The sequence below is a fragment of the Pseudomonas sp. FW305-70 genome (assembly GCF_058783925.1).
In genome coordinates this window covers 1-112,252 of record NZ_JBYSYZ010000016.1, presented here as the reverse complement: position 1 = coordinate 112,252, position 112,252 = coordinate 1, and the positions used below count along the sequence as shown (strand labels likewise).

Here is a 112,252-nt window from a genome sequence, read left to right as displayed (position 1 = left end):
CGCCTGATGTAACACAAACCTGTGGGAGCGGGCTTGCTCGCGAAGACGGCGGCACATTCAACACTGATGTGACTGACGGACCGCTTTCGTCGGATCGCCGCCCGGAGCAAGCCCGCTCCCACAGGGATTGATTTTCAGCCTCACATAAAAAAGACAATCGGAGACACGCCATAATGGCTTTGGATTTATTCGTTGTACTCATCTACGCCGCCGCGATGCTGCTGCTCGGCTATTACGGCATGCGCAAGGCCAAGACCAACGAAGACTTTTTGGTCGCCGGTCGTAACCTCGGGCCAAGCCTGTACATGGGCACCATGGCTGCCACCGTTCTGGGCGGCGCGTCCACCGTGGGCACCGTGCGTCTGGGCTACGTGCATGGCATCTCCGGCTTCTGGCTGTGCGCCGCGCTGGGTTGCGGGATCGTGGCGCTGAACCTGTTCCTCGCCAAACCGCTGCTGAAACTGAAGATCTACACCGTTACCCAGGTGCTGGAAAAACGCTACAACCCGATGGCCCGCTCCGCGAGCGCGGTGATCATGCTGGCCTACGCGCTGATGATCGGCGTCACCTCGATCCTGGCGATCGGCACCGTTCTGCAAGTGTTGTTCGGCCTGCCGTTCTGGATCTCGGTATTGCTGGGCGGTGGCGTCGTGGTGATCTACTCGGCCATCGGCGGCATGTGGTCCCTGACCCTGACCGATATCGTCCAGTTCGTGATCAAGACCGTGGGCCTGATGTTCATCCTGCTGCCAATCTGCATGTACCGCGTCGGCGGCTGGGATGAGTTGGTAACGAAACTGCCGGCGGCGAGCTTCAGCTTCACCACCATCGGCTGGGACACCATCATCACCTACTTCATGATCTACTTCTTCGGCATCCTGATCGGTCAGGACATCTGGCAACGGGTGTTCACCGTCAAGACCGCCAAAGTGGCTCAGGTTGCCGGTACCGCTGCCGGTATCTACTGCATCCTCTACGGTCTGGCCTGCGCCCTGATCGGCATGGCTGCACACGTACTGATCCCGGATCTGGACAACGTCAACAACGCCTTCGCCGCCATCGTCAAACTGTCCCTGCCGGACGGCATCCGTGGCCTGGTGATCGCTGCCGCACTGGCCGCCATGATGTCCACCGCCAGCGCCGGCCTGCTGGCCGCTGCCACCACCCTGACCGAAGACCTGCTGCCGAAACTGCGTGGCGGCAAACAGTCGAGCCTGGGCCTCAACCGCCTGGTCACCATGCTGACCGGTATCGTGGTGCTGGGTATCGCCCTGGTGGTGAACGACGTGATCAGCGCCCTGACCCTGGCCTACAACCTGTTGGTAGGCGGCATGCTGATCCCGCTGATGGGCGCGATCTTCTGGAAACGCGCCACCACCGCCGGCGCCATCGCCAGCATGGGCATGGGCTTCGCCACCGCGCTGCTGTTCATGTTCAAGGACGGTCTGGATGCCAACACCCCGATCTACTACAGCCTCGGTGTAGGCCTGGTGAGCTTCGTGGTGGTGAGCTTGATGTCCCGCCGCACGGCAGCAGTGGCAAGCGCCGCCTAAGCTGAACATAACGACTTGATGCTTTCTTCGACGAGTGTGGCGTCGGTTGCCACACTCGTTTTTTTTCGTCTGAAGGAAAGTGCTTATGAAGATCGTCAGCCGCGATCAGTGGTTCGAAGTCAAACATCTCAGCGACGGCATCCGCTTGATTCACGAGCCGTACATCCGGCCTTTCTACCGCTGCAACCTCTGGCACATCCAGGGCCGTGACAGGGACCTGCTGCTGGACAGCGGCTCGGGCCTGGTCAGCCTGCGCGAGCAACTGCCGTGGATCACCGAGCGGCCGCTGGTGGCCGTGGCCAGCCACTGCCATTTCGATCACATCGCCGGTCATCACGAATTCGCCGAGCGCCTGGTGCATCCGGCCGAGGCGGACATCCTGGCCGCGCCGGATGGCGACAACGACTTGAGCAAAGCCTTTGTCGGCGACGACATGTTCGAGGCGCACCCCGATTGCCCGCTGTGCTACGCCGAATACCGGGTCAAGGCCGCGCCGGCCACGGGTTTTGTCGAAGATGGAGATGTGCTGGACCTGGGCAACCGCGTGTTGCAGGTCGTGCACACGCCGGGACACTCGCCGGGTGGCATCTGCCTGTACGAAGCCGCCACCGAGACCTTGTTCAGCGGCGACATCATCTACGACGGGCCGTTGATCGAAGACGCCTACCATTCCAACCTCGAGGACTACGCACGCAGCCTGCAACGCCTGCATGCGCTGCCGATCCGCACGGTGCATGGCGGGCATTTCGGCAGTTTTTCCGGAGAGCATTTGCGCGGCATGATTGACGAATGGCAACGCTCCCACGGCTAAAGCCTGCTGTACTCAACGGCAGGGAATGCACCGGCAGGGAGAACTGCACCCACTTCCTCGAAGAACGATCATGAAAGAAGCCGCCCTTCGTGCTGTCGTACATCGCTACATCAGCCGCCTGCTGGAAGGCCGGGATGACTTCGACGACAACGCCAGCCTGGCGCAGTTGGGATTGGACAAAAAAGATATCGAAGAGCTGATCTTCCATCTGGAAGATGAACTGGGTGTGACGGCGTTTACCGTGGAAGAAGACCGGATGCTCAAGACCGCCAGGACGGTGAATGATTTGAGCCGATTCTTGCTGGAGATTGGGCGGCATTGAGGCTGATCGTCAACGACCTGAATCGTGGCGAGGGAGCTTGCTCCCGTCCGACTGCGCAGCAGTCGCAAAACCTGCAATCCAATGACCTGCTAAAACTCAGTGACTATTTGGGGCTGCTTCGCAGCCAAGCGGGAGCAAGCTCCCTCGCCACAGCAAGCCCCCTTGCCACAGAAAGCCCTTCATCAGTCAGGTAGCATCAGCCATTACCGGCGTCGCTGCTGGCGCCGACGCTGCTCGTCGTCAGTACGAACAGGCACGGGTTGCAGAGGCGGTTCGATCAAGCCGAGCGCCACGCCCAGGTCATGCAGCCAGTTTTGGATTTTCTCTTTCATGGTGCCCCCTTCAGGGTAGTGCCGAGCGGCCAAAATTCTGTAGCCCCTTCGCACTGATAATAGTCCGAAGTCCTACGCAATGCTCGTGCAAAGTCGCAATGATCTGTTACTGAATCCATCACAATCAGCCGGCGTTCAGGCAATTTCACGCGCCTGCACCGGTGCCTGCGGAAAAACCGCCTGTTGCTGCTCGATCCAGGCATTCAGGTTGGCCCCGACCATGCCCTTGCGCCACATCAGCCAGGTGGTCGCGCTGGCAAACGGCTCGGCCAACGGGTGCACGGCCACACTCTCGCGGCCCGGCAGGCTGGCGAGCATCGACTCCGACATCAGCGCCACACCGGAACCGGCAATCACACACGCAAGCATTCCCGGATAGGACTCGATCTCCATCGCCCGGCCCATCGCCGCATGGTCATGGGCGAACCAGGCCTCCAGGCGCATGCGATAGGAGCAGCCCTGACGAAAAGTGAACACCGCGCGACCTTCCACATCCAGCGCGCTGCGCACGGGCGGATGATCGGCCTCGCTGATCAGCACCAGACGCTCGTCGCACAAGGGCACACCGTCGAGCCCGGCCAGCTCCATAGGGCCATCCACCAGCGCCGCATCGAGTCGACCGGTGAGCAGACCTTCGAGCAATTCACCGCTGGGGCCGGATTGCACTTGCAGGTTCACCGCCGGATACAGGCGGTGATAGCGCGCCAACAGCCCCGGAAGGTGAATAGCCGCCGTGCTGTACATGGTGCCGAGCACGAAGTCGCCCGCCGGTTGCCCGCCCTGCACGGCCGCGCTGGCTTCGTCGCGCAAGGCAAACAACCTGGCGGTGTAGTCCAGCAGGACTTTTCCCGCAGGCGACAGCTGCAAACGCTGACGCTCGCGCAGGAACAGTTCTACACCCAGTTGCTCTTCCAGCTGTTTGAGCCGGGTCGACAGGTTCGACGGCACTCGATGCAGCCGTTCGGCGGCCCGGGTGATGGACCCTTCCTCCGCTACCGCCTGGAAGATGCGTAATTGGCTGAACTCCACGATATTCTCCAAAAAAGAACAAGTTACTCACTATTATTCATTTTTAAAGAAAGTCAATCAGCCCTAGCCTGACGGTCATCGATCCTCTGAACGGTATCCAGACCATGTCTCCCCTGATTCGATTATCCGCCAGTTTCGTTGCCCTGATGATGGCCATGGGCATCGGCCGTTTTGCCCTGACGCCGCAATTGCCACACCTGCTCAGCGAAGGTCAGATCGACCTGACCGCCGCCGGGCTGATTGCCGCCGCCAACTACCTCGGTTATTTCATCGGCGCGGTGGACGCCATGTTTTCCCGGCGTCCCGCGCAAGTGCGCCGGCGCTTGCTGGGCGGGTTGTGGCTCTGCGTGTTGCTGACCCTGGCGTCGTTCTGGGCCAACGGGTTCTGGTCGCACCTGCTGCTGCGCTTCGGCACCGGTGTGGCCAGCGCCTGGGTGTTGGTGATGATCACCGCGCTGAGCCAGCCGCTCGCGGCAGCGGCCGGTCGTCCCCGGCTCGGCGCTCTGGTCTTCGCCGGACCGGGCCTGGGGATTTTTCTCACAGGTTTGTTGGCCCTGGGCTCAAATCTGCTGGGCCAGACATCCGCCACCTTGTGGCTGGTGTACGCCGCTGCAGGGCTGGCGATGCTGCTGGGGATTCTGCCGTTCCTGCCGCAAGCGAGCGCAACCGCGACCGCTGCACCCGGCGCCAGCGCATCGGGTACTCAAGGCATCGCTCGCCTGGGCTTGATCTACGGCTTGTACGGGTTGGGCTACATCATCCCGGCGACCTTCCTGTCGCAAATGGCCAATGCGCAATTCCATGGCCAATGGCAGGCCGACCTGTTCTGGCCGTGCTTCGGTCTTGCCGCGGCTTCGGGTGTGGTGCTGGTGAGTCTGCGTCGCCAAAAAGCGGGCGCAACGCGGCACTGGTTGATGGCAACACTATGGCTGCAAGCCGCAGGTGTGTTCGCCTGCCTGCTGGCCAACGGTCCGGGGCTGGCATTGGGTGTGATCCTGTGTGGCACGCCGTTCCTGGCCTGCATGCAACTGGTGATCCAGCGTTCCCGGGAACTGGCCCCCCATGCCACCCAACGCAATGCCGGCCTGCTGACGGCCTGCTTTGCCGTGGGCCAGCTTAGCGGGCCATTGCTGGCGGCGCTCAGCAGTCATTTCAGTGGCGGCTTGCAGCCGGCACTGGTGGTCGCCGGCTGCGGCTTGCTGATCGCCGGCGGTCTGTTGCTCGCGCCGGTCAGTGCTGCCCCAGAGCTTTGCGCAAACGACGGCGCAGCCACTGCTCAGCGCTGACAAAGGTGATGCCCGCCAACACCAGCACTGCGCCAAGCACGAAGTTCAGGCTCAGTTCCTCCCCCAGCAGCACGACACCAAAGGTGACGCCGAACAACGGTGTCATGAACGAAAACACCGCGAGGTTCGCCGCCAGGTAACGGCGCAACAACCAGAACCACACCAGGTAACTGAAGAACGACACGACCACGCCCTGAAACAGCACACTGGTGACCGCCACGGTGGTCAGGCTGACATGGGTGATCTGGCCACTGAGCAGAGCGATCAACAGCAAACCGAAAAAACCGACAATCAACTGATAGAACAGCGTCAGGGTCACCGGCGCTTCCGACAGGCGCGAGGCGCGCACCACCACCGTGGTCGCGCCCCAGGCGGCCCCCGCCAGTACCCCCAGGGCATCGCCCATCAACATGCGGTAATCAAGGTTGTCCCAGGACACCCCGCCGGCAAACGCGATGGCAATCCCGATAAAGGCCAGGACGATCCCCAGCCATTGCAGGGGTCGCAAACGCTCACTGGGCAATAACCAGTGCACACCCAACGCCGTGAAGATCGGCGCGGTGTAGAGGAACACCGACATGTGCGCCGCCGTGGTCAGTTGCAGACCTTCGGAAATGAAGAAGAACTCCAGGCCGAACAAGGCTCCGGCCAGCAGACCGCCGCGCCAGGTCGTATTCACCTGGTTCCAGCCGCCCTTCCAGCAGATCAGCAGCCCGACCAGCAACGCCGACATGCCGGAACGTCCGGCCGCCTGCATCACCGGCGCGATATCGGCCGCCGCCCACTTGATCATCACCTGCTGAACGCCCCAGACCAGGCACAATCCGACCATCACTTGCAGGGCAAACCCGTCGGTACTGCGCCGGGTAACGCTCACCGGAACACCTCGAAGACACAATCCATGGCAAAGACTCGGCAGTAAAAGCAAACCCCGGCTGTCGATTATCAACCAGAAGGCCGGAAAATAACCCTGTAGGAGCTGCCAAAGGCTGCGATCCTGATTTCAAGGATCAAAAGATCGCAGCCTTCGGCAGCTCCTACAGGGGCAGAGTGGGATCAGCTAAGTTCGATACGATCGGCATGAATGACAATCTGGCCATTCTTGTACAACGCGCCAATGGCCTTCTTGAAGTTGCCCTTGCTGACACCGAACAGACTGCTGATCAACGCCGGATCGCTCTTGTCGCTCACGGCCAGGGTGCCGTTGTTTTCACGCAACTTGGCGAGGATCTTCGAGTTCAGACTAGTGGCCGCTTCTTGGCCGACCGGCTGCAGGCTCAGGCTGATCTTGCCATCGGCGCGAACTTCCTTGATGAAACCCTTTTCTTCTTTACCGGCGCGCATGAACTTGAAGATTTCGTTCTTGTGGATCAGGCCCCAATGCTTGTTGTTGATGATGGCCTTGAAGCCCATGTCCGTGGCTTCGGCCACCAGCAAGTCCACTTCCTGGCCAGCCGTGTAGTTGGCCGGGGTCTTGTCCAGATAGCGGTCCAGGCGCGCGGTCGCGGTAATGCGGCGGGTGTGCTTGTCGAGGTAGACGTGTACCACCACATACTCGCCCGCCGTCATCTGACGCTTCTCTTCGGAGAACGGCAGCAACAGGTCCTTGGGCAAGCCCCAGTCCAGGAATACGCCGATGCTGTTGACTTCAACAACTTTCAAACTGGCGAATTCACCCACTTGAACTTTCGGCTTTTCAGTAGTGGCGATGAGTTTGTCATCGCTGTCCAGATATATAAAAACGTTGAGCCAGTCTTCATCTTCGCTAGGAATATCTTTTGGAATATAACGATTTGGCAGAAGGATTTCGCCATCCGCGCCACCGTCCAGATATAAACCGAAGTTAGTGTGTTTAACCACTTGCAAACTGTTGTAACGCCCGACTAAAGCCATGTCCAATACCCTCATTGCGTGGGCGGCATTCTACCCGGTTTTAAGCGCCGCGTTCGGCCCCCGGCCCGGTGGTGCGAGAAAATCCTCTGAAGGCCTTGATTTTCATGGGCTTTCATCGCATGCCTGGCCGCTCGTCAGACCGATCCGGGCATTCAGGCCATGCCCAGACAAGCGTGGCGCAGTATTTTTCAAGGCATGTTCTTAATTAAAACAGCGGCTTAGACGTATATTTCGAATATTGTCCGAGTACTGATTACCCCGACCTCACGAGTATTGCGAGGGGATATTTGCCAAGCAATTATCAGGTAATTCCTGTACGATGCCTGGCCAAGTTAATTTTCTACAGGTTAATGGCCGCCATGCGCGTAAAAGCATCCACCAGCAAAGCAAAGCCAGCTCCAGCCGTTGAAACCAGCGAGTCGATCAACAGCCAGATCGCAGCGTTCCTCAAGTCCGGCGGTGAAATCCAGCAAATTGCCAAAGGCGTCAGCGGCCAGACGTTCGGCCCGTCCAAGCAGATCACCCTGGGCAAAAAGTAAACCCCTCGCGTCACCTGGTCCCAAAGCGCTTTGAGCCTCGAAGCGCTTGGACTGGAACCCTCTTCACTCCCTCCGGCACCCCCATCAAATCCATGGAAATCGACGAACGGCCTTCGCTGCCGATCATTCGCCGGTATCCTTGCACGCGTCTGGATCAAGCGTTTCAGCGGGCTCGCCAGCCTGCACTCGCTGCTCATGGAGTGACGCATGTTCAAACCTTTCTGTTTATCGGCATTGCTCGGCGGTCTGTTGGTTTGCTCCGCAGCACACGCACAAATCTTTCAGCGTGAACTGGGTGCCTTCGACCTCAAGCTCGGCACCACCCCCACCCGCAGCATGGCCCAAGGTCTGGTCAAACCCTCGGCCGTCGGTTCGTTCCACGCAGGCCTGGACCTGAGCCACGACAGCGGTTTCTACGTGGGCCAATGGTCACCCAGCATGGGCATCAGCCCGGGGAAAGACCTCGAGATCGACTCCTACGCGGGCTTTAAACAACCCTTCGACCAAACCCTCGGCTACGAAGTGGGCCTGATCCGCTACAGCTACCCCGAAGTCACCACCCCTGACAGCCAGGAACTGTTCGGCGGCCTGACCTTGCTCGGCAGCCGTTTCGGTATAGCCTTCAGCAATGACCCGGACAAACAGAACAACACGCTGTTCGCTGACTTGAGCGGCAATCAACCGTTCGGTGTCGGTATCAGCCTGAAATACACCACCCACCAATTCAATACGCCAGTGGCGGTGGATGGCGGGTATGTAGGCAGTTTTACCGATTGGTCGCTGAAATTGTCCCGCCCGTTCATGGGCATCGACCTCGACCTGATCTACAGTGACTCCAGCCTGAGCGGCAGCGGTTGCTCGGCCTATGCCGGGCACAACAGCCGATGCGACGGGCTGGTGACGCTCAAGGCCGAACACGCGTTCTATTGATCGGCTGAACTGCCGGCCCTCTCCTGGGTTCACAAGAGAATCAGACCCCGAAGACTGGCTTTCGCAAGGATTCGCCCATGCCCCGCTGGTTCATACATATCGCCGTTGTGTTGACCGTTGCCCTCGCCCTCGGCGCCTGCAGCCGCGTGGGCCTGGCCTACCGCAATCTCGATGTGATCATCCCGTGGACGCTCAGCGACTACCTGGACATGAACGGCGAGCAGAAAAGCTGGCTGGACGAACGCTTGAAGGAACACCTGAGCTGGCACTGCACCACCCAACTGCCCGGCTATCTCGACTGGCTGGACCGCCTGCAAACCATGATCGCGACCAACCAGGTCACCGATGCCGCCTTGCAGGCCCGCGCCCACGAAGCCGAACAGGCGATCGCCGAGACCGCGCGGGAAATCACCCCGTCGGCCATCGAGTTGCTGCAAGGGCTGGATGACAAGCAAGTCGCCGAAATGAACGATGCCTTCGCCAAGGACCGGCGCAAACGCCAGGAGGAATACCTCAAGCCCACCCTCGACCAGCAGATCAAGGAGCGCAGCGCGCGCATGGAGAAGCGCCTGAACGACTGGCTCGGCCCACTGAACAACACCCAGCAACAGCGGGTCACCACATGGTCCAGGGCCTTGGGTGATCAGAATACGCAGTGGCTGGCCAATCGTGTCCATTGGCAGAAACAGTTCAGCGCGGCCGTTGCGCAACGCCAGAGTCCACAATTCCCACAACGAATCGAGACACTTCTGATCAATCGCGAGAGTTTGTGGACACCCGCCTATCGTAAGGCCTTTGCCAACACCGAGGCCCAGGCACGTTCGCTGTTCGTGGATCTCATGGCTGCAAGCACACCGAGCCAGCGTGAACGATTACTGAAGAAAATCGAGGGTGTAAGAAAGGACTTCAGTGACCTGAAGTGCCTGAAAGCGGCGAAACAAGGCTAAGCCCAGCGTAGATACTATGTGGGAGCGGGCTTGCTCGCGAAGACGTCGGCACATCCAACATGGATGTGACTGACAGACCGCTTTCGCGAGCAAGTCGAATCGTCGCACCGCCGCTCCCACAAAGGCACAACCGCATCTCAGGCAATCTGCGCCTTCGACGCCACCTCATCAAACGTCATCTCATCCAGCGCATCCTCCTGTTCATCGAGCACCTGCCGCGGGTGATCATTACCGGGAATACTGCTGTCGAGCAGGCTCAACAAACGCGATCCCCGCGCCGTCAAAATGTAATTGGCACCCGTACCCCCTTCGTCTTCCGGTCGCGGCGCGATATAGCCACGCATCAGCAGCAGCTTTTCGTACTCGCCAGCCACCGTTTTCAAGTGATCAAGATTTTCTATCGACTCGCCTTCCGCGGCCTTCTGCGCCGCATGCTGTTCGGCGTAAGGCCGCGGCGTGAAGTTGTGGCCTGCGCTGTTTTGCGCTTCATGCAGCAAGCGCTCGATCAAGTCCCAGTTGTAAGTCGTCATCCTGATTCAACCTCCGGTGTCCGTTCAATGGATGCCCGTGCAATTGAACGGGCCTTACAGGTTGTGACCGGTGCACCCAGCTGCCGTTCAGACGGCCTTTCGCTGATGACCGACCGGCGGCATGTCGAATTCCACCCAAGCCAAACGACTAGTCTGTGTAGGTCACCTCCCAGCCCCACGCAGGAGAAAACAACATGAACATCCAGAATCACCCCGTCGTGTCGCGGGAAGAATGGCTCGCCGCCCGCAAACAACACCTGATCCACGAGAAAGCCTTCACCAGGGAACGGGACAAACTCAGCGCCGAACGCCGCGCCCTGCCCTGGGTGAAAATCGACAAGGACTACCATTTCCAGGGGCCCAATGGCGAACTGAAACTGGCGGACCTGTTCGGCGGCCGCAGTCAGCTGGTCATCTACCACTTCATGTTCGCCGAGGGCTGGGACGAGGGCTGCCCCGGTTGCTCGTACCTCAGCGATCACATCGACGGCGCCAACCAGCACCTGGCCCACCACGACATTGCAGTGGTGGCGGTTTCCCACGCACCCTTCGCCGAATTCCAGGCCTTCAAGCGGCGCATGGGCTGGAGGTTCGACTGGGTGTCGTCGGCAGGATGCGACTTCAACTACGACTTTGGCGTCTGTGCCCGGGCCGAAGAGGTCGCCGCAGGAAAGGCTACGTACAACTACGAAAAAACCGACGGCGCCGAGGAAGAACTCCCTGGTCTCAGCGTGTTTTATCGCAATGAAGCCGGCGAAATCTTCCACACCTACTCCACCTATGCCCGTGGCCTGGACATGCTGGTTGGCGCCTACAACTACCTCGACCTGACGCCCAAGGGTCGCAACGAGGAGGAAATCATGGAGTGGGTGCGCCACCATGACAAATATGAGGAACAGGCGAAGTCGAGTTGCTGCCATGGTAGTTAGCCCCCCGGACACCGAGGTGCGGCCTTCGCGGGCAAGCCCGCTCCCACAGTTTTCCGTGTTGCTCACAAAACCTGTGGGAGCGGGCTTGCCCGCGAAGGGGCCCTGACAACCCACGAAAATTTCACAGACTGAACTTTCCCCAAGGGCCAGCGCTCAACCGGATAACCCGCCTTGACCGGAACTGAGGCCCGCCCCCATGAAACCACTGCTGAAGAAGCTCACTCTCGCCGCTGCCCTCGCTTGTGCCCTGCCCGCCTGGGCCTGTACTCCCGAGGAGGCCACCGCCAAACGCGAACAACTGGCCCGGGAAGTGGCCAAGCTCACCGAGCAGAACCCGACCAAGGCCAAAGAGATCAATGACGAGTTGCAAAAAATGGATCTGGGCACTGCCTCGAAAGACTTGCCGGACAAGTGCCAGTTGATCGACCAGCGCTTGAAGGAGCTGGGCGCTGCCGAGAAGAAAACCGAAGGCTGATAGACGCCAGGAATAAAAAAACCCGGACACTGTCCGGGTTTTTCCTGGGTCGCGTACAGCGACTTACTCAGCCGCTGGCGCTTCCGGCTTGCGGCGCTTGAGCGGCGCCATGCCGTCCTTGCTGACCAGGGAGTCGCTCTTTGGTCGGTTGGCGCTCTTGCGCTTGGTCGGGGTCTTGGCGGCAGTTTTCTTCTTGTCACCCTTGGCGTCGGTCTTTTTCTTCTTCACGCCGACAGCCTTGCCCGAGGCCTTGACCTTCTTCGGTCCGCCGTAGGTGCCTTTGACTTCCTTGATGGTGCGGCGCTCGAAGCTCTGCTTGAGGTAGCGCTCGATGCTCGACATCAGGTTCCAGTCGCCGTGGCAGATCAGCGAGATGGCCAGGCCATCGTTACCGGCACGGCCGGTACGACCGATACGGTGCACGTACTCGTCGCCACTGCGCGGCATGTCGAAGTTGATCACCAGGTCCAGGCCGTCAACGTCCAGACCGCGAGCGGCGACGTCGGTGGCCACGAGGATTTTCACGCCGCCCTGCTTCAGGCGGTCGATCGCCAGTTTGCGATCCTTCTGGTCTTTCTCGCCGTGCAGCACGAACGCTTTGTATTCCTGCGCCACCAGGCGGCCGTAGATACGGTCGGCCATGGCCCGGGTGTTGGTGAAGACGATGGCCTTCTGGTACGTCTCGTTGGCCAGCAGCCAGTTGACGATCTGTTCTTTGTGCTGGTTGTGGTCAGCGGTAATGATCTGCTGGCGAGTGGTGTCGTTCAGCTGGCTGACCGCGTTGAGCTGCAGGTGCTCCGGGTTGTTCAGGACCTTGGCGATCATCTCGCGCAGGCCCGAGCCACCGGTGGTGGCGGAGAACAGCATGGTCTGCTGACGGTTGGTACATTCGTCCACCAGACGCTGCACGTCTTCGGCAAAGCCCATGTCGAGCATGCGGTCGGCTTCGTCGAGCACCAGTACTTCGACTTCCTTGAGGTCGAGGTTGCCGGCGTTCAGTTGCTCGATCATCCGGCCCGGCGTACCGATCAGGATGTCCGGCACCTTGCGCAGCATCGCGGCCTGGACCTTGAAGTCTTCGCCGCCGGTGATCAGGCCGGACTTGATGAAGGTGAACTGCGAGAAGCGTTCAACTTCCTTCAGCGTCTGCTGGGCCAGTTCGCGGGTCGGCAGCAGGATCAGGGTCTTGATGCTGACGCGGATTTTCGCCGGGCCGATCAGACGGTTGAGGATGGGCAAAACGAATGCGGCGGTTTTGCCGCTACCGGTTTGCGCCGTCACCCGCAGGTCACGCCCTTGGAGCGCCAGCGGAATGGCCGCGGCTTGCACAGGCGTTGGCTCGACAAATTTCAGCTCGGCCACGGCTTTGAGCAGGCGTTCGTGCAGGGCGAATTGGGAAAACACGGGTGCTACCTCGAAGAAATGCAAAAAAACAGCTGCATAGGGTAACGGTTTCGAGCGCTCAGGCCGAGTTTCTTTGTGCAAATGGCGGTAAACAGTTGGTTTTTTGTTGCCTTGTTTTTCCCAAAACGCAATACAAAGCGTCTTAAATGCTCTAATCGCCTCTCGCGCCCTACAGAAGAATCGTTTTGACCATGGATATCAAACAGCTCTGGATCAACGTCCTGGACCTTTGGGGTGCCCTCGACCAGCACCCGCTCTTACATTCCAGCCTGGCGCTGCTGCTGTTGCTGGCCATTGCGCTGTTCCTCGGACGGGTGGCGCGCTACCTCATACTGCACGCGGCAAAAATGCTCAGCCGCCAGCCGGCGCTGCATTGGGTCAATGATTTTCTACAGAACAAGGTGTTTCATCGCCTGGCCCAGATCACGCCTTCGCTGGTCATCCAGTTCGGCCTCAATCTGGTGCCGGACCTGAGCAAGACCAGTCTGAATTTCCTCGGAAACGTCGCCCTGTCCTTCACCTTCCTGTTTCTGCTGCTGGCGGTCAGCGCCCTGCTCAATGCCCTGCTGGACATCTACGCCCGCACCGAACACGCCCGCACCCGCTCGATCAAGGGCTATGTGCAACTGGCGAAAATGGTGCTGTACGTGTTTGGCGCGATCATCATCGTCGCGACCTTGATCGACCGCTCGCCGCTGTTGCTGCTTTCGGGCCTGGGTGCCATGTCGGCGGTGATTCTGTTGGTCTACAAGGACACGCTGCTGTCGTTCGTCGCCAGCGTGCAATTGACCAGCAACGACATGCTGCGGGTCGGCGACTGGATCGAAATGCCCCAGGTGGGCGCCGACGGCGATGTGGTGGACATCACCTTGCACACGGTCAAGGTGCAGAACTTCGACAAGACCATCGTCTCGATTCCGACCTGGCGCCTGATGTCCGAGTCGTTCAAGAACTGGCGCGGCATGCAGGCTTCCGGTGGCCGCCGGATCAAGCGCAGCCTGTTCATCGACGCCAGCGGCGTGCGCTTCCTGCGCGACGACGAGGAACAGAAGCTGTCCCAGGTGCACTTGCTCACCGACTACATGACCCGCAAACAGGCGGAACTCAAGGCCTGGAACGAGGCCCAGGGCAACGTCGCGGCCATGTCGGCCAACCGTCGGCGGATGACCAACATCGGCACTTTGCGCGCCTATGCGCTGGCCTACCTGAAGAGTCATCCGGGGATCCAGCCGAACATGACCTGCATGGTCCGCCAGATGCAGACCACAGCCCAGGGCATTCCACTGGAAATCTACTGCTTTACCCGCACCACGGCGTGGGCCGACTACGAGCGGATCCAGGGGGATATTTTCGACTACCTGCTGGCGGTGCTGCCGGAGTTCGGGTTGAACCTGTATCAGCAGCCGAGCGGAACGGATCTACGTGCGGGGCTGCTGCCGGCGATGTTGGGCGCGAGCCACATTCCCGAGCCTGAAAAACACGTCATGTAACACCGCAAATCTTCATCGGCGCTGCCGCAGCGCTGCGATTTTCTGATTTCAGGATCAAAAAATCGCAGCCTGCGATAGCCCCTACGCAGGTTGTGCGCCCTTAATGATGCCCAACCGACTGATCCACACCGCCAGCAAAATCACCGAACCGCCGAGCAACAATCGCCCCAGTTCCTCATGCTGGTTCCAGATCAGCAGATTGATCAGCAACCCCACAGGCACATGCAGGTTGTTCATCACCGCCAGGGTCCCGCCATTGACCATGCACGCCCCCTTGTTCCACCAATACAAACCCAGCGCAGTCGAGACCAGACCGAGGAACAGCAACACGCCCCATTGCAAAGGCGCTTCGGGCAGGAAGTCCTGTTTGCCAAACAGCAGGAACGCTGGCAACGCCACCGCCAGTGCGCCAAGGTAGAAGTAGCCAAAGCGTCGGTAATGCGGCAGATCGCTCGGGTGGCGGGCAACCAGGTGTTTGTACAGCACCTGCCCGGCGGCATAGGTGAAGTTGGCCAGTTGCAGCAGCAGGAAACCCATGAAGAAGTCCGGGTTGATCCGGTCAAAGCGAATCACCGCCGCCCCCGCCACCGCCACCAGTGCCGCGACCAGGGCCCAGGAATTGAAGCGACGATTCAGAGCATCTTCGATCAGGGTCACGTGCAGCGGCGTGAGGATGGTGAACAGCAGCACTTCCGGCACCGTCAGTACGCGAAAGCTCAGGTACAGGCAGACGTAGGTCACCCCGAACTGCAAGGCGCCGATCAGCAGCATGCCGCGCATGAACGCCGGCTCCACCGAGCGCCAGCGGGTCAGCGGGATGAACACCAGCCCTGCCAGGAGCACACGCACCAGCACCGCAAAGTAACTGTCGACATGACCGGCCAGGTATTCGCCGATCAAACTGAAGGAAAACGCCTGGATCAGCGTGACAAAAAGTAGATAGCCCATGCTCGCCTCGTTTCGAATGGCGGCGACGATAGCGGGTTTTGCTACTGATCGCGAACGCTAAACCAACACAAAAACTGTGGGAGCGGGCTTGCTCGCGAAGAGGGAGTGTCAGTCGACATAAATGTGGGATGACACACCGCTTTCGCGAGCAAGCCGGCTCCCACTAGGGGTGTGTGTCCGCTCAAAAAATCCCGGGCAAAAAAAAAGCCCGATCTCGCTAAAGCGTTCAATCGGGCCAGAGCACTCAGGAGCAACAAGTGCGAAGGGAGGTTCGATGCGCGTACAGGCTTGAAGGGGTGCGCCAGGTCACTAGACCATCCAGCGATTATCTGGCGATTAATGGTTCAGGCCACTTGCGCAAGCCTGGCGTTCGCCTGGTTCAGGCCCTTCTCCTGGAAGTCACCGCCCAGGTTCATGCCTTCGGCGTGGATGAACGTCACGTCGTGGATGCCGATGAAGCCCATGACCTGACGCAGGTACGGTTCCTGGTGATCGGCGGTGCTGCCGGCATAGATGCCACCACGAGCCGTCAACACATAGGCGCGCTTGCCGCTGAGCAGGCCCTGGGGACCGGTTTCGGTGTACTTGAAGGTCACGCCGGCACGCAGCACGTGGTCAAGCCAGGCTTTCAGCGTGCTGGGGATCGCAAAGTTGTACATGGGCGCGGCCATGACCAGTACATCGGCGGCGAGCAATTCGTCGGTCAGCTGGTTGGAGCGTTCCAGGGACGCCTGCTCGATGTCGCTGCGCTGCTCGGCGGGTTTCATCCAGCCACCCAGCAGGTTGATATCCAGATGCGGCACCGGATTGACGGCCAGGTCCCGGACAGTGATCTGGTCATTCGGGTGAGCGGCTTTCCACTGACTGATGAACGTTTGGGTCAGTTGACGGGAAACCGAGTCTTGCTGACGGGCACTGCTTTCGATGATCAGAACGCGGGACATGGGATGTAGCCTCCATCTGAGAATGCTGTAGGTCGATGGAGTGAAGGTTAAACAGAGTCATATCGATGAAAAAGCGCAAATAACTGCTATAACCCATCAATAAATTCGTTTATAAGCTCAACATACCCTGTGGGAGCGGGCTTGCTCGCGAATAGGCCGTGTCAGTCGACATCAACGTTGAATGACACACCGCTTTCGCGAGCAAGCCCGCTCCCACAGGAGATTGCTGTCATTTCGGGGTGCAGCTCAGCTCGATGCGCAGCTTGATGATGTTGCGGCTGAATTTGGCGGTGGCATTTTTGTGTTTGCCGGCCGGTACGTCGATCTTGCGGGTACGCGGTGCTTCCGGGCCATTGATGAAGACGGCCTTGCAGCTTGCATCGACGTCGCCGTAGTTGGCCACCTGGATGGAGCCGATGTCGTTATCCGTGTCGTAGGTCTGGTAATCGATCTTCATGCCGTTGAGGTCTTTCTTCACATCGATCGGGTAAGCCATCGCCGTCAGCGGCAGCAGCGCCAGCAGCACACAACAGATTTTTTTCATTCAGCAGCCTCCAGTAAGGGCTGCCAGCTTAGGACAAGAGGAGCTCAACATGAAAGCGCCCCGCGTGACCCTTGATCAATGGCGAACGCTGCAAGCCGTGGTCGATCACGGTGGTTTCGCCCAGGCCGCCGAGGCGCTGCATCGCTCGCAATCATCGGTCAGCTACACCGTGGCACGCATGCAGGATCAGCTCGGCGTGCCACTACTGCGCATCGACGGACGCAAAGCCGTGCTGACCGAAGCCGGCGGCGTGCTGTTGCGCCGTTCCCGGCAACTGGTGAAACAGGCCAGCCAACTCGAAGACCTGGCCCATCACATGGAACAGGGCTGGGAAGCCGAAGTGCGCCTGGTGGTCGATGCCGCTTACCCAAGCGCCCGCCTCGTCCGCGCCTTGACCGCGTTCATGCCGCAAAGCCGTGGCTGCCGGGTGCGCCTGCGTGAGGAAGTGCTGTCGGGCGTGGAGGAAGTCCTGCTCGAAGGCGTGGCCGACCTGGCCATCACGGGCTTCAGTATTCCCGGTTACCTGGGCGCGGAATTGAGCGACGTCGAGTTCGTTGCGGTCGCCCACCCCGAGCACCCCCTGCACCGCCTCAACCGCGAACTGAGCTTCCAGGACCTGGAAAGCCAGATGCAAGTGGTGATCCGCGACTCGGGCCGTCAGCAACCAAGGGACGTCGGCTGGCTCGGGGCCGAGCAACGCTGGACCGTCGGCAGCCTGGCCACCGCCGCGACCTTCGTCGGCAGCGGCCTGGGTTTTGCCTGGTTGCCCCGGCACATGATCGAACGGGAACTCAAGGAAGGTACGCTCAAGCTGCTACCGTTGGATCAGGGCGGCAGCCGCAACCCGAGTTTTTACCTGTATTCGAACAAGGACAAACCACTGGGACCTGCCACGCAGATTCTCATCGAACTGCTGCGCACCTTCGACACCGCACCACTGGACGCCCCGTTCGCCGCCCCCGAACAAGCCTGACACGGAGTGTATGCATGGCCTATTTCGAACACGAAGGTTGCAACCTGCACTATGAGGAGTATGGCCACGGCACGCCGCTGCTGCTGGTCCACGGCCTCGGTTCCAGCACCCTGGACTGGGAAAAGCAGATCCCGGCACTGGCCACCCGCTACCGGGTGATCGTCCCGGATATACGCGGTCACGGCCGTTCGGACAAACCCCGGGAGCGCTACAGCATTGCCGGTTTCAGCGCCGACCTGATCGCACTGATCGAGCACCTCAATCTCGGCCCGACACACTACGTCGGCTTGTCCATGGGCGGCATGATCGGCTTCCAGCTGGGTGTGGACCAGCCGAAACTGCTGAAAAGCCTGTGCATCGTCAACAGTGCGCCTGAGGTCAAATTGCGCAGCCGCGACGATTACTGGCAGTGGTTCAAGCGCTGGAGCCTGATGCACGCACTCAGCCTGCGCACCATCGGCAAGGCATTGGGCAGCAAGTTGTTCCCAAAGCCCGAACAGGCCGACTTGCGACAAAAAATGGCCGAGCGCTGGGCAAAAAACGACAAACATGCTTATCTCGCCAGCTTCAATGCCATTGTTGGCTGGGGGGTCCAGGAACGACTTTCCAAGGTCACCTGTCCAACCCTGATCGTCAGTGCCGACCGTGACTACACACCGGTGGCGCTGAAGGAAAACTACGTAAAACTGCTGCCCGATGCGCGGCTGGTGGTGATCGCCGATTCACGCCACGCCACGCCGCTGGACCAGCCGGAACACTTCAACCAAACGCTGCTGGATTTTCTGACTGCAGTCGACACTACCACTCAGGATCACTGACCCATGCTGAAAAAAATCGCCCTCGCCGCTGGCACCGTCCTGTTTGCCGCCAACCTGATGGCCGCAACGCCCGCCAAGGCGCCGCACGTTTTGCTGGAAACCACCAACGGCCAGATCGAAATCGAACTGGACCCGGTCAAGGCGCCGATCAGTACCAAGAACTTCCTTGAGTACGTCGACAGCGGCTTTTACAACAACACGATTTTCCACCGCGTGATTCCCGGCTTCATGGTTCAGGGCGGCGGGTTCACTCAACAGATGCAGCAAAAAGAAACCAAGGCGCCGATCAAGAACGAACACAACAACGGTTTGGTCAACGTTCGCGGCACCTTGTCCATGGCCCGCACTTCCGTGCCTGATTCGGCCACCAGCCAGTTCTTCATCAACGTCAAGGACAACGACTTCCTTGACCAGGGTGACGGCTACGCCGTGTTCGGCAAAGTGGTCAAAGGCATGGACGTGGTCGACATCATCGTCAATTCGCCAACCACCGTTCGTAGCGGCATGAAGGACGTGCCGGCCGACCCGGTGTTCATCAAGTCGGCCAAGCGCATCGACTGAGACTAAGCTGGACAAGGATGTCCGAGCCGTTGCCGGTGTTTGCCGGCAACGCTCAAACCGTTAAAAGGAGAGCCCGCTCGCGGGCGAACGACCCATGCTTTATCGCCGTTTTGAAAAACTGATCGATGTTTTCCGTGAAGCACCGACGGCGTCCCCGCCGGATCGTGTATTCCCTTTTTATACCTACTACCTCAAGCAGGTCTGGCCGAGCTTCGCCGCCCTGTTGATCGTCGGCCTGATTGGTGCATTGATCGAGGTGGCGCTGTTCAGCTACCTGAGTCGCATCATCGACCTGGCTCAAGGCACGCCGAACGCCAATCTGTTTCGCGAGCACGCCCTCGAACTGACCTGGATGGTGGTGGTGGCGCTGGTGTTGCGCCCCATATTCGTGGGCCTGCATGACCTGTTGGTGCACCAGACCCTGAGCCCCAGCATGACCAGCATGATCCGCTGGCAGAACCACAGTTATGTGCTCAAGCAGAGCCTGAATTTCTTCCAGAACGACTTCGCCGGGCGCATCGCCCAGCGCATCATGCAAACCGGCAACTCACTGCGCGATTCCGCCGTGCAAGCGGTGGATGCGTTGTGGCATGTGCTGATCTACGCCATCAGTTCGCTGGTGCTGTTCGCCGAAGCCGACTGGCGCCTGATGATCCCGCTGCTGACGTGGATCTTCGCCTTCATCGGCGCTCTCTGGTACTTCGTGCCACGGGTCAAGGATCGCTCGGTGGTGGCGTCCGATGCGCGCTCCAAACTCATGGGGCGCATTGTCGACGGCTACACCAACATCACCACCCTGAAGCTGTTCGCCCACACCCACTTCGAGCAGCAATACGCCCGCGAAGCGATCAAGGAACAGACCGAAAAAGCCCAACTGGCCGGCCGCGTGGTCACCAGCATGGACGTGGTCATCACCAGCATGAACGGCTTGCTGATCGTCTGCACCACCGGCCTGGCCCTGTGGCTGTGGACGCAGTCGCTGATCAGCGTCGGGGCCATCGCCCTGGCCACCGGCCTGGTGATCCGCATCGTCAACATGTCCGGCTGGATCATGTGGGTGGTGACCGGCATCTTCGAAAACATCGGCATGGTGCAGGATGGCCTGCAGACCATTTCGCAACCGGTCAGCGTCACTGACCGCGACCAGGCCAAACCCCTGGCAGTGGCCCGTGGCGAAGTGCGTTTCGAGCAGGTGGACTTCCACTACGGCAAGCAGAGCGGGATCATCGGCGGCCTCAACCTGACCATCAAGGCTGGCGAGAAAATCGGCCTGATCGGCCCGTCCGGCGCGGGCAAATCGACCTTGGTTAACCTGCTGCTGCGCCTGTACGACGTCGAAGGCGGACGCATCCTGATCGACGGCCAGAACATCGCCGACGTCAGCCAGGAAAGCCTGCGCGAACGCATCGGCATGATCACCCAGGACACCTCGCTGCTGCACCGCTCGATCCGTGACAACCTGCTGTACGGTAAACCCGACGCCACCGACGCCCAACTCTGGGAAGCGGTGCACAAGGCCCGGGCTGACGGTTTCATTCCTTCACTGTCGGACGCCGAAGGTCGCACCGGTTTCGATGCCCATGTCGGTGAGCGCGGGGTGAAACTTTCCGGCGGCCAGCGTCAGCGCATCGCCATTGCCCGTGTGCTGCTCAAGGACGCGCCGATCCTGATCATGGACGAGGCCACCTCGGCGCTGGATTCGGAAGTCGAATCGGCGATCCAGGAAAGTCTCGAAACCCTGATGCAGGGCAAGACCGTGATCGCCATCGCTCACCGGCTCTCGACCATCGCCCGGATGGACCGGCTGGTGGTGCTGGAAAACGGCAAGATCGCCGAAACCGGAACCCACGCCGAGTTGCTCGCCCATGGCGGCTTGTATGCGCGGCTGTGGCAACACCAGACGGGTGGGTTTGTCGGGATCGATTGATCCCTGGGATGGCCACATAACCTGTAGGAGCGAGCTTGCTCGCGATGGATGAAGGGACGCCGCGCGGTGTCAGGTTTTCAGCGTTATCGTTGACGACCATCGCGAGCAAGCTCGCTCCTACAGGGATTGGCACGACCGATAGCCTCCAAAAAAAACCGCCAGCCCCCCTCAAACACGGGGCCTGGCGGTTTTTTATGCCTGCTGGAATTCTGAAAAAACCGTGCTGTACTCACTGCAACGTTCTGGAGGTGGTTCTGCAGTCCATCGGCTGGAGGCTCAAGGCAGCATAATCTCGAAAGGGCACTCTCTTATGTCTCTGTTAAAACGTTCGGCGACTGAGTTGGTAGGTACGTTCTGGCTGGTATTGGGTGGTTGCGGCAGTGCGGTGTTGGCAGCGGCTTTTCCAGAGGTGGGGATCGGCTTGCTCGGGGTGTCCTTCGCGTTTGGCCTGACCGTGCTGACAATGGCCTTCGCCATCGGTCATATTTCCGGCTGTCATCTCAATCCTGCGGTATCCCTCGGCCTGGTGGTGGGTGGGCGGTTTCCGGCCAGGGAATTGCCGGCCTACATCATTGCCCAGGTCATTGGCGGCGTGATTGCAGCCGCCCTGCTGTACTTCATTGCCAGCGGCAAACCCGGTTTCGAACTGGCAGGAGGCCTGGCGTCCAACGGCTACGGCGAACACTCGCCTGGCGGCTATTCAATGGCGGCAGGGTTTGTCTGTGAACTGGTGATGACCGCAATGTTCATCCTGATCATCCTCGGCGCCACCGATAAACGTGCACCGGCAGGACTGGCGCCGATTGCCATCGGCCTGGGGCTGACGCTGATCCACCTGATCTCGATCCCGGTCACCAACACCTCGGTCAACCCGGCGCGCAGCACCGGCCCGGCGCTGATCGTCGGCGGCTGGGCGATTCAACAACTGTGGATGTTCTGGGTCGCCCCCCTGCTCGGCGCAGCGGTCGGCGGCGTGCTGTATCGCTGGCTGGGCAAGGAAGACAACTGACGCGTCTGCGGTGAAGATCAGCCTTGTCGATAAGGCAAGGCTGACTTCGCATCTTCTGCATAAGCCAGCACCCCCAGCCGCTCCTGCTCCAGAAAGTCTTTCACCGCCGCCTTCAACCCCGGATGCCGCAGGTAGTGCCAGGAATGGGTGATGACGGGCTCGAATCCACGAATCAGTTTGTGCTCGCCTTGCGCACCGGCATCGAAACGCTGGAAACCGTTGGCGATGGCGTAGTCCATCCCCTGGTAGAAACAGGTCTCGAAATGCAGCCGATCGAACTCCGCCAGGCATCCCCAGTAACGGCCATAAAAGCTGTCGCCCCCCACCAGACTGAATGCCATCGCCACTGGTCGTGAACCCTGCCTGGCCAGCACCACGCGAATCGACTCCGGCATGCGTTCGGCCAACAGGCTGAAAAACTCCCGCGTCAGATACGGCCTTTGCCGGCGCACCGCGTAGGTATTGGCGTAGCAGGCATAGACGAAATCCCATTGCGCCTGACTCAGCTCCCGCCCCTCCAGCCATTCGAACTCGAAGCCCTGCCCGGCCACCTGTTCGCGCTCCTTGCGCATCTGTTTGCGCTTGCGCGAACTGAGCACGTCGAGGAAGTCCTGGAAATCCCGGTAACCGCGATTCTGCCAGTGATACTGACAGCCAACGCGCTGCAGCCAGCCGGGCTGTTCGCCCAATGCCGCATCGGTGAATGGATCGGTGAAATTGATGTGGGCGCTGGAAAGCCCTTCGAGTTCAAGATAGCCCGGCAGGCTTTTCAACAGTTCGAAACCGTCTTCGACCGTGGCCGCCAACAGCCGCGGCCCGGCGACAGGACTGAATGGCACCGCGCTCAACAGCTTGGGGTAGTAATCGATGCCGGCGCGTTCGCAGGCATCGGCCCAGGCGTGATCGAACACGTACTCGCCGTAGGAATGCCACTTGCGATAACCGGGCAGCGCGGCGATCAGGCGATCACCTTCAACGTGCAGCAGATGCTCGGGCTGCCAGCCGGAATGGGGGCCGACACTGCCGCTGTCTTCCAGTGCACTCAAAAAAGCGTGACGCAGAAAAGGCTGGCTCTCCGGCACCATGGCATCCCAGGTCTGCGGGGCGATTTCTGACAGTTTTTGCAGGCGTTGCAACGGCATCACCATCCTCACTCTTCATGGCGTGAAAGCCCCGCGAGTATCGCCTATCGCTCCACATTGCACACGGGCAAAGCGACGACAGTGCTCTAACTCAACCGTTCACGGCAGCTTTGTATCGTCATGGACATGACATCACATTGCCACTGCTCTGTAATAAACCATCGCGATACTGGCGCCTGTTTTTAGAGCGCCGGGTTATACCCGGCCACAGTTTTCCGCCCCTTACGGTCGGTTGTGCCCCGGATGGCTCTGTCATCCCCTCTCATCTTCGGAGATTGATATGCGTCTTGCTTCCACAAAAACTGCGGCGGCCTTGTGCGGTGGCCTGTTGCTGGCCATGAGTGTTCCGGCCAGTGCCGCAGTCGACGCCAAACTGCTCGACATGCTCAAGGCTAACGGCTCGATCACCAACGCGCAGTACAGCGAACTGCAAGCCGAGCTGGCCAGGGATCAGAAAGAACAGCAGATTGCCCGTCAGGCTCAGCAAGAGACCAACGAGCAAATCGCGGCCACCGCGAAGAAAACCGACACACTGAGTGCTTTCGACCAGAAGCTTGCATGGGCGGCAAAGACCCAGTTCAAGGGCGACGTGCGCTTTCGTCAGGAAAACGTCCACAACGATGGCGTGCCAAACAACAAGGACCAGGATCGTCAGCGCATTCGTGCCCGCCTGGGTGCCTACAGCGAAATCAACCCGCAGGTCGACACCGGCATCCGTATCGCCACCGGCAGCAACGACGACGCACGCTCGACCAACCAGGACCTGAACAACTACTTCGACAAGAAGCAGATCTGGCTGGACCAGGGTTACATCGACTACCACCCGGACGCGATCAAGAACCTGCACCTGGTTGGCGGCAAGATGCCGCAACAATGGGTGAGCATGGGCGACATCATCTGGGATAGCGACATCAACCCGGAAGGTCTGGCCGTCACCTACAAGTACCCGTTGAGCGGCAGCACCGAGCTGTTCGGTAGCGCCGGTCACTACACCCTCAAGGACAACGTCGATGGCGAAGGCGTGCAATTCAAGCACGACCTGCGTCTGTACGCCGGCCAGTTGGGTGCGCGCTTCGCCATCACCGACAGCATGAAAATGACCTTGGGCGGCAGTCTCTATGCCTACGACAACGATGACAGCAGCGCCTGCCCGACCTCGGGTACCGTTACTACGCCATGCGCACTGGCCGTCAACGGCAACAGCCCGGGCGAACAGTTCAAACTGTACGAAGGCTTTGGTCAGCTGGACTTCAGCAACCTGCCGGTACCGCTGTCGATCTACGGTCAGTACGTCAACAACACCGATGCCAGCAACGACCAGGACACTGGCTGGCTGGCCGGTGTGAAGTCCAAGCTTTACGGCTTCAACGTGGACTACAACTACCGCGACGTACAGCGTAACGCTGTGGTGGGTGCCTTCACCGACTCCGACTTCGCCAACGGCTTCACCGGTTCGCGCGGCAGCAAGCTGAAAGTGAGCTACGACCTGGACAAGAACTTTGCCCTGGGCGCGACCTACTACATGGCGACCTCGGACCAGACCAACGCCAACATCAACAAGAAGGATTCGGACATCAACACCCTGCAACTGGATGCCGAAGCCAAGTTCTGATTCAACCCGCCACACGACTCGGGCAAGGAAGCCCGGGCCCCTTTTACAGCCTGGCGTTGATGTATCGGTCCCCATCATCCTCCGATGCATCAACGCGAGACTGTTTTCATATCCCAGACTGCACCCATTCAATTGTGGCGAGCGAGCTTGCTCGCGCTGGACTGCGAAGCGGTCCCGAACTCAGCCACCGCGATTCACCAGACATACCGCATCAACCGATCTTGCGACTACTGCGTAGTCGAACGGGAGCAAGCTCCCTCACCACAAAAGCCCACGCAAAAAAAGATCGCAGAATCAGCGCTTGCGCAGCAACACGCTACCAATCGAGTAACCGGCGCCGAACGAGCTGAGCACGGCCAGCGAACCGGCGGCCAGATCGTCCTGGTTCTTGTGGAACGAAATCACGGAACCGGCGGAACTGGTGTTGGCGTAGGTGTCGAGAATCACCGGGGCTTCCTGTTCGGTCGCATCGCGGCCCAGCAGTTTCTTGACGATCAGGTGGTTCATGCTGAGGTTGGCCTGGTGCAGCCAGAAGCGCTTCACATCGCTGATGTTGAGCTGGTTCTCTTGCAGATGCTCAGCGATCAGCTCGGCCACCATCGGGCAGACTTCCTTGAACACCTTGCGGCCTTCCTGCACGAACAGTTTGTCCTTGGCGCCGATGCCCTCTTCCGCAGCGCGGTTGAGGAAGCCGAAGTTGTTCCGGATGTTGTTGGAGAACTTGGTCAGCAGCTTGGTGCTGACGATGTCGAACTGATACTTGGACGTCGCCAGGTCGGCACGCTCGATGATCACCGCAGTGGCGGCATCGCCGAAGATGAAGTGGCTGTCGCGGTCACGGAAGTTCAGGTGGCCGGTGCAGACTTCCGGGTTGACCATCAGGACCGCGCGGGCCTGGCCCAGTTGCACGCTGTTGGCGGCAGTCTGGATACCGAAAGTCGCCGAGGAGCACGCCACGTTCATGTCGAAACCGAAACCCTGGATGCCCAGCGCTTCCTGGACTTCGATGGCAATGGCCGGGTAGGCACGTTGCAGGTTGGAGCAGGCGACGATCACGCCGTCGATGTCCGCTGCGGTCTTGCCGGCACGCTGCAGGGCTTGTTCGGCCGCGCCAATGGCCATCTGGCACAGCACCGACCACTCGTCGTTGGAACGCTCCGGCAGGCGCGGGGCCATGCGCTGCGGGTCGAGAATGCCGTCCTTGTCCATGACAAAGCGGCTTTTGATGCCGGAGGCTTTTTCGATGAATGCGGCACTGGACTCGGTCAATGCCTGCACTTCACCGCGTGCGATGGCGTCGGCGTTGTCGGCGTTGAATTGCGCGACGTAAGTATTGAAAGACTGGACCAGCTCTTCATTGGAAATGCTGTTGGCCGGGGTGTACAGGCCGGTGCCACTGATGACGACGTTATGCATGGTCGTGTCTCTAATCTGTTCAGGCAGAAAGCATTGGTACCGTCGTACCAACACGCAAAGGGTCTATTCCCGTCCGGGGACGCAAACCTGGCATCGCTTTATTCCGTGACGCCACCTGGCCGAAGGCTCCAGGTCGCGAAACCGGCGTTTATGGTCGCGAAGTTTGCCATAAACCTTGGGTTTTGGCGCCTTTTTGCTGGATGAACCCTTTGCTACAGGCACCACAGCAACCTGTGGGAGCGGGCTTGCCCGCGAATGCGATGGGTCAGTCAACGCTGATGTTGAAACTGACGGCCCCTTCGCGGGCAAGCCCGCTCCCACAGGGTATTGCAGTGGTATCAGGTCTAGGGTTCGACCTGGCTCCACTGCTTGCTCAGGCGCTTGTCGGAGATCGGCACCTTGGTTCCCAACTGTTGCGCAAACAGCGAAACCCGGTATTCCTCCAGCCACCAGCGATACAACTCCAGCTGCGGATCGCGCTTGCCTTCCTGGGCATGTTTGCTGGCGCGAGTCTGGTATTGCGTCCACAGGCCGCTCAATTCGCCGCTCCAGACCCGGTCGCGCTGCACCTGGGCAGCGATTTTTTCGAAGCGTTGCTCAATGGCCTTGAGGTAACGCGGCAACTCCTTGAGCCACTGCATCGGTGTTTCCCGGACAAACCCCGGATAGACCAGGTGGCTGAGCTGCTGCTTGATGTCGTTCAGGGCCACGGCCTGTGCCAGGTCGATCTTGCCCTTGAAGCGTTTTTGCAGGCCATGCCAGAGCTTGAGGATTTCCAGGGTCAGCTTCGCCACGCGCTCGGCGTGCTCGGTCCAGGCACCACGCTTGCGTTCGGCCAGCGACGCCAATCCGGCGCCATCGCGTGGCAGCGGGTCTTCACCTTCGAGAATGCAGCTGTCGAGGCTGGCCAGCAAAATGTCTTCCACCAGCGCATCGACACGCCCCATGTCGCGGTACAGCAGGCCCAGCTCGGTCAGGCCCGGCAACTTGCCACGCAGGAACTTTGCCGACTCGGCCAGTTGCTGCATCAGCAGGCGTTGCAGGGCACGGCGATGCTGGAACTCGGCTTCGGCCGGCGTCGAGAAGCGCCCTTCCTTGACCGTGCCCGCCTCTTCCACCAGCGCCGGATAGACCGTCATCGACAGTCCGGCAATCTTTTGCTGGGTTTTCTCGGCCACGGCGGCGAAGACTTTCGGCTCCACCGGCTGCTGGCTCTTAGCGGTTTGCGGCACCGCCAATGCGGCCTGGCTGGCCTCGGCGAAACGCGCCGTCAACTCGGCCAGATCACGCCCTTCACCGAGGAACTTGCCCTGGCCGTCGACGATTTCCAGGTTCATCCGCAGATGGCTTTCGACCTGCTGCGCCGCCTCGGCCCAGGCTTCATCGCTGACCCGCGCTCCGGTCATGCGCAGCAACTCGCGCCCCAGGGCCTGGGGCAGCGAGCCCTCGGCAAAGGTCATGCGCTGCAGGGCGGCCTTGACGAAGTCCGGCACCGGCACGAAGTTTTTTCGCAGGGTCTTGGGCAGGTTGCGCACCAGGGCAATGCACTTGGCTTCGATGACACCCGGCACCAGCCATTCCAGGCGCTCCGGCGGCAGCATCGGCAACAGCGGTGCCGGCACGCGCAGGGTCACGCCGTCCCGTGGATGGTTCGGTTCGAAGTGGTAGCTGAGGGCCAACTCCAGATCGCCGATGTGCAGCGTATCCGGGTAATGCTGTGCGGTGACCTCGCTGGCTTCACGGGCCAGCACGTCTTCTTCGCGCATGATCAACAGCTGCGGATCTTTCTGGCTGTTGATCCGGTACCAGCTGTCGAAGGTCGCGGTCTGGTGAATCTCCGCCGGCAGGCGCGCGTCGTAGAAGGCGTACAGGGTTTCTTCATCAGCCAGGATGTCACGACGGCGGGCCTTGGCCTCCAGTTCGTCGAGTTGTTCCAGCAACTGCTTGTTGGCGGTCAAACACTTGGCTTTGGACTGGATCTCGCCGCGCACCAGCGCTTCGCGGATAAACAATTCGCGCGAAACCACCGGGTCCACCGGACCGTAATGCACCGGCCGCCGGCCGACCACGATCAACCCGAACAGGGTGATCTGCTCGAACGCAACCACCTGGCCGCGCTTCTTCTCCCAATGGGGTTCGAAGTGGTTTTTCTTGATCAGGTGCCCGGCGAGCGGTTCGATCCAGTCGGCGTCGATCTTCGCCACCATGCGCGCGTAGAGCTTGGTGGTTTCCACCAGTTCGGCGGTCATCAGCCACTGCGGACGCTTCTTGCCGATGCCCGACGACGGATGAATCCAGAACCGCCGCTGACGCGCGCCGAGGTAATCGCCCTCTTCGGTTTTCTGGCCGATCTGGCTGAGCAACCCCACCAGCACCGCTTTGTGCAGTTTCGGGTAATCCGCCGGCTCTTTATTGAGGCTCAGCTGCATGTCGCGGCAGATCAGGCTCAATTGGCGATGGGAGTCGCGCCATTCGCGCAGGCGCAGGTAATTCAGGAAATTCTTGCGGCACCAGTTGCGCAGCGGGTTGGCGGTCAGCGCCTGGCGTTGCTCTTCGAATCCGCGCCACAGGTTGACGAGCCCTGCGAAGTCCGAGTCGGCGTCTTTCCACTGGGCGTGGGCCTGATCCGCCGCTTGCTGACGCTCCGGCGGCCGTTCGCGCGGGTCCTGGATCGACATGGCGCTGGCGACGATCAGCACTTCCTGCAAGCTGCCGAGCTTCGCCGCTTCCAGCAACATGCGCCCCATGCGCGGGTCCACCGGCAGTCGTGCCAATTGGCGACCGAGCGGGGTCAACTGGCTGTTGCGATCCACCGCCGAGAGTTCCTGCAGCAGGTTGTAACCGTCGCTGATGGCCTTGCCATCCGGCGGCTCGATGAACGGGAACGCGCTGACCTCGCCAAGGCGCAGGTGCAACATCTGCAAAATGACCGCTGCGAGGTTGGTCCGCAGGATTTCCGGATCGGTAAATTCCGGGCGACCGAGGAAATCCTCTTCGCTGTACAGGCGCACGCAGATGCCCGGCTCGACCCGTCCGCACCGGCCCTTGCGCTGGTTGGCGCTGGCCTGGGAAACGGCTTCGATCGGCAGGCGCTGGACCTTGGCCCGGTAGCTGTAGCGACTGATGCGCGCGGTGCCGCTGTCGATCACGTAGCGGATGCCCGGCACGGTCAGCGAGGTTTCCGCGACGTTGGTCGCCAGCACCACGCGTCGCCCCGGGTGCGACTGGAAAATCCGCTGCTGCTCGGCCGGCGACAGGCGCGCGTACAACGGCAGGATTTCGGTGTGCTTGAGCTGGGCCTTGCGCAGCATGTCGGCGGCGTCGCGAATCTCGCGTTCACCGGGCAGGAACACCAGCACGTCACCGGGACTGCGGCGTTCACTGCGCTCATAAGCGGCGATTTCATCGAGGGTGGCGAGGATCGCCTGATCCACCGTCAGGTCGTCCTCGACGCGGTTACCCTCTTCGTCCTGCTCCAGGGTCAGCGGGCGATACCAGGTGTCCACCGGGAAGGTACGGCCGGACACCTCGACAATCGGCGCGTCGTCGAAATGCTTGGAGAAACGCTCCAGGTCGATGGTCGCCGAGGTGATGATGACCTTCAGGTCCGGGCGGCGCGGCAGCAGGGTTTTCAGGTAACCGAGCAGGAAGTCGATGTTGAGGCTGCGTTCGTGGGCTTCGTCGACGATGATCGTGTCGTAGCGTTCCAGATAGCGGTCGTTCTGGGTTTCCGCCAGCAGGATGCCGTCGGTCATCAGTTTGATCAGGGTATTGGAATCGCTCTGGTCCTCGAAGCGCACCTGATAGCCGACCAGCGCACCCAGCGGCGTGCCCAGCTCTTCGGCAACCCGGCTGGCCACGCTGCGCGCGGCGATCCGCCGTGGCTGGGTGTGACCGATCAAGCCATGCTGGCCACGACCGATCTCCAGGCAGATCTTCGGTAACTGGGTGGTTTTACCCGAGCCGGTCTCGCCCGCGATGATCAGCACCTGATGTTTTTCCAGGGCCTTCTTGATTTCGTCGCGCTTGGCGGCAATCGGCAAACTGTCGTCGTAACGAATCACCGGCAGGCTGGCGCGGCGCGCCAGCACCTGGTCACAGGACGCCTGCATGCGCGTGACCCACTGGCCCAGCTTGGCCTCGTCGGGTTTCTTGCGCAGCTCAAGCAACTGCCGCCGCAGCCGGTGGCGGTCGGCGAGCATGGCGTGATCAAGGTTTTTCAGCAGTTTGTCGATGGAGGGCGATTCGTCGGTCATAGAAGCAGCAGCAAGCTGTAAGCCAAAAGCTGCAAGAGTAACAGAGAAGCAGCTGCAAGCTTAAAGCCTCAAGCTATAAGTTGGATGCGGCTTCTCACTTGCAGCTTAAAGCTTGCAGCTTATTGCTGCTTCCTCCGATACGGAAACACATCAATCACCTTCCCCGCCCGAATCGCCTCCTGCAGGCTCTTCCAGTAATCGGCGTTGTACAACTCGCCATGCAACTGATCGAACAACTTGCGCTGCCCCGAGTCGGCAAACAGGAACGGCGGAAACTCTTCCGGGAACACATCCAGCGGCCCGATCGAGTACCAGGGTTCGGACGCCATCTCGTCTTCCGGCGTGCGCGGTTGTGGAATGTGGCGGAAGTTGGCCTCGGTGAGAAAGCAGATTTCGTCGTAGTCGTAGAACACCACCCGGCCGTGACGGGTGACGCCAAAGTTCTTCAACAGCATGTCACCGGGAAAGATGTTGGCCGCCGCCAGTTGCTTGATCGCCAGGCCGTAGTCTTCCAGGGCTTCGCGCACCTGCGCCTCATTGGCGTTTTCCAGATACAGGTTCAGCGGGGTCATGCGCCGTTCGGTCCAGCAGTGACGGATCAGCACCGTGTCGCCTTCGACCGACACCGTGGACGGCGCGACGTCCAGCAATTCCTCCAGGCACGCCGGGTCGAACTTGCTCAGCGGGAAACGGAAGTCGGCGAACTCCTGGGTATCGGCCATGCGCCCGACCCGGTCGACGCTCTTCACCAGGCGGTACTTTTCGATCACCGTGGCGCGGTCGACGTTTTTCGATGGCGAGAAACGGTCCTTGATGATTTTGAACACGGTGTTGAAACCCGGCAGGGTGAACACGCTCATGACCATGCCGCGCACGCCGGGGGCCATGATGAACTGGTCGTCGGTGTTAGCCAGGTGATTGATCAGCGCCCGGTAGAACTCCGACTTGCCGTGCTTGTAGAAGCCGATCGAGGTGTACAGCTCGGCGATGTGCTTGCCCGGCAGGATGCGCCGCAGGAAGCCGATGAACTCCGCCGGCACCGGCACATCCACCATGAAATACGAGCGGGTGAAGGAGAAAATGATCGAGACGTCCGCTTCGTCGGTGATCAGCGCATCGATCTGGATGCCGCGACCTTCCAGGTGCAGCAAGGGAATTGCCAGCGGCCATTGCTCGTCGGCGGTGTAGATGCGCCCCACCAGGTACGCACCTTTATTGCGGTACAGCACCGAGGAAAACAGCTCGACGCTCAGCTCCGGGTCCTTGCACACCCAGTCCGGCAGGTTCTCGCGCAATTGCGCTTCGAGGCGTTTCAGGTCACCGGACAGGTCGGCGTAATCCTCGCTGAAGCGGTAGTCGGCGAAGATGCTGGCAAGCATCGCCGACAGTTGGCCTTGCGGCTTGTAGGTGCGGGTTTGCGCGGCCCGGGCACGGCGCAGGCTCGGCCGGGTGGTGTGGATGAACATGCAGCCGTCGCTGATCAGGTCATGGCTGAACAGCCCGCAGAAGATCGAGTTGTACCAGGTCTCGGACAATTCATCGTCGAAGCGCAGGTCGATCAGGCTGATGTAGGCACTTTTCACCAGTGGCCAGCAACTGACGTCCAGAGTTTCGGCGTCAAACGCGGTGCGCAGTCGCTCCACCGTTTCACTGACTTTATCTTCGTACAGATTGATCCGCGCCGCCGACGCCGATTGCGTCTCCTGCCACCGGGCCTGTTCGAAGCGAGCTCGGGCACCGTCGGTGATCTGCCGGAAATGCTCGCGGTAATCGTCAAAGCCATCGAGGATCAAGCGGGCGATGTCGGCGGCTGGCCATTGCTGCGGCATGGTGAGACCTCTGCGGGAATTCGGGAGGCTTGAGCTTAGCCAGTGAAGCGGGTGCAGGAGAAGCGTAATTTTCCAGGCGCCGCGTCATCGACACCCTGAAGAGTTCAATGCCCGGTTTTCGGTTGCCATCGATCACGCACTCAGCAACACTTTCGCCCCTTCATCATGGAAGGAACGCGCTGTGAACCCCGTCGATATTTTCCGTTTACTGTCCCTGGCGGCCATTTGGGGTGCGAGTTTTCTGTTCATGCGCATCATCGCCCCGGTGATCGGCTCCCTGCCCACCGCGTTTTTCCGCGTATCGATTGCCGCCGTCGGGTTGCTGGTGATTCTTGGCCTGATGCGCATCAGCTGGGATTTCAAGGGCAAACTCAAGACCGTGATGCTGCTCGGGGTGATCAATTCCGGCATCCCGGCGACCCTGTACTCCGTTGCCGCGCAGGTGCTGCCTGCCGGTTACTCGTCGATTTTCAATGCCACGACCCCCTTGATGGGCGTGCTGATCGGCGGCCTGTTTTTCCATGAAAGGCTCACTGGCGCCAAGCTCGGCGGCGTGTTCCTGGGGTTGTTCGGCGTGGGCGTGCTGACCCGTGCCGGTCCGGTGGCGTTCGACATGTCACTGCTGATGGGGGCCGTCGCCTGCCTGCTCGCCACCACGTGCTACGGATTTGCCGGATTCCTGGCCCGCCGCTGGCTCGATCAGGCCGGCGGTCTCGATAGTCGTTTGTCGGCACTGGGCAGCATGCTTGGCGCGACCTTGTTCCTGTTGCCGCTGTTCGGCTACAGCGTGATCAGCCAGCCACCGGCGAGCTGGGGCGGCTGGAGCGTGTGGCTGTCGTTGCTGGGATTGGGGCTGGGCTGCACGGCGTTTGCCTACATTATTTACTTCCGGCTGCTGAGCTCGATCGGTCCGGTGAAATCGATGACCACGACCTTCCTGATCCCGCTGTTTGGCGTGTTGTGGGGAGCGCTGTTTCTCGATGAACCGCTGTCGATGGCGCATATCTATGGCGGGGTGTTGATTGCGTTGGCGTTGTGGCTGGTGTTGAAACCGGCTGCGGTGAAGCCGGGTTTGGTGGCTGAACGGTAGAATTGTTGCGTCGCGGATGACGCTTTCGCGGGCAAGCCCGCTCCCACAGGGTTCGATGTCGCGTACAAATTTTGTGTACGACATCAAATACTGTGGGAGCGGGCTTGCCCGCGAAGGCGTCCGCTCAGGCACTACAAGGATGAATCACTGACCTCCCCATCCACCAACCGCCGAATCCCCAGCGGATTGCCGTTCTGCAACGCCTCGGGCAGCAGCGCGTCCGGATAATTCTGGAAGCACACCGGCCGCAGGAGGCGATCGATCGCCAGGGTGCCGACCGAAGTGCCCCGCGAGTCGGATGTCGCCGGATACGGCCCGCCATGCACCATGGACTCGCAGACTTCGACCCCGGTCGGATAGCCGTTGAGCAGGATCCGCCCGACCTTTTCTTGCAACAGTTCTGCCAGCCAGCGGTACTCCAGCAGTTCGTCGGCCTCGCCACACCCGGCGTCATCGCATTCAATCGTCGGCGATGCAGGCGTTCATGCATTCGGTACGGGCCGAGCATGCGCTGAGCAAATGACAGGCAAAAGATCGCAGCCTGCGACAGCTCCTACAGGTACGGCTGCGATCTTTTGATTGTCTTGCCCGGCCTACGCTGTTTTACGGAACACAAACACCAGCCCGACGATGATCAACAGCATGCCGAACAGGCTCAACAGCGCCAGGCGGTTGCCGAAGACCAGATAGTCCATCACCGCCGTCACCGCCGGCACCAGGTAAAACAGACTGGTGACGTTCACCAGATTGCCCCGGGCGATCAAGCGGTACAGCAACAGCGTCGCCAGCACCGACACCACCAGCCCCATCCATAGCACCGGCAGGATGAAACCGCTGCTGTGTTCGAAGTGAAACGGCTGGAAAGGTACGAAAATCCCGCACAACAACAGCCCGGCGAGGTACTGCACCGGCAGCGTGCCGAGGGGATTTTCAGTGATGCGTTTCTGCATGATCGAACCGAACGTCATGCTCGCCAGCGCCAGCAGACCGAAAAGCATTCCGGCCAGCGACATCCCGGCCAGGCCGATGCCCTGATAGACCACCATGATCAAACCAGTCAGACCCAGGACCAGACCGAACATCCGGCTCCAGGAACGCTGACGCTCCATCAGCACCACCGTGAGAATCGGCTGCACGCCCATGATGGTCGCCATCACCCCGGGGGTGACTTTCAGGTCCAGGGCCAGCAGATAGAAAATCTGATAGGCCCCCAACAACACCACGCCGGTGGCCATCGCGTACAGCATCGGCTTGCCGCCCTTGGGCAACTTCAGCTTGAACAACGGCACCAGCAACACCAGCCCGCATAGCGCGATGACGAAACGAAACATCAGGAAGGCGAAGGGTGACGCGTGGGCCAGCCCCCATTTGGAGAAGATCGCCCCGCTGCTCCACAGCAGCACGAACAGGCTCGTGGACGCCGCCGCGAGCGCGGATTTTTTCGAAAGGACAAACATGAATACCACCTGTAGTCAGGCAACAAGCCAACTCAGCAAAAGCTGAAATCCAGTAGTTTTTTCAGGCGGGCGCGGGAACAGCAGAAGACAGCTGATCAGCCCGAAATGCCAACGCCTGGCGGTGATACGACTGCGCACACCGGCGTGCTACTGACAGGTGGGGGGTAATGACTGATCTGCCCGGGCTGCAGATTCCCGCACGGCACGACGCCAGCGTTGACCGCTGAATCGACTACCGCGTTGAGGAGGAATGCAGGCATTGGGCTGATCTTTGCTCGAGGGATAAAAAGCGAGTCCGAAACTCACCGTGCGCCGACTATAACCAGCGTTCGACATGGATTGCAACGAGTTGGTCAAAAGGCCGTATCCGGCTTCAACCAAACAACCAATACCCCAACAACGTCAACACCACCGCCGCCAGCACCGGGCGCAGTACACGGTAGGCCTTGGGATTGCGCCGCTTCCATTGCTTGACCACACCACTGAATCTATCGCTGGAGCTCTTGCTCCACTCGTAGGCCTTGTTGATCCCGCCCACACGCTCGTCATCCAGGTTCTGAGGGGCGGTGGCGCGACCCAGCCAGGCGCTGATACAGCGGTTGATGCCGGTCATGAAGCGATTGCTCAACGGACGTTCGATATCGCAGAACAGGATGACCCGGGTCTTTGGCGTTTCATTCTTGACCCAGTGCACGTAGGTCTCGTCGAACATCACGTCTTGACCATCGCGCCAGGCGTAAACCTGACCGTCGACAAAGATGCGGCAATCATCGCAATTGGGGGTGGACAGCCCCAGGTGATAACGCAGGGAGCCGCCAAACGGATCGCGATGCGGGTTGAGGTGGCTGCCGCCCGGCAGCAGCGCAAACATAGCGCCCTTGACGTTGGGAATGCTGCTGACCAATGCCACGGTTCTCGGGCACAAGACTTCGGCAGAAGGCAGCGGTTTGTCATACCACTTGAGATAGAAACGCTTCCAGCCCTTCTTGAAGAACGAGCCAAAACCGGCGTCGTTATTCTTTGCCGCCGCACGAATATAGCCCTCGTCGAACAAGTGCATCGCTTCGTCGCGAATCACCTCCCAGTTGTCCTTGAGCACATCCAGTTCGGGAAACTTGCTGCGATCCAGATACGGTTTGGAAGGCACACCGGAAAACAGGTACATCAATGCGTTATAGGGTGCGAACAGTGCCGAATGGTTAACGAACTGGCGCAAAACCGGGAGACGTGCCTTGCCGCGTAAGTGCACATAGAGGGTGCTGCCGAGAAACAGCAGCAACAACGAGGCTTTCGCGGCAAACGAAAAGGTCATCAACAACTCCTTTGAAGATAAGCGACTTTGCACCACGCCCATTGCCCGGCGTGGTTTGCGGCATGATAAACACTGCCGAACCGGTGAAAAACCTGCACTTTTCAACATTCAATGTTAACGAATGTGCAACAAAGCATTTCTTAACATGTGGCACCTGAACGGCGGCTGATGCGAATCCATCATCAACCACCGCCAGCGACGATCCGCCAAAGTTCAGCGCTTACTGCTGGTTCTCCTGTTCGGTAAACAGATCACTGAACAACATGCTCGACAGATAACGTTCACCGGAATCCGGCAGGATCACGACGATGGTCTTGCCCTGCATTTCCGGGGTCTCCGCCAATCTTACGGCCACTGCCATGGCAGCGCCGCAGGAGATCCCGCACAAGATTCCTTCTTCCTGCATCAAGCGCAAGGCCATGGCCTTGGACTCTTCGTCACTGACCAGTTCTACCCGGTCGACGATCGACAAATCGAGGTTCTTCGGCACAAATCCGGCACCAATGCCCTGGATCTTGTGCGGGCTCGGCTTGATTTCTTCACCGGCCAGGGCCTGGGTAATCACCGGCGACACCGCCGGCTCCACCGCCACCGAGAGAATCGGTTTGCCCTGGGTATTCTTGATATACCGTGAAACCCCGGTGATGGTTCCACCGGTTCCGACGCCTGCCACCAGCACGTCGACGGCGCCGTCGGTATCGTTCCAGATTTCCGGGCCGGTGGTTTTTTCGTGGATGGCCGGGTTGGCCGGGTTGTCGAATTGCGCCGGCATGAAGAAGTTCGACGGGTCGCTGGCAACAATTTCACCGGCTTTTTCGATAGCGCCCTTCATGCCTTTGGCCGGTTCGGTCAACACCAGCTCGGCACCCAGTGCCTTGAGTACCTTGCGACGTTCGATGCTCATGGACGCCGGCATGGTCAGCATCAGTTTGTAGCCACGGGCGGCGGCCACGAACGCCAGGCCGATACCGGTATTGCCGGAGGTGGGTTCGACGATGGTCATGCCCGGTTTGAGTTTGCCAGTGCTCTCGGCATCCCAGATCATGTTTGCGCCGATCCGGCACTTGACCGAGTAACCGGGGTTGCGCCCTTCGATCTTGGCCAGAATGGTCACACCACGCGGCGCAATGCGATTGATCTGCACCAGCGGCGTGTTGCCAATGGAGTGGGCGTTGTCAGCGAAAATGCGGCTCATGGCTGGGTCCTTAACGACAGCATTGAAATAGGGCATCAAGGTAAGCCCACTTGCCCGCAGGCGTCCAGTCGGGTCGAACGTCCGCCTGTCAGTGCAGTCAATGGCTTTAGATCGCCAGAGATTTGCCGCCATGAAACGTCGATACAGCTGGCCCCTGTGGACCCTCATCGGCCTCGTTGTACTGCTGATAACGTTGCACATCGCCTTGCCCTATCTGGTGCGCGATTACCTTAATGAGAGGCTGGCGGACATGGGCGACTACCGGGGCCAGATCACCGACGTGGACCTGGCCTTGTGGCGCGGCGCCTACAAGATCAACGGACTGAAAATCGTCAAGGTCGATGGCAAGGTTCCGGTGCCTTTCGTCAATGCGCCATTGATCGACCTCTCGGTGAGTTGGCACTCCCTGTGGCACGACCACGCGGTGGTGGCCGAAGTGCAGTTCATCACGCCCGAGGTCAACTTCGTCGACGGCGCCAACAAGCGAAATTCCCAGACCGGCCAGGGCACCGACTGGCGTGCCCAATTAGGCAAGCTGCTGCCCATTACCCTGAACGAAGTGCGGATCAACGACGGCAAGATCAGTTTTCGCAACTTCAACTCCAAACCACCGGTGAACATGAACGCCACAAAGGTGGATGCCCGTATTTTCAACCTGACCAACGTGGTCGACACCAAAGGCAAACGCGACGCACGCTTTGAAGGCAAAGCCTTGCTGCTGGGGCACGCACCACTGGAAACCTCGGCCACTTTCGATCCGTTGAGCGACTTCGAAGACTTCGAGTTTCGCTTGCGCACCACGGATATCGAACTCAAGCGCCTGAACGACTTCGCCGCGGCCTACGGCAAGTTCGACTTCAATGCCGGCCATGGCGACGTGGTGATCGAAGCCCAGGCCAACAAGGGCCGACTGACCGGCTATATCAAGCCGCTGATGCGCGATGTTGACGTGTTCAACTGGCAGCAGGATGTGGAAAACAAGGACAAAGGGCTGTTCCGTTCGATATGGGAAGCCCTCGTCGGTGGAACCGAGACTGTCCTGAAAAACCAGGGCAAAAACCAGTTTGCGACAAAGGTCGAACTCAGCGGCAACGTTCACCAGAAGGATGTCAGCGCGTTCCAGGCTTTTTTGCAGATTTTACGCAATGGTTTCATCCAGGCGTTCAATGCGCGGTATGAACGGCCCAAGCCGGATGCAGGCTAGGTCACTAAGTGACGCCCCATTCAGAGACTGAATAAGCCGTCTGCGTTCACAGTCGACCGGGCAGCGCGTTATAGTCGGCGCTGACCCTTTTTATTGCGCCCCCCGCCCTGCCTCGTTCAGGTCGGCGTTACCGTTCGAGGATTAGCAGATGAAGTTCGAAGGCACCCAGGCCTACGTCGCCACCGATGACCTGAAGCTGGCGGTCAACGCCGCCATCACCCTGGAGCGGCCATTGCTGGTCAAGGGCGAACCGGGCACCGGCAAGACCATGCTCGCCGAGCAACTGGCCGAATCCTTTGGCGCCAAGCTGATCACCTGGCACATCAAATCCACCACCAAGGCTCACCAGGGCCTCTATGAGTACGACGCGGTCAGCCGCCTGCGCGATTCGCAGCTTGGTACGGAAAAGGTCCACGACGTTCGCAACTACCTGAAAAAGGGCAAGCTCTGGGAAGCCTTCGAATCCGAAGAACGGGTCATCCTGTTGATCGACGAAATCGACAAGGCCGACATCGAATTCCCCAACGACCTGCTGCAAGAACTCGACAAGATGGAGTTCTACGTTTACGAGATCGACGAGACCATCAAGGCGAAAAAGCGCCCGATCATCATCATTACCTCAAACAACGAGAAAGAGCTGCCGGACGCGTTCCTGCGCCGCTGCTTCTTCCACTACATCGCCTTCCCGGATCGCGTGACGATGCAGCGGATCGTCGACGTGCACTACCCGGACATCAAGAAAGACCTGGTCAGCGAAGCGCTGGACGTGTTCTTCGACGTGCGCAAGGTGCCGGGTCTGAAGAAAAAGCCTTCGACCTCCGAACTGGTGGACTGGCTCAAGCTGCTGATGGCCGACAACATCGGCGAAGCGGTGCTGCGCGAACGCGATCCGACCAAGGCCATCCCGCCACTGGCCGGCGCCCTGGTGAAGAACGAACAGGACGTGCAATTGCTTGAGCGTCTGGCGTTCATGAGCCGTCGCGGCACCCGCTAAGAGGCTGATGCCATGCTGCTCAACCTGTTCAATGAAATGCGCGCAGCCAAGGTGCCGGTCTCGGTACGCGAGCTGCTGGACCTGATCAACGCGCTGAAACAGCGCGTGACCTTCGCCGACATGGACGAGTTCTATTACCTGTCCCGAGCGATCCTGGTGAAGGACGAAAAGCATTTCGACAAGTTCGACCGGGCGTTCGGTGCCTACTTCAATGGCCTGGAAAAGCTCGACGGCCATCTTCAGGCACTGATCCCCGAAGACTGGCTGCGCAAGGAATTCGAACGCTCGCTGACCGACGAAGAACGGGCGGCGATCCAGTCCCTCGGCGGCCTGGACAAGCTGATCGAAGAGTTCAAGAAACGCCTCGAGGAACAGAAGGAACGTCACGCCGGCGGTAATAAATGGATCGGTACCGGCGGCACCAGCCCGTTCGGTTCCGGCGGTTTCAACCCGGAAGGCATCCGGGTCGGCGATGCCGGCAAGCGCCAGGGCAAGGCCGCCAAGGTCTGGGACCAGCGCGAATACAAGAACCTCGACGATTCGGTGGAACTGGGCACGCGCAACATCAAGGTCGCCCTGCGCCGCCTGCGCAAGTTCGCCCGCCAGGGCGCGGCGGAAGAGCTGGACATCGATGGCACCATCGACCACACCGCCAAGGATGCCGGCCTGCTGAACATCCAGATGCGGCCGGAGCGGCGCAACACCGTCAAGCTGTTGCTGCTGTTCGACATCGGCGGCTCGATGGACGCCCATGTGAAGATTTGCGAGGAATTGTTCTCGGCCTGCAAGACCGAGTTCAAGCACCTGGAGTACTTCTACTTCCACAACTTCATTTATGAATCGGTGTGGAAGAACAACATGCGCCGCACCTCCGAGCGCACCTCGACCATGGACCTGCTGCACAAGTACGGCGCCGACTACAAAGTGATCTTCATCGGCGACGCCGCCATGGCGCCCTATGAAATCACCCAGGCGGGCGGCAGTGTCGAGCACTGGAACGAAGAAGCCGGTTACGTGTGGATGCAGCGGTTCAAGGAAAAGTACAAGAAGCTCATCTGGATCAACCCGTATCCGAAGGACACCTGGGGCTATACCTCGTCGACCAATATTGTGCGGGACTTGATCGATGACCAGATGTATCCGTTGACCTTGCGGGGGTTGGAGGAAGGGATGCGGTTTCTTTCCAAGTAGAAATCCGTCGCCTGTGAAGGCCTCTTCGCGAGCAGGCCCGCTCCCACATTGGTTTTGTGCACGACACAGGTCAAATGTGGGAGCGGGCTTGCTCGCGAAGCTTTTAGCGGTGTGTGAAGCGCTGCAAATACCCGACATGCTCACGATGAGCGACATCCTGCACCACCGGCTTCAACCGCACCTGCGCCCCCGGCAGGCACTGCGCCAGCCGCGCCAGCGCCAATGGCGTCAACGCCCCCAGACGCGGATATCCACCAATGGTTTGCCGATCATTGAGCAACACAATCGGTTGCCCGTCGGGCGGCACCTGCACGGCACCCAACGGAATGCCCTCGGAAATCATCGGTTTGCCCTGGTACTGCAACGCCGTACCGAGCAGGCGAATACCCATTCGGTCGGCACGGCTGTCGAGGTGCCATAGGCTGTTGAACGCGTCGAACAGGCTCTGCCCGCTGAACTCGCCGATCTGTGCACCGAGGACCAGGTCCAACGGCGCATCAAGGTTCAGGTCCGGTCGTTGGTCTGCGGTCAATTCGCGCAGCAACATCACCGGGTTGCCCGAATAGCTCAAGCTCGCCCCTTTACCCAGCGCACGGCCCATGCCGTCCAGCCCGCCGAGTTCCTCCCGGACCACCGTCGCGCTACTGCCCAGCACTTTCGGCGCATCAAACCCACCCGGCGCCGCCAGATAAGCCCGGGCTCCGAGCAACGGCTGAGTGAATTGCAAACGCTGGCCTTTGTGCAGCCTGAAACTGCGCCACGGGGTCAAAGCCTCGCCGCCCACCCGTGCGCCAAGATCCGCCCCGGCCAAGGCCAGCACGCAGTCTTCTTCAGCCACCACGGTGAACCCGCCGAGGGTGATTTCGATCACCGGTGCATCCAGTGCGTTGCCCAATAGCCAGTTGGCCCAGGACATCGAACACCAATCGGCCGCTCCGCCCTGGGTCACGCCCAGATGCCGCACGCCGAATCGCCCGGCATCCTGCAACAGGCACAGCGGCGTACTCGCTTCAATCATCAGACGGCTCATGCGTGGGCCTCCAGAGGCGTATCGTCCCCCCCAAGGTTAATGAACTCGGCATGGTCGACCGCTTCGAACCGTACGGTGTCACCGGGTTGCATCAGGCTGTAGCCGTCACGGTTACGGTCGAACAATCTGGCCGGCGTGCGGCCGATCAGGTTCCAGCCGCCCGGCGACACCACCGGGTAAGCCGCCGTTTGCCGCTCGGCGATGCCGACACTGCCGGCCGCGACTTTCTTGCGTGGCGTGTTCAGACGCGGCGCAGCGAGCGCTTCTTCCACCAGCCCCATGAAGGCGAAGCCCGGTGCAAAACCCAAGGCGAACACCTGGTATTCACGCTCACTGTGGCGGCGGATCACCTCCTCCACCGCCAACCCGCTGCGCTGCGACAACAGCGTCAATTCCGGTCCGACGCTCAAGTCGTACCACACCGGCAACACATGACAGGTACCGCGAGTACGCGCATTGGGCGACAGATCGATCAGTGCCTGGGCAATCAGTTCCCGTGCCTGGCTCGGGCTCAATGCCGTCAGGTCGTAATGCACCATCAATGTGGTGTAGGACGGCACCAGATCGATCAGGTGCCCGGCAAATGCCATGCGCAGACTTTCACTGGCCGCGAGCATCCACGGCATGTTGCTTTCGGCAATTTCATCGAACAGGCGCACCATCAGGCAATCCAGCGCCACCACTTCCACCCGCAGCTTCATGACGCACTCTGCCGGTTCAAGGCTTCGCGGATGCGTTGCACGGCAGCGACCGAACTGGCGTTGTCGCCGTGCACGCAGAGGGTGTTGGCCTGCAAATGCAGGGCGCTGCCGTCACTGGCGGTGAGCTGATCGCCACGGGCAATGGTCAGCGCCTGCTCGATGATTGTTTCCGGGTCGTGATGCACCGCGCCCGGCAGTTGTCGCGAGACCAGCCTGCCGGCGCTGTCGTAAGCGCGATCGGCGAAGGCCTCGAACCACAGTGTCACGCCGTATTCATCGCCCAGTTGTTGGGCAGCGCTGTTGTCGCGGGTCGCCATCAGCATCAATGGCAGCGTGCGGTCGTAGGACGCCACCGCTTGCAAAACGGCGCGCAGCTGCGCCGGGTTGGCCATCATGTCGTTGTACATCGCGCCATGGGGTTTGACGTAACTGACCCGGCCGCCCTGGGCCCGGCAGATGCCGTCGAGGGCGCCGATCTGGTAATGCAGGATGTCTTGCAGCTCCTGGGTGGCATAGGCCATGGAGCGGCGGCCGAAGCCCACCAGGTCCTGATAGGCCGGATGCGCGCCGATTTGCACACCGTGGCTGAGGGCCAGGCTGACAGTCTTGCGCATGATGCTCGGGTCGCCGGCGTGAAAACCGCAGGCGACGTTGGCGCAATCGATGAAGGGCATGATTTCGGCGTCCAGACCCATGGTCCAGCTGCCGAAACTCTCGCCGATGTCGCAGTTCAATAGCAGGCGGCTCACACTGAACACTCCTGTAGGCTTTATTCTTTTCAGCTGCGGGACCTATCTATAAGACAGTCCCGCAGATTATCAGTTACTGGGCGTCGAGTTGCTTGCCACGGGTTTCCGGCAGGCTCAGGGCCGCGAGGATCACCACACCGTAGGAAACCGCCGCGAAGGCACCGATGCCCACGCTCAGTGGTACGGTCTGGCTGAGCAGGCCGATCAGCAGCGGGAACAACGCCGCCAGCGCGCGGCCGATGTTGTAGCAAAAACCCTGGCCCGAACCGCGAATGCGCGTGGGGAACAACTCGGTCAGGAATGCGCCCATGCCACTGAAAATCCCCGAGGCGAAAAAGCCCAGCGGAAAGCCCAGCCACAGCATCACGCCGTTGCTGACCGGCATTTGCGTGTACAGCAGGACAATGGTGAACGAGCCGACGGCGAACAGGATGAAGTTCTTCTTGCGGCCGAGGATGTCGGTCAAATAGGCGCTGATGACATAACCCACGTAGGAACCGACGATCACCATCGCCAGATAACCGCTGGTATTGAGTACGCTCAAACCGCGTTCGTTTTTCAGGAACGTCGGTAGCCAGGACGTGATCGCGTAGTAGCCACCCAATGCGCCGGTGGTCAGCAACGAAGCGCGAATCGTGGTGAACAGCATGCCGGGGGCGAAGATCTCGTAGAACTTCGACGGATTGGTCGGCGCCTCCTTGGCTTTGGCTTGACGATAGATTTCCGGATCCTTGACCAGACGGCGGACAAAAATCACAAAAATCGCCGGCACGATGCCAAGGATGAACAGCGCGCGCCAGGCGTCTTCCGGTGGCAATACCGAGAACAGCAGCGCATACAGGATCGCCGTCAGCCCCCAACCCAGCGCCCAGCCGGACTGCACCATACCCACAGCCTTGCCGCGGTCCTTGGCGCGAATCACTTCGCCGATCAGCACGGCGCCGGCCGTCCACTCGCCGCCGAAACCGAAGCCCATCAGGGTCCGTGCAATCAGCAGTTGTTCGTAGTTCTGGGCAAAGCCGCAGAGGAAGGTGAAGAAGGCAAACCACAACACGGTCAGTTGCAGGGTGCGCACACGGCCGATGCGGTCGGAGAGTATCCCTGCGACCCAGCCACCGATGGCCGAAGCGATCAGGGTGCTGGTGTGAATCAGCCCGGCCTGGCCGGTGGTGATGCCCCACATGGCAATCAGGGTCGGCACCACGAAGCTGAGCATCTGGGTGTCCATGCCGTCCAGGCCATAGCCGATCTTGCAGCTCCAGAAGGTGCGGCGTTCCTGCTGATTGATGTTGCGATACCAGTCGAAAGGTCCCGGGCGAGCCGTGGCTTTCGCAATGACGGGGGTGTCGGGCGCACTCATGGCAAATCTCCGCGCTGATTTTATTGGTATTGTTCTGAGCCCCGACGACGCCTATCGTGGGAACCGGATGCGCCGATTTTTGGACGCGCGCCCCTGCTGCGTCCAACTAATAAAAACCCGCCTTAGACATAAGAAATCTTTATCCCATGAACCTGAAGTTTCTCGAGACCTTTGTCTGGGTCGCCCGACTCAAGAGTTTCCGCCTGACCGCCGACAAGCTCTTCACCACCCAGGCCTCGATTTCCAGCCGGATTGCCGTGCTTGAAGGCGAGCTCGGGGTGAAGCTGTTTCTGCGTGATTCGCGCGGCGTGAGCCTGACGCCCGAAGGCCTCAAAGTGCTCGATTACGCCGAGCAGATGCTGGACACCATGCAGGCACTCAAGCAGTCGATCGAGACCCGTTCGAGCAAAGCCGGACGGGTGCGCATCGGCGTGATGGACACGGTGATCCATACCTGGCTCAGCCCGTTGGTGGCGCAGATGACCGATCACTACCCGCTGGTGGAAATCGAGCTGGTGGCCGATACCTCGCTCAACCTCTGCGATCAGCTGCAAAAAGGCTTTCTCGATGTGATCCTGCAAACCGACCTGCTGCGTCAGGAAAGCGTGCGCAGCCTGGAACTGGCCAGCCACCCCATGGGCTGGATCGTCGCCAGCAATTCCATTTACAACCGCGAGTACTCGGGCATCGCTGACCTGGCGGGCGAGCGGATCATCACCTATTCGAAAAATTCCCATCCGCACCAGGAAGTACTGGCCCTGATGCAGGCCAATGGCGTGATGGCGCCACGACTGAACTGCGTGAACTCGGTGTCGGCGATTACCCGGCTGCTGCGCGACGGATTTGGCATTGGCGCGTTGCCGCCGGTGCTGGTGGCCGAGGAACTGGCGCGCGGCGAATTGACCCTGCTGGACATCGATCAGCGACCACCCGACTTGCAGGTGGTGGTGTCGTGGCGAGTAGGTGTGGAGTGGGTCGAGGAGATTGTGGCGTTGTGTCAGCAGGTGCTGGAGGGATATGCGCGGAAGGTGGGCGAGCATTACATGGTCTTGAGCAAACCCCTGGCCAGGCTCTGAAAAGGAGCTTCCCACATCACAAGAAGCAATTACTATCATTTGCATTAATATTTTGAAAATGTATTCTCTGCGCGCATTCAGCTAAACCACTGTCCAGAAGGAATCGGACTTGATGCGCGCTTTCACGCAAAGACAGCAGCAACGGCTCTCACACTGGAGGGAAACCCTCGGCAATCCGGCCTTCCAGTCCCGCCGCATCACCCCCGACCATTTGAGCACTGCCCTGGTGCCCGCCGCGCAGCGCTGCCTCCACCCCCTGATCCTGCTTACACCTTGCGCCTCATCGAGGGCGTTGCCTGGCTCTGCATCCTGACGCTGGCGGCCACGGCGCTGGCTAACGAATGACTGGGTTTCTCGTCAGCCGGTATCTCTGGGGCATCTGGCAAGGCGCCCTGCTCCCCGTCGCCTACGCCCTGGCCACCATCGGGACCCGCCGGGTGCGCTCCTATACCGCCACATCCAGCAGCGAAATCTTGCCTGGCCACACTTATCACGACTAAAAAAGACCACCTCATGACCCGAACCAAACTTTCCTTGCTGATTCCGCTGCTTGGCTCCGTCAGCGCCCAGACCTGGGCCGAGGACACCGAACAGCAACCCGGCACGTTGGCCATGCAAGCCACCGTCGTTTCCGCGACGCGTAGCGAAGCGACCATTGCCTCGATCCCAGGCTCGGTCCAGGTGATCGACGAACAGCAGATCCGCCAACAGAGTGGCGCCGGGCGTCGGGTCTCCGACATTCTGGGGCAACTGGTTCCCGGCCTGGCGCCGTCCAGCGGCGGGATGAGCAACTTCGGCCAGACCCTGCGCGGGCGCAACATGCTGGTGTTGATCGACGGCGTATCGCAGAACGCCACGCGCGACAACTTCCGCCAACTCAACAGCATTGCGCCGGCCAGCATCGAACGCATTGAGGTGGTGTCCGGCGCCAGCAGCATTTATGGCGCCGGTGCTTCGGGCGGCATCATCAACATCATCACCAAGCGCAACCAGGGTCAGGACCTTGCCTACAGCAGCAAACTGGGCCTGACCACCGGCAACAACCTCAACAGCAAGGGTTTCGCCTACGAGGCCTTTCAGAGTGCGACCGGGCGCAAGGATGCTCTGGACTGGTACCTGTCCGCCGACCTGACCCAGCGCAACGACCAGTACGACGGCAACGGCAATCGCATCCCTCAGGACACCTCCCAGGGCAGCAACATGGACACCGACACCTATGACCTGCAAGGTCGTTTCGGTTACGAACTGGATGCCGATAAAAAACTCAGCCTGTCGCTGCAGGACTACAAGGACCAGCAGGACACCGGCTACACAAAAGACCCGAAAAACCTGCAAGAGGCCGTGGCGGTCAAAGGGCTGAAACTCGACGACCAGCCCTACACCCATAATCAGGCGGCCAATCTCAACTTCACCGACAACGACTTCTACGGCCAGGGCCTGCAACTGGAAAGCTACTGGCGTCGGGCCGACGCGCTGTTCTTCCCGGACCTGTCGCGGGGCAAGGCCGGGATCGCCGACAACAACAGCGTGCAGGATGTGTACGGCCTTCGTGCGGCCATCGACACGCCGTTGCCGGCCATCGGCAGCGCCACGGGCAACCTGGTCTGGGGCGCCGACTATGATCACGAACGCTCCCGTCAACGCGGTGACCAATACACCCTCAAAGGGCTGAACTACACCAAGACCGGCACCACTTACGAGATGGGCCCGGATATCGAAACCACTACCAAGGCGCTGTTCGGGCAGATGTCATGGGACATCGGTGACTGGACCTTGCGTGGCGGTGTGCGCCGCGAATGGATCGAAAGCGAGGTCTCCGACAGCATCGCCTACGGTCAGATCGTCCAGACCGGCGTACGCGCCATCCTGCCCGGTGACACCCTCAAATACGACGCCACGCTCTATAACCTGGGCGCGGTCTATCACCTGAGTGAACATCAGGACGTCTTCGCCAATTACAGCCAGGGGTTTTCACTGCCGGACATCCAGCGCTTCTTGCGTGACGTGAGCAGCACCTTCGACATCCAGAGCCTCAACGCCCAGGCCATCAAGGTCGACAGCTACGAGCTGGGCTGGCGCGGTGACTGGGACCAGTGGCAGGCCGACGTGACCGTCTATGAAAACACCTCGGACGTGACCCAGTTCTACGATGCCAATAGCCGTGTATTACGTCTGATCAACCAGAAGGAGCGGGTTCGCGGCATCGAAAACAGCCTGACCTACCGCGCGACCGATCACTGGTCGGTGGGTGGCACCTATGCCTGGGCCAAAGGCGAGACCCAACAGAACGGGAAATGGATCGATCTGCCGGCGACACGCATTTCACCGGCCAAGACCACGCTGTTCGTCGGCTACACCGAAGACGACTACAACTTGCGCCTGCAAGGCATGCACCTGTCCAGCTACGACGCTGCCGCCAAGGACAACAACGGACGCGACATCGAAGGCTATACGCTGGTGGACCTGCTCGGCTCCGTGTACCTGCCGGTCGGTCGCCTGGAAGGCGGGGTGTACAACCTGACCGACCGCACGTACGTCAACCTGTTCGCCCAGGCCAATGCCAGAGCGCCGTACCCCAACGCCGAAGGCCGCACCCTGAGCATGACCTATTCGATTGATTGGTAACCAAGCAGGGAGCCGGCTTGCCGGCTCCCTGACGTTCGACGGTGTTACAACCCGCGCAGATCCCGCTCTTCAATCGGCCGGCTCTGGCGCAGACGCTTGCCGCCCAGCACCACCCAGTCGATCAGCCGGAACAGGCACTCGATCCCGAACGACAGCAGCAAGGCACCACTCATGCCCCAGATCATCGCTTCGGGCGTCAACAGAATCTGGTAGCTGTAGCCGTTCCAGGTTTCCTTGCGAATGTCCGGATCGGCGGCCAGCACCACTTGCAGGAAGCGGATGTACCACGGGCCCTGCATCGCCTGGAATTGCTTGTCCAGAGCCACCTGACGGGTCAGCAGGTTGCTCAGGCTGTCGGCGTCGCTGCGAAAGATCGGGTCCTCGCTGGCGCGGTAATGCGCGACCAGCGCCTGCATGTCACCCTTGAAGAACTGATTGGCGGTGTTCTGGAAGCCGCTCAACCCGGCTTGCGCCTCGATCAGATGGGCTTCGACCCGCTTGGCGTAATCGTTGATGAACCCCGGCACCTGGACACCGATCAGCAGGCCCGCCGCAAACAACACCAGCCGTAGATAACTGAGCAACATGCAAGGAGTCCTTATTCGGTCGTGCCCTGGCTGACGCATTCGCCGCGTCGCCACAGGCTCCATTGACCCGGTTCGTAACGGGTCCAGGTTTCGTTTTCGGTCAAAGGTTCGGTGGCGATGACAGTGACCACATCGTCAGGGGTGGTTTCGGCCTGAAAGTCGACGATCACGTCGACATCTTTCAGGCGCGCCGGGCCAAAGGGGGCGCGACGGGTGATCTGCGCCAGCTTGGTCGAGCAATAGCAGAACAGCCAGTCGCCATCGCTGAGCAGGCAGTTGAACACGCCTTTGCTGCGGTACTCGGCGCAAGCGGCGACCAGGTCCGGCAGCAACGCTTCGACCTCGACCGGTTCGGGGAACGCCGCACGCACACGGTTGAGCAAATCGCAGAACGCCGCTTCGCTGTCGGTATCGCCCACGGGGCGGTAGAAACTGGCCGTTGGCTGAAAATCCGCCAACTGGCCGTTATGGGCGAAACACCAGTTGCGCCCCCACAGCTCGCGGACAAACGGATGGGTGTTGGACAGGCAGACCTTGCCGACGTTGGCCTGGCGGATGTGCCCGATCACCACTTCGCTCTTGATCGGATAGCGCTGCACCAGGTTGGCGACTTCCGACTCGCAACTGGCCGCCGGGTCCTGGAACAGCCGCAGCCCACGGCCTTCATAGAAGGCAATGCCCCAGCCATCGCGATGCGGGCCGGTGCGGCCGCCGCGCTGCATCAGCCCGGTAAAGCTGAACACGATATCGGTCGGGACATTGGCGCTCATGCCCAATAACTCACACATGTTCGGACTCTCGATCAATCGCAGGGGCAAGGTTACAGACGGGGTTCGACTCGCATCCGCTGAGGATTGCTCGGCACGGGCGGACGACCGTAACGATCATCGCCGGCACCGCCAAACGGTTGATCATCCTCAGGCTCTTCGGCGCGGACGGCAGCTTTGGTGGCAGCCTCACGCTCCTTGCGGGCGTTGGCGGCGCGTTCGATGGGGAAACGGATCGCCACCAGCACCAGATAGAGGCCGAATGCGATCATGCCGTACATGAACAGATCGGAAATGGCCCGCCAGGCGTTGTTGCCGACCTTGAACAGCAGGTCGAGCGCGGTAATGGCGACGGCCGGTGCGACTTTGTCCTTCACCGGGTCGATGATGGTCGGGCTGAACAGCAGCACGACCATCGCCAGCCGCAGTGGCTCACGCAGCCAACGCCACATCCAGCGGGTCAAGCGCATCCACACCAACAGGCAGCCCAAAGCGGCGAAGGCGTAGAGGCCCCAAGCGATCAGATAGTCGTTCTCGGTCATGGTGTCCATGGCAAGGCAGGCAAAGAGGCGCTTATGATAACGGCTTTTCGCCCGTCAGGCTGCATCAATGCCTGACAGTTGAGTGCAGCCCATGTGGGAGCGGGCTTGCTCGCGAAGGCGGCTTATCATTCAACAATGATATTGACTGACCCAACGCCTTCGCGAGCAAGCCCGCTCCCACAGGTTGCCAAGCCCCTATTTCGTACACTGTTCGAGAACCCTTCATGCCCCTACCCGCCAACATTCACGACGCTCCGATTGCCCACAAGGCTGATGGCTCCGATCCGTATGCCTGGCTGCAAGAGCGCGACACCGATGCAGTGCTCGATTATCTGACAGCCGAAAACAGCTATCAGGAGGCGCAAACCGCCGACCAGGCCGGGCTGCGCGAGACCCTGTTCGAGGAGATCAAGGGGCGGATTCTCGAGACCGACCTGTCCCTGCCCTCGCCCTGGGGACCGTATCTGTACTACACCCGCACCACCGCAGGCGATGAGTATGCCCGGCACTACCGCTGCCCCCGTCCGGCCGATGACAGCCTGACCCTCGACGAAAGCCGCGAACAACTGCTGCTGGACCCCAACGAACTGGCCAACGGCGGCTTCTTTTCCCTGGGTGCGTTCAGCATCAGCCCGGACCATCAGCGCCTGGCCTACAGCATCGACTCCAGTGGCGACGAGATTTACACGCTGTTCGTGAAGGAATTGTCCGACGGCCGCGTCAGCGAGCTGGAATTCCAGGATTGTGACGGCAGCATGACCTGGGCCAACGACAGCCTGACGCTGTTCTTTGGCGAGCTGGACGACACCCATCGCCCACACAAGCTGTATCGCTATCGACTGGACGGGACGGCGGCCGAAGAAGTGTTCCATGAGCCGGACGGTCGCTTCTTCATGCATTGCTACCGTTCAAGCTCCGAGCAGCAACTGCTGCTGTCCGTGGGCAGCAAGACCACCAGCGAAGTCTGGGTGCTCGATGCCTCCCGGCCCCAGCAGGCGTTTACCTGCATGGCGCCACGGGTCGAGGATCATGAGTACGACGTCGATCACGGCGCACTCGACGGGCAATGGACCTGGTTCATCCGCACCAACCGCGACGGCATCAATTTCGCCTTGTACACGACCGCCGATACCGGCGCCGTGCCCACCGAAGCCGACTGGAAGAACCTGATCCCCCATAGCGACACGGTGATGATCGACGGCATCAGCCTGAACACCGGGGCCATGACCCTCAGCCTGCGGCTTGGCGGTCTGCCGGTCATTGAAGTACACCCACAAGGCCTGGCGCCTTATCGCGTGCAGCTGCCGGATGCGGCCTACAGCCTGCACGTGCAAAACAGCCTGGAGTTCGAAAGCCAGCGGATTCGCCTGCGCTACGAAGCGTTGAACCGTCCGGCGCAAATCCGCCAGCTTGAGCTGGCGACCGGCGAACAGAAAGTGCTCAAGCAAACCCCGGTGCTCGGTCCGTTCGATCCTGACGCCTACATCAGCCAGCGCCTGTGGGCCACTGCGCCGGACGGCACGCAAGTGCCCATCAGCCTGGTGATCAAACGGACAGACCTCGGCAAACCGGTGCCGCTGTACCTCTACGGTTATGGCGCCTACGGCGAAAGCCTCGACCCATGGTTTTCCCATGCGCGCCTGAGCCTGCTGGATCGCGGCATGGCGTTTGCCATTGCCCACGTGCGTGGCGGCGGCGAACTGGGGGAAGCCTGGTATCGCGCCGGCAAGCAGGAGCACAAGCACAACACTTTCAGCGACTTTATCGCCTGCGCCGAACACCTGATCGCCCAAGGCTTCACCACTGCACCGCAGTTGGCAATCAGCGGCGGCAGCGCCGGCGGCTTGCTGATCGGCGCGGTGCTCAATCAACGGCCGCAGCTGTTTGGCGCCGCCATCGCTGAAGTGCCGTTCGTCGACGTCCTCAACACCATGCTCGACCCCGATCTGCCATTGACCGTGACGGAATACGACGAATGGGGCAACCCTGAAGAACCGGACGTTTATGATCGGATCAAGGCCTACGCCCCTTACGAAAACGTCACCGCACAAGCTTATCCGGCGACCCTGGTGATCGCCGGTTACAACGACAGCCGCGTGCAGTACTGGGAAGCGGCCAAGTGGGTGGCGAAACTGCGCGCGACCAAGACCGACAGCAATCCGCTACTGCTCAAGACCGAACTGGGTGCAGGGCATGGCGGGATGAGCGGTCGATATCAGGGATTGCGTGACGTAGCTCTCGAATATGCATTTTTATTCAAGGTGTTGGGTATAGCCTGAGGAACCTGAGCCGATGAACCGGTCTTAATTGCGGACACTGGTAGCCGATACAACACCTGTGGGAGCGGGCTTGCTCGCGAAGGCGGTGTGTCAGTCAACCTCTCTGCTGAATGTTGCGCCCCCTTCGCGAGCAAGCCCGCTCCCACAGGGGATTTGCGGTGAATTCAAATTCGAGTCAGCAACACTCACAACAAAGACCGTGACGACATGTCTGAATCAACCTTTCTGAACAACGAAATTCGCGACTGGCTGATGGATTGCGGCCTGTTCAATCAACTGTTGCCGGCGGACTTCGTCGCGGCCTCGGGCTACTTCAGTATCAGCACCATTGCCCAGGGCGAGGAGATCTTCCAGGAGGGCGATGCTGGCAGTTTCATGTGCATCATCCATACCGGTCAGGTGGCCGTGCAGAAAACCACCGCTGACGGACAACGAGTCACCATCGCCACGTTGCGCAGCGGCCGCTCGTTCGGGGAAATGGCCGTGCTCGACGGCGAACGGCGCTCGGCCAGTTGTGTGGCCGCCAGCAACTGCCAGTTGCTCAACCTGGGCAAGGACTCGCTGGAAAAGATGCTCAACGATGCACCGAAAATCGCCGCCAAGATCATCCGCGCCCTCGCCGTTTCCCTGTCCAAACGCCTGCGCATGGCCGACGGTCAATTGCTGTCGCAGCAGGTCTAGCCACCCGGTGATTTGACTTTCGGCGGGTTCGGTTCGATTCCCGGCACGGGCTGGTCCTTGGTTGGCGGGCTGGGCATTTCAATCGGCACCAACGGCGGCCCGCTACTGCCGGGGCCGACTTTCGGCAAGGGCGCCGGGCTGATTTGCGGATAAGGCGTGGGTGTGGCGGTGCCGGGCGAACCGGGTATCGGCGCGGGGCTGACGGGAATAGGTTGCAACTGTTGGGCCTGCGCTGCAGTTATCGAGAGCGCGGCCAGGGCAATGACCGTTAGAATGGTGCGCTTCATCAATGGCTCCGTTGGCCTTGTCGTCATGAACAGGCTACTCCCAACTGCGTCTGTTTGCCCTCTCGAGTTCTGCCAATTTTCTTCAAGTGAGCCCCATGAAACGTTTCGTACTGCTGGACACCACCCCCATTCCTGAAAACGGCGGTGCCCTGTGCCTGTTCGAATATGGCGAGGATTTCGTCATCAAGATCCAGGGTGGCGACGGCGGACAATTGATGAACACGCGCATGCACGGCTCCGAAGATGCCCTGGCCGAGATCCCCTGCCGCAAAGTCGCTGGCCGACCGAATTCACGGGTGCTGATCGGCGGCCTGGGCATGGGATTCACCCTTGCCTCGGCGCTCAAGCACCTGGGCAAGACCGCCGAAGTGGTGGTCGCCGAACTGGTCCCCGGTGTGGTTGAGTGGAACCGCGGGCCGCTGGGCGAGAAGGCCGGCAACCCGCTGCTCGACCCGCGCACGGTGATTCGCATGGAAGACGTGGCCAAGGTCCTGCAAGCCGAACCCCAGGGCTTCGATGCCATCATGCTCGATGTCGACAACGGCCCCGAAGGCCTGACCCAGAAGGCCAACAGCTGGCTGTACTCCGCCGCCGGCCTGAACGCCTGCGCCAGGGCCATGCGCCCCAAAGGCGTGCTGGCGGTCTGGTCAGCCAGCGCCGATCGGCAATTTTCCGACAAACTGAAGAAAGCCGGTTTCAAGGCCGAGGAAGTGCAGGTCTTCGCCCACGGCAACAAGGGCACCCGCCACACCATCTGGATTGCCGAGAAGCTCAAGGGCTAGGCTAAACTTCACCCTATAACCGTCATCAGTCTTTCTACAAAGGTGAACCCATGAGTTCGTCCACCCCGACCAACACCTCCAAGCTGGATCGCATCCTCGCCGACAACCAGCGCGACAAGGAAATGGGCTACCGCGACAAGGCCCTGAAGATGTACCCGCACGTCTGTGGCCGCTGCGCCCGTGAGTTCTCTGGCAAGCGCCTGAGCGAACTGACCGTGCACCACCGCGACCACAACCACGACAACAACCCGCAGGACGGCTCGAACTGGGAGCTGTTGTGCCTGTACTGCCACGATAACGAACACTCGCGCTATACCGACCAGCAGTATTTCGGCGAAGGCTCGCTGAGCACGCCGAAAATCGCCAAGGCTACGCACAACCCGTTTGCGGCGTTGGCGGGTCTCATGAAAAAAGAAGACTGAAGTACTTCGGTAGCTGAACCGGCCCCTTCGCGAGCAAGCCCGCTCCCACATTGGTTTTGTGTACGACGCAGATCAAATGTGGGAGCGGGCTTGCTCGCGAAGGCGGCCTCAGCTACACCGCCAATCTCCGAACTGACCACTGCCGCCCAATCCCCGTATAATCGCGCTTTTTTCCCGAAAGGCACCCCGCTCGTGGCAGACAAACGGTACAGCTGCATTGGTTTGTATAACCCCAAGTCACCGGAGAACGTCGGTTCGGTGATGCGCGCCGCTGGCTGTTATGGCGTGGCGTCGGTGTTCTACACCGGCAAGCGCTATGAGCGCGCCGCCGACTTCGTCACCGATACCAAGCGCGTGCACTACGACATCCCGCTGATCGGCATCGATGACCTGAAGAAAATCCTGCCGCTCAATTGTGTACCCGTCGCCGTGGAACTGGTTGAGGGTGCCCGCCCTCTGCCGGAATACACCCACCCGGATCGCGCGCTCTACATCTTCGGCCCGGAAGACGGCTCGCTGGATAAGGAGATTCGCGACTGGTGCGAAGACGTGGTCTACATTCCGACCACCGGTTGCATGAACCTGGCCGCCACGGTCAACGTCGTGCTCTATGACCGCATGTCCAAGGGGCTCAATACCCGCTCCGGACCAAAATTCCGCTGATTCGCCGCACATTCGATTGAACGAGCTGCCCGCCACGGTGGTCAGCTTGACTAACGATCACTGAAGCCTGGAGACAGACCATGAGCGAACTCAAACGCGTCGAGCGTATCGAATCCACCCCCTTCCAGAGCCCTTCCGAACAGAACGTGCAGGGCTGGGAACGCATCGGCTCCCTGGCCGGCGGCGTGGTGATGGTGGGCAAGGGCCTGCGTCGTGGCGGGATCTTCGGCCTGATCCAGGTGGCCATCGGCGGCGTAGCCCTGGCGCGCGGCATTACCGGCCACAGTTCGGCGAAAAGCCTGCTGGAGAAAAGCCGTCAGGACATGAACAACGTGCGGGCGAAAATCCAGCGCGCCGGTGAGGAACTGAGCCAGTTGAAGGCCAATGCCGAGGCGGCGACCAAAACTGCAACCGTGACAGGTAATGATTCCTTGAAGTCGCCGAAAGCCGGGGTTTGATCCGGATCGTTCGGTGAGGCTGATAGACCTGTCGCGAGCAGGCTCGCTCCCACAGGGTTTTGCGTCAGGGTTCGAGGCCGATGGGGAAAAACTCTCCACCACTCCACACGCCTAACCAACGCTGGCCGTCGATCTCTCGGCTCACCGCCAGCTCTACCAGTTGATAGAACACATTGCGATGGATCAAGGCTTCAAGATTGCTGCGCACGTGTACGTAAGGGGCTGGCTCCTGCGTGTCGGGATCGATCACTACGCGCAACGGATGCCCGGCACCGGCCTCGGTGGTTTCATCGACGTTGGTGGTAAAGCGCAGCACCTGCGCCTCGCCCTCGCCTTCCACGTCCACCGCAATCGCCACGAACGGCGCATCGTCGACTTTGATGCCGACTTTTTCCACCGGGGTAATCAGAAAATAATCATCGCCGTCACGGCGAATGATGGTGGAGAACAGCTTGACCATCGGCTTGCGCCCGATCGGCGTGCCCAAGTAATACCAGGTGCCGTCCCGGGCGATGCGCATATCGATGTCGCCGCAGAAATCGGGATTCCACAGGTGCACCGGCGGCAAGCCTTTGGTCTTGGGGATTTGCCCCAGCAAATCGTTGGCTTTTTGCGGGCCACTCATGGCGTTCTCCTTGAAGTTACTGGTCGCTGAGCCCCAGCAGGCCGCGCGCATATTGCTCCAGCGGCGGGCCCATCAGGTCTTCGGGTTTTTTATCGTGGAACGTCAGTAAACCACCACGACTCTTGATGGTCGCAGTATCAATCAAATACTGGGTGCTGGTCTCGATCAACATGATCTGAATCATACCGCTGTCGATCCCGAGGCGATCCAGGGCTTCCTGATCCAGCCATTCGTCCGAGTTGCCGATACGGTCGTCCGACTTGGCAAATCGGGTGTAGAGCAGATAGTGCGCACCGGCGGCACGGGCTTCGCCCATGGCCTGGTCGAGGCCTTCCGGCGTGCGGGCACGGCGTACCATCGGGAAGTATTCGACGAAGCCATCGAACGCGACTTCGGCAATCACATTGGGCCGTGGATAAACGGCGCTGCCCGGCGGCATGAAAGCGCCCTGGGCAATGTAGACGAACGAATCCGGTTGAATGCGCAGGTTGTTTACGCGACGGCTGTCACTGTGATCGAGCAACCCCGCATCGCTCATATGGTAACGAGTCCCTTCGGCCATATCGCTGACGTTCATGCAGCCACCAAGTGCCAAAACGGCCAGCAGCAAAACCAGGCTACGCATCCTATCCTCCAGAGGCCGGTGTCGGAAAACCGGCGAATGGCCGTAGGATGCAGCTTTTGCGCCAGCTCAAGTTGATCGTTGCCTGATCAAACGCAATCGCGGGCAAGCCACGCTCCCACAGGATTTATGCACAACCTTGTGGGAGCGTGGCTTGCCCGCGATGAGGCCCGATCAGCCGCCGATGATCTTCATGACGGTCGCGCCGCCGGAGAACGCCACTTCCTGCTTGTCCCCCAAGGCTTTCACCAGGAGTCTCTGCAAGGCCGGCAGCGCCTGGTGACGCGGTTTGTCCAGCAGGTCGCCGATGTAATGGCGATTGCTCGACGACAGGCAGCCGTGCAGCCACCCGGTGGAAGACAAGCGCAGTCGCGAGCAGGTCCGGCAGAACGGCACACTTTCGTTGGCGATCACGCCGAAGTAACCCTGGCCGGGAATTTCATAACGAACCGCCGTTGCATCGACCGGGGCATCGGCCTGCAGATATTCATAGCGCTCGCCGATCAGGCTCAGCAATTGCTGGAGGCTGACGAACTGCTGCAAAAACGCATTGGAGTCGTTGGCCAGGTGGCCCATGCGCATCAGCTCGATGAAGCGCAGTTCATAACCGCGCTCCAGGCAGTAGTCGAGCAGCGGCATCACTTGATCAAGGTTCTGCCCGCGCAGCGGCACCATGTTGACCTTGATCTTCATGCCGGCCGCACTGGCCTCGCTCATGCCGTTTAGCACGGTGGCCAGGTCGCCACCCCGGGCAATGCCGCGGAACGCACTGGCGTCGAGCGTGTCGAGGGAAACGTTGAGGCGCCGAATGCCGGCGCCCACCAGCAGCGGCAGTTTCTTCGCCAGCAGCTGGCCATTGGTGGTCAGGCTGATGTCTTCCAGGCCCATCTGCCCGACCGCCGTCATGAAGGCTTCGAGTTTCGGACTGACCAGCGGCTCGCCACCGGTAATACGCAGACGCTCGATCCCTGCCGCTTCAATCAGATAAGCCACGCCGCGTGCCATCGCTTCGGCCGACAATTCATCCTGCGCAGCCACCAGCCGCTTGCCGTTGGGCACGCAGTAGGTACAGGCGTAATTGCAGGCAGAGGTCAGACTGATTCGCAAGTTGCGAAAACGCCTGCCTTGACGGTCAACGATCATGGTCACTCCGGCGGAAGAATATCGGGCCACTAAAACTTGACTCAGAAATCAAGTTTTAGCAAGTCCTCTACCTGAGTATATTCCTGCGGTACTGCGCCAAGTAGCGAAATCATGGCGCAATAAGGCAACTGAATGGCTCAGCTACCGGAAGTGTCGGTATCGCGCTTGCGTTTGTTGCCCATGCGCACGCCGATGTCCATCAGGAACTGGAAGAAACCTTCCTGATCTTCCAGCACATTGCTCCAGAACGGCGAGTGATACAGCGCGACGGCACCGTGCACCAGCGCCCAGGACGCGCAGTAGTGGAAGTAAGGTGGCACGTCTTCCAGCTTGCCTTCGCTGATCCGGCCCTTGATCAGCAGGGTCAGGCGTTCGAAGTTCGAGGCACGGATCTTGTGCAGCTCCTCGATCATCTCCGGCACCTGGTTGCCCTTGACCACTTTCTCTTCGAGGCGGTCGAACAGGCGATAGCGTTGTGGATCGCGCATGCGGAATTCGAAGTAGGCCCGGGACAGGGCTTCCTTGTCCTTGTCGACATCGGCCGAATGCAGCAGTGCATTCAAATCGCGCTCGTAGTCGAGCATCAGGCGCAGATAGATTTCCGCCTTGGATTTGAAATGCTTGTAGATCGTGCCTTTGCCGATACCGACGGCATCAGCAATCATCTCGACGGTGACACTGTCTTCACCTTGTTCGAGGAACAGCTTTAGCGCGGTATCGAGAATTTCCTGCTCGCGGCGACGAAACTCACGGACCTTACGAGGTTCTTTATGCATAAGAAAAGGTCTGTCGGGGTCAAAATTCGAAGCCGCGTATTATGCCTAACTTACGCAAAAATGCACGGATCATCCGACCATATCTGCGCTTTCCGGTCATTCCGCGCACGATTGCCGGTTGATGAGAACTCTTCCGAAGCGCACGTATTCCAAATTTGTTTAAAAACCCTGACCAGCAAACTGGACTAGGCGCAATCCTGATCAATACTTGAACTGTCGGCGGGGCATCTCCCCCAAGTGTCACGCCGATATTGGTACCAACGGACCGCGTGCCATTGTTTTACTCCTAATGGTCTTAACCCGGATTCACCCCCCAGAACCCGGGTTTTTTTTGCCTGCGATTTAACCTTTTACGTGTGCCAGCGGGAACAGCCGCTTGAAATTGGCCGTGGTCTGCTCGGCAAACCGCTCGTAGGGTTCACCGCGCAACATTGCCAGAAATTCCGCTACTTCACGCACGTACTGCGGCAGGTTTGGCTTGCCGCGATGGGGAATCGGCGCCAGGTAGGGCGAATCGGTCTCCACCAGCAAGCGGTCGGCCGGCACTTTGCTGGCCACATCGCGCAACGCATCGGCATTGCGAAAAGTGACAATCCCGGACAAGGAAATGTAATAGCCCATGTCCAGCGCAGCCTTCGCCATGTCCCAGTCTTCGGTAAAGCAGTGCAATACGCCCGCCTGGGGCAATGCCGCTTCGCGCAGCAAGTCCAGGGTATCGGTGCGGGCCCCGCGGGTGTGGATGATCACCGGTTTGCCGGTCTGCTGCGCCGCTTGCAGGTGCAGGCGAAAGGATTCCTGCTGCAACTGCGCCGCTTCCGGCTCGTAGTGGTAATCGAGGCCGGTTTCGCCGATGGCGACCACACGCGGGTGATTGAGCTCCTGCAACAGCCAGTCCAGCGCCGGCGCGGCACCGGGCTGTACATCCAGAGGGTGCACGCCCACCGAGCAGTCGACGTCGTCATAACGCTCGGCCAGGGCTTTGACGTCGGCCGCGTTGTCCGCGCTGACACCGATACACAGAAAGTGCCCTACCCCGCGCTGCCGGGCAGCATCCAGGGCAGCATCCAGGGAGCCGTCGTGGGCGGCCAGGTCGAGGCGATCGAGGTGACAATGGGAATCTACGAGCATAAAGGGCTGCAACTTACATCGAATGGGTGGGACGGTCCGGGGTACTGATACTCGGATACTGATACTCAGAGTCTAGGCGCAGGCAGTCATCTTTGGGCAGGCAACGACGCCCATTGCACCAGCAAGGCCTCCAGCAGCAAGGCCGGATTGAGGTTGGCCTTGCTCAAGACTTTCTGTCGCTGGGCGAGGATCCAGTCCTGGATATCGAGGACTTTGCCCTGGGCGCTTTTCTGCGCCAGGTATTGCACGACCTTGCGCATGTCGGTCAGGCCGAGGCCGGCTTCGTCCTGGGTCAACTGATAGCGCAGGATCAGGCTCGACCAGTCGCAGAACCAATCGAACAGGCGCAACATCGGAATGTTTTTCCATTCTTCGGCCAGTTGCGTCGGTGACTGCTGTTGCTTGAGGAGTTTCTTCACCCCTTCCACGACTTGCATGCGCTGCTCACGCACGCCCTGGGCCTGGAGATTGACCGCCGCCAGTGGCGAACCGGCGGCCAGCGTCAGCAACTCGACGCGCTCCTCTTCGGAACATTCCGGCAATGCCTGGGCCAGCCACTTCAAGCTCATGGCCTCGCCCGGCAGCGGACAGGCCTGCTGCACACAGCGACTCTTGATGGTGGGCAGCAAGCGGCTCGGCTGATGGCTCACCAGCAATAAAACCGTATCGCCGGACGGTTCTTCAAGGCTCTTGAGCAAGGCGTTGGCGGCGTTGATGTTCATCGACTCGACCGGCTCGATCAACACCACTTTGCGTCCACCCAACTGCGCGGTCTGCACCACGAAACCGACCAGATCGCGAACCTGATCGACCTTGATCGCCTTGTCGGCTTCTTCCGGTTCAAGGATGTAATTATCCGGGTGGCTGCCAGCCTTGAGCAGCAGACAGGACTTGCATTCGCCGCAGGCCTCCAGCGCCGTCGGGCGCTGACACAGCAAGCTGGCCATCAGGCGCTCGGCCAGTGCCCGCTTGCCGATCCCGGCCGGGCCATGCAGCAGGTAGGCGTGCGCGTGCTGCGCGCGCCCCGCCAGGTGCTGCCAGAGGTTTTCCTGCCACGGATAGGCCTCAGCCACGGCTCAACTCCAGCAGGCGCGGCACCAAGGCATCCAGCGATTGCTGAACCTGTGCCAAGGGTTGGGCCGCATCGACCAGCACATAACGCGCCGGATCCGCCTTGGCCCGCTTGAGGAACGCATGGCGTACGGCATCGAAAAAGGTCCGGCCTTCGAGTTCGAAGCGATCCAGGCGGCCGCGTGCGCTGGCGCGGGCCAGACCCACCTCGACAGGCAGATCGAAAATCAGTGTCAGGTCCGGGCGCAGATCGCCTTGAACGAAGGTTTCCAGAGCCGCGATGCGCTCAAGCGACAAGCCACGGCCGCCGCCCTGGTAGGCGTAAGTCGAATCGGTAAAACGATCACACAGGACCACGGCACCGCGGGCCAGCGCCGGGCGAATCACTTCTGCCAGGTGCTGGGCACGCGCCGCGAACACCAACAGCAACTCGGTATCCGGGTTCATGACTTCGTCGACGGGAGCCAACAACACCTCACGGATACGCTCGGCCAACGACGTGCCCCCCGGCTCGCGGGTCAGCACCACCTCGATGCCGGCGGCGCGCAAGCGCTCGGCCAGGTATTCTCGATTGGTGCTCTTGCCGGCGCCTTCCGGGCCTTCCAGAGTAATAAACAAGCCAGTCACAGGCAGTCCTTAGTCAGAGTCATTGCGGGCTTTTCGGTGCGTTGGCATCGGGTTCCGGTGCTTCAGGAGCTGGCGCAGGATCTTGCGCCGGCACTGGCGGCAGCGCCTCGAGAGCCGTGTTCGGTGAAGCGGCCGGGATCGGTGCCTGCTCCTGCGAAGCCTTGGCCTCCTGCGTACCGTTTTGCTCAGTCTGGATCGGCGCTGTCTCTGGCGTGGCAGTGGGCGCCGGGCTGGAGCGGTAATCGGCGCGACGCTTGAGCTGGAACTCCTTCACGGCATTGTTGTGGGCATCCAGGTCGTCGGAGAACACGTGAGTGCCATCACCACGCGCCACGAAGTAGAGGCTGTTGCCCTCCACCGGATTGAGCGCCGCATGGATGGCTTCGCGACCGACCATGGAAATCGGCGTCGGCGGCAAGCCCGCATTCATGTAGGTGTTATAGGGCGTCGACTCCTTGAGGTGAGCCCGGGTCAGCTTACCGCTGTAGCGGTCGCCGAGACCATAGATCACCGTCGGGTCGGTCTGCAGCAGCATGCCCATCGCCATGCGTCGCACAAACACGCCGGCAATCTGCCCACGCTCCTGCGGCACGCCGGTTTCCTTTTCCACCAACGAAGCCATGATCAGCGCCTGGTAGGGTTCGGTGTACGGCACATCGGAAGAGCGCTGCTGCCATTCCTTGGCGAGCACTTCGTCGAGGCGGTCGTAGGCGGTTTTCAGCAGTTCGATATCGGACATGCCGCGCACGTAACGATAGGTGTCAGGGAAGAAACGCCCTTCCGGAAAAATCCCGGTGTGGCCCAGCTTGTCCATGACCTGGCTATCGCTCAAACCGTCGAGGCTATGATCAAGCTTCTCTTCCTTGGCCAGCGCTGCGCGAACCTGGCGGAAATTCCAGCCTTCGACCAGAGTCAGGCTGTACTGAACCATTTCCCCGCGCTTCCACAGGTCGATCAGGCCTTCGACGGTCATGCCCGGCTGCATGCGATACTCACCGCTGTGCAGGGGTTGTTTGCCGAGATTGAAGCGCCAATACACGCGCAGCCAGAAGGCGTCCTTGATGACACCATTGGCTTCGAGTCGGTAGAAGGTGCGGGTCGGCGTGGTGCCCTTGGGCACATCCAGCAATTGTTCCTGGGCAATGTTCAGCGGCTGTACCAGCGCCGAATGAATTTTCCAGGCTGAAGCACCCATCAGCAGCCCTGCCAGAACCACTCCGGTTTCCAGCAGCAGCAAGAGTTTACGTCTCACGTATCAAGCATCCAGTAGCACACGGGCAATGGTTTGGAGTTTACGGGTGAGCGGCCCAACCGGCCAGTGAAGAGCAGCATAGGCACGTACCGGCCAGATACCATACACGCTGTTGCAGACAAAGACTTCGTCAGCCCATTGCAGCTGTTCGAGGGGGATATCGGTGATTTGCGTGGGAATTCCCAGCGACCCGGCCTGAAACAATAGTTCGGCACGCATCACGCCGGCCACGCCGCAGCGCTTGAGGTCAGCCGTGATGAGCACACCGTCACGCACCAGGAACAAATTGCTGAACACGCCTTCGATCACGCGCCCGGCCTGATCGAGCATCAAGCCTTCGGCATGCTCGGTGTCCTGCCATTCGGCACGGGCGAGGACTTGTTCAAGTCGATTCAGGTGCTTGAGGCCGGCCAGTAATGGCTGCCTGGACAATCGGGTGGCGCAAGGAAACAGTCGAACACCCTGCTCGCCATGCGCGGCAGCATAAGCCGCAGGTGGATTGCCTTGCAGAATGCGTCGAGCCTGGGCCGAAGGATCGGGCGCGTAACCGCGCAGACCGTCGCCGCGGGTGAGAATGAGCTTGAGCACCCCGCCACCCAGTAGCGCTGCGTAGGCCAGCAGTTCGCTGCGGATCAATTCCTGATCGGCAGCAAGCGCCAGACGCGAGCAGCCATCCGCCAGACGCGACAGATGCCGCTCCAGCAACACCGGCTTCCCGTTGCGCACAGCGATGGTCTCGAACAGACCATCGCCATAAGCCAGGCCGCGATCCTTCAGCGACAAAGCGTCAGCCGGCTGACCGTCGACCCAGCAGTCCATCAGCCTGCGAACCGGCGGAACACCAGCGAGCCGTTGGTGCCGCCAAAACCGAAGGAGTTGGACACGACCACATCGATATCCATGTTGCGCGCGGTGTGCGGCACGAAATCGAGGTCGCAGCCTTCGTCCGGCTCATCAAGGTTGATGGTCGGCGGCGCTACCTGGCTGTTGATGGCCAGCACGCTGAAGATCGCCTCGACCGCGCCCGCCGCACCCAGCAGGTGGCCGGTCATGGATTTGGTCGAACTGACGGCCAGCTTGTAGGCATGCTCGCCGAACACCGACTTGATCGCATTGACTTCAGCAAGATCGCCTGCGGGAGTCGACGTGCCGTGGGCGTTGATGTACTGCACTTGATCGCCATTGATCTTCGCATCGCGCAGCGCATTGGTGATGCAGCGGGCAGCACCCGCGCCATCGGCAGGTGGCGAAGTCATATGGTAGGCATCGCCGCTGGTGCCGAAGCCAATGAGTTCGGCGTAGATGGTCGCACCACGGGCCTTGGCATGTTCCAGCTCTTCCAGAACCAGCGCACCGGCACCATTGGACAGCACGAAGCCGTCGCGGCCCTTGTCCCATGGACGGCTGGCGCGGGTCGGCTCGTCATTGCGGGTCGACAGCGCGCGCGAGGCACCGAAGCCACCCATGCCCAGACCGCAGGCCGCCATCTCGGCGCCGCCGGCAATCATCACGTCGGCTTCGTCGTACATGATGTTGCGGGCTGCCATGCCAATGCAGTGGGTACCGGTGGTACAGGCCGTGGCGATGGCGTAGTTAGGCCCCTGTGCCCCCAGATGGATGGACAGGAAACCGGAAATCATATTGATGATCGAGCCTGGCACGAAAAACGGGGAAATCCGTCGTGGGCCGGTCTCGTGCAGCGTGCGGGCGGTTTCTTCGATATTGGTCAGACCGCCAATACCCGAGCCCATGGCCACGCCGATGCGTTCGCGGTTGGCGTCGGTGACTTCCAGACCGGCGTTGCGCACCGCCTGAAAACCTGCGGCCAGACCGTATTGAATGAACAGGTCGAGCTTGCGGGCTTCCTTGACCGACAGGTATTCCTCGACATTGAAGTCCTTTACCGAGCCGCCAAAACGGGTGGAATAGGCAGAAAGGTCGGCGTGTTCGATCAGACCAATGCCACTGCGGCCAGCCAGAATGCCCTGCCAGCTGCTCGGCACATCCGTGCCCAGTGGCGACAACATACCCATACCGGTGACTACGACGCGTCTACGCGACACAGCACTCTCCTTTTTTTCAAATGACGACTTTGCATCAGGCCTAAAGAAAAAACCGCACGCCATGATGGCAGTGCGGTTTTTCCATGACAGCGAGCAACGATTACAAACTATTACGCCTGGTGGCTGGTAACGTAGTCGATTGCAGCTTGTACAGTAGTGATCTTCTCGGCTTCTTCGTCAGGGATTTCGGTCTCGAATTCCTCTTCCAGAGCCATCACCAGCTCAACGGTGTCAAGGGAGTCGGCACCCAGGTCTTCAACGAAGGAAGCAGTGTTGACCACTTCTTCTTCTTTAACGCCCAGTTGCTCAGCAACGATTTTCTTGACGCGCTCTTCGATGGTGCTCATACCTTGTTTTCACTCCTAATGGACAAATTCAGGCAGCTGGCCAGTGGGTAAGTGTATAGAAAGGCTTTTCAGCTTTTCAACTGAAAGCTTCACTCCTCGAACCCGGTGACCCTCTGCCTATAAATAGATTGCAGCTTTATAACGGATTTTAGACAGCTCGTATGACATTTTTTTGAAGCAATCCGTCACATTTGAATTACATGTACATCCCGCCGTTCACCGGGATTGTAGCTCCGGTAACGTAAGCCGCACCGTCCGACGCAAGAAAAGCGACCACGGACGCGATCTCTTGAGCCTGCCCCAGACGACCCAGCGGAATCTGCGTCTGCAAGGCTTCACGCTGCGCCTCGGGCAGTTCACGGGTCATATCGGTATCGATGAACCCTGGGGCCACCGAGTTTACCGTAATCGCACGCGAACCGACTTCACGCGCCAATGCACGACTGAAACCTTCCAGACCGGCCTTGGCGGCAGCGTAGTTTACTTGGCCTGCGTTGCCCATGGCACCCACAACCGAACCAATACTGATAATTCGGCCCCAACGGGCTTTGGTCATGCCACGCAAAACGCCCTTGGACAGGCGGAACAGACTGTTCAGATTGGTATCGACAACGTCGTGCCACTCGTCGTCTTTCATGCGCATCATCAGATTATCGCGGGTGATACCGGCATTGTTGACCAGGATCGCCGGCGCACCGAACTGCTCCTGGATGCTCGCCAGGACCGCCGCCACGGACTCGTCACTGGTGACATTGAGTTCCAGGCCGGTGCCCTGAATACCGTTTTCCTTCAGGGTCGCGGCAATACGCTCGGCACCCGACGCGGAAGTCGCGGTACCGACAACGATGGCGCCCTGACGACCCAGTTCCAGGGCGATAGCCTGGCCGATGCCACGGCTTGCACCGGTGACCAGTGCAACTTTACCTTGCAGACTCATGCAAGCTTCTCCTGATTCAGGCCAACGCTGCACGGGCGGCAGCGAAGGCATCTGGGGTATTGAGGTTGGATGTCGATACGCCTTCGGCGCAACGCTTGTTCAGACCGGCCAGCACTTTACCCGGGCCGCACTCGACCAGATTGGTCGCGCCCCTGGCAGCCAGCGCCTGTACGGATTCGACCCAGCGTACGGGCTTGTACAGCTGTTCGAGCAGATCACGCTTGAGGGTTTCCAGATCGGCCGGCACTTCGGCGCTGACGTTCTGGACCACAGGAATCTGTGGCGCCTGCCAATTGATCGCGGCGATCGATTCGGCGAAACGCTCAGCAGCCGGACGCATCAGCTCGCAGTGGGACGGCACGCTGACCGGCAGTGGCATGGCGCGCTTGGCACCACGCGCCTTGCAGCCTTCGATGGCGCGTTCAACCGCAGCCTTGGCACCGGCGATGACCACCTGGCCCGGCGAGTTGAAATTCACCGCGCTGACCACTTCGCCTTGCGCCGCTTCGGCACAGGCTGCCAGTACGTCGGCATCGTCCAGCCCCAGGATGGCAGCCATGCCGCCCTGCCCGGCCGGAACGGCTTCCTGCATCAGTTGGCCACGACGCTCGACGAGTTTCACCGCGTCGCCCAGGCTCAGGCTGCCCGCTGCCACCAGCGCGCTGTATTCACCCAGGCTGTGCCCGGCGACGTAGGCCGGACGCGCACCACCTTCGGCCAACCACAGACGCCACAGGGCGATCGAGGCGGTCAGAATGGCCGGTTGGGTTTTATCGGTTTGATTGAGTTGCTCTTCCGGCCCTTGCTGGGTCAGTGCCCACAGGTCGTAACCCAGTGCATCGGAAGCTTCTTTGAATGTTTCAAGGACAACCGGATGTTGTGCGCCCAACTCGGCCAGCATGCCGAGGGACTGCGAACCCTGTCCCGGGAAGACGAATGCGAGGGAAGCAGACATGTAACAAGCCCCTAATGATCTTGTCGTCGGAGAAATGGCGCCCCGCTTTGGGGACGCAAGAAACTGACAGTTGGATGGCCCATCGAACCAAGCGGTCACATTTAAGCATTGTCCGACGAAAACGCCTAAAGCAACAAATCCTCCAGACGACCGTGCAGGCGCTCGGGAAGGTTTTCCTGAATCTCGATCATGGCGCGCGAAATGGCGCTTTGGAAACCCTGGACCCCGGCAGAACCGTGGCTCTTCACCACAATCCCCTGCAAGCCGAGAAAGCTCGCGCCGTTATGCCGGGCAGGCGCCAGTTCGGCCTGCAGGCGCTTCATCAACGGCAGCGCCAGCGCGCCGACCGCACGTGAGGCCAGGTTCTTCTTGAACAACGCCTCGATGCGCCCGGCAATCATGGTCGCCAGGCCTTCGCTGGATTTGAGCAGGATGTTGCCGACAAAACCGTCACACACCACCACATCCGCTTCGCCACGATACAAACCGTCGCCCTCGATAAAGCCGATGTAATTGATGCCCCGGGCGCCTTGCAACAAAGTCGCCGCCAGCTTGACCTGCTGATTGCCCTTGATGTCTTCGGTGCCGATGTTCAGCAATGCCACCCGTGGACGGCTAATACCCAGCGTCTGTGCCGCCACCGAGCCCATGACCGCAAACTGCAACAGATGCTCGGCACTGCAATCGACGTTGGCGCCCAGGTCGAGCAATTGGCAGTAACCCTTTTGTGTCGGGATCGCCGCCACCATGGCCGGACGGTCAATGCCCGGCAGGGTCTTGAGCACGAATCGCGACAACGCCATCAGCGCACCGGTATTGCCGGCACTGACACAGGCCTGGACTTTGCCGTCGCGCAGCAGTTCAAGGGCCACGCGCATCGATGAGTCGGGCTTGCCTCGCAAGGCCTGGGCGGGTTTTTCGTCCATGCCAATGACTTCGCTCGCCGGAGCAATCGACAGACGCGCGCGATCCACAGCCGAATGGCCAGCGATCAATTCTTCAAGAAGGGAGGGTTGACCGACGAGGGTCAGGTGCAGCGAGGGTGTAGCGGACAGGCAAGCAAGGCTGGCCTGAACAATGCTGCGGGGACCGAAGTCCCCGCCCATTGCGTCAATCGCGATGACTTGAGCGGACAAGTGATTACTCGTCAGCGCCCTTGTCGATCACTTTACGGCCACGGTATACGCCTTCTGGCGATACGTGGTGACGCAGGTGAACTTCACCGGTGGTTTTTTCTACAGACAGGGTGCTAGCCTCGAGAGCGTCGTGCGAACGGCGCATGTCACGGGCAGAGCGGGATTTTTTGTTCTGCTGAACAGCCATAATTGATTAACTCCTAAACGTTTGGGTCACGCTTTAACTGCGCCAATACACTGAACGGGTTGGACCGCGTTACCTCGTCCTCGCTCGGTTCGGGCTCATCTGCTCCCGCCGGCTGCTGGCATTCTTCCGGATGATGAGCAGGCACAATGGGCAAGGCGAGCAGAAGCTCCTCCTCGATCAGTGACTGCAGATCCAATGGATCTTCGCCCAGTTCCAGCACGTCATAACCTTTCGGCAACGACTGGGTATTCGCACCCTCCTTCACCACAGCGTAACTGCATTCGCTATGGATCGGCAGGGTGACCAGCTCAAGACAACGCTGGCAAACCATTTTGACTTCAGTGTCGATAAAGCTGTGGATGACCACAGATTTACGTTCATCTCGTTCAAAAACGAATTTAGCCTGCACCGTACCGACATTGTCGGAAAGCGGGTCGCAGAGTCTCTCCAAATCGGCCAGCAGCATTTCACCTTGAAGGGTGGTGCCACGATCAGCCAATTTGCGCGGGTCAACGTGAGGTGGAATCGGGTCATTCAACATAGGCGCAGCATTATAGGGATGCACCCGCCCATGTCAAAGGAAATTCAGCCCTGTCCGTCACTTGGAAGCCTCGCTAGAATTCGCACCTGCCTTATGGAGATGCGCATGCTGCCTTTATTACTCGCTTCCGGCTCGGTCTATCGCCGGGAATTGCTGGCCCGCCTGCAACTGCCATTCACTTGCAGTTCGCCGGATATCGACGAAAGCCATCGCCCGGGCGAATCCGCCATCGCGCTGGTCAAGCGCCTTGCCGAAGAGAAAGCGCGCGCCCTGGCCGCCAGCCATACCGCTCATCTGATAATCGGCTCCGACCAGGTCGCCGTGCTGGGAGAGCGGATAATCGGCAAGCCCCACACCTTCGAAAAAGCCCGCGAACAACTGCTGGCCGCCAGCGGCGCCAGCGTGACATTCCTGACCGCCCTGGCCTTGCTCAACAGCCGGACAGGGCACTGCCAGGTCGATTGCGTGCCGTTCACCGTACACATGCGCACACTCGACGCCACCCGCATCGAGCGCTACCTGCACGCCGAGCAACCCTACGATTGCGCAGGCAGCTTCAAGGCCGAAGGCCTGGGTGTCAGCCTGTTTCGCAGCACCGAGGGTCCTGACGCCACCAGCCTGATCGGCCTGCCGCTGATTCGCCTGATCGACATGTTGCTGGCCGAAGGCGTGCAAATACCCTGAAAGCAAAAAATCGCAGCCTTCGGCAGCCCCCACAGTTGATCTGCGTGCAGGAGCTGCCGAAGGCTGCGATCTTTTGACCTTAAAGCCAACTTAACGCAGCGACGGACCGTTAAACCCCATCCACATCGCCAGATGCTCAGCCACGCTGGCGCCGAGTTTTTTCGAGAAGCGATCGAATGTCGACTCCTGAACGGTAAAGTCCACCAGCTCTTTCTCGCCGATCACATCCCTCGCAACCGAACTGGCATTGCCCAGCCCATCGATCAACCCCAGTGGCAGCGCCTGCTCGCCGGACCAGACCAGACCGGAGAACAGCTCCGGATGCTCCTTGTCCTTCAGGCGATCGCCGCGCCCTTGCTTGACGCTGTTGATGAACTGCTTGTGGGTCGTATCGAGCACACCCTGCCAGAAAGCGGTTTCTTCCGGCTTCTGTGGCTGGAACGGATCGAGAAACGACTTGTGTTCGCCCGAGGTGTAAGTGCGACGCTCGACACCCAGCTTCTCCATGGTGCCGACAAAGCCGTATCCGGCCGCCGTCACACCGATGGAGCCGACCAGGCTCGCCTTGTCGGCGTAGATCTGATCCGCCGCGCTGGCGATGTAGTAAGCACCGGAAGCCCCCAGGTCGGAAATGACCGCATACAGCTTGGTGTCCGGATGCAGGCCGCGCAGGCGACGGATCTCGTCATAGACATAACCCGACTGCACCGGACTGCCGCCCGGACTGTTGATACGCAGGATGACGCCCTTGACTTTCTTGTCCTCGAAAGCCGCGCGCAGGCTGCCAACGATATTGTCTGCGCTGGCCGGCTCCTTGTCGGCAATCATGCCTGTCACATCGATCAACGCCGTGTAATTGGCACTGAGGGTAGCGGCCTTTTCCATATCCATCAGCGGCGAAAACAGAGCAACAACGCCGAAAAGATACACAAAAGTCAGCGACTTGAAGAATATCCCCCAGCGACGGGACCGACGCTGTTCCTGCACACTGGCCAGCAGCGTCTTCTCCAGCAGCTTCCAGCTCTTGTCGTCACCGCTCTCTGCGCTCGCCTTGGCGGGCGCCTTCCATTCGTCGGTCATGCCGTCCACCCCAAAAACTACCGGTTAAGCCTGCTGACTCAGCCAGGCGTGCAATTCTGAAAAACGGTCGATGGCCAGTCGCGGCTCATACAGCCTCAACGCATCGATCGATTGAGCGCCATAGCTTACGGCCACCGACCCCATGCCGGCGTTGCGTGCCATCTGCAAATCAAAGGACGAATCACCGACCATCAATGCCTGATCCGGGCGAACCTCGCAATGCGCGAGAATCTGCTCGAGCATCAGCGGATGGGGCTTGCTGGCGGTCTCGTCGGCGGCACGAGTGATGTCGAAGTAATCCTCCCAGCCATGGGCCTTCAACACCCGATCCAGCCCGCGACGGGCCTTGCCGGTCGCCACAGCCAGATGATAACCCTCGGCACGAAATGCCTCGAGCGACTCGACCACACCCTCGAACAACGGCGAAGGCACGGCCTCCGACGCAATGTAATGTTCGGCGTAGTGCTCGCGAAACGCGATCAGTTCGGCGTCATCGATCTCGGGGTACAGGGTGCGGATCGCTTCCGGCAAACCCAGGCCGATGATGCCCTTGACGGCAAAATCGTCGCGCTGCTCAAAACCGGAGCGCCGGGAGGCAACATGCATCGCCTCGACAATCCGGCCAATGGAATCGGCCAGCGTGCCGTCCCAATCGAAGATCAGCAGCTTGTAATCAGATGGGCGCACTCAATCGCTCCACAGTCTTGGCCCACATCTCGTCGACCGGGGCCTGCAACTTCAGCTCGCCGCCATCAGGCAACGGCACGGTCAGCATGTAGGCATGCAGGAACAGGCGCTTGCCGCCCAGATCGCGGATTTCCTTGCTGAAACCTTCTTCGCCGTACTTGGTGTCGCCAGCGATGCAATGCCCGGCGTGCAAGGTATGCACGCGGATCTGGTGAGTCCGGCCGGTAATCGGCTTGGCTTCGATCAGGGTGGCAAAGTCGCCGAAACGGCGCAGGACCTTGAACACGGTCACGGACTCCTTGCCCTCCTCCTCGTCGACCTCGACCATGCGCTCGCCGGAGCGCAGATTGCTCTTGCCCAGCGATGCACGGACCTGCTTGATCGAGCTCGCCCAGTTACCGCGGACCAGCGCCATGTAGCGCTTGTCGACACCATCACCGCGCAGCGCAGTGTGCAGGTGACGCAACATGCTGCGCTTCTTGGCGATCATCAACAGGCCGGACGTGTCACGGTCGAGACGGTGAACCAGTTCGAGCTCCTTGCAATCGGGGCGCAACTGACGAAAGGCTTCGATCACCCCGAACGTCAGGCCGCTACCGCCGTGAACAGCAATGCCGGCGGGCTTGTTGATCACGATCAGGGCCTTGTCTTCGAAGACAATCGAGACTTCGAGCCGCTGCAGCAGGCCTTGTGCCAGTGGCACCGGCTCGTCGCGCTCAGGCACGCGAACCGGCGGCACGCGCACGATATCGCCCGCCTGCAGCTTGTACTCGGGCTTGATCCGACCTTTGTTCACGCGCACTTCGCCCTTGCGCAAAATGCGGTAAATCAAGGTCTTGGGCACGCCTTTGAGCCGGGCGAGAAGGAAATTATCAATACGTTGGCCGGCATATTCCGGCGAGACCTCAAGCAGTTGTACGCCTGGAGTCGGGGGGGTAGTCGTCGTCATGCCGCGGATGATAACAATTTTTTATGGAATTGAAGCACTTAATCATTGCTGCTATAGTCGCGAACGTCGCCAAAAGCGGCCTGGACAGCGGACCAACGGTCAAAAACCGGCCCTGACCAACGCAATTCACCAGGACGCGAGGCCGTCCTACGGGGCTTTCGCTACGTAACGGTGGAGTTTGCAGGTGTAACGAGCGCAGGTGACATGAGGCCTGAATCACGCCACAAAGCAGAGTTTTCCACTCGTTTTGCGAGCCATATTCACGGCCAGTTCACAAAGTGCAGTCAGCTGCGAATGACCCCGAGCGAAGGCATCGGAAACAACGCCTAAATTAGCCATGATGCGTGACCTCCCCTTTCGGAGCTCACGGTAAATGCCAACCCGCTGCGGATTCTGCGCGCGGCAGCACCCGAATTATCAGGGATACGTGTAGGGTGGAGATGCACAACCGCCGGACTGTGTAGCAACAGGCTTTCTCCAGACGCTTCATCTCGTCCACAGCCGCTGGTTGATTCCTCCTCCTGACTGAGTGCTTAAGTAGCCACAGCAAGCAGGACGCGTACGTCGCGATGAAGGCCCACATTGGCCGGACTTCGCTGGACACGGGAAATGGCCAACCACTCCCGACGCACCTGACACCGACCGTGAGAAGTCGTGTGTGCCGAACGCCGTTTCCGGCAGCCCGGAAACCGACGGTACTACATGAAAAGAATGCTGATTAACGCAACTCAACCCGAAGAGTTGCGTGTTGCACTGGTAGATGGCCAGCGCCTCTACGACCTGGACATCGAATCCGGTGCACGCGAGCAGAAGAAGGCCAACATCTATAAAGGCCGGATTACTCGCATCGAACCAAGCCTTGAGGCTGCCTTTGTCGATTTCGGCTCTGAGCGCCACGGCTTCCTGCCCCTCAAAGAAATCTCCCGCGAATACTTCAAGAAAGCCCCGGAAGGTCGCGTCAACATCAAGGACGTCCTGAGCGAAGGCCAGGAAGTCATCGTTCAGGTCGAAAAAGAAGAACGTGGCAACAAGGGCGCCGCCCTGACCACCTTCATCAGCCTGGCCGGTCGTTACCTGGTGCTGATGCCGAACAACCCGCGTGCCGGCGGTATCTCCCGTCGCATTGAAGGCGAAGAGCGCAACGAACTGCGTGAAGCCCTGAACGGCCTGGTTGCCCCGGCCGACATGGGCCTGATCGTGCGCACTGCCGGCCTTGGCCGCAGCAGCGAAGAAATGCAGTGGGACCTCGACTACCTGCTGCAGCTCTGGACCGCCATCAAGGAAGCCTCGCTGGACCGCGCCGCGCCGTTCCTGATCTACCAGGAAAGCAACGTGATCATCCGCGCGATCCGCGACTACCTGCGCCAGGACATCGGCGAAGTGCTGATCGACAGCGTTGAAGCCCAGGACGAAGCCCTGACCTTCATCCGCCAGGTGATGCCGCAGTACGCCAGCAAGATCAAGCTCTACGAAGACAGCGTTCCGCTGTTCAACCGTTTCCAGATCGAAAGCCAGATCGAAACCGCTTTCCAGCGCGTCGTCGAACTGCCTTCCGGCGGTTCCATCGTGATCGATCCGACCGAAGCCCTGGTGTCCATCGACATCAACTCGGCGCGCGCCACCAAAGGCAGCGACATCGAAGAAACCGCGCTGCAGACCAACCTTGAAGCGGCCGAAGAAATCGCCCGTCAGTTGCGCCTGCGCGACATCGGCGGCCTGATCGTCATCGACTTCATCGACATGACCCCTGCCAAGAACCAGCGCGCGGTGGAAGAGAAAGTCCGCGAATGCCTGGAAGCCGACCGCGCTCGCGTGCAAGTCGGTCGCATCTCGCGCTTCGGCCTGCTGGAAATGTCCCGTCAGCGCCTGCGTCCATCCCTGGGCGAAAGCAGCGGCATCGTCTGCCCGCGTTGCAACGGCACCGGCATCATCCGTGACGTTGAATCGCTGTCCCTGGCGATCCTGCGCCTGATCGAAGAAGAAGCCCTGAAAGACCGTACCGCCGAAGTTCGTGCACAAGTGCCGATCCCGGTGGCTGCGTTCCTGCTCAACGAAAAACGCAACTCGATCACCAAGATCGAACTGCGCACCCGCGCCCGCATCGTCATCCTGCCGAACGATCACCTTGAGACGCCGCACTTCGAAGTGCAACGCCTGCGTGATGACAGCCCGGAAGCGGCGACCAACCAGTCCAGCTACGAAATCGCCGCTGCCGCTGCCGAAGTCGAAGAAGTTCAGCCAGCCGCAGCGACCCGCACCCTGGTTCGCCAGGAAGCCGCGGTCAAGACCGCTCCGGCCCGCGCCAACGCTCCGGTTCCGACCGAAGTTGCCGCTCCGGCCCCGGCTCCGGCCGTCGTGCCGGAGCCAAGCCTGTTCAAAGGCTTGGTGAAGTCGCTGGTGAGCCTGTTCGCCACCAAGGAAGAGCCTGTCGCGCCGGTTGTGGTTGAAAAGCCAGCCGCCGAGCGTCCGGCCCGCAACGAAGAGCGTCGCAACGGTCGCCAGCAGAGCCGCAACCGTAACGGTCGCCGCGATGAAGAGCGCAAGCCTCGCGAAGAACGTGCACCGCGTGAAGAGCGCGCTCCGCGTGAAGAGCGTCAGCCACGCGAAGTGCGCGAGCCTCGCGAGTCCCGTGAAGAAACGCCGGCAGTAGCCCGCGAAGAACGCGCACCACGCGCGCCTCGTGAAGAACGTGCGCCGCGCGCTCCGCGTGAAGATCGCAAGCCTCGTGGCGAGCGTGAAGAACGTGTGCGTGAACTGCGCGAGCCTCTGGATGCCGCTCCGGCTGCTCCGGCCGCCGCTGCTACCGCAGAAGAGCGTCCAGCTCGCCAGCCACGTGAAGAGCGTGCTCCACGCCCACCGCGTGAAGAGCGTCAGCCTCGTGCCGAACAAGCTGCCGCCGCCGCTGCCGAAGAAGAACTGACCACCAACGAAGAGCAACTGCAGGAAGAGGGTCAGGAAAACGCCGAAGGCGATCGTCCACGCCGCCGTTCCCGTGGCCAGCGTCGTCGCAGCAACCGTCGCGAGCGTCAGCGTGACGCCAACGGCAACGTGATCGAAGGTTCGGAAGAGTCCGAGTCCGGCGAAAACGCTGAAGCGCCAAGCACTGCCGATCTGGCCGCCGGCCTGGCTGTCACCGCAGCCGTTGCCAGCAGCGTGATCAGCGCTCCAGCCGAAGCTGAAGCCAATGTGCAAGCCGAACGCGCCACTGCCGCGACCCTGGAAGCAGCTCAGGTTGAAGCTCCAGCCGTTGAAGCGACCACACCGGTCGAAGTCACCGCCTCGCCGGAAATCGAAGTGGCGCCAGCGCCAGAAGCTCAGCCTGCCGTTGAAGCGGCTGCCGAGCCGGCTCCAGTGGTTGAAGCACCTGCCGTAGCTGCAGAAGCTGTCGTCGAGACCGTGACTGAAACCGTTCGCGAAGTGCGTGAAGAGCAAACGGCGTTCAACTGGGTGGCCGAGCCAGCCGTCGCTGAAACACCAGCGCCTGCTGCCGAGACCCAAGTGGCCGAAGCCATGGTTTCCGAGCCGGTAGTGGCCGCCGCGGAACCGGCCCCGGCGCCGGAGGTTGAAGCACCTGTCGTTGAAGCTCCTGCTGTTGAAGCTGAGGTCGTTGCCCAAGCGCCTGCGCCGGTCGTCGAAGCCGCGCCTGTCAGCGCCCTGACGCCAAGTGGCCGTGCGCCTAACGACCCACGTGAAGTGCGTCGTCGCAAGCGTGAAGCCGAGCGTCTGCAGAAGGAAGCTGAACTGGCTGCCGCTGCGGCTCCGGTTGAAGCGGTTGAGGCAGCGCCTGCCCCGGCCGCCGAAGTGGTTGCCGAGCCGGCTGAGTCGGTGATCCACGAAGCGCCGCGTTCCGTTCAGGACGCGGTAGAGCAACACGAGCAAGCCCTGGAAAAAGAGCACGAGACCAAACCTCTCGCCTGATTCCATCGGCCACTGAAAAGCCCCGCCTGGTGATTCCAGGCGGGGCTTTTTTATATCCGGACTTCACCGCAATCCCTTGTGGGAGCGGGCTTGCTCGCGAAGGCGGTGGATCATCCAACATCTCAGTTGACTGCCAGGCCGTCTTCGCGAGCAAGCCCGCTCCCACAGGGGGGTCACCTCCAGAACTACTTGAAGACCAACGCCTGCGGCACATCCACATCCCACAACACACCGGGATCATCCACGGCCACTTCGATCACCCGCCCTTGGGCAAACAGCGGTTTCGCGCCACGATCCCCCGATAGCGCCATCAACCCCGCTGCGAAGTCCCGCCCAAACCCGACCGGATGCCCATATTTACCGCCCTGTACCGGAACACTGATACTGTCATTGCCAATACCCGCCACCACCCGCTCGATACTGGACGGCAGGATGAATGGCATATCCCCCAGCACCATCAGCCAGCCATCGAGTTGTTTGCAGGCAGCGACTCCGGCGGCAATGCTGTCGCCCATTCCCGTCGATTCGATCAGCACAATCTCGCAGCCATAGGCCTGAGCCATGCGAATCACCTGTGGGCGGTCAGCAGTGGTCACCAATACGCGTTTGCCCAGCGTCGCCGGCAAGTTGACCAATGTGTGCTCGATGACGGACCGCACCACGCCGTCACGCCCGGTGCAATCGGCCACCAACTTATCCTTTTCAGCACCCGCCACCTGACGAAACCGGCTGCCCTGCCCCGCCGCCAGTAGGACGACGCCAATGGACTCGCTCATACCTTCTCCCGCAAGACTTTCTTCTGTTTCAGTTCGACGCCATTTTTGACTGCGACGATTTCCGCCATGAGCGACAAGGCAATTTCCGCTGGATTATGACTGCCGATGTGCAAGCCGATCGGACCATGCAAACGGTCAATCGCCGGTTGCGACAAACCCAGTTGAGCCAGGTTTTCCCGGCGCTTCTGGCTGTTGACCCGCGACCCCAGTGCTCCAACGTAAAAGGCTTTGGAATCCAGGGCCGTGAGCAACGCCATGTCGTCCAGGCGCGGATCATGGGTCAAGGCCACGATAGCCGTGCGTTCATCGGTCTGGATATTCAATACCGCCTCATCCGGCATGCCCGAGACGAATCGTCCGTGCTGCTCTTCCCAGCCATAGACGAACTCGCTGCGTGGATCGCAAATCAGCACCTCGAAATCCAGCAGGCGGGCCATTTCCGCGACATAGCGCGACAGCTGCCCCGCGCCGATCAACAGCAAGCGCCAACGCGGCCCATAGATCGCCCGCAAGGTCAGACCGTCGAACGTCAAGACGTCAGCTTTAGTGGCCGACCGCAGAAGCACTTCGCCGGTGGCCAGGTTCAGTTCACGGGCAACGATTTCATGGGCCTCGCATCGGGACAGCAGTTGCTCGACCCAATCCCCATCGTCGATGCGCTCCTCGGTCAAGCGCAAGGTGCCGCCACAGGGCAAGCCGAAACGCGCGGCTTCCTCGCGGGTCACGCCGTACGTGATCAGTTGCACCGGCGGCCCGTCCAGTGCGAGACGGCCGTCGTGCAGCCGGGCGATCAAGTCATCCTCGACACACCCGCCGGAAACCGAACCAATCACCACGCCGTCTTCACGCAGGGCCAGCATGGCGCCGGGTGCCCGGGGCGCCGTGCCCCAGGTTTCGACCACGCTGTACAACACCACCCGCTGACCGGCGCGCTGCCATTGCAGCACACTGCGCAGGACGTTCAGGTCGGCGCTGTCCATCAGGCTCCGGCCTGCTGCCAGCCCGACAACTGATAACGAACCGGCAGGTTGCGGATGCGTTTGCCGGTGGCAGCAAAGATCGCGTTGCACAGGGCCGGCGCAATCGGTGGCACACCCGGTTCACCGACACCGCCCAATGGCACCTCACCCGGCGGCGTCACCAGATGCACAGCCACTTCTTTCGGCGCCAGGGACATGCGCGCCACTTCGTACATGTGGAAGTTATCCTGCTGGACCTTGCCGTCCTTGAAGCTGATTTCCCCCAGCACCGCATTACCCAGGCCCATGACGCAGGCGCCCTCGAATTGCGCGCGAATCCGCTCGGGATTGATCTGCGGTCCGCAATCGACGGCGATGTCGGCCTTGTGCACCACCAGCGTGCCGTCGTCTTTGACCTCCACCTCGATCACCGCCGCCACATAGGTCACGAAGCTGTAATGCACCGCCAGGCCCAGGCCGCGGCCCTTGGGCAGCTCACGCCCCCAACCCGCGGCTTTGGCGGCGGTCTCCAGTACCGTGCGCAGACGCGCGGTGTCGATCGGATACCGCTCGGGGGATTCACCGTAGTTCCACTCTTCGCTCAAGGTGCGCGGATCGATCTGGCGGTCCGGGCCGAGCAATCTGATCTGGTACTTCAGCGGATCTTCCCCGGCCTTGTGCGCCAGCTCATCGATAAAACTCTGGATCGCGAAGCCATGGGGAATGTTCGACACCGAGCGATACCAGCCGACGCGGGTATGCACCGTGGCCTCGGGGTTTTCCAGGCGAATGTTGGGGATCGCATACGCCATGTTGGTGAAACCCATGCCCAGTTCGAACGCCGCCTCATGGTTCATGCCCGGCGCAAACAACGCCGTGATGCTCGGCGCCACCGTACGGTGCAACCAGCCGGACGGCAGGCCGTCCTTGTTCAGGCTGGCCTTGAGGTATTCGGCCGATACGGTGTGGAAGTAGGAACAATGAATGTCGTCTTCGCGGGTCCATTGCACCCGCACCGCTTTACCGGGGAATTCCTTGGCGAGGATCGCGGCTTCGATGATGAAGTCGGGCTTGGACTTGCGCCCGAACCCACCGCCCAGCAAGGTCACGTTGAACGTGACCTTTTCGAACGGCAGCCCCAGGCGTTCACCGATCCGCTCCCGGGTGACCTGCGGCGCCTGGCTTGGCCCCCAGGCCTCGCACGCACCGTCCTTGAACCGCGCAATGGCGACCATCGGTTCCATCGGCGACTGTGACAAATGCGGCAAGTAGTAAGAGGCTTCCAGCGTACTGTCGGCGCTGCTCATGGCCTCGTCTATGTTGCCGGTATTGCGCACCACCTTGCCAGGCTTGAGCGAGGCTGCTTCGAGCTCCTTGCGATAGGCGATCGAGTCGTAGCTGGCGTTGGGGCCATCATCCCACTCGATTTTCAGCGCCTCGCGGCCCTTGATCGCCGCCCAGGTATTGCTCGCCACCACGGCGATGCCACCCAGGGGCTGGAACTCCGAAGGCAACGGACGGCTTTCGATCTGCAGCACCTTGACCACGCCGGGGACTTTCATCGCCGCACTGGCGTCGAAACTTTTGACTTTGCCGCCATACACCGTGGGCCGGACAATGGTCGCGTACAGCATGCCGTCGAAATGCACGTCGGCACCGTACACGGCACGGCCGTTGACGATGTCCTCACCGTCGATGGCCTTGGTGCCTTCCTTGCCGATGTAACGGAATTCCGAAGGCTGCTTGAGCCTCAGGCTGTCACGCGCCGGTACGGCCAAAGCGCTGGCAGCGGCGGCGAGCGCGCCATAATCCAGTTCGCGGCCCGAGGGTTTGTGGATGACTTTATGCAGTTGCGCATGGCACTCGCCCACCGACACTTTCCACTGGTCAGCAGCGGCCTGCTCCAGCATGGCGCGTGCAGCAGCCCCGCAACGGCGCATCGGTTCGTACCAGTGGCGCATGCTGCGTGAGCCGTCGGTGTCCTGGTTGCCGAAGCGTGCCTCATCGCCCGGGGCCTGCTGTACCTTGACCCGCGCCCAATCGGCTTCCAGTTCATCAGCCACCACCATGGTCAGGCTGGTGCGCACGCCCTGCCCCATTTCCGAGCGGTTGCAGATCACGGTCACCGTGCCATCGGCGGCAATACTCACATAGACTTTCGGATCGTCGACCCAGCCGTGGGGCATGCCGTCGGCGCCGAACTTCTTGTCTTTTTCTTCGGCAAAAGCGTCTTGCCAGCCCCAGCTCGCCGCCAATACCAGCGCACTGGTGGCGCCCACGCCTTTGAGAAAGCCACGGCGACTGAGCTGGCTCAGATTGCTCAGGGTGAAATCATTCGGTAACTGGCTCATGCCTTGGCCTCCTTCAGGTGAGTGGAGGCCTGGCGGATGGCGGTCTTGATGCGGTTGTAGGTGCCGCAGCGGCAGATATTGCCGACCATCGCCTCTTCAATCTGCTCGTCGCTGGGGTTCGGGTGGGTCTTGAGCAGCGCTGTCGCCGACATGATTTGCCCACCCTGGCAGAAACCGCATTGAGCGACCGCCGTGTCGAGCCAGGCTTGCTGGACGACTTTGCCGATCGGGTCGGCGTGCAGGTTGTCGATGGTGCTGACATTCTGACCGACGACGGAACCGATGGGCGTGATGCAACTGCGTGCCGGTGCCCCTTCGATATGAATGGTGCAGGCCCCGCACAGGCCCATGCCGCAGCCGAACTTGGTGCCGTTGTAACCGGCCACGTCGCGGATCGCCCAGAGCAGCGGCATGTCCTCGGTGACGTCGAGTTGATGGTCTTGACCATTGAGTTTCAGGGTAATCATGGGCACGCCCGCACGGATCTTGAGTGATGGGGTCGAGCAATCTGCCGCTGGATCTCGGTGGGTCGCACGCAGATCGACTCAGGCTAATCGGCTCTCTTGTGCGAACGCAAACGGTCTGCACCGGGCCTTTGGTGGAGCAAGAGTGTGCATCGTTAGCTGACTAAGTTAACCGAGCATTAACAAAAAAAAGCCCTGCTGAGACAGGGCTTTTTAGCTGCAAGCTTTAAGCTGCAAGCTTTAAGTAAAAGCAAAACAGCGAAGAGCCTGAATTTAAGGATTGTAGCTTGCCGCTTGAAGCTTGTAGCTCGCGGCTGCCTCATCAATACCGGTTCGGTTCCATTTCCAGGTCGACATGGAATCGTTCTGCAATGTCTTTCTGGATGCGCTGCGCCAGGTTCAGCAATTGCAGGCCCGTTGCGCCGCCATAGTTGACCAGCACCAGCGCCTGCAGCTTGTGAACACCTGCGTCGGCATCGCGAAAACCTTTCCAGCCCGCCCGCTCGATCAACCAGCCAGCGGCCAGTTTCATCTGCCCGTCGGGTTGCGCATAGGCCACCAGGTCCGGGTATTCGCCCTTGAGCCGTGCAGCCAGCGCCGCCGATACCAGGGGATTCTTGAAAAAACTGCCGGCATTGCCGAGCACGGCCGGGTCCGGGAGTTTTTCGTTGCGGATGCTGCAAATGGCCCGGCTGACATCGCTGGCAGTCGGATGCTCGATACCTTGTTCGGTCAAGCGCTGACGCACCGGGCCGTACTCCAGGTGCAAATGCGCGGCGCGGTCGAGGGCGAAACGCACACGCAGGATCAACCAGCGCCCCGGTTCCTGCTTGAACAGGCTGTCGCGGTAAGCAAAGTTGCACTGCGCCAGGCTGAAATCGCGCAGTTCGCCGGTCTGGCGATCAAGGGCGGTCAGGCCGGCGAACACGTCCTTGATCTCGACCCCATAGGCGCCGATGTTCTGCATCGGCGCCGCACCCACGGTGCCGGGAATCAGGCTGAGGTTTTCCAGGCCGGACAACCCAAGCGCCAGGGTGTGTTGCACAAAGGGATGCCAGGGCTCGCCCGCTTCGGCCTCGATCACCACTTTGCCGTCGTCATCGCTCAGCACGCGAATCCCGCGAGTGGCCATGCGCAGCACCAGTGAGTCGATATCCGCCGTCAGCAGCAGGTTGCTGCCACCGCCGATCACCAGTACCGGGACCTTGTGCTCCAGCCCATAGGCCAGGGCTTCGCGCACATCGGCGTCGCTATGGGCCTCGGCAAACAGCCGGGCCTGGACATCCACGCCAAAGCTGTTGAACGGCTTGAGCGACACCTGCGATTGAATCTGCAAACTCATAACCGTCCCTTCAATTCAATCACCAGCAAATCACTGGCGCGCTCGATCAGGTCCAACACCTGCTCGAAGCCTTGCTCGCCATCGTAGTACGGGTCCGGCACTTCATCGATTGGCGACTGGTAACGGCGCAGGAACAGATCCAGCTCGGCCTTGCCCTTGGCGGGCTGCAAGGCCTTGAGGTTGCGCAGGTTGCTGTTGTCCATCGCGAGGATCAGGTCGTAGGTGGCAAAATCGGCGCGGCTGACTTGCCGGGCGCGCTGGGCCGACAAGTCGTAACCGCGCAGCTTTGCCGCGGCCTGGCTGCGCTTGTCCGGCGCCTTGCCGACATGCCAGTCACCGGTGCCGGCGGAAGCGACCTCAACCTGATCGGCCAGCCCCGCTTCGCGCAGTTTGTGCCGCAGCACGCCTTCGGCCGTGGGAGAACGGCAGATGTTGCCCAGGCACACGAACAAAACGCGCATCACGCCTCCAGCAGGCGACGAACGCGCTCGAGGTCTTCAGCGGTATCGACGCCGGCGGGCGGCGCGATCAATGCGTCGGCCACGTGGATCCGCACGCCGTGCCACAGGGCACGCAGCTGTTCCAGGCACTCGGTGTTTTCCAGCCAGCATGGACCCCAGTTGACGAAATCCTGCAGGAAACCGGCGCGGTAGGCATAGATGCCGATATGGCGGCGATACGGCACGCCTTCCGGCAACTGCTCAGGGTTCACGGCAAACGCATCCCGCGCCCAGGGCAAGGTGGAGCGACTGAACGTCAGCGCCAGGCCATTGAGGTCGCTGACGACCTTGACCACGTTGGGATTGAACAGGGTGTCCGCGTCTTCGATCGGCTCGGCCAGGGTGGCCATGCGCGCTTCAGCGTGGGCCGCCAGATTGGCGGCAACCTGATCGATCACGCTCGGCGGGATCAGCGGCTCGTCGCCCTGGACGTTGACGACGATGGCATCGGGCGCCAGGCCCAGTTTCATCGCGACTTCAGCCAGGCGATCGGTGCCGGAATTGTGGTCCTCACGGGTCAGCACCACTTCTGCACCGAAGCCATTGCAGGCCTCGACGATGCGCGCGTCGTCAGTGGCAACCACCACCCGCCCGGCGCTGCTTTTGCTCGCCTGTTCCCAGACGTGCTGGATCATCGGCTTGCCGGCGATCAGCAGCAGCGGCTTGCCTGGCAGACGGGTGGAGGCATAACGCGATGGAATGACGACGGTAAAGGCTGTGGTCATTTATCCAGACGCTCATCGGTGGTCAGGGTGCGCGCTTCCGACTCGAGCATCACCGGGATGCCGTCGCGAATCGGGTAAGCCAGGCCGGCGCCCTTGCTGATCAGCTCGGTCTTGTCGGCGCTGAGCTTGAGCGGGCCTTTGCAGACCGGGCAAGCGAGGATGTCGAGCAATTTGGTGTCCATGAGCATTCCCTGGAAAAAACGGAGTTAAGGCAACAAACGATCCGGCAGCAGGCGCATCAACTGTGTGTCGAACCAGGCCACGAAGGCCGGCGACGGCACGGCATCGACCGCCAGGTACCACCAGTCGGCGGCGGCAAAGGCACGGCATTTCACCGCGTCTTTTTCCGTCATTACCAACGGCAATGACGGCGTGAAATTCAACGCCTGCACGCTGTATTCAGCGTGGTCGGCAAACGCATGTGGAACAGGCTGCCAGTGTAGCGTTTCGAGGGTCTTGAAGAAACGTTGCGGATTGCCGATACCGGCCACCGCGTGCAGGGCCTGGCCGGCGGGAAAATGATCGAGGGGACGGCGTTCGCCACTGCGCAGATTAACCAGCGCGGTGGGCTGCAATTGAAAGGCAAAGCCATCGTCGCGGTCGGATGCGGCACCGTTGTAGAGCACCGCGTCGACGCTTTGCAGGCGCTCGACCGGCTCACGCAATGGCCCGGCGGGCAGGCAACGGCGGTTGCCCAGGCCGCGGGCGGCGTCGATCAGCACCAGCTCGAGGTCACGGGCCATGCGGTAGTGCTGCATGCCGTCGTCGGACAGGATCAGATCCAGCGGTTCACTGGCCAGCAAGGCTCTGACGGCGCTGCTGCGATTGGGGTCGATCATCAGCGGCACGCCCGTGCGCTGGACAATCAGCAACGGCTCGTCACCGGCGACGTCGGCGCTCTGCCCGGCCTCGACCCGCCACGGCAACTGCGGCGGTTTGGCGCCATAGCCGCGGCTGACCACGCCGACCCGCAGGCCGCTGCGCTGGCAGTGCTCGATCATCCATAGAATCAGTGGCGTCTTGCCGGTGCCTCCCACGGTGATGTTGCCGACCACGATCAGCGGCACCGGTGGCTGGTAGATCTCGCCCTCACCCGCCAGAAAGCGCTTGCGCTTGTTCATGACCACGCGCCGGTACAGCCATTCCAGTGGCTGTAACAGCTTCAGGGCCGGATGACCTGCGTACCACGCGGCGAGCAATCGATCGGACATGGCCATCAGGGCGCGGGAGGCGCCGCCTCGATGGTGGTCATGCGCAAGTGACTGAAGCCGAGTTTGCCGGCGGCATCCATGGCTGTCACCACGGACTGATGCGCAGTCTTGCCGTCAGCACTGATGGACAGCGGCCGGTTGGTGTCGCCGTTGGCTTCTTTTTGCAGTGCGTCCATCAGCGAGGCCAGGTCGCTTTTCGGCAGGATCTGGCTGTTCACCGAGAACACGCCGTCGGCGCTGATGGCGATGTCCAGTGGCTTGCTCTGATCATCGGCCGGCGTGCCGCTGACGGCTTCCGGCAGATCGACGCGCAGTTGGGTCTCACGGGTAAAGGTGGTGGTCACGACAAAAAACAGCAACAGGATGAACACCACGTCGATCAGCGATGCGAGGTTGATGTCCACCGTTTCCCGTGGTTTGCGGCGGAATTTCACGCTTTGCTCCCGGTCAGGTCCACGTCGCGATCGCCCTGCACCACTTCGACCAGCTTGATCGCTTCCTGCTCCATGCCCACCACCAGCTCATCGATCCGGCGTTGCAGGAATCGGTGGAAAAACACTGCGGGGATACCCACCATCAGGCCCGCGGCCGTGGTGATCAGGGCCTTGGAAATACCACCGGCCAGTACCGAAGCGTTGGTGGTCATGCCTGAGCCTGTGAACGCACTGAAAATATCGATCATGCCCAGCACCGTACCCAGCAGGCCCAGCAACGGCGCCATGGCGGCGATGGTGCCGAGGGCGGCGACGTAGCGCTCGAGCTCATGGATGACCCGCTGTGCGGCCTCTTCAATGCACTCCTTCATGATCTCGCGACCATGCTTGGAGTTGGCCAGGCCGGCCGCCAGGATTTCGCCCAACGGGGAGTTGGCGCGCAGTTCCTTGAGTTTTTCCTTGTTGAGCTGTTTGTCCTTGATCCAGACCCAGACCTGCCCGAGCAAGTGCTCCGGGGTCACGCGGCTGGCCCGCAGGGTCCACAGACGCTCGGCAACGATCGCCATGGCCGCGATGGAGCTCAAAATGATCGGCAGCATCATCCAGCCGCCGGATTTGACCAATTCCCACACAGTGACAGCCCCCTCGAAAAAGTGCGCCACTCTAACATAGGGGGTGCAAGCACCGAAGACCGAGATGTCGCATCCGGTCGGGCTTTGATAATGCCAGGTTATGGTTCAAGGGCGGCGGATCGCGCCAGAAACGCCGTTCCTGGCGCATTGACCATGGCGGCTCGAAGCGTCCCAATTGCAGACGAATGGCACCCTGCTCGACGCTGTCGTAGATCGCCATTCCACGTTTTTGATAACGCGCGATGACCGTCGCATGCGGATGGCCAAATGAATTGCCCTGACCGCGGGAGATCAGCGCCCCTTTGGGCTGCAGGACATCCAGCAGGGCCGTGGACGACGAACTGCGACTGCCGTGGTGTGGCGCCTGCAGCCAATCGGTGGGCAAGGCCAACGGACTGTCCAGCAGGGCTCTCTCGGCGGCGGCATCGATGTCGCCACTCAACAGCAACCGTTCGCCATTGGCCTCGATCAACAAGACACAGGAGTTCTGATTGCTGTCACCGGCCAATGGCCAGTGCCAAAGCTGGAAGTCGACTTCATCCCAGGTCCATTGCCGGCCGCTCTCACAACGCCCGGCCTGCAACTCCACAGGCAAGTCTGACGGTTCACCACTGACCACCTGTTTCACCGGCAAGCCCTTGGCAATCGCCGGGGCACCGCCGGCATGATCGGCATGGGCGTGGCTGATCAGCATCAGGTCGAGGCCCTTCACCCCCAATTTGCGCAATGTCGGCAGCACTACACGCTCCCCCTGGTCGAGCTCACCGAATCGCGGTCCGGCGTCATACAGCAAGGTGTGATGCCGGGTGCGCACCAGAATAGCCAACCCCTGCCCCACGTCCAACTGCCAGACTTCAGCGATGCCTTCCGGCAGCATTGACCGGGGTGGGAATACCAGCAACAGCAGCAGATGCCAACCCAACGGACGCAGCGGAACGCCACGCGGCAACAGCAGTAGAAAAGCGCCCAGCGCGCCGAGGCTCCACACTCCCAAAGGAATCGCCTTCGGCACCCACGCGGGTAGCACCTCGGCCAACAACGCCAGGACCCTGAACAACTCACCGATCAAACCGCCCGCCAGCCACAACAGGCCCTCGCCCACGTAGGGCACCGGCAACAGCAATGTCCCGAGCAAGGCCGGTGGCAACACCAGCAGACTGATCCACGGCACCGCCAACAAATTGGCTGCCGGACCGCTAAGGCTGATCGGCAATCCCAATACCAACAGTAACGGGCACAATCCGATTGCAATCAGCCACTGGGCGCGGGTCCAGGTTTGCCACCATCGCCAGGGGCCCAACCGGCCGCCGAAGGTCAATATCAAGACGGCCACGGCCGCGAAAGACAGCCAGAAACCAGGCTGAAGACTCGCCAGCGGCTCCAGCAGCAAAATGCCGCAGAGGGCCAGTAAAAGCGGCCACCACGCACCGAGATGACGAAACCGCAGACGCCACAGCAACACCAGCCCCAGCATCAGGCAGGCTCGTCGCACCGGCACCCCGAATCCGGCCAGCATCCCGTAACCGAGCGCCGCGGCGAATGCCAGGCCACACGCCCAAGGCAGCCATGGCAGACGGTTCGGCCATAACCCAAGGCGGGCCAGACCGGCAATCAACAGATACACGACGCCCGCCAGCAAGCCGATGTGCTGCCCGGAAATCACCAACAGATGCACCGTGCCGGTGTCCTGCAATACCTGCCAGTCTTCGCGACTCAGCCCGGCACCGTCCCCGAGCACCAACGCGGTCAACGCGCCGCCTCGACCCTGGGCATCCACCGCTTGCAAACGCTGGCGGATGCCGTCGCGCCAGGCCCATTGGGCTGGCGCAAGGCGTTCGCCCTGCTTGACCGTCCCGGTCGCCCCGATGTGTTGTGCCAGCAACCAGGCCTGGTAGTCGAACGCCTGCGGATTGAGGAGCCCGACCGGGCGCTTCAATTTGACTGCCAGACGCCAGCGCTCCCCACTGTTCACCGGCGGCCCGCCGTACCAGGCCAGGCGCATTTGCCGCGGCAGGCGGGTACGCCGGGACTGGATGTCGGTCAATTCGAAACGCACGACACCGTCGTCATGCCGGGGCAAGCCAGTGACCCGTCCTTCGACCCAGCGGGTTTCTCCGTCCAGCGCCGGCGGCAACCGGTCATCCAGCGCCCACTGCGCATTCGCGCAGGCCCAACTCAAACCGAACAGATAAAACGCCACCGGATACGTCCTGAATGGCAACAACATCAAACCCGCCACCGGCATCGCCAGCCACAACCAGACCGGCGGTAAAGCCGGCAAAAAACGCAAAGTCAGCAGACCCAGCGCCAACGCCATCATCCCTCTGCGCATAAGCCCGTCCTTGAGAGTCCCCTCCAAGGCTTAGCCCGCCGGTCGCGTGGGCGCCGTTATTAATTGTCACAAAGTCTGAATGGGCAGTTCATAGAATCCAGACATACTTGCCACCCTGACCGACCGAGAAGCCTTATGCCCCGGCGCTTATTCAAACGTTACATGCCAGACCCGATGAGCATCAGGGAACACAAATCCTTACGCTTTCTCGGCACGCTGCTGCATGACCCGAACCTGTGGCACCTCAACCGCCACTCCGTGGCCCGCGCCATGGCGGTGGGTTTGTTCGCGGCGTTCCTGCCAATCCCGTTGCAGATGCTGCTGGCGGCAACCCTCGCCATTATCGTGCGCGGCAACATGCCGATCGCCGTGAGCCTGGTCTGGCTGACCAACCCGATCACCATGCCTGCCGTGTTCTTTTGCACCTACCAGACCGGCGCCTGGCTGATGGACGTCCCCACCCGGCAGTTGCCGGACGCACTGACCTGGGAATGGATCAGGGGAGAAATCTCGACCTTGTGGCAACCGTTTCTGTTGGGTTCGGTGGTGACGGGGCTGGCACTCGGCGCGCTGTCCTACTTCATGGTGATGGCGTATTGGCGCTGGTGGGTGGCCAGGCAATGGACGCGGCGCAAGAAGAGCCGGATGTGAAAATGCAAAACGGCCTCCACTGTGGGAGGCCGTTTTTTTTTGCGGTGTCTGGGCTGACGCCTTCGTCGGAACGCCGCCCGGAGCAAGCCCGCTCCCACACTGGATCTATGTAGCACTGAAGATCCCTGTGGGAGCGGGCTTGCTCGCGAAACAGACGACTCGGTATTTCTCAGGTCCGCATCCCGCGCCCGCTGACCAGCAACCGTGCACAGCCGAGATACAGCACCACGGTCGCCACCAGCATGAAGGTAATCGCAATACTGATCCGGATATCCGACACCCCGAGGATGCCGTAACGGAATGCGTTGACCATGTGCAGCACCGGGTTGGCCAGGGAAACGGTCTGCCAGAACGGTGGCAGCAAGGTGATCGAGTAGAAGACCCCGCCCAGGTAGGTCAGTGGCGTCAGCACGAAAGTCGGAATGATCGAAATATCATCGAAGTTGCGCGCAAACACGGCGTTGATGAAGCCCAGCAGCGAGAAGATGGTCGCCGTCAGCACCACCACCAGAATGGTCACGCCCAGGTGATGCACCTGCAAATGGGTGAAGAACAACGACAGCAGGGTCACGATGATCCCCACCATCAAGCCGCGCAGCACGCCGCCCAGGGTGTAGCCGATCAGGATGGTGTGCGGCGACAGTGGCGAGACCATCAGCTCTTCGATGGAACGCTGAAATTTGCTGCCGAAGAAACTCGACACCACGTTGCCGTAGGAGTTGGTGATCACCGACATCATGATCAGCCCCGGCACGATGTACTCCATGTAGGTGAAGCCACCCATGTCGCCGATTTGCCGACCGATCAGGTTACCGAAGATCACGAAGTACAGGACCATGGTGATGGCTGGCGGCAGCAGGGTCTGCGGCCAGATCCGGGTGAAACGCCGGACTTCACGGTAAACGATGGTGTTGAGGGCAATGAGGTTGGGGCGCAACTCGGAACTCATACCGCCACCTTCGACAGATTTTTCTCCACCAGGGACACGAACAACTCCTCGAGGCGATTGGTTTTGTTACGCAGGCTCAGCACTTCGATGTTCTGCTGCGCCAGCTGGGTGAACAGCGCGGTGATGCCCATGGACTTTTCCACCTGGACTTCCAGGGTGTGGCTGTCGATCAGCCGGGACGGGTAGCCGAGCAACTGAGGCGCGGCGGGCAGGTCGCCCTTGAGGTCCAGCAGAAAGGTTTCGACATGCAGTTGGCTGAGCAACTGACGCATGCTGGTGTTCTCGACGATGGTGCCGTGGTCGATGATGCCGATGTTGCGGCACAACTGCTCAGCCTCTTCCAGATAATGGGTGGTGAGGATGATGGTGATGCCTTTCTGGTTCAGCTCGGTGAGGAAGCTCCACATCGAGCGACGCAGCTCGATGTCCACCCCGGCAGTCGGTTCGTCGAGGATCAGCAGGCGCGGTTCATGAACCAGCGCGCGGGCGATCATCAGGCGACGCTTCATGCCGCCGGACAGTGAACGCGACGGCACGTCCTTCTTGTCCCACAGGCCCAGCTGGGTCAGGTACTGTTCGGCGCGTTCCTTGGCGATTTTCGCCGGGATGCCGTAGTAGCCGGCCTGGGTCACGACGATGTCGAAGGTCTTTTCGAACTGGTTGAAGTTGAACTCCTGAGGCACCACGCCAATGGAGCGCTTGAGCTGCGCAGGATTTTTGTCCAGGTCGTGACCGAAGATATTCACCGTGCCGCTGGTCTTGTTCACCAGGGTCGAGAGAATGCCGATGGTCGTGGATTTGCCGGCGCCGTTGGGGCCGAGCAAGGCGAAGAAGTCACCTTCGGCGACGTCCAGATCGATACCACTCAGGGCCTGGAAACCGTTGCCGTAGGTTTTGGTTAGCTGCCGGATGGACAGAGCGGAACTCATATCTGATTTACGCACCAAGAAGGGAAGAAAGGGATAAGTATGGGCGGCGGCGAACATTACAACCGCAACAACCTGGCACAATGGTGCTTGTCGCCGCCTCACAAGTACAGTCAAGCGTGTCGATAGTGAGTATTAAGTCAACGCGGTCATGACCGCCTTTTGATACGCCGGACGCTGTTTCAACCGCGCGTACCAGGCCTGCAGATGCGGTAGTGGCGCACGCTCGATCGGCATCTCGAACCAGGCATAAATGAAACTGCCCAGGGGAATATCACCCATGCCGATCTCGTCTCCGGACAGGTAGGGCTTGTTCACCAACGCCTGGTCGGCCATCGCCAGCAGCGTGTCGCATTCCTTGATCGCTGCCTTGATGGCGGGCCAGTCCTGCTGGTCTGCCGGGGTACGCAGCACACCCCAGAATACGGTACGGAACGGGCCGGCAAAGCTTGAGGTGGTCCAGTCCATCCATTTGTCGGCGCTGGCACGGGCTTGCAGATCCGCGGGGTACCAGGCCGTGTCGGCGGCATGGCGGGCCATCAGGTAACGCACGATGGCATTGGACTCCCACAACACGAAACCATCGTCCTCGATCACCGGCACCCGACCGTTGGGGTTCATCGCGCGGTACTCGGGCGTATCGACGACACCAAAGGCGCCACCGGCATCGATAGCCTCATAGGCCAGGCCCAGTTCTTCGGCGGCCCACAATGGCTTTCTCACATTCGACGAGTTTTTCCGACCCCAGATCTTCAGCATGACCGCCTCTTTTTCGCTAAGTGGGCAGGCAGCATACGCCGGATCAGGGGCGACTCAAATCGCTCTGCATGTCACCCAACAGCGGTGGCTGCTGCTCACCGAACAGGTGCGGATAGCATTTTTCCAGGTGTTCGAAAAAGAACCTTTCGGGGACGTCAGCGAACTGGCCGTGATCGACGAGGTACTCCATCAACTTCGCGCCATCGCGGTTGAAGGGATGAAAAACGCTGTCGTTGATCCCGTCGAATTCCAGCGGCGCCACATTGAACAGCTCGCAGAGTTTGCGGTTGAACGCCGGCGTCGCCTTGACCCAGCGACCCTGCAAAAAAAACTCGGTGTAGCCGTGCATGGCGAACATGTCGCTCTTGAGCAACTCAAGCAGCCGAGGCGTCGACAAATGATTGCGCACATCCGCCAGGCCGATCCGCGCGGGAATCCCACAATGCCGCGCGGCAGCTGCCAGCAATGTAGCCTTGGGCACGCAATAACTCTCCCCGGTCGCCAATGCATGACTGCCGCGCAGGGTCTGCGGATCGCGACTGAAGGTGTACGGGTTGTAGCGCACCGCTTCGCGCACGGCGTAATAGAGACTGATCGCCTGCTCAAGCGGATCGCGACTGGCACCACGGTGTTTTTCGGCGAACTCCACCACGGACGGATGGTCACTATCGATGAAGCGGCCGGGACTCAGGTACTCGTGCATGAGAATAATCTCCAGGGGAAGCCCCGAGTCTAACGAGAGCTTCAGCACAGAGATAACGACGTTTCGGCCAAACATGGGCGCTTTGCCGCTCGTTCAACGAGAGTTTTCCCCACGTGCGCGGCCCATCGGGCGCACGAAAATCATCCAGGGTCACCACCTGCCTGTTTTGCGGATGCCGTCTAAGCTCTGAGGGCTGGTTCGCCCTGGTTTCACGGAGGAATAAATATGCTGCTGTTGTGGATACTGGTTCTGCTGGTCGGTATTGCTTATCTGGCCCACCGCCGCATCGCCCCGCTACCCGCCCTGGTCATCGTGGCCGCCTATGTCGTGGCCATGGGCGCTTTCAGCCGCGCGCCGGGCTGGTTGCTGCTGGTTTTCTGGGTATTGATCGCTGCCATCGCCGCGCCCTTGCTGCTGCCCGACCTGCGTCGCAAATGGTTCAGCGCACCGATGTTCAACTGGTTCCAGAAAACCCTGCCGCCGATGTCGCAAACCGAACGCGATGCCATCGACGCCGGTACGGTGTGGTGGGACGGAGAGCTGTTCAGTGGCCGTCCGGACTGGAGCAAACTGCTGTCCTATCCCAAAGCGCAATTGAACGAAGAAGAACAGGCTTTCATCGACGGGCCGACCGAAACACTCTGCACCATGGTCAATGAATGGCAGCTCGGTCAAACCATGGACCTGCCGCCCGAAGCCTGGGCGTTCATCAAGGACAACGGCTTTTTCGCCCTGATCATCCCCAAGGAGTTTGGCGGCAAAGGCTTCTCTGCCTATGCCCACTCGCAAGTGGCGATGAAACTGGCGAGCCACAGCGGCGACCTCGCCTCCACCGTGATGGTCCCCAACTCCCTCGGCCCGGCCGAATTGTTGCTGCACTACGGCACCGACGAACAACGCAATCATTACCTGCCACGCCTGGCTCGCGGCGACGACATCCCGTGCTTTGCCCTGACCGGTCCGCTGGCCGGCTCCGACGCGGGCGGCATGCCGGACTCCGGGGTGATCTGCAAAGGTGAATGGGAAGGCCAGGAGGTTCTCGGCCTGCGCCTGAACTGGGAAAAGCGTTACATCACCCTCGGCCCGGTGGCTACCCTCCTCGGCCTGGCCTTCAAGGCCTATGACCCGGATCACCTGCTGGGCGACAAGGAAGACCTGGGCATCAGCCTGGCGCTGATTCCGACCGACACCAAAGGTGTCGAGATCGGCCGCCGGCATCTGCCATTGGGCGCCGCGTTCATGAATGGCCCGAACTCGGGCAAGGACGTGTTCGTCCCGCTGGAATTCCTCATCGGCGGCCAGGAAATGCTCGGCAAGGGCTGGATGATGCTGATGAATTGCCTGTCGGTGGGGCGTTCGATTTCCCTGCCGGCGGTGGGCACCGGCATGGCCAAGTTCACCAGCCTGGTGACGGGCCAATACGCGCAGGTTCGCGAGCAGTTCAATGTGCCGATTGCTTCGTTCGAAGGCATCCAGGAAGCCATGGCCCGCATTGGCGGCAATGCCTGGATGATGGACGCCGCCCGCATGCTGACCGCCAATGCGGTCGACCTGGGCGAGAAACCGTCGGTGCTGTCGGCGATTCTCAAATACCACCTGACCGAGCGCGGCCGCGACTGCATCAGCGATGCCATGGATGTGCACGGCGGCAAGGCAATCATCATGGGGCCGAACAATTACCTGGGCCGCAAATGGAACGGCGCGCCGATTTTTATCACGGTGGAAGGCGCGAACATTCTCTCGCGCAACCTGATGATCTTCGGTCAGGGCGCGATCCGCTGCCATCCCTTCGTGCTCAAGGAAATGGCCCTGGCCGGCCGTGAAGACAAGGATCAGGCGCTCAGGGAGTTCGATGATCTGCTGCTCAAGCACATCGGTTTTGCCGTGGGCAACGCCGCCAGTACGCTGGTGCTGAATCTCGGTTTCGGGCACCTGGAACACACCCCGGGCGACAAACTCAGCCAGGGTTACTTCCGCGCCCTCAATCGTCAGGCCGCTGCTTTTGCCCTGCTCGCCGACCTCAGCATGATGCTGCTGGGCGGCGCACTCAAACGCCGGGAACGCCTGTCCGCACGACTGGGTGACGTACTGAGCAACCTTTACCTGGCCTCTGCCGCACTCAAGCGCTATCACGATCTCGACACACCGCAGTACATGACGCCACTGGTGAGCTGGGCCATGGAAGAAAGCCTGGGGCAGGCTGAGCGCGCCATGGATGAACTGCTGAGCAACTTCCCGAACAAAGTCGTGGGCTGCCTGTTGCGGGTGATCGTGTTCCCGTTCGGCCGCCGGCACAAAGGACCGTCGGACAAACTCGCTGCCGAAGTCGCCGCCTTGATTGGTCGCGCCAAGGGCGACCCCGCCCTGGAGGAATTGCTCCTGGGTTGCTATCGCCCACAGGCGAGCGACGATCCGGTCGGCGCCTTGCAACACGCCTGCAACCTGCTGAGTGCCGCACAGCCGCTACAGAAAAAGCTGCATGTGGCACTCAAGAGCGGCCAGGTCAAACCGCTGGCCGGCGAGTCGCTGATCGATGCCGCGCTCGAGGCTGGCGTGTTGCAGCCGGTGGAAGCGCAAACCCTGCGTGAAGCCGAAGCGGCCCGGCGCAAGGTGATCGATGTCGATGACTTTGACCAAGAGGAATTGGCACTGGCCGGGGGAAAAGTCCGCTGATCCCTTCAAGCATGTAAAAACGGGCGCGGGCGCTTTATACTCCCGCGCCCGTTTTGCTCTTGAGGACTTATCTCGTGTCCAACATCGTTGCCGATCATCTCGTTTTACTCGACCACCTGCGCAGCATCCTGGTCGCCGTAGGTGAGGCCGAGCAGGTTCCCGACGAAAGCCATGCCTTGTTCCTCGAGCGCTTCGACGAGCTGCTGGCGTTACTGCCTGTCGACCCGATCGAAAGCCAGTACCTGGGCCAGGACATTCTGTGCCAGGTCATCACTCGCTATCCGCAAATCGCACACCTGGTGCCGCGCGACCTGCTGTGGTATTTCGCCGGTGACTGCCTGCATTACATGCCCGATGATGAAATCGACCTGTACCAGGCCCTGGAAGAGCGTCGCTTCGAAGCCGAACAGAACGACGAACCTTTCGACTGGAACCAGGAAAAGCAGCTGATGGCGTTGTCCAGCCAGGACAGCAAGCACTGATCTGCAAAAGATCGCAGCCTTCGGCAGCTCCTGCTTTGGATCGCCTGTTTCCTGTAGGAGCTGCCGAAGGCTGCGATCTTTTTTCTATCTTCAAAACAAGCCGTCACTCTCCGGCAGTTCATACTCCGATCGCGACCAGCCCGGACCATTCGACCGACCCGGCTTGCCCAGCGTCGGCTCCTTCGCCAGACATTCCACCAGGTAATCGATCAACACCCGTAGCTTGGGCGGCAGGTATCGGGTTGGCGAATGCAGCAACCAGGCGCCGCCGTGATAGGACGCCAGAAAGGTCCAGTCCGGCAGCACTTGCACCATCAACCCCTTCTCCAGGGCATGGCGCGCCGTGAAATACGGCAGGCTGCCAATGCCGATGTGCTGCAACACCGCGCCATAACGCACGCCGGTGTGATTGGCGGCATAGCGCCCGCGCACACCGACGGTTACCGTCTTGCCGCCTTTCTTGAATTTCCAGCGTGCGTCGCTGGGTGTTTCGCCCAGATAAATGCAACTGTGATTGAGCAAATCATGGGGATGAGTCGGCGTCCCGTGCTCAGCCAGATACTGTGGAGTGGCGCAGAGCATATGATCGATGGTCAGCAACTGCCGCCCCACCAGCCCCGCAGGCGGCCGGTCGGTGATGCGAATCGCCAGGTCGACATGATCGTCGATCAAATCGACCTGGCGGTCCTCAAGCAACAGCTCCACATCCACCTTGGGATAACGCCGCAAGAACTCCGGCATGTGCGGATGAATCACGATTCGGCCCACCGCTTTCGGCACGCTGATACGCACCCGCCCCTCGGGTTCATCCGTGAACTGACCACTGATTTCCATCACTGACCGCGCGGCATTGACCATTTCCTGGCACCGCTTGAACACCTCCTCGCCACCGTCGCTCAGTCGCAACTTGCGCGTGGTTCGTTGCAGCAACCGGGTGGCGAGCGCCTTCTCCAGGCGCGAAATGCTCCGACTGACCGCCGAGGGCGAAGAGCCCAACTGACGAGCTGCCTCGGAGAAACTGCCCGTCTCGACAACCTTGACGAAAATCGCCATTTCACCGAGCAGCGGCAGTGGAAGATTTATGCTCACAACGCAACAGTCCTTTGATGTTTGCCCGGATTATCACGTATTTACAGGCTTTCTATAATAGAAACTGATGACCAATACGAGCCTGGAATATGACGCTGCGCCTTTTTTTCCATAGTGATGAGCTCAAGGCCAACGTGGAAGTCCTGGAATGCACCCCCCACGAAAACGAGTTTGCCGTGGTCTTGCGCGCGACCCTGTTCCACCCCCAGGGCGGTGGACAGCCTTGCGACACTGGCTGGATCGGCGAAAGCCAGGTGCTGCGCGTGGTTCAGGATCCCGAGCGGATCATTCATTTTGTCGACCAGCCGGTAAAAACCGGGATGACGCCAATCCGCGTCGACGAACAACGCCGACTGTTCAACACGCGCATGCATTCGGCTGGCCATTTGATCGGCCACTTTGTACAAACCATGGGCTGGATGCCGATCAAGGCGCATCACTGGCCTGGTGAAGGCCGTGTGCAATTCAAGCCGGGCAATGGCGCGCAGGACGTCGAGGCCCAGGTCATTGAGCATGGCATCGGGCAGTGGATCGACCACGACCTGCCGCGCCTGACCTCACTGCGCGAAGGCGCCCGGGAAATCGGCTTCGGTGAACTGCCCGCCTACGGTTGTGGCGGTACCCATGTACGCAGTTTGAAGGATTTGGGTGCGGTCACCATCGCCTCCCTTTCGCAGAAAAAAGGCACGCTGTCGGTCCACTATCACGTGGACTGAGCACTGGGTGTTCGTGGGGGGGCGTGAAAGACGCCTGATTTTATCGATGCAAGCATTGCCCGGAACGCAAAAGGCCCGCCCAGTCAGATTGGCGGGCCTTTTTTTGCTTCAGTACACCTCGTCAACATCCGGCAACCGCACTGCGCTACGCCCCTGCCCGCCCGCCTGTCTCCAGCCTTTGCACCAATAGTTTTCCTTTAACTCATGGCACTTTGGCTTGATTGAACTAACGTCAAACAACAAGAAGTCATAACGGCTCGAATTTCCACGTTAGCTTCAGTGATCAGATAGCGGATTGGCAAAAGGAGTTACCTCACCATGATCCTGACAGGCGTTTTCCGGCTCTGTACCTGCATTGCCGATTACTTTCAGGGGAAACCAGGACAGCGGACAGCGCCGTCCATGGCCGCGAGTATCGCTCTTGCCAGCAGTCCGGTTCACCGGATCATTGAAAACCGTTTCAGCAAAGGTCGCTCGCTATCCAGCCAGATCAGCGAATTGCGCCCGCTCGTGTGTAGCACGCAAGGAATAACGCCAAGGCCATGGATAAGTGGTCTGGCGCATTGGGGGGATAGCCCGATCCCCGTGAAGTGATCCTAGACAGCGCAGTCTGTCCAAGATTGGCCTATTCAGTGAGGATGTACTTGATGAGCCTTCGTCCCGTGCCCGCTTTCAAGCGAATTTTCCATGGCCTGCTCTGGATGGGCCTCAGCGTAGAAGCGGCTCAGGCCGCGCCGGCCAATTGTCCGCAACTGGACAATTGGCCAACAACGTACGAGGTCGGTCAGGGACTGCAGAATGAACTGCGCAGCCCCGTTCCGGTAACGCAACTGGCGGTGGGTGATCCGAAAGTTGCCGACGTGCAACCCAGCGGCAGCAACGCGTTCATACTCACGGGCATTGCGCCGGGGACCACCAGCCTGATGGTCTGGACCGCCTGTTCGAAAACACCGCGCCAAGCCATGGTGTTCGTCAAGGGCAGGGCCACGTCGGCGCTGACCAGCGTGCCGTCGGTGCCTTCCGACGACCCGTTGCTGCCAAGCCAGGTGCAGACCGATATCCGCTTCGTTGAAGTCAGCCGGACCAAACTCAAGGAAGCCTCCGCCTCGATTTTCGGCGTCCGCGGCAACTGGCTGTTCGGCGCGCCGAGAACCTTGCCCAGCATTGGCGGCATTGTCACGCCGTCGATACCGGTGAGAAACGACCAGTTCAACCTCACGTTTGCTACCGGCAGTACCCTGGTGGCGCTCAACGCGCTGGAGGGCAGCGGTTTCGCCTACACCCTGGCGCGGCCAAGCCTGGTAGCGCTCAGCGGGCAGAGTGCGAGCTTCCTGGCCGGCGGTGAGATTCCGATTCCGGTGCCCAGTTCAGGCAGCGACAACATTTTCATCGAGTACAAGGAGTTCGGTATCCGCCTGACCCTGACGCCGACCATCGTCGGGAAAAACCGTATCGCGCTGAAGGTGGCGCCGGAAGTCAGTGAACTGGACTTCACCAACGCCGTGAGCATCGCCGGCACGGTAGTCCCGGCCCTGACCGTTCGCCGTACCGATACCAGCATCTCCCTGGCCGACGGCGAAAGCTTCGTCATCAGCGGCCTGATCAGCTCCCACAACGATTCCCAGGTGAACAAGTTTCCGGGGCTGGGCGATATCCCGGTTCTGGGCGCGTTTTTCCGCGACAACACCATCAACCGTGAAGAGCGCGAGCTGCTGATGATCGTCACTCCGCATCTGGTCCAGCCACTGGCTGCCAATGCACAACTGCCGTCATTGCCTGGTGAGCAGCTGCGCAATTACGACCCGAACTTCTACCGCATGTTCTTCCTGGAAAATGGCGACTTCGACAGTCTCAGCGGGCTCTCGCAATGAACCGAAGCCTGAACCGGACTGACCTCGCGCTCACTCGTAACGGTGACTTTGAACGCTTGCCGGGCCGGCTGTACTGCCATTGGCCAGGCGTTCAAGGGGTTGTAGCCAGAGGACCTTCGATGAAAGCAATCATTGCAATAACGGCGACATTAATGCTCGCAGGTTGTGCCAGCAATGGCCTGTCTTCGCGACCGGCCAGCTGTGCCAAACCCGGTTCGGAGCAAGAACTGGCCCTGAACCTGGCCGACAACATGGCCGAAGAAGGCCGTTTATATGCCAGCCTGGCGAATCTGGAAGGATTGCCCGACAACCTGGTCCAGGTTCGCCTGCGCAAGGCTCGGGTACTGCGCCTGATGGGGCGTAGCGGCGACGCGCAGCCGTTGTACGAAAGCTTGCTCGGCACCTGCCTGGCGGCTGAAGGGGAACATGGCCTGGGCCAGTTGGCCGCTGCCAGAAATGATAACGCCAGCGCAGCCACTCACCTTGAGCGTGCGGTGAAGATGGCCCCCACCGACGACAGAATGCGCAATGACCTGGGGGTCGTCTACCTCAATCAGCGACGGATCCCTGAAGCACGCTTTGAGTTCATGACCGCCATGGAGCTCAAGCAGGCGAACACACTGGCGGCACTCAACATGGTGACGTTGCTGATCTACCAGGATAACTGGAAGGCGGCCGCCGAACTCGTGACCCGCGCCGACTTGAACCCCAAGCAAGTCGTAGAGGCTCAAACCCGCGCGGAAAAACTCAAGGCCTCCGCCAAAAAAGTGGTGGCTACCGATGGGAATCGCAGAACTGAGGTAGCCGATGCCTCTTCCAGTGCGAACAAGTAGAACGTACGAGGAGTCGAGATGAAGACCAAAAGGCTGTTGATCGGGTGCATGGCTTGCCTGTCCACCACTGTCTGGGCCATTGAACCGGGCCCTTCTTCGCCGTATCAACAAGGCACCGAACAGTGGTTGCAGCTGCAGATTCGCGGTGTGGTTGCCTCCCCTCACCTGCAAACCGCCTCGGCCACCGAACGTGACCTGGCCATGCAGCGCTGGCTCAATAGCTTCAACTTCCCGATTCCGGAATTTTTTGACCAGGATGCAGCGGGAGAAATGACCATCGGCAACTGAGGCGTGTCGATGGGTGATCAGCCTCTGGCGTAGTCCAGAGTAGCCTGGCTGCAAAGCCGGGCTTGATTTCGTGTGCAGGAAAGCAGTGGCATCTACACATTATCCAATCCTTACCGAATTACCCCCGAAGCTGCCGCAGGCTGCGATCTTCTGAATTTAAGGCCTAGGCAACGAATTGCCTGCCAGAAAAATCAAAAGATCGCAGCCTGCGGGGGATGTGTAGATCAAGTGCAGATCAGGCTCGGGTGGCGAGGCCATCGCGCTCGACAGCCTCCGGCTGTTTTACCTCACCCGAATGCTTTGAGTACCCCGATCAAGGCAGGGCCGATAGCGACCAGAAAGAAGCTCGGCCATAGACAGAAAATCAGTGGAAATATCAGCTTGGTACCGATTTTCGCCCCCATCTCTTCGGCGGCCTGCGTACGCCGGTCACGGAACTCTTCGGCATAGATGCGCAAGGTGTCGGCCACGCTGGTACCAAAACGGATACTCTGCGCCAATAGGTTGACCAGACCTTGTACGTCATCCAGGCCAGTGCGCACAGCCAGTTGCTTGAGCGCCGCGGTACTCGAAATGCCCGCACGGATTTGTGCATTGACCAGGGCCAGTTCTTCGGCCAGTTCGACCTGACTGACCGACATCTCCTCAGCCACCCGTTCGATGGTCGTGGGCAAGGCCAGGCCCGACTCCACGCACACCACCATCAGATCCAGCGCATCCGGGAAGGCGGCACGCAGCCGGCCTTGTCGCTTCTGTTTGCGCTTGGCGACATACAGCGCTGGCACCAACCATCCGATACCGGCCACCAAGACCACCAACAGCAGCCCCATGATCAGCGAAACCTTGGGAATCATCGGCAACAGCAATAAGGCGATACCGATCAATAACAGCGGCAACATCAAGCGTATCGCCCAGTACATCTGCACCGCCGACGAGGAGCGGTATCCCGCATGCATCAACAGGGTCTGGGTGACGGACGTCTGAGCCGATTCAGTCGAAGCAAAGCGCTGGCCGACCCGCTCCAGCAACAGTTGCAGGTTACCCGGAGCTTCCTGGCCGGTCGCGTTGCCTAAATGACCACGCTTGATCAGCGCCAGACGACGCTGCACGGGATCCTGAAGCCCCATCATCAGCAGGATCACGGCAACAACCGCAAGTACCGTACTCAAACCGATCGCGCCAAGGAACAACAGGCGCGCCAACTCCTGGTTCTCCGTGACCCGACTGAACAACCCGAGTAAAAAATCCATGACCTGTACCTCTCGGTAGCGAATACCGCTTAAACCTGAATCCGGATAATTTTGCGAATCCAGAAAATCCCGACCAACATTGCACCAAAAGCCCAAAGTATAAGCTTATGGCCCACAGGATCATTGAGCAGCAACGGCATGTATTTAGGGGTAGTGAACAAAATCACAGCCGCCAGTACAAAGGGAATGGCCACCAGTATCCAGGCCGACATCCGCCCTTCGGCCGACAGGGTTTTGACCTTGCGCTGAAAGCGGAAGCGCCCGCGGATCAGCAGACTCAGACGCTCCAGCACCTCGGTCAGATTACCGCCAGTCTCGCGATGGATAAGGAGCGAGGTCACCAGCATCATCACCGTCATGCTTGGCATCCTCTCCAGCAGACCGAGCATGGCCCGGCGTACATCATTGCCATAGTTGATATCGGAGAAAGTCAAGCCGAACTCATGAGCCACCGGCCCCTTGTGTTCCTCGGCCACCAGACGCAGGGTTTCATTGAATGGGTGCCCGGCGCGCAGAGCGCGGCACATGGCATCCAGCGCATCCGGCAGGCCTTCCTCGAACGCCGCGAAACGCTTGGCGCGGTCGCGAGAGATTTTCAGTATGGGTATCCAGAAGACTGCAAAGCCCACCATCAGCGCCATCCACCAGACTGACGAGACCATCCAGATCAGGATACCCGCCCAGACACCCAGCACCAGCCCGAGCAGCAATACCCGATAGGCCCGGAATTCGTGCCCCGACTGCTCAATCATTTGCGTCAATGTGTCCATAAAGGGCAACTGCTCAAGCCTGGCCTCCAATGGCGACAAACGCGTCAGGTACTTCTGCCTCAATACCGTTTGCATGTTGGGCTGATTGTTGGCTTTCTCCAGTACATGCAAGCGGCCGCGGATGCGCTTGCGCATCTTGCCGGCCTCGCCAAACACTGGTACAGCCACGCTCTGGGACAGGAGGAAGACGGCGATAAACACCATGCCGAGGAACATCAGAATGAATTCACCGGGAATCTGGTTCATGACTGCCGCGCCTCCATCCACTCAGGCCTGAACATCGTCAGCGGCAACTCGATGCCGCGCTTGGCCAGCACATCACGGAAGGCGGGAATCATGCCGCTGGGTCGATAATCACCCAGCACTTCGCCGTTTTCGCCCATACCATGGCGCGCGAAAGAGAAGATTTCGGTCATGGTAATGATCTCGCCTTCCATGCCGTTGATTTCCTGCACGCTGACCAGACGACGCTTGCCGTCCTCCTGGCGTTCCAGCTGGATCACCACATCAATGGCCGAAGCGATCTGTTGGCGCATGGCCTTGATCGGAAAGGTCGCCCCGGTCATCGACACCATGTTCTCGACCCGCCCCAACGCATCGCGCGCGGTGTTGGCGTGGATCGTGGTCAGCGAGCCGTCGTGGCCGGTGTTCATCGCCGTCAGCATGTCCAGTGCCTCGACGCCGCGCACTTCGCCGATCACGATGCGGTCCGGGCGCATCCGCAGGCTGTTGCGCACCAACTCCCGCTGGCTCACCTCGCCGCGCCCCTCGATGTTCGAAGGCCGGGTTTCCAGGCGCACCACGTGGGGCTGTTGCAGTTGCAGCTCGGCCGAATCCTCGATGGTGACGATCCGCTCGTTGTGCGGAATGAAACTGGACAGGACATTGAGCATGGTGGTCTTGCCGCTGCCGGTACCACCGGAAATCAGCACGTTCAAGCGCCCACGCACTATCGCCTTGAGCAGCAGGGCAATGGCCGGGGTCAATGTACCCACCTGGATCAGGCTGTCGGTATTGAGCAGGTCCACCGCAAAACGCCGGATCGACATGCTCGGGCCGTCGATGGCCAGCGGCGGGATAATCGCGTTGACCCGCGAACCGTCCTTGAGCCGGGCGTCCACCAGCGGCGAGGACTCGTCGATACGCCGGCCCAGGCTGGAAACGATGCGGTCAATGATGTTCAGCAAATGCTGGTCATCGCGAAAGCGCACATCGGTGCGTTGCAACTTGCCGAAGCGCTCGACATACACTGAGTCATGCCGGTTGACCAAAATGTCGGACACACTGTGATCGGCCAGCAGCGGTTCCAGAGGACCCAGACCGAGCACCTCGTCGGTGATCTGCTTGATGATCAACTGGCGGCTGGAAGTACTCACCGGTGCCGAGTGTTCATCGAGCAGACGCTGGCAAATATCGCGAATCTGCCGCGCGGCCTCTGCCTGTTCAAGGGAGTCCAGCAAGGACAGGTCCATGACCTTGAGCAACTGTTGGTAGATCTTTTCTCGCCACTCGGCTTCCACCGGGGTGACCTGGCTTTTGGTTTCGTAAAGAACGTCCGGGATTGCATGCTCCCAAGCCATCAATTCGTCTGCCGGATCCGGCAGATCGTCACCCGGCTGGTTGGCCGGCGATGGGCCGGGTTTACCGGACTGTTTACGCAAGCGGTTACGAAAGTCGCTGATCATGGGTCACCCCCCGAAAAAACGGTTGAAGGCGCGTTTGAACACGCCTTTTTTTCCAGCCATCTGATTGCCGACCAGGTCATCGGCCACGTTGCGCAGGGCAGCGGTGATCGCCGCCTTCGGAGCATGCAGCTCCAACGGCACGCCAGTGTTCTGGCTCTGGCTGACCAGGTTGAAGTCGTTGGGTAATTTCGACAGGTTCGTGCAGCGCAGCGCCTCGCCGATATCCTTGAGGCTGACCGCTGCCGACTTGTCATAGCGGTTGACCACGATCTGCAATTGATCCCCACGCACACCCAGGTCTTCGCGAAGAATCCGCACCAGGGAGCTGGCATCGCGCAGATGGCTGACGCTCTGCTGCACCACCACGTACACCCGATCGACCTGTTCCAGTACGGAGCCGGTGAGGTGGTCGATTTGCCGTGGCAGATCGATCACTACCCAGTCATAACTGGCGCGGGCCAACTGCATCAGGGTGTCAAGTTGCTCAGGCTGGGCATCCTGCGGCAGACACAGCTCACCGGCCCGTCCACCCAGCACATGCAAAGTCGGGCTGAAGTGGCTGCAAAAACCCCGTAGCGCAACACTGTCCATGCCGTCGATCTGATGCAACACCTCAAGATGGCTGTGGGTTTGCGCCACATCCAGGTAATGCGTCACGCTTCCAAATTGCAGGTCCATGTCCAGCAACAGGGTACTGCCACCCTTCATGCTCAGCTGCTGAGCCAGGTTGCAAGCCAGCATGGTGCCGCCCGATCCGCCCTTGGCGCTGATCACGGCGAGCAATTTCCCCTCTGTCCCGCTGCCGGTCCGAACCTCCATAACCAGCCGATTCAAGGCGGCGACCAGTTCCGTCTCGGCGACGGGCTCGGGCAGCACGTCACGGGCGCCGGCCTGCATCGCCAGGCGCATGCCTTCCTGTTCACTCAGCAGTCCGCACACCAGCATCGGCGGACGCTCATGGGCCGGGCGCTGCAACAGTGCCGCCAGCTCCTCGCGCCACAGATGGCTGACGCGCAACAGCAACAGATCGGGCATCCGGTCCAGACCGTAGAGCGGGTCGACATGCCCGTTGCTCACCAGCCGAGTGCTCACCTCCAGGCTGGGCATGCGTTGGCAGACGCCTTGCAGGTCGCGCAACGACGTGGCATCACGGCTGCTGATCAGCAACCGTAGCCCGGCTTTGCCGGTCGAGGTAGAGGCTGGAGTTTCCTTGGTATTCAGCATGGCGTGATCTCCCCGGAATCGGAATGACGCCCGAGGCTTTCACGTGGCAACGTTGCCCTGAATGCAGGCAGCGTAAAGGGCACACCGAACCCGGGAATGAACAGATTGAAAACAAAATTTTGCAGGCTCAACCGGACATAGCGGATGGCACGAAAACCATTGACGCTGACCAGGTCAGCGGGGTTGGCCACTTGAGCACCATTGACGTCCAGATAGGTCAGCGTCAGGTGGGTGGTGGCCAGATTGCCGATCAGCTGGCTCGTACCTGCGTCAGTCGCGGCATTGAAGATCGCCCGCCGCAACACCACCGGATCGCTGATATTGCACACCGCCGCCAAGCGAGTACCACGGCGCACAGCTTCATCCAGCGCATTGACCGTGAAGTACAGGCGACCCATTTCCACTACGCCGAACAACAGTGTGAACACCAGCAGACCAACGATGGCGAACTCCACCGTATAGGTGCCGCGCATGTGTTTGCGATTCATCACAGTGCCCTCATCACGGTAGTGGCGACCAGCGGAATGCCCAGTGCAATCTGATTACCAAAAAAACCGGGAAGCGATCCGGCGCAATTGCCAGCGCCAATCACCGGGCAGAACGTGTAAGTGATGGTGACCCGCACATGGTCGGTGCCCACTGCGGCGACGACCACGTTGCCAGTCGTCAGCCCTGACAACACTGCGGTGCCGGTATTGGCCGGCACGCCATATACCGCAACATTTTTCGTCTGGGTCAGTAGCGTATTGCTCAGAGCGACCGCGCCAAGGGTCGAGTCCCAGGCCTGACTGGCGACGAAACGGTCGGCATCGCGGCTGGCCTGCAGCAGCACGTTGTACTGATAGAACATGCGACCGAACTCGCCGAAGCCCAGCATCAGCAACAGCAACACCGGCAGGACGAGGGTGAATTCCACCATGGCCAGGCCTTGCTGGCACTGCCGATGTTTAAATCCATAAAGTCTCATGACGCCCCCTACGAGTCAGTGCTCGGAGTACCGCTGCCGGTGAGATAGGTTTTGTACAACTGAATGATCTGCGGGCCGGAATCGGTTGACGGCGAGGGGCCGGCTACGTTGTCGCCTTCACACTCCTTCACGAACTGGCCGAAGATCTCAGCTTCCCCGCCGCCGCCATCCATGGGCTGCACCACGAAATAACAGCCAAAACCGAGGACGGGGATCGAGGTTGAACCACTATTTTTTCCTGCGCAGTTGCCCACCACGATTTTCAGCATCCGGCGCTCGAACACCCCATTGCTCTGACAGCCACTGCCCCCCGCCACACATGCGGCAACGCTCGCACGCCAGTCGTTGTAGTCCAGTATCGGGTTGCCGCCTGCCGTGAGATTGCCATTGCTCGAGGTAACGGTTTGCCCCTGGTACTTCGGGCCTGTACCGTCGTCAGTGATGGCGGGATTACTGGACGTGGTCACCAGGTCCGGCGGATAGGCCGAGGCACTGACCGGGCCGTTGTAGATGCCGAAGCGCGTATTCAGGCCTTGAGACGCAGGGCCGACCTTGTTGCCAGGTTCGGTCGTGACGTTGTCTCCCACATTGCGGCAGACCTTGCCGCCTCCGGCCATCTCCTCCCTGACAGCATTGCCGCCCGAGCCAAAATCGAGCAACTGAAAATTGCCTGGACCAATGGGCGACTTATTGCCGGAAGCCGTCTTCAATACATTTAAATCGCCAAACTGGAAGCCCCAGAACATACCGGCGCCCGGGTTGTATTGAGCCGGGTTACCACAGACCATCAAAGGCGCGAGATCGCAGGGGCTGGTAGGGCTGGGACCTGCGGTGGCGATCGCCGCCACCGCCTTGTTCCCCACGACGCCTATTGACTGGGCGAAGTTCCAGAAAAACTCCGTCAGGCCATAACTCGATACCGATACCCGAACGTACTTGGCATCCGTCGGCCCAGGATAAGAGAACGGGCCATAGACGCTGCTTGCCAGTTCCACCACTGCAAATGCACTGGCGTTGCCGCCTATCGCCGTGGCCAATTCGTTGTTGCCTGTGGCATTAGCATTCTGTATCAGCGTATTGAGCGCTGCGGTTTGCGTCGTACTGGCACCGGTGATGCCCCCCCCCACCTGACTCAGGGTTTTGGCGCCACTCAGGGCGGCGGCGTCCACCGCATTCTGCAGACGTGTTTTGTTCAGCATCATATGCCCGCCGTCCAGAGCCAACGCCGCCATCATGGCCATCGCCGCCAACGCGATCACCATCAATGCACTCACCGATCCTTCCTGGCGCCTTGGCGTCGAAGTGAACGGCCGCTGAATACGAAGATTCATCATCAAGCCCTCGATTGCCGATACTGATCCGGATCGGCTCCGCCAATAACGTGGTACCCAGGCAGCTGCGCAAAGTCAGCGAATGTTGACTACTTTGGCTTCAGTCCCGCGGATAACGGTGATACCCGCCCCCTCGCCGCTGCGCTGTACCACGCGCTTTGGCGCCGCGACGGTGGCCACGGCCATGGCCGGCGCAGCAGGTGCTGCTGGTGCAACGGTCGCAGTTTTCTTCTCGAGATTCAGTGGGTTACGCAGCGCCAGTTGCAACTTGCCTTCCGTCTGCGCCGTGACCAGAGCTTCAGCCTCTGCGGCCGTCATCTCCAGCGTCACTGCACGCACCACCACCGGTTGGGTTTTGTCGGTACCTGCAGTCTGGTCCACCGCCAACACCCGTAAATTCTCGAGGATGGTCTTGGACACAGCGTTATTGCCAGCATTCTCCGTGCGTTTGGTCGCCAATACATCGACCCGGTTTCCCGGCAACAGGAATCCACCCACGCCGACCACATCGTCCACACGTACCGATATGGCGCGTTTGTCAGGCGCAATCAAAGAAGCCAGGGTGCTCCCCCCCAGGTGCTCACTCAGACGCGCGCCTCGCACAATGTCGCCCCTGAGAATGTCGAACGTTGCGATCTTGCCCACGGCTTTTTCGCTGGCATCAAAGGCATCGTCCGGGATCGTATCCATGGGCATGCGTACGGTCGTGACCTGCTGGGCCTCGACCATCTGCCCGAATGGAATCTCCACCGTGGCGACCACCACGTTTCGAAGGTGGTCATCCGGGCTGGCATTGAGCCGCGCGCTCAGCCAGGAGTCGGCCATCCATGCAGCCCCAAGGCCCATGACCAGGGAAACGCCTATCAGGGTAAGCGTACGAGAGCTCATGTCAGTATCTCCGTATCAAAGAAAGTCGAGCTGGACGAAGTAGTTGTGCCAGGCCCATTCCAACTCTTTCGGTGACAGTGGTCCGGAACCGCCTATATAACGCTGGCGATCGAGTGCCATGTTCAGGAGATCGCGGGGATGGCAGGGCACCAGAGGCATGCCTTCACTTGCATAAAGCCTTTGCAGCACATAACGCACCAGCAGCGGGTCATAGGAAATGCCCAGACGCTCGCTTTCCTGTCGCCAGATCTTTTCGTACTGCTCGGGCTTCAGGTAACCGAACTGCAGCTTGTAGCCAATCCGGCGAAGGAAGGCCTCATCGGCCAGCTCCAGAGGATTGAGGTTGGTGGAAAACACCAGAATCAGATCGAATGGCAGCTCGCAATGCCGACCACCACCCAGGTTAAGGAAATCGCGTTTCTCTTCCATCGGAACGATCCAGCGATTGAACAGCTCGGCAGGTGCCATGCGCTGGCGCCCCATGTCGTCGATGATGAACAGGCCATTGCTGGCCTTGAGCTGCAAGGCGGCCTGGTACTGACGGGTGAAGGGGTCATAGCGAACGTCCAGTTGCTCCATGCTCAACTCACCGCCCGTGATGACGATCGGGCGTTTGCAGCACAGCAGTCGACGGTCGATCCCTTCGTTGAGCATCAGACTGTTCTGCTGAGCGTTGTCATCGAGCCGCTGATGCACCTGCGGGTCATAGATCTCGATCACCGCCTCGTTGATGACGATGGCATGGGGGATCCAGATGGCCTCGGCGAACAGACGGATCAGCCGACTGCTGACATAAGTCTTGCCGGTACCCGCGGGGCCATAAATCATGATTGCGCGCCCGGAGTTCATCGCCACACCCAGTTGATCGAGCATCTCCTCCGTGAGCACAACGCCAGCAAGGGCATGGCGCATATCGTTGGCGTTGATGCGACCATGGTGAATGGTCTGTAGCTTGATCAGGGAGCGGTAGGTACTCACCGGGAACGGTGCCGCACCGATATAGCCACTGCGCGACAGGGCATCACGGGCGGCACTGCGACCACGTTCGGTCAGGCCATAACGCAACATCTGCCCGCCGGTTTGACTCGCCTGGCCGAGCACTTCGACACGGCCATCCTTGCGCAGAAACGCCAGGACCTCTTCAAGTACCGCGCCGGTCAGCGCCAGGCGATCCACCAGCCGCGACATGTCCAGCACCCCGGCATCAAACAAATGCTTGCACACCAACTCACCGAGAAAACTGTCCGTCAGGCCAGTTTCGCGGACAGTGCAGGGCTGAGGAGCCAGGCGTTGCACCGCTCCCCGATCGCTGGGGTAGGCATCACTTTCGACGATGACGTGCATGACTAGCCTCCTGGGCTATGGGCCGATCTGCAGCCAATAGCCACTGGCCAGGGTTCCGAGCAAAATTGCAACGGAGTATGGGAAAGGCTTTCCAGCCACTTCATCTACCGCCGGAGCCAAGTAGGTTCGTGCCCTTAATATCAACCCGTAGCGCGCTAAGGTTTGCAGCAGCTGGCCACGAAAAAGGATGATCAAAAAACCGCACAAACCACCGGCCGCCAGACTGAAAAGCGCCGTCCACAACGCGTCAAGCGGTGTAAAAAAACATCCAACCATGGCCATCAACTTGACGTCCCCGGCGGCCATACCGCCTAGGGCGTACAAGGGTAGAAACACTGCAAAGCCGATCAGCATGGCCAGCGCAGCATTACCAAGCCCCTCAACTCCACTGGCGTAAGCCTGACTGGTCAAACCCAAAACAAGTCCTAAAAGAACCAGCAGGTTGGGGATGCGGTGGCGACGAAGGTCGCTCACCACCGCAATACCTAGCAGCCCTAACAGAACAATTGATGTAAACATCTGCTCAATAGGCATCGCTGCATCTCTCACTAGGAATAGACTTATACGCACGCCCCACCGGGGACCATACAAGTAGCTAGCCTACCGAGCTGGGTGGTAATGGCGGTGCCCAAGGTGGTAAAAGCAGTGACAACCGCCAGGGTTATTAGCCCACCCGCCACCGCGTATTCCACAATGGTCAGACCATCTTCGTCCTTGACGAACTTCACTAGCGAAGCCTTGATCGTTTGCATGATCATTTTGCCCACCTCACTTGAATGTTTTCTGCTGCATCTCTCACAGGGAATAGACTTACACGCACGCCCCACCGGGGACCATACAAGTAGCTAGCCTACCGAGCTGGGTGGTGATAGCGGTGCCCAAGGTGGTAAAAGCAGTGACAACCGCCAGGGTTATTAGTCCACCCGCCACCGCGTATTCCACAATGGTCAGACCATCTTCGTCTTTGACGAACTTCACTACCGATGCCTTGATTGTTTGCATGATCATTTTGCCCACCTCACTCGAATGTTGTTTTTTCTGAGGCAGTACTTTCTGCGCTGCCTGATGCAACACTAGTCAGGAGCAAGGCATAGGCGTTAGGAGGATTTTGCGCATCGCTAGGACTTTTTTGCGGGGTGGCCAACTACGCAGCTTTGGCCTTTACAGAAGTAACGGAGGGGGTAAACAAGGCATTGAAACGCAAAGGCATTTGCCATTGATTCACAAGCGACAGGCGGCTCGACCCGGTTTTTTCGAAGACACCCAAGCAAATAATCGCCCGGAGCTGCCTTCCAGATAACCCATAGAGCGAATAGAACTAAAAATCGTCTTTTCTATCAGGATTTAATCTGCAAATTGATGGCACATTGGTAATACTGGCAAAGAGAGTCACTAGAACCTCAAGAGTAGAGACATGACGTCCATTTTGACCAAAAGGCCATCGCTCCTGTGGTTCGATCTGACTCATGATCGGTCCACGAAAGAACTCGTCACGCAGTTCGAGGACGCCTGCGACTGCAAACTGGCAAAAAACTCCGTGCTGCCCGTCAGGGAACAGGCAGACATGATCTGCGTCCATTTCGATCGCCCCGACACTCCAGGTTTGAAGCTACTGCTGGAGATCAAACGCACCACCCCCAGCATCCCGATCACCATGTTCACCGTGCAGCACTCGGAGGAACTGGCTGTATGGGCCATGCGCTCCAGCGTCTGGGAATACATGGTGCTCCCGCTCTCGACCACCGAGAAGAAGCGTTACCTGACGGCGGTGGTGCAGCTCTGCGAGCTGCGCCGAAATGCCAACGGCCAGGGCAAGTCATCGCAAATCGACCACTCTCCGACCCTGCCGGACAGCATCCGGCGGACCTCAGGACACCAAAAACACCAGGCGCTGAGCAATGTCATGCTGTACATCGAACAGCACTTTCGAGACAGCATCGATCAGAGGGAGTTGGCGCAGCGTTGCGGCATGACAACATTTCGCTTCAGCCGCCTGTTCAAGGAAGCCAATGGGCTTGGTTTCACGGATTACATCCTGGACAAGCGCATGAACTTCGCCAAAGATCTGCTCGACAATAGCCAGATGCCGATTACCAGCATCGGCTATGAGGCCGGTTTCAAGGATCCTTCCTACTTCGCCCGTGCCTTCAAACAGTTCGCAAACTGCACACCCAGCGAATACCGCCTGGCACGCCAACTCAAAGCGGCCGCAGCTGCGCAACAGGTGCAGGATGAGAAAACCACTGAAGCGCTCGAAAGCCTGGTACAAAGCCTCAGCGGTTGATCCGGTTTTTTAAGCGCAAACAAAAACGCCGCTCAATGAGCGGCGTTTTCGTTAAATATGGAGCGGGAAACGAGACTCGAACTCGCGACCCCGACCTTGGCAAGGTCGTGCTCTACCAACTGAGCTATTCCCGCAAATGGCGTCCCCTAGGGGACTCGAACCCCTGTTACCGCCGTGAAAGGGCGGTGTCCTAGGCCACTAGACGAAGGGGACA

The 112,252-nt window shown here is 60.3% G+C and carries 111 protein-coding genes, 2 tRNA genes and 2 pseudogenes (1 of these 115 cut by a window edge); 40 read left to right on the top strand and 75 right to left on the bottom strand.

Going from position 1 to position 112,252, the window contains the following annotated elements; all coding sequences use genetic code 11:
• The 4 genes from AC3WN7_RS14940 to AC3WN7_RS14925 form a co-directional block, all read left to right on the top strand.
• Positions 1–7 carry the 3' portion of a purine-cytosine permease family protein gene (locus tag AC3WN7_RS14940; protein WP_102673851.1) on the top strand. It extends 1,505 nt beyond the left edge of the window, so 7 of the gene's 1,512 nt are visible here — the last part of the coding sequence; the start codon falls outside the window, past its left edge; its stop codon occupies positions 5–7.
• A 166-nt stretch (positions 8–173) separates the two neighbouring features.
• Complete coding sequence (locus tag AC3WN7_RS14935; RefSeq protein ID WP_102673852.1) at positions 174–1,553, top strand: sodium:solute symporter family protein; 1,380 nt, start codon at positions 174–176, stop codon at positions 1,551–1,553.
• Between the two features lie 85 nt (positions 1,554–1,638).
• Entirely contained in the window at positions 1,639–2,364 is a 726-nt protein-coding gene (locus tag AC3WN7_RS14930; protein WP_095963798.1) for an MBL fold metallo-hydrolase, read from the top strand.
• Between the two features lie 70 nt (positions 2,365–2,434).
• A complete protein-coding gene (locus AC3WN7_RS14925; RefSeq protein WP_102673853.1) occupies positions 2,435–2,686 on the top strand; it encodes a phosphopantetheine-binding protein in 252 nt (83 codons plus the stop codon).
• Positions 2,687–2,889: 203 nt separating this feature from the next.
• Here the strand turns inward: AC3WN7_RS14925 and AC3WN7_RS14920 are convergent, their stop codons facing one another.
• Positions 2,890–3,018, bottom strand: coding sequence for a PA1414 family protein (locus tag AC3WN7_RS14920; protein WP_007972508.1), 129 nt, complete (start codon positions 3,016–3,018; stop codon positions 2,890–2,892).
• A 135-nt stretch (positions 3,019–3,153) separates the two neighbouring features.
• Positions 3,154–4,047, bottom strand: coding sequence for a putrescine utilization regulator PtrR (gene ptrR, locus AC3WN7_RS14915; protein ID WP_095963796.1), 894 nt, complete (start codon positions 4,045–4,047; stop codon positions 3,154–3,156).
• A gap of 104 nt (positions 4,048–4,151) precedes the next feature.
• Between ptrR and AC3WN7_RS14910 the strand changes: the two genes are divergently transcribed.
• Positions 4,152–5,333, top strand: a complete 1,182-nt coding sequence (locus AC3WN7_RS14910; RefSeq protein WP_102673854.1) for an MFS transporter — start codon at positions 4,152–4,154, stop codon at positions 5,331–5,333.
• Here the strand turns inward: AC3WN7_RS14910 and AC3WN7_RS14905 are convergent.
• Positions 5,278–6,210, bottom strand: coding sequence for a DMT family transporter (locus tag AC3WN7_RS14905; RefSeq protein ID WP_095963794.1), 933 nt, complete (start codon positions 6,208–6,210; stop codon positions 5,278–5,280). The genes AC3WN7_RS14910 and AC3WN7_RS14905 overlap by 56 nt on opposite strands.
• A gap of 179 nt (positions 6,211–6,389) precedes the next feature.
• Complete coding sequence (locus AC3WN7_RS14900) at positions 6,390–7,226, bottom strand: CvfB family protein (protein ID WP_095963793.1); 837 nt, start codon at positions 7,224–7,226, stop codon at positions 6,390–6,392.
• A gap of 350 nt (positions 7,227–7,576) precedes the next feature.
• On the opposite strand from AC3WN7_RS14900, the gene AC3WN7_RS14895 reads away from it, so the two are divergent.
• From AC3WN7_RS14895 to AC3WN7_RS14885, 3 genes are all read left to right on the top strand, one after another.
• Positions 7,577–7,765, top strand: coding sequence for a PFL_1563 family small protein (locus tag AC3WN7_RS14895; protein ID WP_015096330.1), 189 nt, complete (start codon positions 7,577–7,579; stop codon positions 7,763–7,765).
• 207 nt (positions 7,766–7,972) lie between these two features.
• Positions 7,973–8,695, top strand: a complete 723-nt coding sequence (locus AC3WN7_RS14890; protein ID WP_095963792.1) for a TorF family putative porin — start codon at positions 7,973–7,975, stop codon at positions 8,693–8,695.
• A gap of 77 nt (positions 8,696–8,772) precedes the next feature.
• The gene (locus AC3WN7_RS14885) at positions 8,773–9,642 is read left to right on the top strand and encodes a DUF6279 family lipoprotein (RefSeq protein ID WP_095963791.1); all 870 of its coding nucleotides are present in this window, start codon (positions 8,773–8,775) and stop codon (positions 9,640–9,642) included.
• Between the two features lie 137 nt (positions 9,643–9,779).
• Here the strand turns inward: AC3WN7_RS14885 and AC3WN7_RS14880 are convergent, their stop codons facing one another.
• The gene (locus AC3WN7_RS14880) at positions 9,780–10,172 is read right to left on the bottom strand and encodes a transcriptional regulator (protein ID WP_095963790.1); all 393 of its coding nucleotides are present in this window, start codon (positions 10,170–10,172) and stop codon (positions 9,780–9,782) included.
• Between the two features lie 194 nt (positions 10,173–10,366).
• Here AC3WN7_RS14880 and AC3WN7_RS14875 point away from each other — a divergent pair, with 194 nt between their 5' ends.
• Positions 10,367–11,101 carry a DUF899 domain-containing protein gene (locus AC3WN7_RS14875; RefSeq protein WP_095963789.1) on the top strand — a complete coding sequence of 245 codons (735 nt, stop codon included), beginning with the start codon at positions 10,367–10,369 and terminating at the stop codon, positions 11,099–11,101.
• Positions 11,102–11,297: 196 nt separating this feature from the next.
• Positions 11,298–11,576: a hypothetical protein gene (locus AC3WN7_RS14870; protein WP_102673855.1), complete on the top strand. Its 279-nt coding sequence runs from the start codon at positions 11,298–11,300 to the stop codon at positions 11,574–11,576.
• Between the two features lie 63 nt (positions 11,577–11,639).
• On the opposite strand, the gene AC3WN7_RS14865 is transcribed toward AC3WN7_RS14870, so the two are convergent.
• Positions 11,640–12,980: a DEAD/DEAH box helicase gene (locus AC3WN7_RS14865; RefSeq protein ID WP_007972492.1), complete on the bottom strand. Its 1,341-nt coding sequence runs from the start codon at positions 12,978–12,980 to the stop codon at positions 11,640–11,642.
• 191 nt (positions 12,981–13,171) lie between these two features.
• Between AC3WN7_RS14865 and AC3WN7_RS14860 the strand changes: the two genes are divergently transcribed.
• Positions 13,172–14,470: a mechanosensitive ion channel family protein gene (locus tag AC3WN7_RS14860; protein ID WP_095963787.1), complete on the top strand. Its 1,299-nt coding sequence runs from the start codon at positions 13,172–13,174 to the stop codon at positions 14,468–14,470.
• 81 nt (positions 14,471–14,551) lie between these two features.
• Here AC3WN7_RS14860 and AC3WN7_RS14855 read toward each other — a convergent pair whose 3' ends face one another.
• The 3 genes from AC3WN7_RS14855 to AC3WN7_RS14845 all read right to left on the bottom strand — a co-directional run bounded on the left by AC3WN7_RS14855 (position 14,552) and on the right by AC3WN7_RS14845 (position 16,906).
• Positions 14,552–15,418: a carboxylate/amino acid/amine transporter gene (locus AC3WN7_RS14855; RefSeq protein WP_102673856.1), complete on the bottom strand. Its 867-nt coding sequence runs from the start codon at positions 15,416–15,418 to the stop codon at positions 14,552–14,554.
• Between the two features lie 344 nt (positions 15,419–15,762).
• A complete protein-coding gene (locus AC3WN7_RS14850) occupies positions 15,763–16,362 on the bottom strand; it encodes an FMN-dependent NADH-azoreductase (protein ID WP_015096339.1) in 600 nt (199 codons plus the stop codon).
• Positions 16,363–16,591: 229 nt separating this feature from the next.
• Positions 16,592–16,906 (bottom strand): 3-phosphoglycerate kinase, encoded by a 315-nt coding sequence (locus AC3WN7_RS14845; RefSeq protein ID WP_102673858.1) that lies wholly within the window; start codon positions 16,904–16,906, stop codon positions 16,592–16,594.
• Between the two features lie 49 nt (positions 16,907–16,955).
• Between AC3WN7_RS14845 and AC3WN7_RS14840 the strand changes: the two genes are divergently transcribed.
• The 5 genes from AC3WN7_RS14840 to aqpZ all read left to right on the top strand — a co-directional run bounded on the left by AC3WN7_RS14840 (position 16,956) and on the right by aqpZ (position 22,194).
• Positions 16,956–17,879: a PA3225 family LysR-type transcriptional regulator gene (locus AC3WN7_RS14840; protein ID WP_057715975.1), complete on the top strand. Its 924-nt coding sequence runs from the start codon at positions 16,956–16,958 to the stop codon at positions 17,877–17,879.
• A gap of 14 nt (positions 17,880–17,893) precedes the next feature.
• Positions 17,894–18,697: an alpha/beta fold hydrolase gene (locus AC3WN7_RS14835; RefSeq protein ID WP_102673859.1), complete on the top strand. Its 804-nt coding sequence runs from the start codon at positions 17,894–17,896 to the stop codon at positions 18,695–18,697.
• Between the two features lie 3 nt (positions 18,698–18,700).
• Positions 18,701–19,258 (top strand): peptidylprolyl isomerase, encoded by a 558-nt coding sequence (locus AC3WN7_RS14830; RefSeq protein ID WP_095963783.1) that lies wholly within the window; start codon positions 18,701–18,703, stop codon positions 19,256–19,258.
• Positions 19,259–19,352: 94 nt separating this feature from the next.
• Positions 19,353–21,185, top strand: a complete 1,833-nt coding sequence (locus AC3WN7_RS14825; RefSeq protein WP_095963782.1) for an ABC transporter ATP-binding protein — start codon at positions 19,353–19,355, stop codon at positions 21,183–21,185.
• A 310-nt stretch (positions 21,186–21,495) separates the two neighbouring features.
• Positions 21,496–22,194, top strand: coding sequence for an aquaporin Z (gene aqpZ / locus AC3WN7_RS14820; RefSeq protein WP_102673860.1), 699 nt, complete (start codon positions 21,496–21,498; stop codon positions 22,192–22,194).
• 17 nt (positions 22,195–22,211) lie between these two features.
• On the opposite strand, the gene AC3WN7_RS14815 is transcribed toward aqpZ, so the two are convergent.
• Positions 22,212–23,336 (bottom strand): GNAT family N-acetyltransferase, encoded by a 1,125-nt coding sequence (locus AC3WN7_RS14815; RefSeq protein ID WP_095964052.1) that lies wholly within the window; start codon positions 23,334–23,336, stop codon positions 22,212–22,214.
• Positions 23,337–23,616: 280 nt separating this feature from the next.
• Here AC3WN7_RS14815 and AC3WN7_RS14810 point away from each other — a divergent pair, with 280 nt between their 5' ends.
• Positions 23,617–24,948 (top strand): putative porin, encoded by a 1,332-nt coding sequence (locus tag AC3WN7_RS14810; RefSeq protein WP_095963780.1) that lies wholly within the window; start codon positions 23,617–23,619, stop codon positions 24,946–24,948.
• Positions 24,949–25,242: 294 nt separating this feature from the next.
• Here AC3WN7_RS14810 and AC3WN7_RS14805 read toward each other — a convergent pair whose 3' ends face one another.
• From AC3WN7_RS14805 to aceK, 3 genes are all read right to left on the bottom strand, one after another.
• The gene (locus AC3WN7_RS14805) at positions 25,243–26,364 is read right to left on the bottom strand and encodes a beta-ketoacyl-ACP synthase III (protein WP_095963779.1); all 1,122 of its coding nucleotides are present in this window, start codon (positions 26,362–26,364) and stop codon (positions 25,243–25,245) included.
• 344 nt (positions 26,365–26,708) lie between these two features.
• Positions 26,709–30,620: an ATP-dependent RNA helicase HrpA gene (gene hrpA, locus AC3WN7_RS14800; RefSeq protein ID WP_102673861.1), complete on the bottom strand. Its 3,912-nt coding sequence runs from the start codon at positions 30,618–30,620 to the stop codon at positions 26,709–26,711.
• A gap of 119 nt (positions 30,621–30,739) precedes the next feature.
• Positions 30,740–32,449: a bifunctional isocitrate dehydrogenase kinase/phosphatase gene (gene aceK, locus AC3WN7_RS14795; RefSeq protein WP_102673862.1), complete on the bottom strand. Its 1,710-nt coding sequence runs from the start codon at positions 32,447–32,449 to the stop codon at positions 30,740–30,742.
• A gap of 181 nt (positions 32,450–32,630) precedes the next feature.
• Between aceK and AC3WN7_RS14790 the strand changes: the two genes are divergently transcribed.
• Positions 32,631–33,539, top strand: coding sequence for a DMT family transporter (locus AC3WN7_RS14790; RefSeq protein WP_095963776.1), 909 nt, complete (start codon positions 32,631–32,633; stop codon positions 33,537–33,539).
• A gap of 131 nt (positions 33,540–33,670) precedes the next feature.
• Here AC3WN7_RS14790 and AC3WN7_RS14785 read toward each other — a convergent pair.
• The 4 genes and pseudogenes from AC3WN7_RS14785 to cysK all read right to left on the bottom strand — a co-directional run.
• Positions 33,671–33,979, bottom strand: a pseudogene (locus AC3WN7_RS14785) (aldehyde dehydrogenase (NADP(+))); the annotation flags it as partial.
• Positions 33,980–34,132: 153 nt separating this feature from the next.
• Positions 34,133–34,996 (bottom strand): DMT family transporter, encoded by an 864-nt coding sequence (locus AC3WN7_RS14780; protein ID WP_095963775.1) that lies wholly within the window; start codon positions 34,994–34,996, stop codon positions 34,133–34,135.
• Positions 34,997–35,369: 373 nt separating this feature from the next.
• Positions 35,370–36,308: an aspartyl/asparaginyl beta-hydroxylase domain-containing protein gene (locus tag AC3WN7_RS14775; protein WP_095963774.1), complete on the bottom strand. Its 939-nt coding sequence runs from the start codon at positions 36,306–36,308 to the stop codon at positions 35,370–35,372.
• A gap of 220 nt (positions 36,309–36,528) precedes the next feature.
• Positions 36,529–37,503, bottom strand: a complete 975-nt coding sequence (gene cysK, locus AC3WN7_RS14770) for a cysteine synthase A (RefSeq protein ID WP_095963773.1) — start codon at positions 37,501–37,503, stop codon at positions 36,529–36,531.
• A gap of 100 nt (positions 37,504–37,603) precedes the next feature.
• Between cysK and AC3WN7_RS14765 the strand changes: the two genes are divergently transcribed.
• The 3 genes from AC3WN7_RS14765 (at position 37,604) to AC3WN7_RS14755 (ending at position 40,892) form a co-directional block, all read left to right on the top strand.
• Positions 37,604–38,707, top strand: coding sequence for a DUF748 domain-containing protein (locus AC3WN7_RS14765; RefSeq protein ID WP_442963890.1), 1,104 nt, complete (start codon positions 37,604–37,606; stop codon positions 38,705–38,707).
• A gap of 148 nt (positions 38,708–38,855) precedes the next feature.
• Positions 38,856–39,701 (top strand): AAA family ATPase, encoded by an 846-nt coding sequence (locus AC3WN7_RS14760; RefSeq protein ID WP_007984829.1) that lies wholly within the window; start codon positions 38,856–38,858, stop codon positions 39,699–39,701.
• Positions 39,702–39,713: 12 nt separating this feature from the next.
• The gene (locus AC3WN7_RS14755) at positions 39,714–40,892 is read left to right on the top strand and encodes a vWA domain-containing protein (RefSeq protein ID WP_102673864.1); all 1,179 of its coding nucleotides are present in this window, start codon (positions 39,714–39,716) and stop codon (positions 40,890–40,892) included.
• A gap of 103 nt (positions 40,893–40,995) precedes the next feature.
• On the opposite strand, the gene AC3WN7_RS14750 is transcribed toward AC3WN7_RS14755, so the two are convergent.
• The 4 genes from AC3WN7_RS14750 to AC3WN7_RS14735 all read right to left on the bottom strand — a co-directional run bounded on the left by AC3WN7_RS14750 (position 40,996) and on the right by AC3WN7_RS14735 (position 44,732).
• Positions 40,996–41,922: a 5-oxoprolinase subunit C family protein gene (locus AC3WN7_RS14750; protein ID WP_102673865.1), complete on the bottom strand. Its 927-nt coding sequence runs from the start codon at positions 41,920–41,922 to the stop codon at positions 40,996–40,998.
• Positions 41,919–42,623: a 5-oxoprolinase subunit B family protein gene (locus AC3WN7_RS14745; protein ID WP_102673866.1), complete on the bottom strand. Its 705-nt coding sequence runs from the start codon at positions 42,621–42,623 to the stop codon at positions 41,919–41,921. The genes AC3WN7_RS14750 and AC3WN7_RS14745 overlap by 4 nt, the downstream gene beginning before the upstream one ends.
• Entirely contained in the window at positions 42,620–43,372 is a 753-nt protein-coding gene (locus tag AC3WN7_RS14740; protein ID WP_102673867.1) for a 5-oxoprolinase subunit PxpA, read from the bottom strand. Before AC3WN7_RS14740 ends, AC3WN7_RS14745 begins: the two co-directional genes overlap by 4 nt.
• Positions 43,373–43,445: 73 nt before the next feature.
• Complete coding sequence (locus AC3WN7_RS14735; RefSeq protein ID WP_015096365.1) at positions 43,446–44,732, bottom strand: MFS transporter; 1,287 nt, start codon at positions 44,730–44,732, stop codon at positions 43,446–43,448.
• Positions 44,733–44,878: 146 nt separating this feature from the next.
• On the opposite strand from AC3WN7_RS14735, the gene AC3WN7_RS14730 reads away from it, so the two are divergent.
• The 3 genes and pseudogenes from AC3WN7_RS14730 to AC3WN7_RS14720 all read left to right on the top strand — a co-directional run bounded on the left by AC3WN7_RS14730 (position 44,879) and on the right by AC3WN7_RS14720 (position 48,433).
• On the top strand, positions 44,879–45,808 hold the full coding sequence (locus tag AC3WN7_RS14730; RefSeq protein ID WP_102673868.1) for a LysR family transcriptional regulator: 930 nt from the start codon (positions 44,879–44,881) through the stop codon (positions 45,806–45,808).
• Between the two features lie 261 nt (positions 45,809–46,069).
• Positions 46,070–46,308: pseudogene (locus AC3WN7_RS14725) on the top strand (hypothetical protein); the annotation flags it as partial.
• 13 nt (positions 46,309–46,321) lie between these two features.
• The gene (locus tag AC3WN7_RS14720) at positions 46,322–48,433 is read left to right on the top strand and encodes a TonB-dependent receptor (protein WP_102673870.1); all 2,112 of its coding nucleotides are present in this window, start codon (positions 46,322–46,324) and stop codon (positions 48,431–48,433) included.
• A gap of 44 nt (positions 48,434–48,477) precedes the next feature.
• Here the strand turns inward: AC3WN7_RS14720 and AC3WN7_RS14715 are convergent, their stop codons facing one another.
• The 3 genes from AC3WN7_RS14715 to AC3WN7_RS14705 are packed head-to-tail and all read right to left on the bottom strand — an operon-like array spanning position 48,478 to position 50,338.
• A complete protein-coding gene (locus AC3WN7_RS14715) occupies positions 48,478–49,020 on the bottom strand; it encodes a DUF2937 family protein (protein ID WP_015096367.1) in 543 nt (180 codons plus the stop codon).
• A gap of 11 nt (positions 49,021–49,031) precedes the next feature.
• The gene (locus AC3WN7_RS14710) at positions 49,032–49,808 is read right to left on the bottom strand and encodes a class II glutamine amidotransferase (RefSeq protein WP_015096368.1); all 777 of its coding nucleotides are present in this window, start codon (positions 49,806–49,808) and stop codon (positions 49,032–49,034) included.
• A 32-nt stretch (positions 49,809–49,840) separates the two neighbouring features.
• Positions 49,841–50,338 (bottom strand): hypothetical protein, encoded by a 498-nt coding sequence (locus AC3WN7_RS14705; RefSeq protein ID WP_007972419.1) that lies wholly within the window; start codon positions 50,336–50,338, stop codon positions 49,841–49,843.
• A gap of 215 nt (positions 50,339–50,553) precedes the next feature.
• Here AC3WN7_RS14705 and AC3WN7_RS14700 point away from each other — a divergent pair, with 215 nt between their 5' ends.
• Both AC3WN7_RS14700 and AC3WN7_RS14695 read left to right on the top strand, forming a co-directional pair.
• Positions 50,554–52,608, top strand: a complete 2,055-nt coding sequence (locus AC3WN7_RS14700) for a S9 family peptidase (protein ID WP_102673871.1) — start codon at positions 50,554–50,556, stop codon at positions 52,606–52,608.
• Positions 52,609–52,815: 207 nt separating this feature from the next.
• The gene (locus AC3WN7_RS14695) at positions 52,816–53,289 is read left to right on the top strand and encodes a cyclic nucleotide-binding domain-containing protein (RefSeq protein WP_007972417.1); all 474 of its coding nucleotides are present in this window, start codon (positions 52,816–52,818) and stop codon (positions 53,287–53,289) included.
• Here AC3WN7_RS14695 and AC3WN7_RS14690 read toward each other — a convergent pair.
• Positions 53,286–53,576: a hypothetical protein gene (locus AC3WN7_RS14690; protein ID WP_007972415.1), complete on the bottom strand. Its 291-nt coding sequence runs from the start codon at positions 53,574–53,576 to the stop codon at positions 53,286–53,288. The two genes, AC3WN7_RS14695 and AC3WN7_RS14690, sit on opposite strands and share 4 nt — an antisense overlap.
• A 95-nt stretch (positions 53,577–53,671) precedes the next feature.
• On the opposite strand from AC3WN7_RS14690, the gene AC3WN7_RS14685 reads away from it, so the two are divergent.
• The 4 genes from AC3WN7_RS14685 (at position 53,672) to AC3WN7_RS14670 (ending at position 55,901) form a co-directional block, all read left to right on the top strand.
• Entirely contained in the window at positions 53,672–54,358 is a 687-nt protein-coding gene (locus AC3WN7_RS14685) for a spermidine synthase (protein ID WP_007972413.1), read from the top strand.
• A gap of 50 nt (positions 54,359–54,408) precedes the next feature.
• The gene (locus tag AC3WN7_RS14680) at positions 54,409–54,780 is read left to right on the top strand and encodes a YajD family HNH nuclease (protein WP_007944009.1); all 372 of its coding nucleotides are present in this window, start codon (positions 54,409–54,411) and stop codon (positions 54,778–54,780) included.
• A 192-nt stretch (positions 54,781–54,972) separates the two neighbouring features.
• Positions 54,973–55,443 (top strand): RNA methyltransferase, encoded by a 471-nt coding sequence (locus tag AC3WN7_RS14675; protein ID WP_007993783.1) that lies wholly within the window; start codon positions 54,973–54,975, stop codon positions 55,441–55,443.
• 80 nt (positions 55,444–55,523) lie between these two features.
• Positions 55,524–55,901: a YgaP family membrane protein gene (locus AC3WN7_RS14670; protein ID WP_015096372.1), complete on the top strand. Its 378-nt coding sequence runs from the start codon at positions 55,524–55,526 to the stop codon at positions 55,899–55,901.
• 64 nt (positions 55,902–55,965) lie between these two features.
• Here AC3WN7_RS14670 and AC3WN7_RS14665 read toward each other — a convergent pair whose 3' ends face one another.
• From AC3WN7_RS14665 to AC3WN7_RS14590, 16 genes are all read right to left on the bottom strand, one after another.
• Positions 55,966–56,526 carry a DUF1285 domain-containing protein gene (locus AC3WN7_RS14665; protein ID WP_015096373.1) on the bottom strand — a complete coding sequence of 187 codons (561 nt, stop codon included), beginning with the start codon at positions 56,524–56,526 and terminating at the stop codon, positions 55,966–55,968.
• A 16-nt stretch (positions 56,527–56,542) separates the two neighbouring features.
• Complete coding sequence (locus tag AC3WN7_RS14660) at positions 56,543–57,151, bottom strand: DUF4823 domain-containing protein (protein WP_015096374.1); 609 nt, start codon at positions 57,149–57,151, stop codon at positions 56,543–56,545.
• 171 nt (positions 57,152–57,322) lie between these two features.
• On the bottom strand, positions 57,323–58,291 hold the full coding sequence (locus AC3WN7_RS14655) for a GTP 3',8-cyclase MoaA (protein WP_095963761.1): 969 nt from the start codon (positions 58,289–58,291) through the stop codon (positions 57,323–57,325).
• A 137-nt stretch (positions 58,292–58,428) separates the two neighbouring features.
• The gene (locus tag AC3WN7_RS14650) at positions 58,429–59,067 is read right to left on the bottom strand and encodes a TetR/AcrR family transcriptional regulator (RefSeq protein WP_007977040.1); all 639 of its coding nucleotides are present in this window, start codon (positions 59,065–59,067) and stop codon (positions 58,429–58,431) included.
• 342 nt (positions 59,068–59,409) lie between these two features.
• Positions 59,410–60,195: a TatD family hydrolase gene (locus AC3WN7_RS14645; RefSeq protein WP_102673872.1), complete on the bottom strand. Its 786-nt coding sequence runs from the start codon at positions 60,193–60,195 to the stop codon at positions 59,410–59,412.
• Between the two features lie 86 nt (positions 60,196–60,281).
• Complete coding sequence (locus AC3WN7_RS14640; RefSeq protein WP_095963759.1) at positions 60,282–61,268, bottom strand: DNA polymerase III subunit delta'; 987 nt, start codon at positions 61,266–61,268, stop codon at positions 60,282–60,284.
• A complete protein-coding gene (tmk, locus tag AC3WN7_RS14635) occupies positions 61,261–61,893 on the bottom strand; it encodes a dTMP kinase (protein WP_102673873.1) in 633 nt (210 codons plus the stop codon). The genes AC3WN7_RS14640 and tmk overlap by 8 nt, the downstream gene beginning before the upstream one ends.
• 19 nt (positions 61,894–61,912) lie before the next feature.
• On the bottom strand, positions 61,913–63,145 hold the full coding sequence (gene mltG, locus AC3WN7_RS14630; RefSeq protein WP_102673874.1) for an endolytic transglycosylase MltG: 1,233 nt from the start codon (positions 63,143–63,145) through the stop codon (positions 61,913–61,915).
• Positions 63,146–63,148: 3 nt separating this feature from the next.
• Complete coding sequence (gene pabC / locus AC3WN7_RS14625; protein WP_095963757.1) at positions 63,149–63,964, bottom strand: aminodeoxychorismate lyase; 816 nt, start codon at positions 63,962–63,964, stop codon at positions 63,149–63,151.
• Entirely contained in the window at positions 63,964–65,208 is a 1,245-nt protein-coding gene (gene fabF / locus AC3WN7_RS14620) for a beta-ketoacyl-ACP synthase II (protein WP_095056620.1), read from the bottom strand. Before fabF ends, pabC begins: the two co-directional genes overlap by 1 nt.
• A gap of 110 nt (positions 65,209–65,318) precedes the next feature.
• Complete coding sequence (gene acpP / locus AC3WN7_RS14615; RefSeq protein ID WP_003175607.1) at positions 65,319–65,555, bottom strand: acyl carrier protein; 237 nt, start codon at positions 65,553–65,555, stop codon at positions 65,319–65,321.
• 196 nt (positions 65,556–65,751) lie between these two features.
• A complete protein-coding gene (gene fabG, locus AC3WN7_RS14610; RefSeq protein WP_007977052.1) occupies positions 65,752–66,492 on the bottom strand; it encodes a 3-oxoacyl-ACP reductase FabG in 741 nt (246 codons plus the stop codon).
• A gap of 16 nt (positions 66,493–66,508) precedes the next feature.
• On the bottom strand, positions 66,509–67,447 hold the full coding sequence (gene fabD / locus AC3WN7_RS14605) for an ACP S-malonyltransferase (RefSeq protein WP_007977053.1): 939 nt from the start codon (positions 67,445–67,447) through the stop codon (positions 66,509–66,511).
• Positions 67,448–67,572: 125 nt separating this feature from the next.
• The gene (gene plsX, locus AC3WN7_RS14600; RefSeq protein ID WP_102673875.1) at positions 67,573–68,583 is read right to left on the bottom strand and encodes a phosphate acyltransferase PlsX; all 1,011 of its coding nucleotides are present in this window, start codon (positions 68,581–68,583) and stop codon (positions 67,573–67,575) included.
• 4 nt (positions 68,584–68,587) lie between these two features.
• Positions 68,588–68,770, bottom strand: coding sequence for a 50S ribosomal protein L32 (gene rpmF / locus AC3WN7_RS14595; protein ID WP_003179396.1), 183 nt, complete (start codon positions 68,768–68,770; stop codon positions 68,588–68,590).
• Positions 68,771–68,783: 13 nt separating this feature from the next.
• Positions 68,784–69,311 carry a YceD family protein gene (locus tag AC3WN7_RS14590; RefSeq protein WP_007942001.1) on the bottom strand — a complete coding sequence of 176 codons (528 nt, stop codon included), beginning with the start codon at positions 69,309–69,311 and terminating at the stop codon, positions 68,784–68,786.
• A gap of 105 nt (positions 69,312–69,416) precedes the next feature.
• Between AC3WN7_RS14590 and AC3WN7_RS14585 the strand changes: the two genes are divergently transcribed.
• Entirely contained in the window at positions 69,417–69,995 is a 579-nt protein-coding gene (locus tag AC3WN7_RS14585; RefSeq protein WP_095963756.1) for a Maf family protein, read from the top strand.
• A 90-nt stretch (positions 69,996–70,085) separates the two neighbouring features.
• Here the strand turns inward: AC3WN7_RS14585 and AC3WN7_RS14580 are convergent, their stop codons facing one another.
• Genes AC3WN7_RS14580 through rluC form a run of 3 tightly spaced genes read right to left on the bottom strand, consistent with a single transcriptional unit; the run spans position 70,086 to position 72,711 of the window.
• Positions 70,086–71,075, bottom strand: coding sequence for a S49 family peptidase (locus AC3WN7_RS14580; RefSeq protein ID WP_102673876.1), 990 nt, complete (start codon positions 71,073–71,075; stop codon positions 70,086–70,088).
• A 24-nt stretch (positions 71,076–71,099) separates the two neighbouring features.
• Positions 71,100–71,762, bottom strand: coding sequence for an HAD-IA family hydrolase (locus AC3WN7_RS14575; RefSeq protein WP_095963754.1), 663 nt, complete (start codon positions 71,760–71,762; stop codon positions 71,100–71,102).
• Positions 71,749–72,711: a 23S rRNA pseudouridine(955/2504/2580) synthase RluC gene (gene rluC, locus AC3WN7_RS14570; RefSeq protein WP_102673877.1), complete on the bottom strand. Its 963-nt coding sequence runs from the start codon at positions 72,709–72,711 to the stop codon at positions 71,749–71,751. Before rluC ends, AC3WN7_RS14575 begins: the two co-directional genes overlap by 14 nt.
• 702 nt (positions 72,712–73,413) lie before the next feature.
• Between rluC and rne the strand changes: the two genes are divergently transcribed.
• A complete protein-coding gene (gene rne, locus AC3WN7_RS14565) occupies positions 73,414–76,629 on the top strand; it encodes a ribonuclease E (protein WP_095963752.1) in 3,216 nt (1,071 codons plus the stop codon).
• 185 nt (positions 76,630–76,814) lie between these two features.
• Here the strand turns inward: rne and AC3WN7_RS14560 are convergent, their stop codons facing one another.
• From AC3WN7_RS14560 to AC3WN7_RS14505, 12 genes are all read right to left on the bottom strand, one after another.
• Positions 76,815–77,405 carry a nucleotidyltransferase family protein gene (locus tag AC3WN7_RS14560; RefSeq protein WP_095963751.1) on the bottom strand — a complete coding sequence of 197 codons (591 nt, stop codon included), beginning with the start codon at positions 77,403–77,405 and terminating at the stop codon, positions 76,815–76,817.
• Positions 77,402–78,385: an XdhC family protein gene (locus AC3WN7_RS14555; RefSeq protein WP_095963750.1), complete on the bottom strand. Its 984-nt coding sequence runs from the start codon at positions 78,383–78,385 to the stop codon at positions 77,402–77,404. Before AC3WN7_RS14555 ends, AC3WN7_RS14560 begins: the two co-directional genes overlap by 4 nt.
• Positions 78,385–80,715, bottom strand: coding sequence for a xanthine dehydrogenase family protein molybdopterin-binding subunit (locus AC3WN7_RS14550; protein ID WP_102673878.1), 2,331 nt, complete (start codon positions 80,713–80,715; stop codon positions 78,385–78,387). Before AC3WN7_RS14550 ends, AC3WN7_RS14555 begins: the two co-directional genes overlap by 1 nt.
• On the bottom strand, positions 80,712–81,182 hold the full coding sequence (locus AC3WN7_RS14545; protein ID WP_015096391.1) for a (2Fe-2S)-binding protein: 471 nt from the start codon (positions 81,180–81,182) through the stop codon (positions 80,712–80,714). Before AC3WN7_RS14545 ends, AC3WN7_RS14550 begins: the two co-directional genes overlap by 4 nt.
• A gap of 319 nt (positions 81,183–81,501) precedes the next feature.
• Entirely contained in the window at positions 81,502–82,521 is a 1,020-nt protein-coding gene (murB, locus tag AC3WN7_RS14540; RefSeq protein ID WP_102673879.1) for a UDP-N-acetylmuramate dehydrogenase, read from the bottom strand.
• Positions 82,518–82,982 (bottom strand): low molecular weight protein-tyrosine-phosphatase, encoded by a 465-nt coding sequence (locus AC3WN7_RS14535; RefSeq protein WP_102673880.1) that lies wholly within the window; start codon positions 82,980–82,982, stop codon positions 82,518–82,520. Before AC3WN7_RS14535 ends, murB begins: the two co-directional genes overlap by 4 nt.
• On the bottom strand, positions 82,982–83,746 hold the full coding sequence (gene kdsB / locus AC3WN7_RS14530; protein ID WP_015096394.1) for a 3-deoxy-manno-octulosonate cytidylyltransferase: 765 nt from the start codon (positions 83,744–83,746) through the stop codon (positions 82,982–82,984). Before kdsB ends, AC3WN7_RS14535 begins: the two co-directional genes overlap by 1 nt.
• On the bottom strand, positions 83,743–83,928 hold the full coding sequence (locus AC3WN7_RS14525; protein WP_003179363.1) for a Trm112 family protein: 186 nt from the start codon (positions 83,926–83,928) through the stop codon (positions 83,743–83,745). The genes kdsB and AC3WN7_RS14525 overlap by 4 nt, the downstream gene beginning before the upstream one ends.
• A gap of 24 nt (positions 83,929–83,952) precedes the next feature.
• Positions 83,953–84,963 (bottom strand): tetraacyldisaccharide 4'-kinase, encoded by a 1,011-nt coding sequence (gene lpxK, locus AC3WN7_RS14520; protein ID WP_102673881.1) that lies wholly within the window; start codon positions 84,961–84,963, stop codon positions 83,953–83,955.
• Positions 84,963–85,391, bottom strand: a complete 429-nt coding sequence (locus tag AC3WN7_RS14515) for an ExbD/TolR family protein (RefSeq protein WP_095963745.1) — start codon at positions 85,389–85,391, stop codon at positions 84,963–84,965. The genes lpxK and AC3WN7_RS14515 overlap by 1 nt, the downstream gene beginning before the upstream one ends.
• A complete protein-coding gene (locus tag AC3WN7_RS14510) occupies positions 85,388–86,023 on the bottom strand; it encodes a MotA/TolQ/ExbB proton channel family protein (protein ID WP_015096396.1) in 636 nt (211 codons plus the stop codon). The genes AC3WN7_RS14515 and AC3WN7_RS14510 overlap by 4 nt, the downstream gene beginning before the upstream one ends.
• Positions 86,024–86,054: 31 nt before the next feature.
• Complete coding sequence (locus AC3WN7_RS14505; protein WP_256585642.1) at positions 86,055–88,355, bottom strand: DNA internalization-related competence protein ComEC/Rec2; 2,301 nt, start codon at positions 88,353–88,355, stop codon at positions 86,055–86,057.
• A 135-nt stretch (positions 88,356–88,490) separates the two neighbouring features.
• Between AC3WN7_RS14505 and AC3WN7_RS14500 the strand changes: the two genes are divergently transcribed.
• Entirely contained in the window at positions 88,491–89,006 is a 516-nt protein-coding gene (locus AC3WN7_RS14500; protein WP_095963744.1) for a DUF2062 domain-containing protein, read from the top strand.
• Between the two features lie 169 nt (positions 89,007–89,175).
• Here AC3WN7_RS14500 and AC3WN7_RS14495 read toward each other — a convergent pair whose 3' ends face one another.
• The 4 genes from AC3WN7_RS14495 to AC3WN7_RS14480 all read right to left on the bottom strand — a co-directional run bounded on the left by AC3WN7_RS14495 (position 89,176) and on the right by AC3WN7_RS14480 (position 92,343).
• Positions 89,176–89,955: an ABC transporter permease gene (locus AC3WN7_RS14495; RefSeq protein ID WP_015096399.1), complete on the bottom strand. Its 780-nt coding sequence runs from the start codon at positions 89,953–89,955 to the stop codon at positions 89,176–89,178.
• The gene (locus tag AC3WN7_RS14490; RefSeq protein ID WP_095963743.1) at positions 89,952–90,884 is read right to left on the bottom strand and encodes an ABC transporter ATP-binding protein; all 933 of its coding nucleotides are present in this window, start codon (positions 90,882–90,884) and stop codon (positions 89,952–89,954) included. The genes AC3WN7_RS14495 and AC3WN7_RS14490 overlap by 4 nt, the downstream gene beginning before the upstream one ends.
• A gap of 132 nt (positions 90,885–91,016) precedes the next feature.
• Positions 91,017–91,640 (bottom strand): glutathione S-transferase family protein, encoded by a 624-nt coding sequence (locus AC3WN7_RS14485; RefSeq protein WP_102673882.1) that lies wholly within the window; start codon positions 91,638–91,640, stop codon positions 91,017–91,019.
• Positions 91,641–91,683: 43 nt separating this feature from the next.
• Positions 91,684–92,343: a transglutaminase-like domain-containing protein gene (locus tag AC3WN7_RS14480; RefSeq protein ID WP_102673883.1), complete on the bottom strand. Its 660-nt coding sequence runs from the start codon at positions 92,341–92,343 to the stop codon at positions 91,684–91,686.
• Positions 92,344–92,568: 225 nt separating this feature from the next.
• Between AC3WN7_RS14480 and AC3WN7_RS14475 the strand changes: the two genes are divergently transcribed.
• Both AC3WN7_RS14475 and AC3WN7_RS14470 read left to right on the top strand, forming a co-directional pair.
• The gene (locus tag AC3WN7_RS14475) at positions 92,569–95,016 is read left to right on the top strand and encodes an acyl-CoA dehydrogenase (protein WP_102673884.1); all 2,448 of its coding nucleotides are present in this window, start codon (positions 92,569–92,571) and stop codon (positions 95,014–95,016) included.
• A 74-nt stretch (positions 95,017–95,090) separates the two neighbouring features.
• Positions 95,091–95,498, top strand: coding sequence for a PA2817 family protein (locus AC3WN7_RS14470; protein WP_102673885.1), 408 nt, complete (start codon positions 95,091–95,093; stop codon positions 95,496–95,498).
• A 90-nt stretch (positions 95,499–95,588) separates the two neighbouring features.
• On the opposite strand, the gene AC3WN7_RS14465 is transcribed toward AC3WN7_RS14470, so the two are convergent.
• A complete protein-coding gene (locus tag AC3WN7_RS14465; protein ID WP_102673886.1) occupies positions 95,589–96,587 on the bottom strand; it encodes a LysR family transcriptional regulator in 999 nt (332 codons plus the stop codon).
• Between the two features lie 89 nt (positions 96,588–96,676).
• On the opposite strand from AC3WN7_RS14465, the gene AC3WN7_RS14460 reads away from it, so the two are divergent.
• From AC3WN7_RS14460 to AC3WN7_RS14445, 4 genes are all read left to right on the top strand, one after another.
• Positions 96,677–97,303 carry a hypothetical protein gene (locus AC3WN7_RS14460; protein WP_095963738.1) on the top strand — a complete coding sequence of 209 codons (627 nt, stop codon included), beginning with the start codon at positions 96,677–96,679 and terminating at the stop codon, positions 97,301–97,303.
• A gap of 647 nt (positions 97,304–97,950) precedes the next feature.
• Complete coding sequence (locus tag AC3WN7_RS14455; RefSeq protein WP_095963736.1) at positions 97,951–99,174, top strand: type II and III secretion system protein family protein; 1,224 nt, start codon at positions 97,951–97,953, stop codon at positions 99,172–99,174.
• A gap of 119 nt (positions 99,175–99,293) precedes the next feature.
• The gene (locus AC3WN7_RS14450) at positions 99,294–100,007 is read left to right on the top strand and encodes a tetratricopeptide repeat protein (RefSeq protein ID WP_102673888.1); all 714 of its coding nucleotides are present in this window, start codon (positions 99,294–99,296) and stop codon (positions 100,005–100,007) included.
• Between the two features lie 18 nt (positions 100,008–100,025).
• Positions 100,026–100,295 (top strand): DUF3613 domain-containing protein, encoded by a 270-nt coding sequence (locus AC3WN7_RS14445; RefSeq protein WP_102673889.1) that lies wholly within the window; start codon positions 100,026–100,028, stop codon positions 100,293–100,295.
• Between the two features lie 287 nt (positions 100,296–100,582).
• Here AC3WN7_RS14445 and AC3WN7_RS14440 read toward each other — a convergent pair whose 3' ends face one another.
• From AC3WN7_RS14440 to AC3WN7_RS14385, 12 genes are all read right to left on the bottom strand, one after another.
• A complete protein-coding gene (locus tag AC3WN7_RS14440; RefSeq protein WP_095963733.1) occupies positions 100,583–101,545 on the bottom strand; it encodes a type II secretion system F family protein in 963 nt (320 codons plus the stop codon).
• A 29-nt stretch (positions 101,546–101,574) separates the two neighbouring features.
• Entirely contained in the window at positions 101,575–102,561 is a 987-nt protein-coding gene (locus tag AC3WN7_RS14435; RefSeq protein WP_095963732.1) for a type II secretion system F family protein, read from the bottom strand.
• Entirely contained in the window at positions 102,558–104,000 is a 1,443-nt protein-coding gene (locus AC3WN7_RS14430; RefSeq protein ID WP_095963731.1) for a TadA family conjugal transfer-associated ATPase, read from the bottom strand. Before AC3WN7_RS14430 ends, AC3WN7_RS14435 begins: the two co-directional genes overlap by 4 nt.
• Before the next feature lie 3 nt (positions 104,001–104,003).
• Entirely contained in the window at positions 104,004–105,224 is a 1,221-nt protein-coding gene (locus tag AC3WN7_RS14425) for an AAA family ATPase (RefSeq protein ID WP_095963730.1), read from the bottom strand.
• Positions 105,218–105,712 (bottom strand): TadE/TadG family type IV pilus assembly protein, encoded by a 495-nt coding sequence (locus tag AC3WN7_RS14420; protein WP_102673890.1) that lies wholly within the window; start codon positions 105,710–105,712, stop codon positions 105,218–105,220. The genes AC3WN7_RS14425 and AC3WN7_RS14420 overlap by 7 nt, the downstream gene beginning before the upstream one ends.
• Positions 105,712–106,191, bottom strand: coding sequence for a TadE/TadG family type IV pilus assembly protein (locus AC3WN7_RS14415; protein ID WP_102673891.1), 480 nt, complete (start codon positions 106,189–106,191; stop codon positions 105,712–105,714). The genes AC3WN7_RS14420 and AC3WN7_RS14415 overlap by 1 nt, the downstream gene beginning before the upstream one ends.
• Before the next feature lie 8 nt (positions 106,192–106,199).
• The gene (locus AC3WN7_RS14410; protein ID WP_102673892.1) at positions 106,200–107,525 is read right to left on the bottom strand and encodes a Tad domain-containing protein; all 1,326 of its coding nucleotides are present in this window, start codon (positions 107,523–107,525) and stop codon (positions 106,200–106,202) included.
• A gap of 72 nt (positions 107,526–107,597) precedes the next feature.
• The gene (cpaB, locus tag AC3WN7_RS14405) at positions 107,598–108,410 is read right to left on the bottom strand and encodes a Flp pilus assembly protein CpaB (protein WP_095963726.1); all 813 of its coding nucleotides are present in this window, start codon (positions 108,408–108,410) and stop codon (positions 107,598–107,600) included.
• Between the two features lie 15 nt (positions 108,411–108,425).
• On the bottom strand, positions 108,426–109,754 hold the full coding sequence (locus AC3WN7_RS14400) for a DUF8689 domain-containing protein (protein ID WP_102673893.1): 1,329 nt from the start codon (positions 109,752–109,754) through the stop codon (positions 108,426–108,428).
• Between the two features lie 15 nt (positions 109,755–109,769).
• Complete coding sequence (locus tag AC3WN7_RS14395; protein ID WP_095963724.1) at positions 109,770–110,288, bottom strand: A24 family peptidase; 519 nt, start codon at positions 110,286–110,288, stop codon at positions 109,770–109,772.
• A gap of 26 nt (positions 110,289–110,314) precedes the next feature.
• Positions 110,315–110,512 (bottom strand): Flp family type IVb pilin, encoded by a 198-nt coding sequence (locus tag AC3WN7_RS14390; RefSeq protein WP_095963723.1) that lies wholly within the window; start codon positions 110,510–110,512, stop codon positions 110,315–110,317.
• A 52-nt stretch (positions 110,513–110,564) separates the two neighbouring features.
• Positions 110,565–110,762, bottom strand: coding sequence for a Flp family type IVb pilin (locus tag AC3WN7_RS14385; RefSeq protein WP_102673894.1), 198 nt, complete (start codon positions 110,760–110,762; stop codon positions 110,565–110,567).
• A 406-nt stretch (positions 110,763–111,168) separates the two neighbouring features.
• On the opposite strand from AC3WN7_RS14385, the gene AC3WN7_RS14380 reads away from it, so the two are divergent.
• Entirely contained in the window at positions 111,169–112,038 is an 870-nt protein-coding gene (locus tag AC3WN7_RS14380) for an AraC family transcriptional regulator (RefSeq protein ID WP_102673895.1), read from the top strand.
• Between the two features lie 58 nt (positions 112,039–112,096).
• Here AC3WN7_RS14380 and AC3WN7_RS14375 read toward each other — a convergent pair.
• Positions 112,097–112,172 (bottom strand) — tRNA-Gly (locus AC3WN7_RS14375).
• A 3-nt stretch (positions 112,173–112,175) separates the two neighbouring features.
• Positions 112,176–112,251, bottom strand: a tRNA-Glu gene (locus AC3WN7_RS14370).
• Position 112,252 lies beyond the last annotated feature (1 nt).

Excerpts from the sequence above, each read along its gene's own strand:
- AC3WN7_RS14935 (WP_102673852.1), top strand. The coding sequence starts at position 174 with ATGGCTTTGGATTTATTCGTTGTACTCATCTACGCCGCCGCGATGCTG.
- AC3WN7_RS14930 (WP_095963798.1), top strand. The coding sequence starts at position 1,639 with ATGAAGATCGTCAGCCGCGATCAGTGGTTCGAAGTCAAACATCTCAGC.
- AC3WN7_RS14925 (WP_102673853.1), top strand. The coding sequence starts at position 2,435 with ATGAAAGAAGCCGCCCTTCGTGCTGTCGTACATCGCTACATCAGCCGC.
- AC3WN7_RS14920 (WP_007972508.1), bottom strand. The coding sequence starts at position 3,018 with ATGAAAGAGAAAATCCAAAACTGGCTGCATGACCTGGGCGTGGCGCTC.
- AC3WN7_RS14910 (WP_102673854.1), top strand. The coding sequence starts at position 4,152 with ATGTCTCCCCTGATTCGATTATCCGCCAGTTTCGTTGCCCTGATGATG.
- AC3WN7_RS14900 (WP_095963793.1), bottom strand. The coding sequence starts at position 7,226 with ATGGCTTTAGTCGGGCGTTACAACAGTTTGCAAGTGGTTAAACACACT.
- AC3WN7_RS14895 (WP_015096330.1), top strand. The coding sequence starts at position 7,577 with ATGGCCGCCATGCGCGTAAAAGCATCCACCAGCAAAGCAAAGCCAGCT.
- AC3WN7_RS14890 (WP_095963792.1), top strand. The coding sequence starts at position 7,973 with ATGTTCAAACCTTTCTGTTTATCGGCATTGCTCGGCGGTCTGTTGGTT.
- AC3WN7_RS14885 (WP_095963791.1), top strand. The coding sequence starts at position 8,773 with ATGCCCCGCTGGTTCATACATATCGCCGTTGTGTTGACCGTTGCCCTC.
- AC3WN7_RS14880 (WP_095963790.1), bottom strand. The coding sequence starts at position 10,172 with ATGACGACTTACAACTGGGACTTGATCGAGCGCTTGCTGCATGAAGCG.
- AC3WN7_RS14875 (WP_095963789.1), top strand. The coding sequence starts at position 10,367 with ATGAACATCCAGAATCACCCCGTCGTGTCGCGGGAAGAATGGCTCGCC.
- AC3WN7_RS14870 (WP_102673855.1), top strand. The coding sequence starts at position 11,298 with ATGAAACCACTGCTGAAGAAGCTCACTCTCGCCGCTGCCCTCGCTTGT.
- AC3WN7_RS14860 (WP_095963787.1), top strand. The coding sequence starts at position 13,172 with ATGGATATCAAACAGCTCTGGATCAACGTCCTGGACCTTTGGGGTGCC.
- AC3WN7_RS14855 (WP_102673856.1), bottom strand. The coding sequence starts at position 15,418 with ATGGGCTATCTACTTTTTGTCACGCTGATCCAGGCGTTTTCCTTCAGT.
- AC3WN7_RS14850 (WP_015096339.1), bottom strand. The coding sequence starts at position 16,362 with ATGTCCCGCGTTCTGATCATCGAAAGCAGTGCCCGTCAGCAAGACTCG.
- AC3WN7_RS14845 (WP_102673858.1), bottom strand. The coding sequence starts at position 16,906 with ATGAAAAAAATCTGTTGTGTGCTGCTGGCGCTGCTGCCGCTGACGGCG.
- AC3WN7_RS14840 (WP_057715975.1), top strand. The coding sequence starts at position 16,956 with ATGAAAGCGCCCCGCGTGACCCTTGATCAATGGCGAACGCTGCAAGCC.
- AC3WN7_RS14835 (WP_102673859.1), top strand. The coding sequence starts at position 17,894 with ATGGCCTATTTCGAACACGAAGGTTGCAACCTGCACTATGAGGAGTAT.
- AC3WN7_RS14830 (WP_095963783.1), top strand. The coding sequence starts at position 18,701 with ATGCTGAAAAAAATCGCCCTCGCCGCTGGCACCGTCCTGTTTGCCGCC.
- AC3WN7_RS14825 (WP_095963782.1), top strand. The coding sequence starts at position 19,353 with ATGCTTTATCGCCGTTTTGAAAAACTGATCGATGTTTTCCGTGAAGCA.
- aqpZ (WP_102673860.1), top strand. The coding sequence starts at position 21,496 with ATGTCTCTGTTAAAACGTTCGGCGACTGAGTTGGTAGGTACGTTCTGG.
- AC3WN7_RS14815 (WP_095964052.1), bottom strand. The coding sequence starts at position 23,336 with ATGCCGTTGCAACGCCTGCAAAAACTGTCAGAAATCGCCCCGCAGACC.
- AC3WN7_RS14810 (WP_095963780.1), top strand. The coding sequence starts at position 23,617 with ATGCGTCTTGCTTCCACAAAAACTGCGGCGGCCTTGTGCGGTGGCCTG.
- AC3WN7_RS14805 (WP_095963779.1), bottom strand. The coding sequence starts at position 26,364 with ATGCATAACGTCGTCATCAGTGGCACCGGCCTGTACACCCCGGCCAAC.
- hrpA (WP_102673861.1), bottom strand. The coding sequence starts at position 30,620 with ATGACCGACGAATCGCCCTCCATCGACAAACTGCTGAAAAACCTTGAT.
- aceK (WP_102673862.1), bottom strand. The coding sequence starts at position 32,449 with ATGCCGCAGCAATGGCCAGCCGCCGACATCGCCCGCTTGATCCTCGAT.
- AC3WN7_RS14780 (WP_095963775.1), bottom strand. The coding sequence starts at position 34,996 with ATGTTTGTCCTTTCGAAAAAATCCGCGCTCGCGGCGGCGTCCACGAGC.
- AC3WN7_RS14775 (WP_095963774.1), bottom strand. The coding sequence starts at position 36,308 with ATGACCTTTTCGTTTGCCGCGAAAGCCTCGTTGTTGCTGCTGTTTCTC.
- cysK (WP_095963773.1), bottom strand. The coding sequence starts at position 37,503 with ATGAGCCGCATTTTCGCTGACAACGCCCACTCCATTGGCAACACGCCG.
- AC3WN7_RS14765 (WP_442963890.1), top strand. The coding sequence starts at position 37,604 with ATGGCTTTAGATCGCCAGAGATTTGCCGCCATGAAACGTCGATACAGC.
- AC3WN7_RS14760 (WP_007984829.1), top strand. The coding sequence starts at position 38,856 with ATGAAGTTCGAAGGCACCCAGGCCTACGTCGCCACCGATGACCTGAAG.
- AC3WN7_RS14755 (WP_102673864.1), top strand. The coding sequence starts at position 39,714 with ATGCTGCTCAACCTGTTCAATGAAATGCGCGCAGCCAAGGTGCCGGTC.
- AC3WN7_RS14750 (WP_102673865.1), bottom strand. The coding sequence starts at position 41,922 with ATGAGCCGTCTGATGATTGAAGCGAGTACGCCGCTGTGCCTGTTGCAG.
- AC3WN7_RS14745 (WP_102673866.1), bottom strand. The coding sequence starts at position 42,623 with ATGAAGCTGCGGGTGGAAGTGGTGGCGCTGGATTGCCTGATGGTGCGC.
- AC3WN7_RS14735 (WP_015096365.1), bottom strand. The coding sequence starts at position 44,732 with ATGAGTGCGCCCGACACCCCCGTCATTGCGAAAGCCACGGCTCGCCCG.
- AC3WN7_RS14730 (WP_102673868.1), top strand. The coding sequence starts at position 44,879 with ATGAACCTGAAGTTTCTCGAGACCTTTGTCTGGGTCGCCCGACTCAAG.
- AC3WN7_RS14720 (WP_102673870.1), top strand. The coding sequence starts at position 46,322 with ATGACCCGAACCAAACTTTCCTTGCTGATTCCGCTGCTTGGCTCCGTC.
- AC3WN7_RS14715 (WP_015096367.1), bottom strand. The coding sequence starts at position 49,020 with ATGTTGCTCAGTTATCTACGGCTGGTGTTGTTTGCGGCGGGCCTGCTG.
- AC3WN7_RS14710 (WP_015096368.1), bottom strand. The coding sequence starts at position 49,808 with ATGTGTGAGTTATTGGGCATGAGCGCCAATGTCCCGACCGATATCGTG.
- AC3WN7_RS14705 (WP_007972419.1), bottom strand. The coding sequence starts at position 50,338 with ATGGACACCATGACCGAGAACGACTATCTGATCGCTTGGGGCCTCTAC.
- AC3WN7_RS14700 (WP_102673871.1), top strand. The coding sequence starts at position 50,554 with ATGCCCCTACCCGCCAACATTCACGACGCTCCGATTGCCCACAAGGCT.
- AC3WN7_RS14695 (WP_007972417.1), top strand. The coding sequence starts at position 52,816 with ATGTCTGAATCAACCTTTCTGAACAACGAAATTCGCGACTGGCTGATG.
- AC3WN7_RS14690 (WP_007972415.1), bottom strand. The coding sequence starts at position 53,576 with ATGAAGCGCACCATTCTAACGGTCATTGCCCTGGCCGCGCTCTCGATA.
- AC3WN7_RS14685 (WP_007972413.1), top strand. The coding sequence starts at position 53,672 with ATGAAACGTTTCGTACTGCTGGACACCACCCCCATTCCTGAAAACGGC.
- AC3WN7_RS14680 (WP_007944009.1), top strand. The coding sequence starts at position 54,409 with ATGAGTTCGTCCACCCCGACCAACACCTCCAAGCTGGATCGCATCCTC.
- AC3WN7_RS14670 (WP_015096372.1), top strand. The coding sequence starts at position 55,524 with ATGAGCGAACTCAAACGCGTCGAGCGTATCGAATCCACCCCCTTCCAG.
- AC3WN7_RS14665 (WP_015096373.1), bottom strand. The coding sequence starts at position 56,526 with ATGAGTGGCCCGCAAAAAGCCAACGATTTGCTGGGGCAAATCCCCAAG.
- AC3WN7_RS14660 (WP_015096374.1), bottom strand. The coding sequence starts at position 57,151 with ATGCGTAGCCTGGTTTTGCTGCTGGCCGTTTTGGCACTTGGTGGCTGC.
- AC3WN7_RS14655 (WP_095963761.1), bottom strand. The coding sequence starts at position 58,291 with ATGATCGTTGACCGTCAAGGCAGGCGTTTTCGCAACTTGCGAATCAGT.
- AC3WN7_RS14650 (WP_007977040.1), bottom strand. The coding sequence starts at position 59,067 with ATGCATAAAGAACCTCGTAAGGTCCGTGAGTTTCGTCGCCGCGAGCAG.
- AC3WN7_RS14645 (WP_102673872.1), bottom strand. The coding sequence starts at position 60,195 with ATGCTCGTAGATTCCCATTGTCACCTCGATCGCCTCGACCTGGCCGCC.
- pabC (WP_095963757.1), bottom strand. The coding sequence starts at position 63,964 with ATGGACTGCTGGGTCGACGGTCAGCCGGCTGACGCTTTGTCGCTGAAG.
- acpP (WP_003175607.1), bottom strand. The coding sequence starts at position 65,555 with ATGAGCACCATCGAAGAGCGCGTCAAGAAAATCGTTGCTGAGCAACTG.
- fabG (WP_007977052.1), bottom strand. The coding sequence starts at position 66,492 with ATGAGTCTGCAAGGTAAAGTTGCACTGGTCACCGGTGCAAGCCGTGGC.
- fabD (WP_007977053.1), bottom strand. The coding sequence starts at position 67,447 with ATGTCTGCTTCCCTCGCATTCGTCTTCCCGGGACAGGGTTCGCAGTCC.
- rpmF (WP_003179396.1), bottom strand. The coding sequence starts at position 68,770 with ATGGCTGTTCAGCAGAACAAAAAATCCCGCTCTGCCCGTGACATGCGC.
- AC3WN7_RS14590 (WP_007942001.1), bottom strand. The coding sequence starts at position 69,311 with ATGTTGAATGACCCGATTCCACCTCACGTTGACCCGCGCAAATTGGCT.
- AC3WN7_RS14585 (WP_095963756.1), top strand. The coding sequence starts at position 69,417 with ATGCTGCCTTTATTACTCGCTTCCGGCTCGGTCTATCGCCGGGAATTG.
- AC3WN7_RS14580 (WP_102673876.1), bottom strand. The coding sequence starts at position 71,075 with ATGACCGACGAATGGAAGGCGCCCGCCAAGGCGAGCGCAGAGAGCGGT.
- rluC (WP_102673877.1), bottom strand. The coding sequence starts at position 72,711 with ATGACGACGACTACCCCCCCGACTCCAGGCGTACAACTGCTTGAGGTC.
- rne (WP_095963752.1), top strand. The coding sequence starts at position 73,414 with ATGAAAAGAATGCTGATTAACGCAACTCAACCCGAAGAGTTGCGTGTT.
- AC3WN7_RS14560 (WP_095963751.1), bottom strand. The coding sequence starts at position 77,405 with ATGAGCGAGTCCATTGGCGTCGTCCTACTGGCGGCGGGGCAGGGCAGC.
- AC3WN7_RS14555 (WP_095963750.1), bottom strand. The coding sequence starts at position 78,385 with ATGGACAGCGCCGACCTGAACGTCCTGCGCAGTGTGCTGCAATGGCAG.
- AC3WN7_RS14550 (WP_102673878.1), bottom strand. The coding sequence starts at position 80,715 with ATGAGCCAGTTACCGAATGATTTCACCCTGAGCAATCTGAGCCAGCTC.
- AC3WN7_RS14545 (WP_015096391.1), bottom strand. The coding sequence starts at position 81,182 with ATGATTACCCTGAAACTCAATGGTCAAGACCATCAACTCGACGTCACC.
- murB (WP_102673879.1), bottom strand. The coding sequence starts at position 82,521 with ATGAGTTTGCAGATTCAATCGCAGGTGTCGCTCAAGCCGTTCAACAGC.
- AC3WN7_RS14535 (WP_102673880.1), bottom strand. The coding sequence starts at position 82,982 with ATGCGCGTTTTGTTCGTGTGCCTGGGCAACATCTGCCGTTCTCCCACG.
- kdsB (WP_015096394.1), bottom strand. The coding sequence starts at position 83,746 with ATGACCACAGCCTTTACCGTCGTCATTCCATCGCGTTATGCCTCCACC.
- AC3WN7_RS14525 (WP_003179363.1), bottom strand. The coding sequence starts at position 83,928 with ATGGACACCAAATTGCTCGACATCCTCGCTTGCCCGGTCTGCAAAGGC.
- lpxK (WP_102673881.1), bottom strand. The coding sequence starts at position 84,963 with ATGGCCATGTCCGATCGATTGCTCGCCGCGTGGTACGCAGGTCATCCG.
- AC3WN7_RS14505 (WP_256585642.1), bottom strand. The coding sequence starts at position 88,355 with ATGCGCAGAGGGATGATGGCGTTGGCGCTGGGTCTGCTGACTTTGCGT.
- AC3WN7_RS14500 (WP_095963744.1), top strand. The coding sequence starts at position 88,491 with ATGCCCCGGCGCTTATTCAAACGTTACATGCCAGACCCGATGAGCATC.
- AC3WN7_RS14495 (WP_015096399.1), bottom strand. The coding sequence starts at position 89,955 with ATGAGTTCCGAGTTGCGCCCCAACCTCATTGCCCTCAACACCATCGTT.
- AC3WN7_RS14490 (WP_095963743.1), bottom strand. The coding sequence starts at position 90,884 with ATGAGTTCCGCTCTGTCCATCCGGCAGCTAACCAAAACCTACGGCAAC.
- AC3WN7_RS14485 (WP_102673882.1), bottom strand. The coding sequence starts at position 91,640 with ATGCTGAAGATCTGGGGTCGGAAAAACTCGTCGAATGTGAGAAAGCCA.
- AC3WN7_RS14480 (WP_102673883.1), bottom strand. The coding sequence starts at position 92,343 with ATGCACGAGTACCTGAGTCCCGGCCGCTTCATCGATAGTGACCATCCG.
- AC3WN7_RS14475 (WP_102673884.1), top strand. The coding sequence starts at position 92,569 with ATGCTGCTGTTGTGGATACTGGTTCTGCTGGTCGGTATTGCTTATCTG.
- AC3WN7_RS14460 (WP_095963738.1), top strand. The coding sequence starts at position 96,677 with ATGACGCTGCGCCTTTTTTTCCATAGTGATGAGCTCAAGGCCAACGTG.
- AC3WN7_RS14455 (WP_095963736.1), top strand. The coding sequence starts at position 97,951 with ATGAGCCTTCGTCCCGTGCCCGCTTTCAAGCGAATTTTCCATGGCCTG.
- AC3WN7_RS14450 (WP_102673888.1), top strand. The coding sequence starts at position 99,294 with ATGAAAGCAATCATTGCAATAACGGCGACATTAATGCTCGCAGGTTGT.
- AC3WN7_RS14445 (WP_102673889.1), top strand. The coding sequence starts at position 100,026 with ATGAAGACCAAAAGGCTGTTGATCGGGTGCATGGCTTGCCTGTCCACC.
- AC3WN7_RS14440 (WP_095963733.1), bottom strand. The coding sequence starts at position 101,545 with ATGGATTTTTTACTCGGGTTGTTCAGTCGGGTCACGGAGAACCAGGAG.
- AC3WN7_RS14435 (WP_095963732.1), bottom strand. The coding sequence starts at position 102,561 with ATGAACCAGATTCCCGGTGAATTCATTCTGATGTTCCTCGGCATGGTG.
- AC3WN7_RS14430 (WP_095963731.1), bottom strand. The coding sequence starts at position 104,000 with ATGATCAGCGACTTTCGTAACCGCTTGCGTAAACAGTCCGGTAAACCC.
- AC3WN7_RS14425 (WP_095963730.1), bottom strand. The coding sequence starts at position 105,224 with ATGCTGAATACCAAGGAAACTCCAGCCTCTACCTCGACCGGCAAAGCC.
- AC3WN7_RS14420 (WP_102673890.1), bottom strand. The coding sequence starts at position 105,712 with ATGAATCGCAAACACATGCGCGGCACCTATACGGTGGAGTTCGCCATC.
- AC3WN7_RS14415 (WP_102673891.1), bottom strand. The coding sequence starts at position 106,191 with ATGAGACTTTATGGATTTAAACATCGGCAGTGCCAGCAAGGCCTGGCC.
- AC3WN7_RS14410 (WP_102673892.1), bottom strand. The coding sequence starts at position 107,525 with ATGATGAATCTTCGTATTCAGCGGCCGTTCACTTCGACGCCAAGGCGC.
- cpaB (WP_095963726.1), bottom strand. The coding sequence starts at position 108,410 with ATGAGCTCTCGTACGCTTACCCTGATAGGCGTTTCCCTGGTCATGGGC.
- AC3WN7_RS14400 (WP_102673893.1), bottom strand. The coding sequence starts at position 109,754 with ATGCACGTCATCGTCGAAAGTGATGCCTACCCCAGCGATCGGGGAGCG.
- AC3WN7_RS14395 (WP_095963724.1), bottom strand. The coding sequence starts at position 110,288 with ATGCCTATTGAGCAGATGTTTACATCAATTGTTCTGTTAGGGCTGCTA.
- AC3WN7_RS14390 (WP_095963723.1), bottom strand. The coding sequence starts at position 110,512 with ATGATCATGCAAACGATCAAGGCTTCGCTAGTGAAGTTCGTCAAGGAC.
- AC3WN7_RS14385 (WP_102673894.1), bottom strand. The coding sequence starts at position 110,762 with ATGATCATGCAAACAATCAAGGCATCGGTAGTGAAGTTCGTCAAAGAC.
- AC3WN7_RS14380 (WP_102673895.1), top strand. The coding sequence starts at position 111,169 with ATGACGTCCATTTTGACCAAAAGGCCATCGCTCCTGTGGTTCGATCTG.